The following is a 114,030-nucleotide window of genomic DNA, read 5'->3' on the forward strand; positions in this document are numbered from 1 at the left end:
CGCGCGCGGCCGCGAACGCGAACGGGTCGAGCGATGCGCTGTACATCTTGCGGGCGCGATCGAGCAGGTTGTGCGCCTCGTCGACGAGCACGCCGACGCGCCACTGGTTCTGCTGCGCGAGCGTATGCAGCATCGCGCTGCCGTCGTAGTAGTAGTTGTAGTCGCCGATCACCATGTCCGACCAGCGCGCCAGCTCCTGCGCGAGATAGTACGGACAGACGTCGTGCGCGAGCGCCGCCTCGCGCACGGTATCGCGATCGAGCAGCCCCGCGCCGATCGCCGCGTCGCGCGCCGCCGGCAGCCGGTCGTAGAAGCCTTGCGCAAGCGGGCACGATTCGCCGTGACACGCGCGGTCGGGATGCTCGCACGCCTTGTCGCGCGCGACGAGCTCCAGCACGCGCAGCGGCAGCGCCGGCGTGCCGGCGCCGAGCGTGGTCGCCGCTTCCAGCGCGAGCGCGCGACCGGGCGTCTTCGCGGTCAGGAAGAACACGTGATCGAGCTCGCCCTCGCCGCACGCCTTCAGCAGCGGGAACACCGTGCCGAGCGTCTTGCCGATGCCGGTCGGCGCCTGCGCCATCAGGCAGCGCTCGTCGCGCGCCGCCCGATAGACGGACACGGCCAGCTCGCGCTGGCCGCTGCGGAATTGGCCGTGCGGAAACGTCAGCGCACGCAGCGCCGCATCGCGGGCCGAGCGGTGCGCGGTCTCGCGCTCGGCCCAGCCGACGAAGCACGCGCACTGCTCGGCGAAGAACGCGGCGAGCGCGCTTGCGCCGAGCGTCTCGGTCAGCACGGTCTCGCGCTCCGACACGATGTCGAAATACACGAGCGCGACGTCGATTTCCGCGAGGCCGCGTGCGGCGCACATCAGGTGCGCATAGACCTTCGCCTGCGCCCAGTGCAGCGCGCGATGATTGGCCGGCATCGCGTCGAGGCTGCCGCGGTAGGTCTTGATCTCCTCGAGCCGGTTCGCGACCGGATCGTAGCCGTCCGCGCGCCCGCGCACGGTGAGCGTGCCCCACGTGCCGGTCAGCGCGATCTCGGTTTCGTAGCGCGCGCCGCGCGTCGACGTGACGGCACCGTGGCCGGCAATGCCTTCGAGCGCGGTCGGCGCGGGCGTGAAGCGCAGGTCGAGATCGCCGCGTCGCGCGGTGAATTCGCACATCGCCCGCACCGCGACGACGTAGCTCATGCGGACAATCCCGCCGCTTCGGCCTGCTCGACACCGGCGCCGGCCCATTCGACATCGACGACGCGCACCGGCATGCCGTGCGCGATGCAGTACGCGAGCCAGCGCGTCTGGTTGTCCTGCAGCCGGTCGCCGGGGCCCTTCACCTCGATCAATTCATAGCGCCGCTCGCCGGGCCAGAAACGGACGAGATCGGGCAGCCCCGAGCGGTTGCCGCGGATATCCGCGAGCAGGCGCGTGAACCACAGCCGCAGGTGCTCGGGCGGCAGGCAGGCCAGCGCCTCGTCGAGCAGTTCGTCGGTCAGCACGCCCCAGAACACGAACGGCGATTGCAGCCCCGTCTTCGTCGCGAAGTGCCGGCGGATCGTGTCGCGGTACGCGCCCGAGTCGAGTTGCGCGAAACAGGCGGCGAACGCGTCCGTGCGGCGCACGGCGAAATCGGGCGCGTGCAGGTCGGCCGGGCCGCGCTGGAACGGGTGAAAGAACGCGCCGGGCACGGCTGCGAACACGGGCTCCCAGCACAGCAGGCCGAACAGCGAATTGATCAGCGTGTTCTCGACGTAGTGAACCGGCGCGTCGGGCTGCGCAAGATGGTCGCGCACCGCGTATTCGACGCTGACGAACGCTTCAGGGCGCATCAGCACGAGCGTCTCGCGCGGCACCTCGGGCGTGCTGCCCGCGCGTTCGACCCGCTGCCCGAGACGGCGCTGCAGGCGCGGCAGCATCCGCTCGACGCGCTGGCGCTCCTCGTCGCTTTCGAAGCCGCCGCGCGCATCGAGCGCCAGCGCGAGCGCATCGGTGTCGCGGCCGCAGCGTTCGAGCACGCGAATGCGCCGGTGCCGGCTGCCCGGCCACGCGCTGCGCGCATACGCGTCGAGCGCGGCAGCCCAGTCGGCGCGGCGCTCGCAGGTCTGCCCGAGCGCGAACAGCAGCTTCGCGCGGCGCGTCGCGAGCCACGGCTGCGCGCAGCCGAGCGCGTCGATCGCCTGCAGCAGATCGTCGAACGGCTGGTCGTCGGGCCATGCGTCGAGTGCTTCGCGGCAGGTCTGCAGCGCGAGATACGCATCGACGTCGTCGCGCTGCTGGAACGCGCGCGACGACGGCGCGAACGGCACGCTTTCGTACTGGAACACGCCGAGATCGGCGAGCACGAATTCGCTCCAGTCCTGATGAAGATTGCCGAAGAACATCAGCCGCAGGCGGTCGCACAGCGCGCCGACCGTCACGCGCAGCACGCGATCGTCGACCTGCGCACACCATGCGTCGAGCGGTTGCGCCACGTCGTGCGCGGGCCGCAACCGCTCGAGCCACTCGGGCTTGCGCTCGCCCGCGTGCGCGGCGAGCGACGGGAACACCTTCAGCAGGTCGGCCTTGGTCGACAGCACGAACAACTCGTCGAGCGTGAGCGCGGGTGCCGGATCGACCCAGCCGAGCTCGACGAGCGGCGCGGCCGCGTCGAGCGTGCTGCCGATTTCGTCGTACACGAGCTTGCTCGCGCGGAAGTCGGTGCCGCTGCGCATCAGCATCCGCACGAGCAACGCACGCGACGCTTTCGGCAGTTGCGCGAAATGCGCGAGAAACGCATGTTCGCTCGCATCGAGCAGGTCGTCGTAACGCTCGCCGAGCCAGGCCAGCGCGCGTTCGAAATTGGTCAGGTAGTAAAACGCCGGGGGCGTCGGCGATGCAGGCGTCACGGGAATCGATCACTGTACGTTTGTACAGGTCGGAATCATATCAAATGTGACGAAAAATGCCGCATGCCGCATGCCGCGCACCGCCACGCGGCCGCCCCGCCGGCGCCGATCCCGGTCAGAACTGGTAATTCACCGACATGTCGAACACGCCGTTCGTCGACTGCTGCGTGATCGGGCTGCGCCGTGCGCGGCCGACGAGCTGTTCGATCGCGCCGTCCATCGTCACGAACCAGTGCTTGTTGACGAACCACACCATCGTCACGCCCGCGCCGAACGACTTCATCCCCGCGCCCGACGAGTAGGCCGGCAGCCCCGAGCGCGCGGACGCCCCCGGGGGCACGCCGAACCAGCTGTTCATGTAGCGCGAATCGGCGAACGACACGGTCGGCCCGGCGAACCAGAAGAAGTGTTCGTTGCTGCCCGGCATCGGCATGTACGCGGAGAAATCGCCGACCCAGCCGTTCGAGCCGCCGATGCTGCGCCGCACATCCGCGCGCAGCACGAGCGGAAAATCCTTCGAGATCACGTAGTCGGCCGCGAGCTTCATCACCGGCGCCGCGTTGATGTTGTCGAGCCCGTTCAGGTGGTCGAGGTCGTCAGCCGAGCGGCGTCCGAGGTCATAGCCGACCGACAGGCTCACGCGCCAGTTGGGCCCGCGCAACACGTTCGCGCCGAGCCCATCGCCCGTCGACAGGAAGAACAGGTCGCGATAGCGCACGTCGAAATTCGGGCCGCCCATCACGCGATAGCGATCGGAACCCGCGTAGCGCGGCTGCAGCGTCATCGCCGCGCCGACGCTGACCTGCCACGTGGGGACGGTCGGACTGAACAGTTTCTGCAGCGGGACGCCCGCCGAGTATTGCCATTCGCCGAGCGGCGACGGCGTCTGGGCCGACGCGTCGCGGGCACCGGCCGCCGCCAGCGCGGCGAAGGCCGACAGGCCGGACACGAACCGGCGGGTGCCGGGCGACAACAACGGGCGGGCAACGGTCATCAAGGCGGTCTCCGTCGGTTGCACGAAACGAACCTGAGGGAAAGCGCGTCGCAGCCTGGCCGGCTGCAACGGCGAGCAGCCGACGGCGCGAACGTAGCGTGCGCTGAATTGTGAACATCCTACGCTGGCGCACGCAAAGCCGCAAAGCGCCCGTTGAACGCGGGCACTTTGCCGTATTCCGGAACAAACCGGCGCGGGGTTGCGGAATCAGAAACGCTCGACGTGATAGTCGCCGGCGAGCGCGGCCGGGCTGCGCTTCGCCATCATGCGCGAGAAGCCGTCCGCGAGACGCCCGAGCGCGAGCTGCTTCTGGCTCGCGTCCCAGTGCGTGTAGGTGTCGTAGGCGGTGTCGTCGAACGACACGGTGACGGCGACCGGGCGCCCGCTCGCGCGAAAGCCGATATGCAGCACGCCGCCCGGCAACTCCTCGATGTGGTAACGCAACGAACGCGACTCGAAATAGCGGCCCAGCACCTGGGCGATCGCGCGCTTGTCGGGCGATTGCACGTGAATGTCCATGATGGTCCTCCTGTTAGTGATCGCGCAGCCGGCCGCGGTTCGCTGCCCCGCCCGGCATCCGCATCGGCGGCGGCTGCGACGGCGGATCGCCCTGCGGCAGGCCCGGGGGCACGGGCGGATCGAACGGATCGTCGTGCTCGGGCAGCGCCGGATCGGGATCGACGTCGGGCGTCGGCTCCGGACGGTGCAGCATGGATCGTGTACTCATGTCGCTCCTGCGCAGCGGCTCGCGCGTGTCGATTGGTGCGGCGAGCGCGCGCAAGCGGCGTGCCTGCCGGGGGGGCAGCCGTGCACCGGTCATGCGTCGTAGGCCGCCATCACCAGCCACAGCGTGCGTCCTTCGGCGGCGAGCCGCGCCGCGAGTGCGAACGGATCGGACGGCGCGCATCGCGCGACCAGCGCCCGCTGTGCGCTTTCCGGCCCCGCGTGGACGGTAGGGTCCAGCTCGCGAACCTCGTCCTTCCCGTCGAACATGCGCCGCTCGGGCCGATGGACCCGCGATTCGCGCTTCCATGTGTCGAAACGCTCGCGCACCTGACTGAAATCGCCGCCGCACACGTTCGCGTCGTAACGTATTCTTTCCTTGGGTTCATTCATCACGATGTCCTCTCGTCCATGCCGGCGGCGGGCCGGTCATGTGTCCGCCCGCCCAGCCGGCTCGACGGCTGCAAGCGTCATGCCGCCCGCGCTGCGCGGGCACGGTGCTTGCACCCCTCGTACCCGTAAGGAGGTTCGATCATGACCGTATCCGCTTCCGGTAGCCGCGACGCCGTGTCACCGGCTGCCGGCCTGCTCTCCCTGGCCACATCGCGCAAGCCGTCCGACAAGCCGTCCGACGACAAGACGGAAGAGCGCATCGACGAAGGGCTCGAGGAGACGTTCCCGGCCAGCGATCCGCCCGCCGTCGGCGGTGCGACCCGCATCGACCCCGCCAGGCCGTCCGGCGAACGCGAACGTCGCGCGCCCGACGCCCCGCCACCGCCCCGCGATCACGGCTGACGGCGGCACCCCCGGCCCGCGATGCGCGGCAGCGTAGCGTCGCCCGGCCGGCCCAACCGGAGTGAAGTGATGAAACGCATCGAACGTGCATGGCACGAAGTCAGCGGCGCCGCGGGCGTCGCGGCGCTCGCCGCAATCGAGAGTGCGCTGGTCCTGGCAATCGTCGTGATGACGGGCGTCGGCCACTGAGCGTCGCTCGCGGCGCGGCCGCGGCTGCCGCCGTGGAAGATGTACAAGCCGGCTGGCAAATTTCTCCGTGGCCCGGCCGCGCAGGCCCGCCCTGTGCCGATTGAACGCGGCACGCATTCTGCTTCCATGTCGTCTCGTTCACGAAGGAGGCGTTCATGTATCGCGTCAACGAAATCATGTCGCGCGACGTGGTCTGCGTCGCGCCGACCGACACGATTCGCCATGCGGCCGAATTGATGCAGCGCTTCGACATCGGCGTGCTGCCGGTCTGCGATGACACCGGGCTCGTCGCGATCGTGACGGACCGCGACCTCGCAGTGCGAGCGCTGTCGCACGGGCATTCGTCCGATACCCCGGTGAAGGTGGTCGCATCCGCGCCGGTGCAGTGGTGCGTGGAGGACGACGGCGTCGGCGACGTCCAGCAGCGGATGGCCGATGTGCAGTTGCACCGGATGCCGGTGCTCGACGCCAACCACCAGATCGTCGGCATCGTGTCGCTGGGCGACATCGCGACACGCGCGGGCGGCCCGGCACGCGACGAGCTGGCGAACACGCTCGAGGACGTGTCCCTGCCGCGCCGCCGCTGACCGGCGGCCCTCACCCGTGCGGCCCGCGCGCCGCGTGCGCCGCGCCGCTTCGACCAGGAGAACAGCGATGACAACGGACAGACCGTCGCGCAAGCAGGCGCGCATCGTCGGCGACCGCGGCCGTTCGGCCGGCGGGCCGGGGCCGGACGTGATGGCCGCCGGTACGCTGGAAGACGATCGCGTGCTGACGATGGACGGCGACGACATCGGCAAGGTCACGAACATCATGCTCGACATCCGCTCGGGCCGGATCGCGTATGCGGTCGTGTCGTCGGGAGGGTTGCTCGGGTTCGGCGACAAGCTGCTCGCGGTGCCGTGGAACGTGCTGACGCTCGACGCCGGGCGCCGCTGCTTCGTGCTGCCCGTTTCGACCGAGCGCGTGCGCGACGCGCCAGGCTTCGAGAAAGACCGCTGGCCGACGATGGCCGATCCCGCCTGGGCCGAGGAGTTGCACGCGTACTACGACGCATCGCCGTACTGGCTGATCGAGGAAGGCGAAACGGCACTCGACTCGCCGCCCTTCGAGGCGTCGCCGGACGGCCCGGAAAGCGACACGCGGCCGCACTGACGGACGCACGGATTCGCCGTGCGGATCAGCGCGCAGCCGCGATCGCACGCTCGAGCGCGCGCGCGGCGCTCAGGTGCGCCTTCAGCGTCGGCAGCGCGCTGGCCGCGAACGCGCGGAGCTGCGGGTCGTGGCCGTCGCGCGCCTCGGCTGAGTAGAGCCTGATCGCCGCGTCGTGCGCGTTCGGTCCCGCCAGCTCGATGTACCCCTTGTCGAACGCATGGCCATTCTTGCTTCGCAGCGCAGTCACCGCCGGATCGATCAGCATCCGCGTCTGCACGGGCAGGCCCTTTTGCGCGCCGAGCCGGCGCAATTCCGCGGTCATGCGAACGTGATCGTCGATCATCCGGCGTGCGAAGGCCTTCACACCCGGATTCGACGACCGGTCGAGCGCGAGCTGGCTCGCCTGAAGCTCCGTCTTGCCGACGATGCCGGCCTTGTCGATGAATTCGGCGTCGATGCCGCTCGGCCGCCGCGTCATGTCCGCCTCGTCGGCGGTCGCGCCGGGACGGACGACGCCCGGCGCGACCTGAACGGACGATGCCGGCGGCGCCTGCGCATGCGCCGGCGCGAATGCCGGCACGCGGAACACCGCGAGCACACCCGATACCAGCAGGCACACGATGCCGGCAACCGCGGTGGCTCGGCGGAGATTCCTGTCGCTCGTTTTCATCCGGACCTCCGTATCGCGCCGGGCAAGGTTCGATCCCTTCATCGTGCCGCCTGGCGCGGGGTGCGGAGGCCGCCGTGCGTCAGCGACGCCGTCCGGCGGGCGACACGTCGACGATGACCCTGGCCAGCGTCGGCATGTCGACCGGCTTGCACAGATACGCGTCGAAGCCGGCGGCCATCACGCGGTTCCGGTCCGCCGTACCCGCATGCGCGGTCACCGCGACGACGGGCAGGCGCCCGCTGCCGTTCGGCAAATGGCGGATGTGGTCGAGCAGCCAGAAGCCGTCGCCGTCCGGCATCGCGAGATCCGACAGCACGACGCTCGGGGGCTGCCGCGCGACCACGTCGAGCGCGTCGCGCCCCGATTGCGCGGTCGACACCTGCGCGCCCAGCGTTTCGAGCGCCGCCGCGAGGCTCGCGCGCGACGTCGCATCGTCATCGACCACCAGCACGCGCCGGCCGTCGAGCGCGACCGCCGTCGACGCACCGCTCGGCGGTAACGGGTGGCCGTTCGGCACGTCGGCGCCCCAGTCCACCGGCAGCATCACGGTCACGGTCGTGCCGCGCCCGGCGCCATCGCTCGCCGCCGTGACCTCGCCACCGTGGAGCCGTGCGATGTTGCGCACGATCGACAGGCCGAGTCCGAGGCCGCGCTTGGGCGACGCCGATGCGCCTTCCGGCCGGTTGAACGTATCGAACAGATGCGGCAGGCGATCCGCGGAAATGCCCTGGCCCGTATCGGCGACCGACAGCCGCACGCGCGCACCGGCCCGGGTCAGCGACACCTTGATGCGGCCGCCCGGCGGCGTGAACTTGATCGCATTCGACAGCAGGTTCGACAGCACCTGGCGCATGCGCTCGCCGTCCGCGGAGATCACGCAGTTGGACATTGCGCACGCGGTCGACAGTTCGAGACCGTTCGCCTCCGCGGTCGTGCCGAGCTCGCGCACCGCCTCCCGCACGACGCGCACGAGATCGACAGGCGCGCGCTCGAGCCGCATCCGCCCGGTCGCAAGCGACGAGGCGTCGAGCAGATCGCCGACCATCCGCGACAGCGATCGCGCGCTGCGGTCGATCGCATCGATCGCCTGGTGGGCGAAGCTCTGGCCGTTGGCGCTGCGCAGCACCTCGACCCAGCCGTAGATCACGTTCAGCGGCGTGCGCAGTTCATGCGATACGGTGGCGAGCAGTTCGTCCTTCAGCCGGTTCGACTCGTCGGCCTGCACGCGCGCGTCGCGGGCACCGCGCAACGAACGCAGGTCGCGCCGCTCGCCGCGGCGGCGTTCGTGCGCCTCGCGCAGCGTCATCGACAGGCCGGTGCAGTTGCCTTGCGCGTCGACGATCGGCGCCGCCGCGAAGGTTGCGCGAAAGCGGCCGCCGTCGTGGCGCAGGCACAGAATGTCGAGCGGGCCGGCGGGCGCGGGCGCCTTCGCGAACGACGTGGGAACCGGATGCAAGCGCAGCCACCGCGGCGCGATCAGCGTCGTGACGTCGTGCCCGATCACCGCCGCGGCATCGATGCCGAACAGGCGCCGCGCAGCCGGGTTCCAGCTCGTGATCCGCCGGACGGCGTCGACGCCGACGATCGCGTCGGGCGACGCATCGACCACGCGGCGCAGCAGGAGGTCGTCGAGCGAGCGCGCCGCGGGCGCCGGTTCGCGGCGTGGCATGCGTGCGTCGTTTTCCTCGGCATCCTCGGCCCCGCGCAACCGATCGTTTGCGAGCAGCGGCTTGACGATCATCACGAGCACGCATTCGACGAAACCGATCGCGACGAAGGCGCCGGCCTGCGCGAGCAGCGCGGGCAACGGCACCTCGCGCCCCCCCAGCGCGCCGATCACGACCGCGCTCGCGGCGGTCGCGGCCAGGCCGCCGCCGAACGACGTCAGCCAGGCCGCAGCCGCAACACCGGCGTAGAAAGGCAGCTGTGCAAACGGTGCATGCACGCCGACGACGTGCATCGCCCACGCCTGCAGCGCGGACGCCGCCCCGACGGCCAGCACGACCCATGCGCCCTGCCGGAACAGTTCACGGGTAAAGATCCTCATCGTTTCCCTGCATCGCCCCGGCGACCGTCGCTCGACGGCTCCCGCCTCGGCGGTCGGCATGCCGTCGAGCGTGCGGGGCGAGCCTAAGGGCCTACGCAACGCGCGTACCCGCGGCACGGTGCGCGGCGGCTTCGCGGCGCAGCCCGCGCTGCGCGTGCCGCCGCGTCGCGTCGCTCGGCCGCCCTGCCGCGTTTGCGCGGAACGCGGGTGCTGCCGATTGGCGATTTTTCATCCGTCGGCTGCAAAAAAGCATCGACAGGCGGTGTCGGCTGCCGCCTGTCGGCATCGTGCCCCTGTGATCGCGTATTTCTTCGATCCCCGCACCGGACATTGTAAATTTCTAAATCGCGGCACCTTCCGTGCGGTTTCGCTGTCGATGAAGATATTGCAATGAAGGGAACGTGCGGTGCCGATTTTCAAAACGGCCCGCCGACGCTTATGGCTGAATCCGCAAACCGTCCGAAGCAAGGCGCCGACGCGCGCCGGCTGTCCGGCCGCTCCGCGGCGATGCGCACGCTGCTCGGCCGTATCGAGAAAATCGCTCCGACCCGCGCCAGCGTGATGATTGCCGGCGAAAGCGGGGTCGGCAAGGATATCGTCGCGCGCCGGCTGCACGACCTCAGCGCGCGACGCGACGGGCCGTTCGTGCCCGTCAACTGCGGCGCGATTCCGGCGGACATCGCCGAAGCGCAATTGTTCGGTCACGAAAAAGGCAGCTTCACCGGCGCGGTCGCGCAACGGGAGGGCTTCTTCGAAGCCGCGTGCGGCGGCACGCTGCTGCTCGACGAGATCGCGGAGATGCCCGCGTCGCTGCAGGTGAAGCTGCTGCGGGCGCTCGAATCGAACACGATCGTGCGGGTCGGCGGCACCGAGTCGATTCCGCTCGACGTGCGCATCCTGTCGGCGACCCGACACAATCCGGCCGATGCCGTGCGCGACGGCCGGCTGCGCGAGGACCTGTTCTACCGTCTCGCCGCGTTCGCGCTGTATGTGCCGCCGCTGCGCCAGCGCAGCGGCGACGTCGAGGCGATCGCGCATGAGTTCGTCGATGCGCTCAATACGCGGCACCGCTCGCACAAGCGGCTGACCGACGCGGCAATCGCCGCGCTGCGTGCCTATTCGTGGCCCGGCAACGTGCGCGAGCTGCGCAACACGATCGAGCGCGCGTACATCCTCGCGGACGACGGTATCGACGTCGCGTTGCCGAGGCCGGCAGTGCCGCCCGACCACACGTCGGACGACGCGATGGCGCTGCCGCTCGGCGCGACGCTGCACCATGCGCAGCAACGTTTCATCGCGGCGACGCTGCAGCACTTCGACGGCAACAAGCCGCAAGCCGCGAAAGCGCTCGGCATCAGCCTGAAGACGCTCTACAACCGGCTTGCGCTGATGCGCGACGGCGGCCACCCCTGAGCGCCGCCGCGCGCCGCGGGGCCCGCCCTGCGTCAACCGGCGCAGGTCATGCGACCCTGAACTGCCCGACCGTCGTCGCGAGCGCGTTCGCCTGCGTCTGCAGCGCGGTCGCGGCCGCGGTCGACTGTTCGACGAGCGCCGCGTTCTGCTGCACCATTTCGTCGAGCTGGGTGACCGCGCGGTTCACTTCCTGGATGCCGCGCGTCTGCTCGTTCGCCGCGTGCGTGATCTCGGAGATGATCGTCGTCACGTTGGCGACGTTCGACACGATCTCGCGCATCGTCTCGCCGGCCTGGCGCACCTGCCCCGACCCGGCCGACACGCTCGCCACCGTCGATTCGACCAGCACCTTCACCTCGCGCGCGGCCTGCGCGCTGCGTTGCGCGAGACTGCGCACTTCCTGCGCGACGACCGCGAAACCGCGGCCCTGCTCGCCGGCACGCGCCGCTTCGACGGCCGCGTTCAGCGCGAGGATGTTGGTCTGGAACGCGATCCCGTCGATCACGCCGATGATGTCGCCGATCCGGCCCGACGCTTCCTCGATCTTCTCCATCGTCGACACGACGTCCGATACGACCACCCCGCCGTGCGACGCGATCCGCGACGCCGCGGCCGCGCGTTCGTCGGCCTGGCCGGCAGCGGCCGCCGACTGGCCGACCGTCGCCGTGATTTCTTCCATCGACGCGGCCGTTTCCTCGAGGCTCGCCGCCGCCGATTCGGTGCGCGACGACAGGTCCTGGTTGCCCGCGGCGATTTCGTTCGCGGCCGTGCGCACCGATTCGCTCGCGTCGCGGATCTGCCGCATCACGTCGTTCAGCTTGTCGACGAAGCTGTTGAACGAGCGCGCGATATCGGCCACCTCGTCGCGGCCGTCGGCCGGCAGGCGTTGCGTCAGGTCGCCCGTGCCCGAGCCGATCGACGCCATCGCCTGACGCACCAGCGACAGGCGGCGGAACGCGGTCGTCGTGATCGCGCCGACGATCAGCGACGCGACGCCGACGATCACCACCAGCGTGATCAGCGACGCGGTCAGCAGCGAGCGCATCCCGGCGGTCGCTTCCGATTGGTCGAGCAGGACCAGCGCGTACCAGTCGGTGCCCGGCACGGCCTGCGCGCGCACCAGCTTCGCAGCGCCGCCGACGTGCACTTCGACTGGCACGGCGGCCGCGGCCAGCGACGCGGCGCCCATGCCGCCGAGGTCGGGCGACACGTCGGCGACCGGCTTCAGCGTGAGCTTCGCGTCAGGATGCGCGACGACGTGGCCGCTGCTGTCGATCAACATCCCGAAGCTCGCGGGCGTCGGGTGGATCGACTTCACGTTCGCGATCACGCTGTCCATTGCGACGTCGGCAGCGACGACGCCCTTCAGCGCACCGTCGCGCAGGATCGGCACCGCGAACGTGACGACCAGGTTGCCGGTGCCCGCATCGACGTACGGCGGCGTGACGACCGGCTTGCCGGCCTGGGCAGCCTGCTTGTACCACGGGCGGCCGGTCGGGTCGTAGTCGGGCGGGATGCCGGCCGGGTCGGAGAAATGGAACACCTTGTCGGCATAGCCCGCGTAGACGTTCGTGAAGCCGCCCGCCGCGGCCATTTGCTTGAACACCGGCAGCGGATCGGGCGACAGCGCGGCGTCCTGCAACGACGCGATCATCCGGCTTTTTGTCGCGACCCAGTCGCCGATGCCGACCACGTGGCCGCTCGCGACGGATGTCAGGTTGCGGTCGATCGCGTCGTCGTTGTACGCGTGTGCGATGAAGTAATTGATCAGCGTGGTGGCGACGAGCGCGAACACGACGATGGCGACGCACGCGGCAAGGATGCGGGTGCGGATGGACGAGAACATGGCAACGACTCGGTAAGGGAGCGCGAACGCCCGGTGGACGAATTCACCGGGTATACGGCATCCGCGCCGCTTACTTGAGGCCGTTGTGTCGATTCGGTCAAATATAGGAAGAAAGGCGCGACCGGCAGGCAAGCGCGTTGTCGGTATGCATGCGTGCAGCGGTGCCAGTGCCGGAGGCACGCGCGGCGGTCAGGGGCCTGCCGCTGTCATGAGGCACCACGGCGCCGGTCGCGCCGATCGTCCCTTACAGACGCCGGCCGCTACGCGTATCCGGCTCGTTGTGCGGCGTACTGGCCGGCGTGTCGCGCTCGAGTTCGTCCTGTCTGCGCATCCGTTCGCGCAGGTGGCGGATCGCGAACACGTGGATGTAATCGTGCACGCGGGCATCGGACGACAACGCACGCACTTCATCGTCGAGCATCGTGCGCAACTGGTCGGCGCCGATCGCGCGCTCTGCGGCGACGGCCTTCAAGGCATCAAGCAAATTGTCCTGTGACATCGACGGGCTCCTGACGGTCGAGGAACGAAAGGAAAAAAATGACGCTACCGGAAGATTAAAGGCTGGACGGCCGCCCGGCGTACGATGCGCCGAAGCGTGGTTGCGCGCGATCAACGGCACCTTGCGTGCCGCCGCGTCGATCCGTCGCCGGACCAGCCCGCGCGCAGGATTCGCGGCGCCGATGGCCCGCGAACGACTGGAAGGATTACCACGCCCCCCGAGGCGCGGCACCGCCGATCACGCGGACGATGAACCGTCGCGCGACGCCGATGCAGTGTGGGACCTTAGACCCGCGGAAGTCCTGCGTCAAGCGACGCGCGCCGGCCGCGATTCGTCTGTTCGAATGCACCGGTTCGGGGCGCCGCACATCGCGGCTGCCCGCCTGCCCGCCTGCCCGCCTCGCGCCGCAGCGGCCGCTCGCCGGTCCGGCGTGTCAGCGGATTCCGATACCTCGCACGCAATGTCTGACAGCGACTTCAGCACGCACCGATTGGCAGCGCAGTCGCCACGGCGGATACTGATGTCATGAACGATGCGTTCATACCCGGTCATCGCTCAGCCGGCCGTCGAGCCGGCACGCGGGGTCGGGCGCAGGGAGACCAATCATGGCTCATCGCAATTTCCCGGCGCGGGACGGACGGCGGCGCACGCGCATGATGTCCGCGCCCGCCGTGCCGGCCGCAATCCGCCCGCTCGAAGATCTCGACGCGTTGCTCGCACTCGCGCGCGAATCAGGCTTGCTCGTCACGCTCGACGGGCAGATCGGCCGCGAAAAATACCAGAGCGTCGCGGGATCGGTGCTCGCGCTGCAGCGGTTCGCCGCGGCCCTCCGCGCGCGGGCCGGTGCCGACGCAACGGTCGTCGCGAGGCCGCGCCGCAAGACGCGCCCCGGCTGGCCGCGGCTGCGCAATCGCGCGCCGGGCGGACGAGGCCGACTGCATGGCGCGCGTCACGGTGCACGCGTATGCCACGACGCGCACCGCCAGCGCGACCTGCGAGCGCCTCGCGCCGCGTAAAGGCCTCAACGCAGGGCCTGAACGCAGCCGACGTCGCACGCGGCCGCGTGAGGGCTGCGGCACCGCGCCGGGCGCGCAGCGCATGTCGCGATCCACACCGAATCCGCGATCGCGCGATCGCGTGGCATCACGCGCCGTTCCACACGGCGACATCGACGAAGACAATACCTGCGAGGAAAAGAGTCTGCACGGGGCCAGGAAAGCGGACGGGGTGCAATGCACCCCGTCCGTTGTCCAAGGCAGCCGCAGGCTGCCTACCCTCGTGCCGGAGAGTTCGTGATCGGCCGATGCGCGACGCGCTGCGCGGCACGGCTCCGGAAATCGGCTGAATCGCAACGGCATCGGACACGCGCCGGTTCGCGCGGTTCCGGACCGACGTGTCGAATCGCGGCGTCGGGTACGGACGACGGACCATCCGCCGCACGCACACGCACGTGCGCGTGACTGTCTCATACAAAGCGCGCGACGTTTCTGATGCAGGTCAACGAAAGGCCGCTTCGCATTCGTCGCAGCGCAATCTTCACGCGGCCTCGCGCACGAGCAGCACCGGCACCTGTGCGAGATGCGCGACCCGGCGCGCCACGCTGCCGATCAGCCAGGCCGCGATGCCGCGCCGGCCGTGCGTGCCGACCACCAGCAGTTCCGCATGCCAGTGCACCGCGTCGCGCATCAGCGCATGGGCGACGTCGTCGCTGGTCGGACGGGTCTCGACGATGCCGCGCTTGGTCGGGTTCCCCGTCGCATGGAACAGCGGGCCGATTCGCGCCAGCGCATCCTCGCCCTCCGCGCGATACGCATCCTCGAGCGCGCGCACCGGCACGAGATCCGTCAGACGAACCGCGCGATCGACGACATAGGCCGCGTACAGCAGCGTCGTCGGCACCGCGAAGCCGAGCCCGACACGTACCGCGTGCAGCGACGGCTCGCTGCCGTCAACGGCGAACATCAGGCGCTGCAGCGGCCCGTCCGACGGCCGCGCGTAGTCGGCGGGCACGATCAGCAGCGCACAGCGTGCGCGCGCCGCCAGCGTGTCGGATACCGCCCCCTCGACGAGCCGTAGCAGCCCATGGTGCGGATTGGCGCCGACCACGAGCACGTCGGCGTGCCATGCCGACGTGTCGTTCGCGAGTGCATCGGCCACCGTGCCGCCCGTGAGCGACGTATCGATGATCATCTGCTCGATCCCCACGCCGCTGCCGGCGAACAGTGCCGCGATGCGTTCGAGCGTCGCCTGCGCTTCGCGCGCCATCTCCTCGCGCGCGGAGGTCAGCAGCGCGTCGACGCGCGGGATGTCCGGCAGCACGAGACGCGGATTGTCGATCGCGCAGACGATGCGCACCTGCATGCCGGGACGCAGCAGCGTGCGCGTGTAGCGCGCGGCGGACAGCGACTCCGGCGTCAGATCGACGGCCAGCGAGATCCGCGCGAGCGGCGGGATGGTCGGGGTGGATGGCATGGCGAAGGCCTCCTTGCGGACGCGTCGTCGCGAACGACGACCGGAGCTTCGCGCGGGCAGCGGCGAACGACGAACGGTGGACGGACGGCCGACGCGGTCGCGGGGATCGGCGGACGGCCACGCGAAGCGCGGACAAGCGATTCAGACAGCATATGTCGTCCGGCCCGCACGTGCATGATCGCGATCAATACCCGTGCGGGCCGCGATGCGGCGCGCACGCCCGTGCGGCGCGCGGCGCGGCGCCTTTCGGCCGGCTGGCTTACGACTTCGTCAGCGACTTCCCCGGATTGCGCGCCTCCCCTGCCGTGAGGCCGAGCATCGCGACGCCGAGATACGCGAACATCACGATCGGCAGCGCCGAACACGGGTTTCGCGTCGCCAGCGCCGTATTCCTTGCGGTACCACCGCGTCAGTCCGAAACGCTTGCGGTCGATCGCGCCCGGCTGGCGCCAACCGCAACGACCACGCCACCCAGTGTCGCCATGCCGATCGAGGCCAGCGTCACGACGAGCGCAACGCGCCCGTGACCGGAGAAGAGCCCCACAAGGAGCCCGGCAAGCGGCTGCGTCGCGTTATTCAGCAGGACGATGACGCCCGTCGTCTTGCCATAGTCCCGAGGGGGAATGATGGCCTGCCGGGCGCTGCGTATGTACACGTTGAACATCTTGTCGAAACCGATGACCAAAAGGAAACCGGCGACGTACATCGCAATCGAACCGGCCATGCCCATCGCGAGGCCGCCCGCCGCGATCGCGACGAATGCGACGATTCCGAGCCGCCCGCGCGCCACCTCGATACGCGCGACGAACAGCAGGATCGCGACTGTCGCGACGGCACCCGTGACCTGCAGTCCGGCATAGAAACCGCCGGACTGCCGAAACGCACCGGTGACCATCGCAGCCGACGTCGCAAGTGTCGTCCCGATCACGAGGTTTTCCGCCGCTGCGAGCAGGATCAGCCGCAACAGCCCCGGCAGCGTGACGACATGCTTCAGCGCCACACCGAACGGTGCATACCACGGCCCCACCGAGCGTTCCGGGGGCGCAACGCGTGCCGTGCTGGTCCGTTGCCATACGAATGTCAGCAAATCCGCCGCGACAAACAGCAGCGCCGCGCAAGCGCCAGCCCACTCCCAGCTGCGATACCCAAGCAGCGCCGCCGCGACGATCGGTCCAAGCACGACGCCCAACTGATCGGCGAGCTGCGTATAGGACAACACTTTTTCGAAGCGCTGCTGTGGAAAGATCTGCGGCAGCAACACCTCACGAGCGACGAGACCTTGGCTCGTGAGTGCGCCGCATACGGCGGACAATGCGATCAGCCATCCGATTCCGCTCCAGGCGACATAGCCGGCGATGCCGATCACGCAAGCGACGGCCCGGCTGGTCTGACTCGCTCGCAGCACGCGGATCGGTGACACACGGTCGCTCAGTGCACCACAGACCGGAAAGGCGATGAATCGCGGGAACGCCTCGATGAAAAAGGCGAGCCCGGACCACGTCGCTTTCTGAGTGACCTGAAAGACGACGAGCGGTACCAGAAAGAGCAGCATCTGGTCTGCAAGCCGCGACAAAAAGAGAGAACCCAGAAAGGCCGGCTGATCGACGCGCATCACGCGTATGCCCCTGCAGATTTATTCCACCTTCACGACGTGTTGGCAAAGGAACTGATCCGCTTGGGTTTTTCCGGACCACACACGAATTGGGTGCACGCTTCGGACACTTTCCGTCAGGAACGGCATCCCGCGCACGACTTATTTCGACAACGTCGCGCGCACCGTATATTCGCCTGCGAGCGCCGCATGTTCCGGCCGCACGAAATACCTCGATGAATCGAGATCGGCCGGCATCGGCTCGACCGGATAGCCGTGCTTCTCCCACGCGTCGAGGCCGCCCTTCAGCGCCTTGATGTTGTGAAGCATCTTCTTGCGCTGCATCTTCGCGATCAGGCGCTTCGCGGTCGCCTCGTTCGGGCACACGCAATACACGACGATCGGCCGCTTCAGCAGCTCCGGATCCAGCAGGTCCGGCGAATCGAGATCGACCGGCACCGCACCGGCTATCCGGAACGGCTCGCGTTCGCGAATTGCGCGCGGCCGTGCATCGAAGATCAGCGGCGGCTCGTTCGACGTCATCATTTCGACGAGCTGCGGCGGGGAGATGCGCACCTGCGCGAGGTAGCGGCGGAACTGCACGCGGCGCACCCAGCGGTACAGCAGGAACGTGATGAATATCGCGAGGAACGCGTCGAGAATCGTGCCGCCGCTCGCGCGCACCCACAGCACGAACTGGACGATCTGGTCGTGCACGGCCGCGCCGCCGATGAGCCAGAACGCGGCCCATAGAGACGCGCCGGCCAGATCCCAGAACAGGAACACGCCGACGCCGATCGCGGTCGTGCCGAGCAGCGGCGCCGACACGAGGCCGAGGCCAGGCAGGAATTTGGAGAGGACGAGCAGCGGCGCGCCGTATCTTTCGAATACATTACGCGCGAAGCGCAGCGTCGTGTCGAGCGACAGCGAGAATCGCACGAGCCCGTTCAGCAGTCGCCGGCCGCGCGTGCGGCCCATGAAGAACCACAGCGAATCGGCGAGCATCGCCGCGCCGATCGCCGCCGCAAACATGCTCGCCCAGGACGCCTGCCCCATCGCCGCCATCGTACCGCCGAGAATCAGCATCGGCACGGCCGGCACCGGCACGCCGAGCTGCGTGATCAGTACGCTCGCGAACACGGCCCACGGGCCGAGCGACGAGGGAATCGCGATGGGAAAGTGCCACACGGCGGCGCTCCTGGAATACGTGCGGACCGTGCGACGGGGGCGGCCGTCGATACGGCTGGCAGCGATCGCCGCGGCACGTCCGCGGCCGATCCTGCACCACCGTGCATTCTAAACGGGTTTGGCCGGGGCCGCGCGGAACGGCTGCCGTCGCAGGCGGCTCGGGTCGGCCAGGATGGCCGCAGGCGCACTCATGCGTCGGAGCGCTGCGCGAGCCCCGCGACGTATTCCGCATACTCGGGGAACGTGGCGGCCAGCGCCGTCGCGTCCGCGAGTTCGAATTCCGCAAACTCGAACCCCGGCGCGACCGTGCAGCCGACGAGCGCGACGTGCTCCGGCGACGCGCAGCGCGCGCCGAACCAGCGACCGGCCGGCACGACCGCCTGGAATACGGTGCCCGGGTGCGTGAGCGGGTTGCCGAGCCGGTGGATCGTCAGGCCGTCGTGTTCGTCGAGCACCCACACTTCGAGCGGATCGCCCGCGTAGAAATGCCAGACCTCGTCGGAACGGATCCGGTGCCACGACGAATACGCGCCGTCGCACAACAGGTAGTAGATCGCGGTCGACGCCGCACGCGGCGCGCCGTCGGCCGGACGCACGACCGTATCGACCGCGCGGTAGGTTTCCCGGAAATAGCCGCCCTCGGGGTGCGGTTGCAGATCGAACTGTTGAATCAGGTCGGCGGCGGAGATCGGCATGGCGGATGACGTCGGTGAAGGAGTGAACCGGGCACGCGGCGCACGGCCAGGTCGATCGCGAATGCAATCGGCCGACGTCGCGTGCCGCTGCGTCGATCGCCGCGACCATGCACGCGGCGCGCGACGATGAAGCGAACACCGGTCGATGCTGCCAGAAGTGCGGGCCACGATGCAACCGGCGCGGCGCGACAACGCCGCTGCGGCGCAGCGTATGCGCGGACCCTCGATCGATGTAGCGGACGCACCGCCGCACCGGCCATCACGCCGGCATCCGCGCGGCAGCGGCCTGCCCGCCGCTCACGCCCCGACGCCGCACCGCCCCGTCACGCGGTCGCCGCCGCGGCCGGCTCGTCGTGCCGCACCAGCAGCACGGGCCGGTCGGCCGCGCGCAGCAGCGATTCCGCGACACTGCCGAGCAGCAGCCGACGCAGGCCGTGGCGCCCGCTCGTCCCCATCACGATCAGATCCGCGCCGACCTCGGCCGCCGTGCGCATCAGCACCGCGGCGATATCCTCGCCGTACGCGTCGATCGCGCGCACGGTGCCCGCCACTTGCCGCTGCGCGAGCGCCGCTTTCGCGTCGTCGAGCACGGGCGTCGCCGCAGCGGTTGCCGCCGCGTCGCCGTCGCGTTCGGCCGCAAAACCCGCATCGACGTCGACGAGCTGCGGCCGGTGCTCGACGACATATGCGCACGTGACCTCGCCGCCGGATGCCGCCGCGATCCGGATTGCCTCGTTCAGCGCGAGACGCGCACTCGGGCTGCCATCGAGCCCGACGAAAATCCGCTTGTACATGGTCCACCCTCCGACCGGGTACCCGTCGCGCATCGCGCAAACGGCGTCCCCGTCACCGCAAGCCGGCCCGATGCCGGCTCGCCTGCCGAACAGTCTGCCCCACGTGCCGACGCGCCCGTTGACGCGCGTCAAATGCGGCCGGGACGCCCGCTACACCGCCCGGCTATCTCATTTTTAGCTGACCCTATTACAAAAAACGCGTAAAACGCGCACAATTTCATCTTGAAAATAGACGTCGCACGCGGCCGGTGCGAGTTTTTCCCGGTTTTGCCGCGCTGCCCGCGTGCCACGGGCGGCCCCGACACCAGAATGGCCATCGAATGACCGCCAGTGGAACCCCGTCGCGTGACGCCCGAGGGCCTGCGCGTTTCCAGATCATGTTACGCCAGCCGCTCGCGGCCGGCGTCGTTACGCTGTTCGCCGGCGCGGCGCTGTCACTCGGCGTCGCGCTGCTCGTGCGCGAGCAGTGGCAAGGCGCCGTCCATACGCGCTTCGAACGCCGCACGACGCACGTGACGGCGATGCTGCGCCACGAGCTGCAAGGCAGCGTCGCCGTGCTCGAGAGCGCGCGCAGCGCATTCGCGCTTGCGCCGCAGATCACCCCCGAGCAATGGCGCCGGTATGCCGACACGCTCGATCTCGACAGCGGGCGTTCGCCGATCCGGCAGCTTGGCTATGCGCCGCTGTCGACCGCGACACGCAGCGCCCTCGCCGGCCACGCGCCGATGCCGGCCGGCCCGCTCGCGGTGGCCACGCTCATTGCGCCGGCGTCGAGCTCGGCCGGCGTGCGCTTCGGCGCGCCGGACCAGGCTCCGCTCGCGCGCGCGCTGCGGACCGGCGATATCGCACTCGGCATCCATCCGGCCGACAACGATACGTCCCGCGATGCGCGCACCCTCACGCTGTTCGTCCCCGCGACGGCTTCGTCGCGCACGGCCGTCGCCCATGACGCCGGCGCCGACGGCGTGCTGTTCGCGGAAGTGAGCCCGAATCGCCTGGTCGAGCGCGCGCTCGACGCGGAACGCGGGCTCGACCTGCGGATGAGCGCGGGCGACGATCCGCACCCGATCGCGAGTGCCGAGACGACGACCGACGAAGCCTCCGCGTCGCCCGACCTGATGCGGCGCACCGACCAGCTGACTTTCGGCGGGACCGTGCTGACGCTCGCCTATTCCGCGGACGGCCGCCCGAGCGCGACCGGCGCGCAGCGCGCGGCCGGCACGGTGCTCGCCGCGGGGCTGATCGCGTCGTTCGCGTTCGCGGCGCTCGTCCATGCGCTGCTGCGCGGCCGCGCCGGCCACGCCGATACGGGCGCGAGCAGCCGCGGCATCCTGAACGAGGCACGGATGATGGGCATCATCCGTTCGTCGATGGAAGCGATCATCACGATCGACGAGAAGCAGACGGTGGTGATCTTCAACCCGATGGCCGAACAGGTCTTCGGCGTGTCGGCGATGGAGGCGATCGGCGCGCCGCTGTCGCGCTTCATCCCCGAGCGGTTTCGTGCCGCGCATGCGAAGCACGTCGACCAGTTCGGCGTGACGGGCGTGTCCGAGCGGCAGATGGGCCGCCAGCGCGTGCTGTTCGGGCTGCGCGGCAACGGCGAGGAGTTCCCGATCGAGGCGTCGATCTCGCAGATCCGCGATGCGTCGGGCAAGCTCTATACGGTGATGCTGCGCGACATCACCGAGCGGCAGCGCGCCGAGAATGCGCTGAAGCAGTCGCGCCAGGAGCTACGCGAACTCTCGGCGAACCTGCAGAACGTGCGCGAAGAGGAAAAAACCCGCATCGCGCGCGAACTGCACGACGACCTCGGCCAGCAACTCACCGCGCTGAAGATGGACCTGTCGGTCATCGAGCAGCAACTGCGCACGCCGGGCCATGCGCAACCCGAAGTCGGCGTGCTGTCGCACCTGCAGGGCATGCGCCGGCTGATCGACGCGACCGTCGCGTCGGTGCGGCGCATCGCGGCCGACCTGCGCCCCGTGATGCTCGACGATCTCGGCCTCGTGCCGGCGATCGAGTGGCTCGCGAACGACTTCACGAACCGCTACGGCATCGACGTCGAGCGCCACATCGAAACAGGCGGCCTCACGTTCACCAGCGCGGGGGCGACCACGCTGTTCCGGATCGTCCAGGAAGCGCTGACGAACGTCGCGCGCCATGCGGACGCGACGCGCGTCGCGCTGCGCCTCGACATCGAGGAAGGCTTCTGCGTGCTGCGCGTCGCGGACAACGGCCGCGGCGCGGCACCGGTCGGCACCGCCCACGAGGACAAATCGTTCGGCCTGATCGGCATTCGCGAACGCGCACACATGCTGGGCGGCAGCGTGACGATCGACACCGCGCTCGCGCGCGGCTTCTCGATCACCGTCGCATTCCCGCTCGGTTCCGTTCAACAGGAAACCACCCTCATATGATCAAGGTGCTCATCGCCGACGACCATACGCTCGTGCGCGACGGTCTGCGGCACATTCTCCAGAACGCCACCGGATTCGAAGTGGCCGGCGAAGCATGCGACGGACCGTCGACGATCGCGCTCATTCGGTCGACGCCTGCGCAGGTGTTGGTGCTCGACCTGTCGATGCCGGGCCGCAACGGCGTCGAACTGATCAAGCAGATCAAGGACGAGAAGCCCGCGCTGCGCGTGCTCGTGCTGACCATGCACGCGGAACAGCAATACGCGGTGCGTGCGTTCCGCGCCGGTGCGTCGGGCTATCTGACCAAGGAAAGCGCGAGCGCCGAACTGGTCGGCGCGGTGACCAAGGTGGCGTCGGGCGGCGTCTACGTGAGCCTCGCGATGGCCGAACAGTTCGCGCAGAGCCTGAACGAGCCGGCCGAGACGCTGCCGCACCAGCGGCTGTCCGATCGCGAGTTCGACGTGTTCCGCCGCATCGCCGCCGGGCAGACGCTGACCGAAATCGCGCAGGCGCTGTGCGTCAGCGCGAAGACGGTCAGCACCTACAAGACCCGGATTTTGGAAAAGATGCAGATGCCGCACGAAGCGGCGCTGGTCCGCTACGCGCTGCGGCACAAGCTGCTCGACGAAACGGACGACGTCTAGGCGAACCATGCCGGCCGCGCGATGTGAGCTGTAAGCGGGCCGGACGTCGCGCAGACGTTACTTCGCCGGCACCGGGCATGCGAGATCGCCTTCCTCGCAGGACAGATAGCCCTTCAGCGTCTCGGTGCGGGTCTTGGTCAGATCGTCGACGCAGGTCGACACGACCATCGGATAGGCGCTGCCGCCTTCGGCATTCGCGCTGGAGAAGTTGCATTCGGCATCGCGGTAGGCGATCCACGCGCGCTGCGCGTTCACGAGTTTCTCTGCGAGCGGCTTCGCATCGCGCAGGCGCCCGGTGACGGCCTGGTAGGTGCGGTTCAGCTCCGCGTCGGATTTCTTGTACGCGCGATCGGCACATGCCGTCATCGCCGCCTGATCCGTCGCGTCCGCACAATTTGCCTGTGCGTGGGCAACGTTCGCCGTCAGCGCCAGCGCGCACAGCAGACCGGTCAAGACACGCATGGATGCTCCTGTTTGTTTTCGTTGAAGTCGTGGAACGTGATGCCGGGCTTGCCGCCGCGCCTCGGCGCGCGGCGTCGCAGGCCGGCCGGCGCTACCCGATTCGCTGCGGCTGCGGCTGCAGTAGCGTGGCGATGCCGACCGGGATGCTAGCGCACGCGCGGCGGATTGTCAGCCGGCGCCACGCTTGGCCGCGCACGCAAAAAAGCCCGCACTCGACATGAGTGCAGGCTTTTCGATACGGCTTTGCCGGCGGCCCGGAGGCCGCGCGGTGAACGGCTTGCTCAGTGACCGAAGTACACCGACGAACGATCGGCTGCGGCCGGCACGGTCACGCGCTGGCCCGACTGCGACGTCGCCACCGGGTTCGCGCCGTAGCCCGTTGCATCAGCCTGCGCACCGGTGTTCTGGGCTGCCGCGATCTTCGCCTGTGCGGCCTGGATGTTTTCCGGATAGTTGATCCAGTCGTTCGGGTTGTAGCCGGCCTTTTCCAGCTGGACCAGCTCGGCACGCACTTGCGCGCGCGTCAGCGGCTGCTGGTTCGATTGAGCGAACGAGACGACCGGTGCGGCCACCAGAGCGGCCAGTGCAACTGCCTTGATCAGCGATTTCATGATGCGTTACCTCCAGATTTGTCTTGTCAGGCGCTTCGGACTGGGTAGTCGTTGCGCATGAGTGAAAGTCTAGGCGGCACGGCTATCAGGGTAAATACTTAAATCGCAAATTCACTGTTGACCGAATCCGTACAATTGCCGCGCATTCGGTTAAATCGTCAGATGATTATGGCCGTGTCCGCAGCCAATAGGCTGCGGCGCCCTTTCGCCTGCCCTGCGCGCCGTGGATCGATTCACCGGGCCGTGGACGACCGCCCGGCGGCTGCCACGTCTGCCCTGCTTATCCCGCTTACCCGTTCGACACATCAGCGGACCTGATCCGCCTCCACCGCCCCCGACGACAGGTCGAACAGCAGCGCCTTGAGGCGCATCCGGTCGGCGGCAGCGACTTCGTCGAACTTCGCGTGGTGAAGCGTCCAGCCCGCCGCCGCCGGATCGGCATGCACCGCACGCACCATCCCGTCGAGCGTCAGCAGCGCGACACGGTCCTCATCCGCATACGGCAACTGCACGCGCAACGGCTCGCCGGCCGCCGCGAACGGCCGGTCGACCGCGATCGACAGTCCGTTCAGGCTGAGATCGCGCACGATCCCGATGCCGTCGGCCTGCGCCAGCCCGCCCGTGCAGCGGGCCGCGATCCGTACCGGTACGCGCGGCTCCGCGCGCGTGCGCAACCGGTCGACGAAGCCCGGCGGCGAGAGCACCATGAACGGCGCGGCGCCCGCCGCCTGCACCGCTTCGACCGTCGCACCGAAGCGCGACACGGCCGACCGGCCGATCGCGACCGCCTCGACGTCGTCGCCGCGGGCAAAGTCGAGCACGACCGCCGGCTGCGGCTCGACGAACAGCGCGCCCGATGCGCCGACCCCGATCAACCGGCAGCGCTGCAGCACGCGGGTCGCGCCGACCCGCCGCCGGATGCCGATCGCGGCGCCGGCCGACAGCCCCATGCGCGTGGCCGCCGGCACGGTGTCGTGCGCCGGCGCGGCAGGCTCGGCGTCATCGCGCCGGCGCACGGGCCGGAAGTGATCGAACAGGAAGTCATGCTGCGCGGGTTCGCGCAGCGTCGTGCCGGCGGGCAGCAGCGCGGCGCCGCCGGCATCGTAGAGATCGAAGCCGAGCGGGACGCCGGCGGAGATGTCGTCGCGCGCGAGCGCGACGTGATCGGTGATGAGCCGCATCGGAAAGGCGCGGAGCGACCGCGCGAGCTGTCGTGACAACGTTATTACGGCAGCATCGCGCGAAATCTGAACGGCTCGTTACTCCGAACCGCTGGTCGCGTCGGGTGAAGCCGGTGTCGGCGCCGGCGTAGCCGAAGGCGCGACGGCCGGGGCGGAGCCGAGGCCGCCACCGGCGTTACCCGGGCTCGTCGCGTTGCCGCCCGCCGCCGGCGGCTGCGCGACCGGCGGTTGCGACGCCGACAACGCAGCGGCCGATGCCGCCACCTCGGACGCCGGCACCCATTCCTCGACGATGCCGCCGGATGCCGCCTCGGGCGCCGACGCGCCGGATGCGGCCGACGCCGCGGCTGCGTCCGCCTCCGGCTCAGGCTCGATACGCTGCGTCCTGACGGGCGCCGGCGCCTGCTTCGGCTCGGGCCCGAACCAGCCGTCGACCAGGTCCGTCACCCGTTCGCGCACCGACGCGAACCAGCCGGGCGACGGCTCGGTGTCGAATTTCAGCTTCGTGTCGACGATCCGGGCGCGTTGCGCGCGCTGGAAGAAGTCGCCGACGATCGGCAGCGCGCTGTGCGCGCCTTGTCCCCAGTAGTCGCTGCGCAGCGTCACGCGGCCGTCGTCGAAGCCGACCCACGCGCCGGCCACCAGCCCGGGCTGCATCAGGATGAACCAGCCGTCCGCGTTGTCCTGCGTGGTTCCGGTCTTACCGGCCACGTCGCCACGAATGCCGAAGCGCGTACGGATGCTGCTGCCGGTGCCGCGCGTCACGACGCCGCGCATCACGTCGAGCAGCGTCTTGTCGGTTTCGGCGTCGAGCGCGCGCTCGGGTGGCGCCGGCGCGTATTCGGCGAGCACGTCGCCCCGGCGGTTCTCGATGCGCGTCACCATTTGCGGCTCGACGTACAGCCCGCCGTTCGCGATCGTCGCGTACGACGCGACCATCTCCTTCAGCGTCACGGGGCTCGTGCCGAGCGCAAGCGACGGCACGCGCTCGAGCGGGCTTTCGCGCACGCCCATGTCGCGCGCGAACCGCGCCACGGCCGCCGGACCGACCTTCTCCATCACCTGCGCGGTGATCCGGTTGCGCGACAGCGCGACCGCGTCGCGCAGCGTCATCGGCTTGCCCGTCGGCGGCGCGTCGTCGTTCGGCCGCCAGATCTCGCCGCCCTTCAGCGGAATCTCGACCGCCTGGTCGATGAAGGTGTCGTCCGGCTTCATCCCGTTCGCGAATGCGACGCCATAGACGAACGGCTTGAAGGTCGAGCCCGGCTGACGCCGCGCCTGCGCGACGTGATCGAACGGCTCGTTCGTGAAGTCGCGGCTGCCGACCCACGCGCGAATCTGCCCGTCGCGCGGATCGATCGCGACGAAGCCGGCCTGCACGTCGGTCTTCGCCTTGCACAGCGCGCGCATGAAGCCGCGGTCGGCGGCGAGCTGCTTCATCGCGGCCGCATCGTTCTTGCCGGCGTCCTGCGCGGCCTTGTATTCGGGCGACTCGCGCATGAAGGTGCGGAACACCTCGTTGTCGGTGCCGCAGCCGTCGCGGCCGCTCCACGCATTGTTCGCGATGCCCTGCAGCTGGTTCGCCTGCAGCGTCAGCGCCTGGGTCGCCATCTGCTGCAGACGCGAATCGATCGTGGTGCGCACGATCAGCCCGTCCGAATAGATGTTGTAATCGTTGCGGTCGGCCCAGCCGATCAGCCATTTGCGCAGTTGCTGCGCGAAGTGCGGCGCGGGCCCCGGCGGCTCCTTCTGGCGCTCGAAGTCGATGCGCAGCGGCCGGCGCTGCAACTGCGCGAACTGCGCCGGCGACAGCTTGCCGTACTTCACCATCTGGCCGAGCACCGTGTTGCGCCGCTGCAGCGCGCGCTCGGGATTCAGCACCGGGTTGTAGTAGCTGTTGCCCTTCAGCATCCCGACGAGCGTCGCGCTGTCGAGCACGTCGAGCTCGTCGGCCGACTTGTCGAAATAGGTGCGCGCGGCCATCTCGACGCCGTACGCGTTGTACAGGAACGGCACGGTGTTCAGGTAGGTCTCGAGGATCTGATCCTTGCTGTAGACGGCCTCGATCTTCAGCGCGGTGATCGCCTCCTTCACCTTGCGCGTGAGCGTCGGCGCGCGGCCGATCTCGTCCGGATACAGGTTGCGCGCGAGCTGTTGCGTGATCGTCGAGCCGCCCTGGCGGCTGCCCGAGAACGTATGGAGCGCGGCCGACGCCGTGCGCTTCCAGTCGAGACCGTGATGCTCGTAGAAACGATGGTCCTCGGTGGCGATCAGCGCGTCGACCATGTGCGGCGAGATCCGCTTGAGCGACACCCATTCGCGGTTCGACGGCTTGAATTCCGCCAGCACCTTGCCGTCGGCGGACAGCACCTGCGCCGGCTGGTCGACGCGCGCCTTGCGGATGTCGCCGATGCCCGGCGTGAACGGAATCAGCGCCAGCACGTACAGCAGGAACAGCGCGGGCACGGCGGCAGCCGCGCGCAGCACGCCGCGGCGCGTCGGATGACGGAGATGGTGCCAGGCGACGGCCAGGACACGCTTGACGAGCACGGCGGCAGCGGCCGCGACGGGTTGGGCGCGCGCGACCCATTTGGCACTGAGGTCACGCACTGACGACACGTTTCGGCGATTCACGCGGGTGGGGGATCTGCTGGAAAGGCTGCATCGTACCAAAACTCGCGCGGCCCACCGGCCGGCGGCCGTCACGTGCCTGCACGAACGGCGCCCGCGCGTGCATTTTTACAACAAAAAAGGCGCGCGCCCCGGAACGGGACCGCGCGCCAAGCCTGGTACAACGGTGCCGTGCGCCGCTGCTCAGCGCACGAGAAAACCGTAGGTCAGCGGATCGCGCTCGTCGACGATCCAGTTCGCGAATCCGCAGATGTGCGCGCTGCCCTCCACTTCCGGGATCACGGCCGGGATGTCGCCGACCGTCGTCTCGCGCAGCACCCGCCCCTTGAACACGGTGCCGACGATCGACTCGTTGACGAGCGTGTCGCCGGCCGCGAGCCGGCCGCGCAGGTACAACTGCGCGACGCGGCCGCCGGTGCCGGAGCCGGTCGGCGAACGGTCGACCTCGCGATCCGCGAACACGCAGCAATTTGCCTGCGTCGAGCCCGGATGGCGCGGCGCGTTCGCGATGATCGTGCCGTAGATATGGTTGATCTCCGGAATCTCCGGATGCACGACCGGGTATTTCGCGTTCGCGGCCGCCTTCACTTCGGCGCCGAAGCGGATCAGCTTCTCCACGGCCGCCTCGCGCACCGGCAGGTCGAACGGCGCGCCGTCGACGTAGAAATAGAACGCGCCGCCATACGCGATGTCGCCGGTCACGGTGCCGAACGACGGCGTGTCGACCGACACGTCGCGCTGCCAGATGAACGACGGCACGTTGACGAAGCGCACCGGCCCCGCGTGCTCGCCGTCCCATTTCACGAACGCCTCGATGAAGCCGCATGGTGCGTCGATGCCGACGCGGGTCTCGGGCACCGTGCGCTGCACCCAGCCGAGCTCGACCGCGGCGGTCGACAGCGCGATCACGCCGTGCCCGCAATGGTCGCTGTAGCCTTCGTTGTGCACGAAGATCACGCCGAAATCCGCGTGTGGCGACACCGGCTCGGTCAGGTAGCCGCCGTACATGTCGGCGTGGCCGCGCGGCTCGAACATCAGCGCGCGGCGGATCTCGTCCGCGTTCTCCTTGAGCCATGCGCGGCGCTGGACGATCGTGTCGCCGGGCAGGCGCGGCAACCCGCTCGTGACGATGCGGAACGCTTCGCCGCCGGTATGGACTTCGACGGTGGAAAGGGATCGGGAAATTTTCATGAAGATCGAAAGCGTGAAGACGAAGGACGGCGCACCGGCGCCGTCCTTCCGGTAGCGGTTTTACTTCGCGTACGGTACGGGCAGCCCGTTGCGGATCACGTAGACGCTGGTCGGCGCGCCCTTCAGGTCGCCGCGTTCGTCGAACGAATAGGTGCCCGCGACGCCCGCATAGTTCGACTTCGCGAGTTGCGCGATCAGCTTCGCCTTGTCGGTGGTCGTGCCGGCCTTGACCATCGCGTCGGCGAGCAGCTTCATGCCGTCGTAGTAGTTGACGCCGTAGACCTGCGTATCCGTGTGATAGGCGTCGTGGTACTTCTTCAGGAATTCGCGGCCGGCCGGCGTCTTCTCGAGCGCGACGCCGCCCTGCGCGCAATAGACGATCGACGCGGCCTCGCCCGCGACCTTGCCCATGTCGGCCGAGCAGATGCCGTCGCCGCCGAGCAGCTTCGCGCGCAAGCCGCGCTGCTTCATCTGCTTCGCCATCGGCGCGCCCTGCGCCGCATAGCCGCCGAGGAAGATCACGTCGGGATTGCTGGCCTTGATCTTGGTGAGAATGCCGAGGAAATCGGTGGCCGACGAGTTCGTGTACTCCTGGTCGACGATCTTGATCCCGTTCGCCTTCGCGACGTTCATGAACTGCTCGGCGACGCCCTGCCCGTACGCGGTGCGATCGTCGATGACCGCGGCGGTTTTCGCGTTCAGCGTCTTCGCGGCGAAGGTCGCCATCGTGCCGCCGAGCTGTTCGTCGCTCGCGCCGATCCGGAAGATGTTCTTGAAGCCCTGCCGCGTGAGTGCCGGGTTCGACGCGACCGGCAGCATCGGGACGCCTGCGTTGCTGTACACACGCGATGCCGGGATGGCGACGCCCGAGTTGTACGGCCCGAGCACCGCGACCACGCCCTTGTCGACCAGGTTCTGCGCGACCTGCACGCCCGCTTTCGGGTCGGCCTGGTCGTCGTCCGACACCAGCTTGAACGTGACCGTCTTGCCGGCCACCTTCACGCCCGCCTTGTTGAGCTCGTCGACGGCGAGGCGCGCGCCGTTTTCATTGTCCTTGCCGTTCGCGGCCTGCGGGCCGGTGAGCGGCGCCGAATGGCCGATCATCACGACTTCCTGCGCGTGCGCGGCAGTCAGCGCGCCGGCGGCAACGGCCACCGAAAGCGCGGTAACGAAGTGTCGCATGGTGTCTCCTGATTGGTTTTGTGTGAAACCAATGTAGGACACATGTGGTCACCATGCAAGCAATTTTAAAAAGTTTTTTGCGATTCTGGTCTACTTTCAGACCAGAGTGAGGTGACGCGTATTACTTCGGCGTGATGTCGCGACGCACGCGAAGAATGTGCTGCTCGACATAGAACGCGGCGGCATCGGCGTCGCCGGACACGATCGCCTCGTAGATCAGCCGGTGCTCGGACACGTAGAGCCGAATGCGGCCCGCGTCGTAGATGCCGTCGTCCTTCAGCCGCTTCCACAGCGGCTGGTCCATCGTCTTCGCGACTTCGTCCGCGATCTTTACGATCAGCGCATCGCCGGTCATCAGCGCGAGCTGCCGGTGGAACAGCCGGTCGCTCTCGTTCCACAGCGCGCGCTGCTGCGGATCGTCGATGTCGGAGACGGTTTCCATTTGTGCGAGATAGCCTTCGGCGACAGGGTCGGCGCGACCGTGCGCGGCCGCGAGGCGCGCGATCGCGGGCTCGAGGATGAGCCGCACGTCGAGCGTCGACGTCGGGCTGAAGTCGGCATCGGGCGCGCTTCGCGTGTCGCCGCGCTGCGCGAGCACGTCGAGCGGCGCAGGCACGACGTAGGTGCCCGAATTGCGCTTCGTGAACACCAGCCCTTCGTTCTGCAACGCGCCCAGCGCCTCGCGCACGGCCGGCCGGCCAACCTGGAACAGCGCCGCGAGTTCGCGCTCCGACGGCAGCCTCGAATCGGCCGCGTAGCGCCCCGCGCGAATCTCGTCGCGAATCCTTTCGGCGACCTGTTCGTAGATCTGCAGCGGCCGGAAGCCGGCTTCGAGCGATTCGGGACGTGCGGACATCATCTGGGGCTCCTGCCCGGTCGGGTGGGGGGATCGGGAATGGGTCGCACTATACCGGAGCGGTACCGGCGCCGGTGCGCGCGACGCCTATCTGGACGGATATTAGAACCAAAATCGGCCGTCCGCTGGCTTTTCCGGCTTGCCGGGTGGCCGGGAACTGGTATAAATTTGATCCAGAGCACCTGCCAACGCGACAGCCGGCAGCCTCCGTTGCGAGCGCGCGATGCGCCCGTCACCCACGCCCACCGCCCCGAACCGACCGACACGATGACCGCCCTCTCCCGGATTCCCGCTTTCGACGCCGCCGAAACGGCCGCGCTGCTCGACTACCCCGCGCTGCTCGCGACGCTCAGGCACACCGTCGCCGAATACGCGGCGGGCGAGATCGTCAGTCCCGAACGCCTGGTCGTGCCGCTGCAGGCCGGCGGCGTGATGCTGTCGATGCCGTCGAGCGCGCGCGACCTCGCGAGCCACAAGCTCGTGAACGTGTGCCCCGGCAACGGCGCGCGCGGGCTGCCGACGATCCTCGGGCAGGTGAGCGCATACGATGCGACGACCGGCGAGCTGCGCTTCGTGCTCGACGGCCCGACGGTCACCGGGCGCCGCACGGCGGCCGTTACCGCGCTGGGCATCCAGGCGCTGCACGGCGCCGCGCCGCGTGACATCCTGCTGATCGGCACCGGCAAGCAGGCAGCCAATCACGCGGAAGCGCTCGCGGCGATCTTTCCGGAGGCGCGCCTGCACGTGCGCGGCTCACGCGCCGACAGCGCGGCCGCGTTCTGCGCCGCGCACCGCGCGCAGGCGCCGCAGCTCGCGCCGCTCGACGGCGATGCGATTCCCGATGCGATCGATGTCGTCGTCACGCTGACGACGAGCCGCACGCCCGTCTATCGCGAAGCGGCACGCGAAGGCCGCCTCGTGGTCGGGATCGGCGCGTTCACCGCGGATGCCGCCGAGATCGACGCCGATACCGTGCGCCACAGCCGGCTCGTCGTCGACGATCCGGCCGGCGCGCGCCACGAGGCCGGCGACCTGATCGTCGCGCAAGTCGACTGGCAGCAGGTCGCGTCGCTCGCCGACGTGCTGCGCGGCGCCTTCGCGCGCAGCGGCCCGCTGCTGTTCAAGACCGTCGGCTGCGCCGCATGGGATCTGGCCGCGTGCCGCACGGCACGCGACGCACTGGCCGCGCGCCGGCACGGCTGATTCGACCGCGGCGGCGACCGGCAACCTGCCGACCGCACCACGCACGCCAGCCAGCGCGGCTCGGGCGTCGCCGCCGCCTTCCCGTACGCGTTGTAGGAAACGCCCTACAACACGTCGAAGCGGCCTACACAAACTTCCAATTCGGCCGATTTCATTTTTGGCGGCGCAACACGATACTGCCGGCATGAATGCCAGCCTGTCACCCGCCGTCGCGCTCAGGGTGTTTCTCGTCGATCACGCCATCGCCGTCCGCCAACGGATCGCGCTGCTCGTCGGCGGGATCCGCGGCGTCGTGGTCGTCGGCGAAGCGGAAGACGGCCAGGACGCGTGGATGCACATCCGCAGCAGCCACGCGGACGTCGTGATCGTCGACCTGCGGCTCGCGGACGGCAGCGGTCTCGACCTGATCGGGATGCTGTCGAAGGCCACGCCGCGCGTCGTCACGATCGTGCTGACGAACCACTCGGCGGCGGCATTCAGAGAGGCATGCGCGGCGGCCGGCGCCGATTATTTCTTCGACAAGACCGCCGAATTCGACGCCGCATGCCGCGTCATCGAATCCCTGGTGCACGCTCGCGCGCACCACCCCTGATCGAGCCGGAGTGACTCATGTCTACCGCCACTGCCTGCGCCACCGCCCCGCCCGTCGCGCCTCGGCCGACGACCCCGCTGCGTGCGGTCGCGCGCACGGACGCCGTCAAAACCCCGGCCGCGCGCTGCTCGGGCTGCGCGATGCGCTCGATGTGCCTGCCGCCCGACCTGACTGCGGACGAGTACGGCCGCCTCGACGCGATCATCTGCTCGACCCGGCAGGTTCGCCAGGGCGACGCGCTGTTCCGCATCGACGACCCGTTCCACAGCATCTATGCAGTCCGTGCGGGCTCGTTCAAGACGGTGATGATGCATCGCGACGGCCGCGAGCACGTGACCGGCTTCCAGATCGCCGGTGAAACGCTCGGCATGGACGGCATCGGCAGCGGCCAGCACTGCTGCGACGCGATCGCGCTCGAGGACAGCGTCGTGTGCATCATCCCGTTCGGCGCGCTCGAGGCGGCGTGCCGCGAGATGAAGCCGATGCAGCATTTCCTCTACCAGATGCTGAGCAGCGAGATCGTCCGTGAATCGAGCCAGATGCTGCTGCTCGGCACGATGTCGGCCGAGCAGCGCGTCGCGCAGTTCCTGCTGAACCTGTCGTCGCGCTTCGAGGCGCGCGGCTATTCGGCATCGGAATTCAACCTGCGGATGACGCGCGAGGAAATCGGCTGCTATCTCGGCATGAAGCTCGAGACCGTCAGCCGGATGTTCTCGCGGTTCCATCGGGATTCGCTCGTCGAAACGCGCGGCAAGCGCGTGCGGATCCTCGACGCGCAGGCGCTCGCGCAGGTCTGACGCCCGAAGCGCGGCCAGCGTCATTGCGCGGCCGCGCCCGTCGCGGCCGCACGCAGCGCGACCGCTTCGGGTTCGCCGGTCTGCCAGGCGGACAGCGCCTGTTCGGCTTGCGCGAACACGCGCCGGATCGTCTCGTTCACGTCGTCGCCGCTGCTGCCCGGCAGCAACGCCGGCGCGCGATCATGCATGAGCAGTTCGAGGCGCACGTCGTAGGTTCGGCCGCCGTCGCCGGTCGTGCGCGACTCGATCGCCAGCAGGCAATCGTCGAGCCGCGCGCGGAAGCGTTCGAGCCGCACCAGCTGCGCCCCCGCCTCTCCTTCGAGCGCGGCGGAACCCGCGAATCCGACGCAGACGATCTGCATGCCCACGCCCATGTCGTTTCTCCTGACGCGGTCGCCGCTCGTCGACCGGGTTGCCTGCCCCATGTTTCCCTGCCCTGCCCGCCGTGGAATCCGCCCGCACGCATGTCGCGCGGCGCGATGACGGATGCGGCGATCACTGCCGTGGCAGCCTTGCCCCCGCGCGCCGTCGGCGCGAGGCGGTTCACATGCTGAACGTCTGCGACGCCTTCATTTCGATCCACGTCATCCCGGCCCGCAACCCTTCGATCGCGGCCTCGTGCTCCGTGGGATACGCATGACTGTGCTCGAACGTGTGGTGAAAGCGCGCCGGTCCCGTGCCGTGCTCGACCGACACACGGCAGCGGAACTCGCCGGATTCGCACTGTCGCGTCTCGATCTCGACCGACCAGTCGCGTTCATGAATCGTGCCTTGCAGTGTCATGCGTCCTCCTGCGGTATCAGTCATCCATCCGGAAGTGACCGCTGTGCAGCAACACCGGCCGGCCGCCGATTTCGTCGAGCATTCGTCGTGCCTTCGCCTCGATCGCCGACCGGTGCGCATCGAACGCATCCAGCAAATCCCGTTCGAGCAGCGACGGTGCACCGAAATGGTCTTCCAGTGCTTCGGCCGTGATCGCGCACTGCACGCAGCGGCCGTCGACCAGCGCCGAAAACGCGACGACCAGATCGCGCGCGCAATATTCGGGCGGTTCGGGTGGAAAGGCTATCTGCATCTGTCCGCCTGTCATCGTCGGGGCAATTCATGACATGAGCATAGCGGCCCGCGGCACCGCACGCTTGACCCACGTCAACCGGTTCGCTGCGCCGCACGAAGCGACGCCCGACGGGCGCTCAGCCCGCCTCCGCATCGATCGCCGCGCCGCGCTCTGCCAGCAGTTCGCGCAGCACGCTGCGATGGCAGCGGCGCTCATCCTCGCAGTAGCAGCCGATCGAGAACGCGCTCGTCGCCGACAGCGCGGCGAGCAGGTCCAGCACCTTCGGTGCGTCGCCGTGCGCCATTTCCGCGCGGAAGTGACGCGTGAACGCACGCCATTCGGCGTCGGTTTCGGCAGCCTGCGCCTGCGTGACCAGCTCGGGGCTCGGCGACAGCGTCGGCAGCCATACATCATAGTAGTTGCGCGATGCGAATTCCGCCTTGGGTACCCCGCGCGGCGGCCGCCGCACCGTGCCGATCCTCAGGCCCTCGCCGGCCGCGCGCGGCGTGCCGAGCCGTACGATTCGAATTGCCATGCCGCTCCTTCGTCTTGGGTTCGATCCGCCATCGTACCGCCGCGCCGCCGCCGCGCAAGAAAAAACCGGCTGCCTCCGCGGGGGAGACAGCCGGTTCATGCGATGCGATCGGGCGCCCGGGGCGCGCCGGTCAGACGCCGCTCTTCAGCACCTTGCCGATCGCATCCGCGACGATGCCGACGTTCGAATCGTTCAGCCCCGCGACGCACATGCGGCCCGAACGCAGGACGTACACGCCGTGCACGTCACGCAGCGCATCGACCTGCGATTCGGTCAGGCCCGTGTACGTGAACATCCCGCGCTGCTTCACGTAGCGCGTGAGGGCTTCACCGCTGACGTAGTCGCGCAGGCCGTCGTGGATCGACTGGCGCATCCGCGCGATCCGGCGGCACATCGCGGCGAGCTCCTCTTCCCACTGCGTGCGCAGCGCGGGCGTGCTCAGCACGGTCGCGACGACCTTCGCGCCGTAGGTTTGCGGGTTGCTGTAGTTCGAGCGCACCGCGCCGGCCAGCTGGCCCAGCACGCGCTCGGCCGCGGCCGCATCCTCGCAGACGACGCTCAGGCCGCCCACGCGCTCGCCGTACAGCGAGAAGTTCTTCGAGAACGAGTTCGCGACGAGCGCCGGCACGCCGCGGCGGGCCAGTTCGCGCACGGCGAACGCGTCCGCGTCGAGGCCCGCGCCGAAGCCCTGGTACGCCATGTCGACGAACGGCAGCAGCCCGCGCGCCTCGATCACGTCGATCAGCTTCTCCCACTGGCCTTCGTCGAGATCGACGCCGGTCGGGTTATGGCAGCACGCGTGCAGCAGCACGATGCTGCGCGCCGGCAGCGCGTCGATCGCCGCGAGCATCGCGTCGAACTTCAGGCCGCCCGTCGCCTCGTCGTAGTACGGGTACGTGTTCACCGTGAAGCCCGCGCGCTCGAAGATGAAGCGGTGGTTTTCCCAGCTCGGGTCGCTGAGCCACACCTGCGCGTCCGGGAAGTAGCGCTTCAGGAAATCGGCGCCCACTTTCAGCGCGCCCGAGCCGCCCAGCGTCTGCACGGTCGCGATGCGACCGGCCGCACGCGCCGGATGATCGGCGCCGAACACCAGCGCCTGCACGGCGTCGCGATACGCGGCGAGGCCGACCATCGGCAGGTAAGGCTTCGGGCCGAGGTCGCGCTGCAGCGCGGTTTCGGCTTCGCGCACGGCCCCCATCACGGGAATCCGGCCTTCGGCATCGAAATAGATGCCGATGCTCAGGTTGACCTTCTGATCGCGCGGATCTTTCTGGAAGTTCTCGTTGAGCGTCAGGATCGGATCGCCCGGGTACGCGTCGATGTGTTCGAACATGGCTATGTCGGTCTCGTTTGGAAGAATGGTCGGGGTGCCCGTGTCAGCGCACGGACGCGCCGTCGCGCATCACATAGTCCGCATTCTTCTGACGGAAGCGATACCCGACCGCGAGCACCGCGAGCCATACGGGGATCAGGTACACCGACAGGCGGAGATCCGGCGTCAGGTACATCACGACGAGAATGCCGGCCATGAACGCCAGGCACAGGTAATTCGTGAAAGGATAGCCCAGACTGCGGAACGAAGTCTGCTCTCCGGCGATGCGCTTCGCCTGGCGGAACTTCAGGTGGATCAGCGTGATCATCGCCCAGTTGATGATCAGCGCCGACACGACGAGGCCCATCAGCACCTCGAACGCCTTGCCCGGCATGAAGTAGTTGACCAGCACGCACGCGCCGGTGGCGAGCGCCGACGCGCCGAGCGCGGCGAGCGGAATGCCGCGCTTGTTCACCGAGCACAGCACCTTCGGCGCGTTGCCCTGCTTCGCGAGGCCGAACAGCATCCGGCTGTTGCTGTACACGCCGCTGTTGTAGACCGACAGCGCGGCCGTCAGCACGACCACGTTCAGCACGTTCGCGACCAGGTTGCTGCTCAGCGCGTGGAAGATCAGCACGAACGGGCTGCCGCCGGTGACGACCTTTTCCCACGGATACAGCGACAGCAGCACGGCGAGCGCGCCGATGTAGAAAATCAGGATCCGGTAGATCACCTGGTTGGTCGCGCGCGGAATGCTGTGCTTCGGATCGTCGGCCTCGGCCGCGGTGATGCCGATCAGCTCCAGCCCGCCGAACGAGAACATGATTGCCGCCATCGACATCACCAGCCCCGACACGCCGTTCGGGAAGAAGCCGCCGTGCTGCCACAGGTTCGCGACGCTCGCTTCCGGCCCCGCATGGCCGCTCGCGAGCAGCCAGCCGCCGAAGCCGATCATCCCGACGATCGCGGCGACCTTGATGATCGAGAACCAGAATTCCGTCTCGCCGTACGACTTCACGCTCGCCAGGTTCAGCAGGTTGATCGCGACGAAGAACACCAGCGCCGACACCCAGGTCGGCACGCCGGGCCACCAGTACTGCACGTAGATCCCGACGGCCGACAGCTCGGCCATGCTGACGAGGATGTACAGCACCCAGTAGTTCCAGCCGGACAGGAAGCCGGTGAAGTGGCCGACGTACTTGTCGGCGAAGTAGCTGAACGAGCCGGCGACCGGCTCGTCGACCACCATCTCGCCGAGCTGGCGCATGATGAAGAACGCGACGACGCCGGCCACCGCGTAGCCGAGCAGCACGGACGGGCCGGCCATCTTGATCGTCTGCGCGATGCCGAGGAACAACCCCGTACCGAGCGCGCCGCCGAGCGCGATCAGCTGGATGTGCCGGTTCTTCAGCCCCCGCTTCAGGCCGTCCTTCTCGTTTCCAGAAACCATGTCTTCTCCATTTTGCCCGCCTCCGCCGGAAGCGGTGCGGCGCGCCTCGGTGTGCCGGGCGCTGTTTTGCTGTGCCGGCGGCTGTTCGTGGAGCCGCCGGGTTGGGGACTGCAATCTTCGCGTGGCGACCCCCGATTCCTGTCGGCAGGCCCGCCAGACCGGCCGCCGACCGTCGCTCTTGCCGCCTTGCTGCAGGCGCACACGAAAATCCGGCGTCAGTTTAGCGTCGCGACAGCGAAATCGGGTTGCGTAACCGGCTCATGCAAACCCTACATTATGAGATAAGATTGCGCTCAGGAGACAGATGAGGAAACAAAAATGCCTGAACCGGTTCTCGATCGCATCGATCGCCACTTGCTGTCGGTGCTGCAGGAGAACGGCCGCGCGTCGAACCTCGACCTGGCGAAGGCCGTCGGCCTGTCGCCCGCGCAGACGCTGCGACGCCACCGCCGGCTGGAGGAGATCGGCGCGATCCGCCGTTACGAAACCCGTCTGTGCCCCGACACGCTCGGGTTCGGCGTCACCGCGTTCGTCCACGTGACGATGGAGCGCGGGCATATCCGCGACCTGTCGAAGTTCCAGAAACTCGTGTCGGATCTCGCGCAGATCCAGGAATGTTTCTCGGTGACGGGCGATATCGACTATGTGCTGAAGGTCGTCGCGCGCGACCTGAAGGGGCTGTCCACGTTCTTGCTCGAAACGCTGATGCGGATTCCCGGCGTGAGCGGCGTGCATTCGAGCGTGTGCCTCGACGAGATCAAGTGTACGAGTGCGATGCCGGTGGAAGGCTGATGCGGCGCCGCGCGAACGGCGGGGCGACACCCGGTTCGGCAGCCGTGCTCAGCGCACCGCTTCGGACGCGCTGATCAGCAACGCCCCGCACGCAATCACCAGACACCCGCCGGCGCGACGCGGCGTCAGCCGCTCGCCGAGATACACGCGCGCGATCAGCGCCGCGAACACCACGCTCGTTTCGCGCAGCGCCGACACCGGGCCCATCGGCGCACGATCCATCGCCCAGATCACGATCCCGTATGCGAGCGCCGCGCACACGCCGCCGCATGCGGCCTTCGCCGTTTCACCGACCTCCTGCGCGAGCCGCAGCGGCCCAGCCCGCAGCCGATAGTACGCGGCCATCAGCAACCCCGTCAGCACGAACATCCACGCCGTATAGCCGACCGTGCTGCCGCTTTCCCGCACGCCGATCCCGTCGACCACGCTGTACGCGGCGATCGATACGCCGGTGGCGAACGCAGTCGGCAGCACCTGCGTCATCCGGTGCCGCGCGCCGCGGCCGCGCTCCAGCCCGATCGCCATGATGCCGGCGCAGATCAGCATGAGCCCGCATTGCGCACCCGCGTTCAGGCGCTCGCCCGCGAACGCCGCCGCGCCCAGCGTGACGAGCAGCGGCGCGGTGCCGCGTGCGACCGGATACGCGACGCTCAGGTCGCCGTGCTCGTAAGCGCGCACCAGCAGCAGCGTATAGACGACGTGGAGCACCGCCGATGCGACGATGCAGGCCCAGCTCGCGGGCGTGATCGGCGCGGCGGCCGGCAGGAACAGCAGCGCGAACAGCCCGATCGCGATCTGCAGCACCGTGGCCGAGCGCAGCCGGTCGCCGCTGCTGCGCACGAGCGCATTCCACGACGCATGCAGGAAGGCGGCGCACAGGACGGCAAACAGAACGGGAATCGGCACGTTGAGCACTCGCTGACGGCCGGCAACGCGAAATCGTCGCCGCGGGCCAACCATCGTATGAATGCGTCACACGATTGTCAAAAAAAGGAACGCAGCCCGGCACCCCGCGAACCGGCTCGCCGCGCGCTGTCGCCCGCCCCGCGCGGCATGCGCGGCAGTGACCGTGCGCGCCGCCGAATGTGTCGCCCAGGTTGCATCCGCGTGGCCCCTTTCCGCTTTCTTTCGCGCCGCGTCGCGCCGTAATGGAATCGATACCACGGTGCAACCGTCGCGAAACCGGTCCGCCCCCATATCTTCATACCGAACTGCTTCAATGCCGGGGCGCTATCGCGCGTTCCGCGCCGGACTGACACGGCGACGGGGCCGATCTTCACCGTCGAAAGCCTACCTGGAGTTTCCCGATGTTCCGTCAAGCCTTGCTCGTCACCGCCTGCGCAGCCGCGGCGCTTGCGCTGTTCGCCTGCGGCGGCAGCGACGATCCCACGTCGACGCCCGCCGTGTCGTCGCAGGACGCGCTGCAGACCGCCACGCCGATCAAGCACGTCGTCGTGATCTACGGCGAAAACGTGTCGTTCGACCACTACTTCGGCACCTACCCGAACGCGTCGAACCCGTCCGGCGAACCGTCCTTCACCGCGAAGCCCGGCACGCCGACGATCAACGGGCTGACGGGCACGCTGCTCACCGCGAACCCGAACTTCACGAACACGGCCAACGGCACCGACGCCGCGAACCCGTTCCGCCTCGACCGCACGCAAGCCGCGACCGCCGACCAGAACCACGCGTACACGGCCGAGCAGCAGGCCGAGGACAACGGCCTCGCCGACCTGTTCCCGAAATACACCGGCAAGGGTTCGTCCGGCGGCGCCGGCGCGTTCGGCACGAAGGGCCAGGTGATGGGCTACTTCGACGGCAACACCGTGACCGCGCTGTGGAACTACGCGCAGCGCTTCGCGATGAGCGACAACGCGTACACGACGGTCTACGGCCCGTCGACGCCGGGCGCGCTGAACGTCGTGTCGGGCCAGACCAACGGGATGCAGATCGTCAAGACATCCAAGCAGCCGTCGACGCTCGCCGCCACCTCGTACTACATCAACGACGGCCAGGGCGGCTTCACGATGATCAACGACGTCGACCCGGGCTTCGACGTGTGCTCGAGCACGACCGACCAGGCGATGATGAGCGGCAAGAACATCGGCGACCTGCTGAACGGCGCGAAGATCACGTGGGGCGGCTTCATGGGCGGCTTCAACCTGTCGACGACCAACGGCAACGGCACGACCGGCTGCAACCGCAGCACCGTCGCCACCGCCGTGAACGCCGCGACGGCCGACTACATCCCGCACCACAACTGGTTCCAGTACTACGCGTCGACCGCGAACCCGCAGCACACGCGTCCGAGCGCAGTCGCGGCGATCGGCTCGAGCCTCGAAGCCGACGGCAAGACGGCCGAACCGGCGAACCACCAGTACGACACCGACGACTTCTTCGCGGCCGTGAAGGCCGGCAACTTCCCGTCGGTCAGCTTCCTGAAGGCGCCGGCCGCGCAGGACGCGCACGCGGGCTACTCGGATCCGCTCGACGAGCAGGCGTTTGTGACGAAGGTCGTCAACTTCCTGCAGCAGCAGCCGGACTGGCAGAACACGGCCGTGATCGTCACCTATGACGACTCGGACGGCTGGTATGACCACGCGTACACGGCGCCGACTCGCTCGTCGTCCGACGCGGTCGACCAGGTGAACGGCAACGGCAAGTGCGGCTCGGGCGGCACCACCGGCGTGAATGGCGGCACGGTGAACGGCCGCTGCGGCCCGGGTGTGCGCATCCCGCTGGTCGTGATCTCGCCGTACGCGAAGCAGAACTACGTCGACCACACGATGATCGACCAGGCGTCCGTCGTGCGCTTCATCGAGGACAACTGGCTCGGCGGCCAGCGCATCGGCGGCGGTTCGTTCGATGCGACGGCCGGCGACCTGCGCGGGCTGTTCGACTTCGCGTCGAAGCCGAACACGGCACCGCTGTATCTCGATCCGACGCAAGGCACCGTGCTGAGCGCGGCGCCGTCGATCTGACCGGCGTCGCATAACCGCCAGAAGCAAAGCATCAGGCCGGCGCATCGTGCGCCGGCCGTTTCCGTTTAACGCGCCGCTTTCACACGGTGCCCGACTTTCGACAGACAGCATGACAGCCCGTCCCGCGTTCCCGTCTCCCGACGCATCCGGCGCCGCCGCGCCGCGCTCCCCTGCCCGCGTGCTGCGCCGCGCGGCGTTCGTGCTCGGCGCGGCCGTGCTTGGCTACGGCGCGTTCGCGATCGCGTTTCCGGCCCGTACGCCGGCGGCGATCGGAGACGTCGTCGCCGACTGGACGGGTGCGAATCCGCATCCGGTCGTGCTGCAGCGCCCGGCCGCGCAGCCGTTGTCGGCGGTCGCGCAGCTCGGGCGCGCGCTGTTCGCTGATCCGTCGCTGTCGGCATCCGGCAAGCAATCGTGCGCGTCGTGCCACAGCCCCGATCATGCGTACGGGCCGCCGAACGGGCTCGACGTGCAGCCGGGCGGCCTCGCGATGACGCAGCAGGGCTACCGCCCGCCGCCGTCGCTGATGTACCTGTATCGCCAGCCCAACTTCAGCATCGGCCCCGATGCCGGCGAAAACGACGCCGCGCCGAGCGTCGCGCAGCAGGCCGCGTCGGCCGCCGGCGTCGTCAAGGCGCAGAAGGTGGCCGGCACGTCGGCCGCGCCGCAACTCGTGCCGCAGGGCGGGATGTTCTGGGACGGCCGCGCCGATACGTTGCAGCAGCAGGCGTTCGGGCCGCTGCTGAATCCGGTCGAAATGGCGAACGCGAGCATCGACGACGTCGCGCGCAAGCTCGCGCAGTCGCCGCATCGCGCGCAGTTCGAGAAGCTGTTCGGCGCGCGCGTGTTCTCCAGCCCGCAGCTTCTGGTGTCGGAGGCGATGTTCGCGATCGCGCGCTATCAGGTCGAGGATCCGTCGTTCCATCCGTACAGCAGCAAGTACGATCGCTGGCTCGAAGGCCGCGCGCGCCTGACGCAGGCTGAGTTGCGCGGGCTGCGGCTGTTCAACGATCCGGACAAGGCAAATTGCGCGGGCTGCCACCTGTCGAAGCCCGGCAAGGACGGCTTGCCGCCGATGTTTACCGACTATCAGTACGAGGCGCTCGGCGCGCCGCGCAACAAGGCGCTCGCGCAGAACCGCAACCCGGCGTTCTACGATCTCGGCGTGTGCGGGCCGTTCCGCGAGGACCTGAAGGACCAGACGCAGTACTGCGCGATGTTCCTCACGCCGACGCTGCGCAACGCGGCGACGCGCCATGTGTTCTTCCACAACGGCGTGTTCCATACACTCGACCAGGTGATGGCGTTCTACAACGAACGCAGCATCTCGCCGCAGAAGTTCTATCCGCGCGGCGCGGACGGCAAGGTCGACGTGTACGACGACATCCCGGCGAGGTACCGCGCGAACGTCGACGTGACCGATGCGCCGTTCGATCGCAAGCCCGGCGACCAGCCCGCGATGACCGAGCAGGACATCAAGGATATCGAAGCGTTTCTCGGCACGCTGACCGACGAGCCGGCACGCTGACTGCTGGCCCGCCGCCGCGTCTGGTCAGCGCTGCGCGCGGATGCAGAGGAACGCCGGCGCCAGCGACAGCTCCGCATGGAGCCGCTCCGACACGGCCTTCATCTCGGGCAGCGGCGTCGGTTCGACGAACCGGTCGAGCCGCCAGCCGGCGTCGGCGAGCGCGTTCAGGATGTCGGCAAGCGGCCGGCGCCACGCTTCGACATAGGGCTTCGGTTCGCCGAAACCCGACCAGTGGAAGCCGAAGCGGCTCGTATCGAAGTACGTGGCGTCCCCGCGTGTGCGCTCGTCCATCCAGTCGCGCATCGGGTGCGCCATCGAGAACACGAGCGTCCCGCCGGGCCGTGCGACGCGTCTGAATTCACGCAGCGTCGGTGCGAGGTCGTGCACGTAGTCGAGCGCGAGCGAGCACAGCACCTTGTCGACCGACGCGTCGGGCAGCCACGCGAGCGGCGCCTCCAGGTCGCCCTCGACGACGTCGACCGTGAGCCCCGCGCAGCGCGTTCGCGCGAGCGCGACCATCTCGGGCGTGATGTCGAATGCGTGGACGGTCGCGCCGTGGCGCGCGAGATGCGCGCTGCAGATGCCGGGCCCGCAGCCGGCGTCAAGCACCGTCAGGCCGTCGACGTCGCCGAGTAGTGCCAGCGTCGCCGGCCGCTCGTAGAGCGCGTTGTGCGCCTTGGTCGGCGCGATGTCCGCGTAGCGTTGCGCGAAGCTCGCGTAAGCGCGGCGGGCGGGAGGTTCGGTCGGGTCGGTCATGCGGCGTCCGTCGGTGGAAAGGCGGCAGGCCGATTCTGCCCGATCGGACGATGGATGGCGACCCGCCCCTCGCGCCGGCGTCAGGACAGGCTGTCGAGCAGCCGATACCAGGCGACCCCGGCCGCGATATAGAAGCGCTGCAGCCGGTGCAACGGAATCGGCCGGATCGGCGTGACCCGGAACGGCAGCGGCAGTTGCGCGTCGCCCGACAGATGCGCGGCCAGATGTTTGCCGAGCGTCGTCGCCATTGCGATACCGCGGCCGTTGTAGCCGAGCGCGATCGTCACGCCCGGCGCGGGCTCGTGCACGTGCGGCAGGAAATCCGCGGTGATCGCGACGCGCCCCGCCCAGCGGTATTCGAACCGGACGCCCTTCAGTTGCGGATACAGCAACGTCGTCGCGCGCTCGAGATGGCGCCAGTCGCCCGGCGCACGCGGTTCGGCGAACGGGCCGCGGCCGCCCATCAGCAGGCGCCCGGCGGCGTCACGGCGGAAATACAGCAGCAAACGCCGCGCATCCGATGCGACCTCGCCGCCGGCGAGGATGTCGCGACCAAGCTCCGGCGCGAGCGGTTCCGTCGCGACGATGAAACTGTTCGCGGCGATCACCGACTGGCGCAAGCCGGGCCACAGCCCGTCCGTGTAGCCGTTGGTCGCGATCACGACGCGCTGGGCGGACAGCGTCGCGCCGCCCGACGTCGCGATCCGCCAGCGGCCGTCGGCGCGCGTCAGCCCGACGGCGCGGGTGGAGCCGTGCACGGCGGCCCCGCTCGCCTGCGCGGCGCGCACCAGGCCGCGCGTATAGCTGAGCGGCTGCACGCTGCCCGCGCGGCGATCGATCCAGCCGCCCGCATACGCATGCGTGCCGAGCCGTCGCGCGACGTCGTCGCGGCCGAGCACGTCGACCGGTGCCCCGCGCGCGGCCCATTGCTGCGCCCGACGTGCGACCGTGTCGAGCATCGCGGCGGTCGGCGCCGGCTGGATCCAGCCGTGGCGACGCGCGTCGCAGTCGATCGCGTGCCGCGCGATCAGGTCGAACACGGTGTCGGCCGCGCCGCCGACGATGCCGGCAAGCTGCTCGCCGGCCGTGTCGCCGAACCGGCGCACCAGTTCGTCCGGGTCGTATTTCAGCCCGGGAATCACCTGCCCGCCGTTGCGGCCCGACGCGCCCCAGCCCGGCTGTGCGCCGTCGATCACGCGAACGTTCACGCCGCGTTCGGCCAGGTGAAGTGCGGTCGACAGGCCCGTGAAGCCGGCGCCGACGATCGCCACGTCGCACGACACGGACGCGTCGAGCGCGGGCGTATCGGGTGCCGGCGCGGCGGTCGCCGCCCATAGCGAATCCGGCCACGGCGAGTCGGGCCATCCGGATGCCGCGTTCGTTGCACTCATGTTCGATCCGGGTTGTCGGCGCCGTCCGACGCCAGCAGGCGGCGCAGGAATTCCTGCGTGCGGGGATGCGTCGGCTGCGTCAGCACGGCGCGCGCCGGCCCGCTTTCGCAGATGGTGCCGTCATGCAGGAAGCACACGCGATCGGCCACCTCGCGCGCGAATGCCATCTCGTGCGTGACGACCACCATCGTCATTCCGTCGCGGGCGAGCCCGCGCATCACGCCGAGCACTTCGCCGACGAGTTCGGGGTCGAGCGCCGACGTCGGCTCGTCGAACAGGATCGCCTGAGGCTCCATCGCGAGCGCGCGTGCGATCGCGACGCGCTGCTGCTGGCCGCCAGACAGCTCCGACGGGAACGCATTCATCCGGTGCGCGAGCCCGACCTTGTCGAGCAGCGCGCGGGCCTGCTCGCGCGCTTGCGCGGCCGGCATGCGACGCACGTGCACCGGCCCTTCCATCACGTTCTCGAGCGCCGTGCGGTGCGCGAACAGGTTGAAGCGCTGGAACACCATGCCGACGCGCATCCGGAGCTCGTGGATGCGCGTCGAATGTGCGTCGACCTTCACGCCGTCGATCGTGATCGCCCCTTCGTCGTAGGTCTCGAAGCCGTTGATACAGCGCAGCACGGTCGACTTGCCGGAACCGGACGGCCCGATCAGGCACACGACTTCACCCTGCTGCACGTCGAGGCTCACGCCCTTCAGCACCGCGTGTTGCTGAAACCGCTTGTGTATCGAATCGATCCTGATCATGCGCCCCTCCTCAGTGCGAGCCGCTTGCCGAGCCGGTTCACGCCGAACATCAGCGGCAGGCCGAGCGCGAGATACAGCAGCGCGACGAGCGTGTAGACGCTCATGTTCTGGAACGTCGACGACGCGATCAGCTGGCCGGCACGCGTGATTTCCGCGACCGTGATCGTCGACGCGACCGATGAATCCTTCAGCAGCATCACGAGCGTATTGCCGTACGGCGGCAGCGCGATGCGGAACGCCTGCGGCAGCACCACGCGCCGCATGATCATCGGGCCGCGCATGCCGATTGCGTGCGCGGCTTCGATCTGGCCGCGATCGATCGCCTCGATGCCCGCGCGGAAGTTCTCGGCCTGGTACGCCGAGTACGCGATGCCAAGGCCGAGCACGCCGGCCTGGAACGCCGACAGCTGCACGCCGAGATCGGGCAGCACGAAGTACATGTAGAACAGCTGCACGATGATCGGCAGCCCGCGGATCACGTTGACGATCGTGCTGCCGGCCGTCGACACCGCCCGGTTGCGCGACACCTTCATCAGCGCGAGGATCAGCCCGAGCACCGAGCTGAGCACGAACGCGCATGCCGTGATCTCGACGGTGACCACCGCGCCCTTCAGCAGGATCGGCAGGAAATCGATCGCGTTCTGAAAAAACATGAGGTTTCCTATGCGACGTCCGAACGGCGCGCCGCGGGGGATGCCCGCGACGCGCGGGCGATGCAGGTCGGAAATCGGCCGCCGATGCTCAGCTCATGTGCCACTTCTGCAGGATCTGCTGCAGCGTGCCGTCGCTCTTCATCTTGCGGATCGCGCCGTTGAGCTGTTCGAGCGTCGCGGTGTCGCCTTTGCGCACGATGAAGCAGACCTGCCCCTTCACGACGCTCTGGTATTCCGGCACGAGCCGCACCTGGCGATTGACGCCGTGCTCGATCTGGTACGCGACGATCGGCTGGTCGGCGAAGCCGGCCTTGATGCGCCCGAGTGCGACGTCGCGCATGATGTCGGCGATCGAATCGTAGGTCCGGACTTCCTGGAAGATGCCCTTCTTGTTGAGCGCATCGACGAACGCGGTGCCGACCTGCGCGCCGACCACCTGCCCCTTGAAATCGTCCATCGACGTATAGCGGCCCGGGTCGTCGGCCTTCACGATCAGGCCTTCGCCGAACGAGTAGACGGTGTCGGAGAAATCGACGACCTGCTGGCGCGCCGGCGTCTTCAGCATCGCGGCCGAGATGATGTCGATCTTCTGCGTGGTGAGCGACGGGATCAGCGCCGAGAACACGGTCTGCTGCACGTCGACGCGAAACCCGGCAGACTTCCCGGCCGCGGTGATCGCATCGACCATCATCCCCTGGATGGAATTGCTCTTGACGTCGAGAAATGTGAACGGCACGCCGGTGGCCGTCGCGCCGACCTTCAGCGTGGGCTCGGCCGCAACGGCGCTCGCCGAAGCCGTGGAGAGTGCGATACAGGTGGCGAAACCGGCGGCCAGTGCGCCGAACCGCTTGATGAACGAAACCATGACGTCTCCTTCTCGATTAACCCGGTGCGTCGGCCGGCCGCTGATCGACACTGCGACGATGACCCGATCTTAAAACGAATCAAAAATATCGCAAATAGATTTTTGCGTATCGATATGCGATGCGCTATGATGCGATATCGAATCGATCCCGCCCCTCGCCATGGAAACGTCACCCGATCAATCAAACGATCTGCTGTTCAATCAGTCGCTGGAAAAAGGGCTCAACGTGCTGCGCGCGTTCAGCGCGAAGCGGCGCACGATGACGCTGGCGGAAGTGGCCGACGCGGCAGGGATCACGAAAAGCTCCGCGCAGCGGATGGTCTATACGCTCGAGCAGCTCGGCTACGTCCGCAAGCATCCGGTCACGCGGCGTTACCAGCTCACGCCGCACGTGATGCGGATCGGCTTCAACTATCTCGCGGCCGATACGTTGATCGACGTCGCGAATCCGTTCCTGTCCGAGCTCACGAACCTGACCGGCGAAACCACCAATCTCACCGAGCCGGACGACGACGAAATGGTGTACGTCGCGCGTTTCGTATCGACGAAGTTCGTGCCGATCCACATGCCGATCGGCAGCCGTATCCCGATGTACTGCACCGGCAGTGGCCGCGCATTCCTGAGCGCGTTGCCGCCGCAAGAAGCGCGTGTGCGGCTCGACGGCATGGTGCGTACGCCGCATACGCCGCGTACGGTCACGGCGCTCGACGAGCTCGTCGCATTGCTCGACGGTGCACGGCGCGAAGGCTACGCGACCAACCAGGAAGAACTGTTCATCGGGGACATGTCGATTGCCGCGCCCGTGCTCGGCAGCCAGGGGCAGCCGGTCGCGGCCGTGCACGTGGTCGCACCGACGAGCCGCTGGACGTTCGACGATGCGCGCCGCAAGCTCGCGCCGGCGGTGATCGACTGCGCGCGCGGAATCAGCAATTCGATCCGGACGCTTGAATAGCGTCGGCGAAACGGCCTACGGCGCGCCGTTGCATTGCGCAACGGCGTTCTATCGCTGCTGCGGCTTCGGCGAATGCTCGGTCCGATAGGTACTGTTCGGGCGTAATACGAGCTGCTTCGCTGCGGCGTCCAGTTCCTTGCCGTGATACAGATCGATGCACTTCAGGAAGTCGAACTTCACGTCCCCGACTTCCGATTCGACAACCGGATTCCGATAGTCGCGGGCCAGATACTTCGCGACCAGCGCGTGAATGACATCCGGCGCACGTTCCATGTCGTAGTAGCTCCAGTCGCGCAACGCGCTGGTACTGCTGCCGATGTCCTTGCTCACGCCGGGTTCCTGCTTGTAAGCGGTAGCCAGGCATTCCGAGAGCGCCATGTCCTTGAAATTCTGGAGATAAGTCCGTGAACCGGACGCCGGCGAGGCCTGTGCGGCGTCCTTCGCCGCAGCCATCGCCGGTTGAAGCGCGATGTACACCAACGCAGCAGCGACCCAGACTCCCCTCATGACGCACTCCAAAAATTGGCGCGATCGGTACGATACCGCGCGCCCGGTTCGTTGAAGTAACAATGGTCGTAACACGTCCGCCCGTTGAACAGCGTGGCGTAGCCTTGCGCATTGCGGCCGCATGCTCCCCGTGGTCGCCCCCTGTCCGTGCCGCGAGTCGGACCCAATCCCCCGACGGGGAAAAGTATTGCCGACTGTCTCCGCCCAGGATGGAAAGATTCCGATGAGAAAATGCGACCTGATGAGCATCGGCCTGCGAGGCTCTTCGCCCACCCGTCCCCTCGTTTTCCCCAATCCCGTTCAGCTTGACTCGGCTCCCCCGATCGTCAAAACTTCACACATCTCAAGTGTGATCACAGATCGCAGATCAAACCCAGGAGAACCCGCCTTGGCGCCCCGTATCGTCCCGCCCGCACTGAAAGCCATCGAATCTGAAACGATGGCCGACAAGGTCTACCAGCAACTGCGCGAAGCGCTGATGAGCGGCCGCTTCGCGCCGGGCCAGGCGCTGAGCCTGCGCAGCGTCGCCGAGGCAGTCGGCTCGTCGACGATGCCGGTGCGTGCCGCGCTCACGCGGCTGCGCGCCGAGCGCGCGCTGGTCGACGGTCCGAACCGGGCGCTCGTCGTACCGCCGATGACGCTCGACATGCTCGACGAACTGCGCGACGTGCGGATCGCGCTCGAAGGTTGCATCGCCGAGCGCGCATGCGCACGGATGACCGACGCGCAGATCGCGGCCGTGCGCAAGACCTGCGAGACGATGCAGGCGCACGTCGAGGCCGGCCGCTCGCGCGCCTACCTGCAAAGCAATTTTGCGTTCCACAGCGCGATCTACGCGCATGGCGCCAGCGAAAGCACGCTCGCGATCGTCGAGAACCTGTGGATGCGCGTCGGCCCTTTCCTCAACATGGTCGCGCTCGACATTCCGCACATGCGGCGCTCGATGGATGCGCACCGCACAATCGTCGATGCACTCGAGCGGCGCGACGGCGCGGGCGTGCGGGCCGGCATCGCGCTCGACATCGGCGGCGCCGCGCACGATCTCGCCGAGACGCTGCGGGCCGAACAGACACCGCGGACCGTGAACGCGAAACCGTAGCGGCCGCTCGCCACGACCGGACGAATCGCGAGCGGCCGCAATCCGACTACATCAACGATGGAGACAACCCGGCATGACAGCTTCCGACCTGCTGAAACCCTATGACGGCCTGCGCGTCCTCGTGACGGGCGGCGCATCGGGCATCGGCCTCGAAATCGCCGACGCGTTCGCCGAATGCGGCGCGCGCGTGCACGTGTGCGACGCGTCGCAAGCCGCGATCGCGGCGCTCGCCGACCGGCCGCCGCGCGCCGCAACTGGCGCAACCGGCGCGATCAGCGCGACGCTGGCCGACGTCTCCGACCCGGCGGCCGTCGAGCGCGTGTTCGCCGACGTATCGGCCACGCTCGGCGGCCTCGACGTGCTGGTCAACAACGCGGGCATCGCCGGCCCGACCGGCGGCATCGACGAAATCGACCCCGTGCAGTGGGAGCAGACCGTCGCGATCAATCTGAACGCGCAATTCCAGTTCGCTCGCCGCGCGGTGCCGCTGCTGCGCGACTCGAAACACGGCGGCGCGATCATCGCGCTGTCGTCGGTCGCGGGGCGACTCGGCTATGCATTCCGCACACCGTACGCGGCGACCAAGTGGGCGGTCGTCGGCCTCGTGAAAAGCCTCGCGATCGAGCTCGGGCCGCTCGGCATTCGCGTGAACGCGATCCAGCCCGGCATCGTGCGCGGCCCGCGGATGCGCCGCGTGATCGAGGCGCGCGCGCAGCAGCTCGGCATCGGCTACGACGAAATGGAGAAGCGCTATCTCGAGAAGATCTCGCTGCGGCGCATGACCGATCCGGCCGAGATCGCCGCGACCGCGCTGTTCCTGTGCTCGCCGGGCGGGCATGGCATTACCGGGCAGGCGATCTCCGTCTGCGGCAACGTCGAAGTGCTCTGACGCCTCCCGCATCGTTCACCGAAAGGAATTCATCCGTGGCAAACGCTCGCAAAGTCATCATCACGTGTGCGCCGACCGGCGCGATCCATACGCCGTCGATGTCGCCGTACCTGCCCGTGACGCCGCACGAAATCGAAGCGGCGGCAGTCGCGGCCGCGCAGGCTGGCGCGGCGATCCTGCACCTGCACGCACGCAACCCGTCCGACGGCAAGCCGACGCAGGATCCGGCCGTGTTCGCCGAATTCCTGCCGCGCATCAAGGCACAGACCGACGCGGTGATCAACCTCACGTCAGGCGGCAGCCCGCACATGACGGTCGACGAACGGTTGCAACCCGCGCTGCATTTCCAGCCCGAGGTCGCCTCGTTGAACATGGGCTCGATGAACTTCGGGCTGTACCCGATGCTCGAGCGCTTCCGCGAACTGAAACATCCGTGGGAGCGAGAACATCTCGAGAAAAGCCGCGATCTCGTGTTCAAGAACACGTTCGCCGACATCGAGACGATCCTCACGCGCTGCGGCGCGAACGGCACGCGATTCGAATTCGAGTGCTACGACATCTCGCACCTGTACAACCTCGCGCACTTCGTCGACCGCGGGCTCGCGAAGCCGCCGTTCTTCGTGCAGAGCGTATTCGGCTTGCTCGGCGGCATCGGCGCGCATCCGGAAGACCTGATGCACATGCGCCGCACGGCCGACCGTCTGTTCGGCGGCGATTACGTGTGGTCGATACTCGGCGCGGGTCGCAACCAGATTCCGCTCGCGACGATCGGTGCTGCTCAAGGTGCGAATGTGCGCGTCGGACTGGAGGATTCGCTGTGGATCGCGCCCGGCAAGCTCGCGGAATCGAGCGCCGCGCAGGTACTGAAGATGCGGCAGGTGCTCGAGGGCCTGTCACTAGACATCGCGACGCCGGCCGAGGCGCGCGCGATGCTCAAGCTCAAGGGCGGCGACGCGGTCAAGTTCTGATCGCCGGGTTGCGCCCGACATCACGCAACACCAGGACCCGCAAGCGCAGAGACAAGGCGCCGGCCCGAGCCGGCCGGTGCCAGGATGCCTTCCATCGCCCCGCTCCCGTCGAGCGCCGCCGGCGCGGCTCCGTCGTCTGCCCCTCCGCTGCGCGCGACGTAGCGGCCTCAGCCGAACGCGGCACGCCGTGCTTGCCGTGTGCGCCCGTTCGCCATTACCGGAGTCGTCCGCATGTCCACTCATCACGCCCAGGCCCTGCCTTCCGCCGCCGGCGACGCAAGTGCGTCGCTGAACCGGCTGCTGTTTCGCAAACTGATGCCGCTGCTGATCGCCGCCTACGTAATCAGCTTCCTCGACCGCACCAACATCGCATTCGCAAAACACTCGATGGGTGTCGATCTCGGCATTTCATCGGCCGCCTACGGACTCGGCGCGGGCCTGTTCTTTCTCACCTACGCGCTGTTCGAAATCCCGAGCAACCTGATCATGCACCGGGTGGGTGCGCGCTTCTGGATCACGCGAATCATGATCACGTGGGGTGCATTGTCGATCGCGATGGCGTTCGTCGCCGGCCCGACGTCGTTTTACGTGATGCGCCTGCTGCTCGGCGTCGCCGAAGCCGGGCTGTTTCCGGGCGTGATGCTGTACCTCACGTACTGGTTCGGTCGCGAGGAACGTGCGCGGGCGACCGGCTATTTCCTCCTCGGCGTGTGCATCGCGAACATCGTCGGTGGTCCGCTGGCCGGCGCGCTGATCGAACTCGATGGAACGCTCGGCTTCCACGGCTGGCAATGGCTGTTCGTCGTCGAGGGAATTCCGGCCGTCCTGCTCGCCTTCGTCGTGTGGACACGCCTGCCGGACCGCCCGAGCAGCGCGCCGTGGCTGTCCCCCGAAACCGGCCGCGCGCTCGAACGCACGCTGGCGGCGGAACAGGATGCAGGCGTTGCCACCCACGGCGGCCACGCGTTCGGTGCCGCGCTGCGCGATCCGCAGATCTGGCTCGCGATCTTCGTGTACTTCTGCCACCAGTTGACCATCTACACGGTGATCTTCTTCCTGCCCGGCATCATCGGCGCGTCGGGGCGTCTGTCGCCGTTCGCGGTCGGGTTGCTGACCTCGCTGCCCTGGCTCGCCGCCGCGCTGGGCGCCGGGACGCTGCCGCGCTTCGCGCGCGAGTCGCGTCATTCGCGCCGGATGCTGTGTGCGGGGCTGCTGATCATGGCGGCCGGGATGGTCGGCGCCGCGCATGCGTCGCCGGTCGCGGGGCTGCTCTGCGTGTGCGTGGCCGCGTCCATGTTCTTCGTCGTCCAGTCGATCGTGTTCACGTTTCCGGCGTCGCGGCTCGCGGGCAGTGCACTGGCCGGCGGGCTCGGGCTCGTGAATACGTGCGGGTTGCTGGGCGGCTTCGTCGGGCCGACCGTCGTCGGCGCGATCGAACAGGCGACCGGCAATGCGAAGAACGGGCTGACGCTGCTGGCGGCGGCGCTCGTCGTCGCAGCGTTCGCGAGCCTCGCGTTGCGTCACGGACACGAACGCGCCGACGCGCGGTCGCGCGATTGAGGACAGGCGAAATCTTGCACTGAACCGGCAGACGTGCTTCGGCGTGATCCGGTCGCGATACGGGCTGGAAACCGGCAAGGGAACGGGAAAAGGCGATGACAGGCAGCCCGGGCGCCGCAGCCTGTGCCGAGGAGGGCTACCGGGTCGCCGTCACCGGCGTCGCGACGGTTGCGGCCGCACCCATCCGCCGCTCCGCCAGCTGCTGCGCGAACCGGTATGCGACCAGCGAGCCCGCCACGGCCAGCAGCATCGGCACGAGGCTGTCGTGATTCGCACGCGTGAATTCGAGCAACAGCACGACGGCCGTGATCGGCATCTGCATCGACGCGGCGAGGAACGCGGTCGCGCCGACCAGCGCGCATCCGCCGATCGACGCGCCCGGCCACACGAGGCTCCACAGCCCGCCGAGCACGACGCCGAGCAGCGCGCCATTCGCGAGACCGGGCGTCAGCAGCCCGCCTTCGGCACCCGCGCGCAGGCTGCCCGCCTCGATCGCCACCTTCAGCACGAGCAGCGTCGCCGCGAGCCCGATCGTCAGCGTGCCGTCGAAGCCCATCGAAGCCGGCCCCTTGCCGTTGCCGAGCAGTTGCGGAAAGCGCATTGCCAGCACACCGATCACCGCAAAATTGATCAGCGCGAGCACCGGCAGCAGCCGGCCCTTCGGCGCATCCGCCCGTGCGCGGCTCGTGAGCCGCACGAAGCCGTATGCGGCGAAACCGAACAGCGGCCCGCAGACGATCGACCACGCGACGAGCGGCGTGCTCAGCACGAACGGCGGCACCGTGTACTGATGTTCGTTGCCGAGCCCGATCCATGCGACGGCCGCCGCGATCGCCGACGTGACGACGGCCGCCACCAACGCGCGCAGTTCGAACGTGCCGAGCAGCACTTCGAGCACGAACACGGCACCGCCGAGCGGCACGTTGTACACGGCCGCGAGCCCGGCACCCGCGCCGCACGCGACCATCAGCCGGCAATCGGCGGGCGTGAGCCCCGCGCGGTGCGCGAGCTGCCCGGCCAGCAGCGAGCCGATCTCGCGCGGCGCAACTTCGCGGCCGAGCGGCGAACCGAGCGCGACGGTGACGATCTGCAGCAGCGCGTGAACCGTCGTGCTGACAAACGGCATCCGCGGATCGGCGGCGCGCACCGCACGGCGGATGCTGACGAGCGGCCGGCCGTACCGGTACAGCGCCCACCAGCCGCCGCCCGCGACGAGCCCGCAGACGACGAGCACCGCAACCCGCCGCTGCGGGTCGGCCTGGCTCACGCCGGTAAGGAAGCTCTCGGTGCCGACCACGTGCGCGAGGCTGTAGCCGTACGCGACGTGCTGGATCGCGTGCAGCAGCAGCGCGAGCAGCATCCCGCCGACTCCCGCGCCGACGCCGGTCAGGATCGTGACGGCAGCCATTCGTGCGAACGGACTGGCGGACGGCGAAGCAGACGCGGGAGCGGACGGGAGATCGAGGCGCATGGTATCGGCGAACGGGAGTCGAAAGGACGGCGCGCACCGTGCACGCCGCTGTCAGCCCCGAATCGTAGGCGCCGGCATCTCATGAGACAAACGTATTTTTCTGATCAACTCATGCATTCAGCGCATACAAGAGAGACGGCGACTCCCGATGGGGCGTGCCGCCGTCCGCCGCTGTCGCCGCAGCCGCGTCACGCCGGATACGTGACGCGCTCCGGCTCGCGCCGCATGATCACCTTCCCGTGGCGCACCGACAGCGTGGCCTTCACCTGCCGGCGCACGGCTTCATAGTCGCTGTCGGCATCGAGCACGACCAGGTTCGCCGGCCGCCCGACTGCGATCCCGTAGCCGTCGCCGAGATGCATCGTCGTCGCGCTGTGATCGGTCACGAAGTCGAGACAGCGCTGCAGGTCCTGGTAGCCCATCATGTGGCAGATGTGCAGGCCGGCGTCGAGCACGCGCAGGATGTTGCCGTTGCCGAGCGGATACCAGGGATCCTTGATCGAATCCTGTCCGAAGCACACGTTCAGGCCCGCGCGATCGAGTTCCGCGACGCGCGTGACGCCGCGCCGCTTCGGAAACGTGTCGAAGCGCCCCTGCAGATGAATGCTCTCGGTCGGGCACGACACGAAGTTCAGGCCCGCGCGCTTCAGCAGCCGGAACAGCTTCGAGCAATACGCGTTGTCGTACGAGCCCATCGCGGTCGTGTGGCTCGCGGTCACGCGCGCGCCCATGCCGCGCACGCGCGCCTCTTCCGCGAGGACTTCCAGAAAACGCGAATGCGGATCGTCGGTCTCGTCGCAGTGCACGTCGACGAGGCAGCCGGTGCGTTCGGCCAGCTCCATCAGGAAGCGGATCGAGCTGACGCCCTGCTCGCGCGTGTTCTCGAAATGCGGGATCCCGCCGACGACGTCCGCGCCGAGTTCGATCGCCTGCGCCATCAGCGCGCGGCCGCCGTCGAACGACTCGATGCCTTCCTGCGGGAACGCGACGATCTGCAGGTCGATCAGCCCGCTCGCCTCGTCCTTCACTTCGAGCATCGCCTTCAGCGCGGCCAGCGTCGGATCGGTGACGTCGACATGGGTGCGCACGTGCTGGATGCCGTGATCGCGCAGCATGCCGATCGCCGCATGCGCGCGCGTCTTCGTGTCCTCGTGCGTGATCGTCGCCTTGCGCTCGGACCAGCGTTCGATGCCCTCGAACAGCGTGCCGCTCATGTTCCAGGCCGGCTCGCCGGCCGTGAGCACGGCATCGAGATGGATATGCGGTTCGACGAGCGGGGCAATCGCGAGACGGCCGCCCGCATCGACATCGCCGGCGCCAACCGATGTGACCGGCGCGGCTTGCGCGTCGATCCGCGCGATCCGGTCGCCGTCGATGCCGATCGTGAACAGCCCGTCGCGGCCGCGCAGGCGTGCATTGAAGAGGTTCATGGTGGGTCCAGGCGTCATGCGGCGTCAGCGCGCCGCGTGGTGGGGAAAAACAGGCTCCTGCGATGCGTGCCGCGCTTATTCGAAATCCTCGATCGTCAGGCCGGTGGCCGCCCGCATCTCGTCGTTCGTCACGTCGCGCACGTGCTTGCCGAACGTCCACACATGCCGGCCGGGATCGCGCGCGCGATACATGCGATCGCCGTAGAACTGGTCGGCCGGCGCCTGCAGGATCTCCGCGCCGGCCGCACGTGCGCGTTCGCAGTGCGCGTCGATGTCGGCGTCGTCGGGAAGATGCACGTGGACGTGCTGCGTGTTCCGGTCGCACGTGTCTTCCGGTGAGGCGATGAAGTCGGCCCACGCGCCGCCGATCATGACGAGGCCGTCGCCGAATCTCATTTCGGCGTGTGCGATGTCGCCTTCCGGCGTGGTGACGACCAGCGCGCGCTCGAAGCCGAATGCGCGTTCGAGCCACGCGAGCGCGGCTTTCGGGTCGCGGTAGCACAGCGCGGCACTCAAGGAAGGACGGCGCGGCGTGGTCATCGGGGGTCTCCGGATCTCGGCACGGGTCTGCCCATTCTCCACGCGCGCGGCGCGGCGATCAACTCCCGCGCCGGCGACGCGCGTGTTGTCAATGCGCGACACGGTGTGTGCGGTCACCCTGCATCCCGCGTCGCGCCGTCGGCGAAAACGCGCGCCATCCGGCCTCCGGACCGATTTGTGAACGCCGTGTGACGCACTCTTGCGCAGCTCGCAACGGAGCGCTCGCGCGCCTGCGGCCGGAATCGCGCGACCCCGCCCCTACACTTGCGCCGAACTTTGGTCACCCGTCCCACACGCAGGAGCTGTTACATGCACAAAACGAACAAAACCCTGATTGCCGCCGCATCCGCCGCAGCACTCTTCGCCCCGCTCGCGCACGCCCAGAGCTCGGTCACGCTGTACGGCCTGATCGATGCCGGCATCGCTTACACCAACAACGCCGGCGGCGCATCGCTGTGGCGCATGACCTCCGGCACGGTCAACGGCAGCCGCTTCGGCTTGCGCGGCACGGAAGATCTCGGCGGCGGCCTGAAGGCGCTGTTCGTCCTGGAGAACGGCTTCAACGTAAACAACGGCGCGCTCGGGCAGGACGGCAAGCTGTTCGGCCGCCACGCGTATGTCGGCCTGACCAGCAGCGGCTACGGCACGCTGACGCTCGGCCGCCAGTACGACACGATGGTCGACTTCGTCGCGCCGCTGTCCGCAACGGCCGGCGACTTCGGCGATACCGGCTTCGCGCATCCGTTCGACAACGACAACCTGAACCACTCGGTGCGCATCAACAACGCGGTGAAGTACACGAGCGACACGATCGCGGGCTTCAAGGTCGGCGCGCTGTACGGCTTCTCGAACTCCACGAACTTCGCCGGCAACCGCGCGTACAGCGTCGCGGCGAGCTACACGAACGGCCCGCTGAAGCTGGCCGGCGCGTACCTGCAGATGAACGGAACGAAAGGCTCGACGAGCGCGAGCCCGGGCGCGACCGACGTGGCCGAAGCGAAGAGCGTGAGCCAGGGCGGCTGGTCGGTGGGCGCGGACCGCATGCGCTCGTACGGCGGCGGTGTCAGCTACGTGTTCGGTCCGGCGACGGTCGGCTTCGTCTATACGCGCTCGCAGTATGACAACTCGGGCTCGTTCGGTTCCACCGGCCAGGTCGCGTTCAACAACTACGACGTGAACGTGCGCTATGCGGTGACGCCGGCCGTCAGCCTCGGCGCGGCCTACGTGTACACCGACGCCAGCGTGTCCAACCCGGACAGCAAGCACGGCACCGATCCGAAGTGGCACCAGGTCGACCTGCAGGCCGTGTACAAGCTGTCGCGCCGCACCGACCTGTACGCGGAAGCGATGTACCAGCACGCGTCGGGCCGCGGCTACCAGGCCTTCATCAACACGTCGGGCGGCGCCTCGAGCACCGCGAACCAGATCGTCGGCACGATCGGCATGCGCACGCGGTTCTAAATTCCGCGCCGCGTGAGCGCACGTCGCCCGTCAGCCGGGACCCTGTCCTGGCTGGCGGGTTCGCGCGCTGTGGGCGACCTGCACCAATGTTGTTCCATCTGGAAAGCTGCCTGCCCGGAATCGGGGTTTTTGTGCCCGCGTGCGCTGCATAGACTGGCATCGACGGTTCGGATCGCGCGTCGATCGCCGGACCGGCCTCACACCCCGTCTACAGGAGAACATCGTGAAATCGCTCGTCGTTACCGCCGCCGCTGCCGTCCTGCTTGCCGCACCGGCCCTGTCGTTCGCTCAGTCCGCCAAGGCGCCCGTCACGCGCGCGCAGGTGCTGCAGGAGCTCTACGACCTCGAATCGGTCGGCTACAACCCGTCGCTCGGCGACGCCGGCAACTATCCGGACGACATCATGGCCGCGCAGGAACGCCTCGCAGCAAAACGGCTCGCCGAGCACAAGGCCGCGCAACGCGCATATGGCCCGGCCGGTGCGGGCGCAACGGAATCGGGCGTGGCGGCAAAGCCCGCGCTGTGAAGGCACGCAGCAACGCCGCACCCGCGTGACATGTGTCCTGCGGGCGCGGCGGAAATCGCGCGAACCGGTCCGTCACGATGGATGCGGCCGGACCGCGTGCCGTCCGGCACGCGACCATCTCGTCTTGTACTTGTATTCGCCCTCAGGCAGCCTGCGGCTCGCGGTCGATCGCGTTCAGCATCTCGACGTCGCGCGCGATCATCCCCGGCACCTGCGCACGCAGCATCTCGACCCAGGTGCGCACCTTCGCGTCGACGAAGCGGCGCGACGGATACAGCGCATACACGTTCATCTTCTGCAGGATATGACCGGGCAGCACGCGCACCAGCGTGCCGTCCTGCAACGCGTCGATCGCCGCATACAGCGGCAGCATGCCGATCCCGATACCGTCGCGGATCGCGAGCGCGAGCGACTCGGCCGTATTGGTCTGCACCGGCCCGGCGACGTGGATCTGCTCGATGCCCTCGGCGCCTTCGAGCACCCATTCGTGGGTCGGGAACGCCGGCGTGCAAAGTGTCAGGCACGCGTGCGCGCCGAGATCCTGCGGGCGGGCCGGCGCGCCGTGGCGCTTCACGTACTCGGGCGACGCACACAGGATGCTGAAGGTCGAGCCGAGCAGGTGCGACACGAGCTCCGAATCGGGCAGCGACGATGCGGTCACGACCGCCATGTCGCTCGTGCCGTCGAACAGGTCGGGCATGCGCTGCGACAGCGACAGCTCGATCGACACGTCCGGATATTGCGTGTGGTAGCGCGTGAGCGCGGGCATCACATAGTGATGGCCGACGCTCGCGAAGCTGTGCATGCGCAGCACGCCGGCCGGCCGTTCGTGCGCGCAGCTCGCCTCCTCCTCGGCGCGATCGACGTCGGCGAGGATCTGGCGGCAGCGCCGCAGATAGCTTTCGCCGGCCGACGTCAGCGCAAGGCGGCGCGTCGAGCGATTCATCAGACGGGTGCGCAGGCGCGCCTCGAGCTCCGACACCGCGCGCGACATCGCGCCCGTCGTCGAATTCAGCGATTGCGCGGCCGCGGTAAAACTGCCCGTCTCGACGACGCGCGTAAACACCCGCATGTTTTGTAGGGTATCCATTCCTGTGAGCCACCTGTAGCGGAGCCGCCATTTTCCTCCAGCGGGTGCGACAGATTGTTACGCGGCCTGCAACTATCGTTTCCCCGTAGCTGCGTTAATGCCCGCGCGCCGCACTCCTACAATCGGCGCCTCACCAGTCGAACGGACCCGTCCGGACGCGCCGCGGCACCGCACGCGCCCCACTTTTCTTCATGAAGCCACAACCTGCGATCGAGCCACCTTCCATCGAACCGGCCCGATGGCGAGCCTGGCTCGATCCGCTCGGCGGCGCCGCGCGCGACTGGGCCGCGACCGACGGGCTGATCTGGCTGCACCTCGCCAAGACCGTGCTCGCCGCGCTGCTCGCGATGGGGATCGCGATGCGGCTCGAGATGTCGCAGCCGCGCACGGCGATGACGACCGTGTTCGTGCTGATGCAGCCACTGTCGGGGATGGTGTTCGCGAAAAGCTTCTACCGCATGCTCGGCACGGCGGCCGGCCTCGTCGCCGCGCTCGCGCTCGGCGGGCTGTTCGCGCAGCAGCCGGAGCTCTATATGGCCGGCATCACGCTGTGGGTCGGCAGCTGCATCGCGCTCGCGGTGCGCAACCGCCATTTCCGCTGGTACGGGTTCGTGCTCGCCGGCTACACCGCCGCGCTGATCGGCCTGCCCGCTGTAATGACGCCGCAGACGCTGTTCCAGTCCGCGCTCACGCGCGCCGCGGAAGTCGCGCTCGGCATCGCATGCTCCGGCGCGGTCAGCGCACTGATCCTGCCGCTCAGTTCCGCGAAAGCGCTGATGCGCTCGTTGACCGCCCGTCATGTGAAGTTCGCGGCGTTCGCGGCCGGCGCGCTGTCGGGCGACCTCGCGCGTGGCGACTTCGAGCGGCGCTTCGCCGATTTCGTCGACGAGATCGTCGGGTTCGAGGCCAACCGCGCGTTCGCGTCGTTCGAGGATCCGCACATTCGCGCGCGCAGCCGCCGGCTCGCGCGGCTCAACAGCGAGTTCATGAATGCGTGCACGCGCCTGCATGCGCTGCACCAGCTCGTCAAACGCCTGCGCGCAAACCGGTCGGACGCGGTGCTCGACGCACTCGCGCCGCACATCGACGCGCTCGCGCAACGGATCACCGCATTGCGCGACGAGCGGCAGCGCGGCATCGCGTCGACCACCGGCGCGCTGCTCGAACTGCGCCGCTTTCACGCCGCGTTGCCGAAGGCCGCGCGCGCATCGCGCCGCGCGATCGAGGATCACGCGGCCGGCGGCCTGCTCGACTTCGATACCGCGATCGAGCTGATGTATCGCTTCATCGGCGAGTATCTCGGCTACGCCGACACCAACGCGTCGCTCGACCGCGACGATCACGCGTTCGAACGCTCGGTCACGCACTACGCGGTGAAGACCAATTCGTTTTTCGTCGGCTTCGCGTTCCTGCGCACGCTCGTCGCCGTCGGCGCGATGAGTGCGTTCTGGCTCGCGTCTGAATGGCCGAGCGGCTCGCTCGCCGTGATCGCCACCGCGATCGCGTGCGCGCTGAGCTCGACGTCGCCGCGCGCACCGAAGTTCGTCGCGCAGATGGGCGTTGGCGCGGCGTTCGCGACGGCCGTCGGCTACGTGTTCCTCTGCTACGTCTATCCGAACATCGACGGTTTTCCGCTGCTGTGCGCGGCGCTCGCGCCGGTGCTCGGCCTCGGCGCGTTTCTCGCGATGCGCCCGGGCCTGTCCGGCTACGGGATCGGCTTCGCGGTGTTCTTCTGCCTGCTCGCGGGCCCCGACAACGCAATCGCGTATACGCCCGAGGTGCTGATCAACAACGGCTTCGCCGTCGTCGTCGCGATGCTGGCGTGCTCGATCGTGTTCGCCGTCGTGTTTCCGACCCACATGCCGTGGCTCACGTCGCGGATCGCGCACGACCTGCGCCGCCAGGTCACGTTCGCGTGCGAAGGCGCGCGCGACGGGCTCGCCGCGCGCTTCCAGTCGAGCACGCACGACCTGATGGCGCAGTTGCGCACGCTGCTCGTCAAGCGCACGCGGCACCATCGCGACGCGCTGCGCTGGATGCTGTCGACGCTCGAAGTCGGCCATGCGGTGATCGACCTGCGCGACGAGCTGCACGGGTTCTGCGAATCGAAACCGCCGCAGACGCTGCGCTGGACCGCCTCGGTCGACGCGGTGCTGCACGAGCTGCCGCGCTTCTTCGACGATCCGACGCCGGGCCATCATGCGCGCACGCTCAAATCGGTGAACCTGGCGATCCGCGCCGCGCAGCACACGCTGCACGCGTGGTACGCGGTGCCCGACGAACGCCACCGCATGCAGCGCATCGTCGGCTGCCTGCACTTCATCCGCAGCGCGCTGCTGGACAAGGATGCGCCGTTCAACCGCCATCGTCATTGAGCGCCGATGACGGTCGGCGGGCGATCGATGCGTACGCAACGTCACCCTTGTTCCGATTGGAAATAAGCTCTGCACCCGCGGTGATTAATCTCCAGGCAGTGCGAGCCTATAGTTTCCTCACTGCCAGCGAGACTGGCACTGACCCAGGAGAAACCGAAATGAAGCCGCTGCACCTCGCCCTCGTTGCCCTGTCGCTCACCGCCGCCGTCGCGCACGCCCAGAGCGCGCCGGCCGACGTCGCGCAACAACCGGCGAACCGCGCCGAAGCCGTCCAGGCCTCGGGCCGCTTCGATCGTGCGCAATCGAAGCAGGAAGACCCGAACGCATGCGTCGGCCCCGTCAGCTTCTGCAACGTCTACTTCGGCAGCTGAGCATGACGCCGCGTCGTCACGGCCGGGCCCGCCGCGCGCACATCGCACGTATCGCACGTATCGCCTGCGCGCGCGCACGACGAGCCGGCCGATCGCCGCAACGACCCTGCCCACCACGCCGCTTCGATTGAAGCGGCGCATGCCGTTTCAGGCGCCGCGCCCCGGCCGCCACCCCACTTCGCGCAACGCATCCAGCAAGCGCGCCTGCCCCAGCCCTTCGACCCGCGCGCCGCGCGACTCGACGTCGCTCCCCGCGACCAGCGCATTCACGATCGCTTCCTCCACCGCTTCCGCCGCGGCGACGAACAGTGCGGAGATGTGGTCGTTGTTCACCATCTTCACAGCCGTCGTCGGCGCGCCCTTGCTGCCGTAGTTCGCGGCGGGCAAACCGTCGTTCCCCGTTGCGAACGCAAGGAAAATGTCGCCGCTCGAATCCTCGGTGCCGCCGCCGACGCGCGCCAGCCCGACGCTCGCACGCTGCGCGAGGCGCGTGCATTGATGCGGGAGCAGCGGCGCGTCGGTCGCGATCGTGACGACGATCGAACCCATCCCGGCCTCGCCTTGGCCGTCGGACGCGCGAAACGGCGAATGCACGTGCCGCAGCACGTCGCCGACCGGATAACCGGCCACGCGCAGCATCTCGCGCACGCCGTAGTTCGCCTGCACGAGCGCGCCGACGGTCCAGCCGCCCGCATCGGCCGCCACCACCCGCGACGCGGTGCCGATGCCGCCCTTGAACTCATGGCAGATCATGCCGGTGCCGCCGCCCACGCCGCCTTCGGCGACCGGCCCCGACTGCGCGGCGGCCAGCGCGCGCAGCACGTGCTCGGCGCGCACGTGCTGCCCCCAGATGTCGTTGAGCAGGCCGTCGTAGGTTTCCATCACGACCGGCATGCACCAGTACACGCGGCCGGCCGCCGCCTCGCGTTCGTTCGCGACCAGCGCATCGCGCACCGCGCCGACGCTGTGCGTGTTCGTATAGGCGATCGGCGTCGTCAGGAGGCCGGCTTCACGGATCCATTCGAGCCCGGTCGCGTCGCCGTTGCCGTTCAGCACGTGGACGCCCGCGAAGCACGGCGAATCGTGCGCGGCACCCGCGCGCGGCTCGATCACGGTGACGCCGGTGCGGATCGATGCATCGCCGTTCTCGACGTTCAGCGTGCAATGTCCGACCCGCACGCCCGGTACGTCCGTGATCGCGTTGAAGCGGCCCGGCGTGCCGAGTCCGATGCGGATGCCGAGATCCCTCGTGCGCATGATGCAATTCCTCCAGTCTTTCAATGGTTCGGTGTGTCGGGTGGTTCAGAGCGAGCGGAACGCATCGCTGTGGCGCGCCCATACCGCATACATCGCGAGCGCGGCCACCAGCAGAGCGCCGATGATGATCAGGTCGGTCGGCTTCGTCGCCGTCGCCAGCGTCGTGTAGAGCGTGTATGCGGCACCCGCGACCGCGACGAGCGGCGTCACGGGCCACAGCGGCATCCGGTAATGATGCTCGACGTCGCGGCGCACGAGCCGGCTCGCCAGCGCGGCCAGCCCGACGACCAGGTAGATCAGCAGCAGCAGGTCGACCGTGAACGCGGTCAGCTCGTCGAGGCTCGACACGAACACGAGCCCCGACGACGGCACGGCGAGCGCGAGCGTCGCGAGCCACGGCGATTCGAAGCGCGGATGGATCGTCGAGAACGCGCGGTTGCAGGCGCGCGACCAGAGCGCATGGCGGCCGCTGCTGTACAGCAGGCGCCCCATCGTGATCACGATCGCGATGATCGCGTTGAATACCGACAGGAAGATCCCGCCGCTGACCGCGCGCGATACCGCCGGGTTGCTCAGCGAGCGCACGACATAGCCGATCGGGTCGGTGCTCTTCGTCAGTTCCGTCAGCGACGGCGCGCCGAGCACGATCGCGGTGAGCGGAATCAGTTCGACGACGAGGATCACCAGCAGCGAATAGATCACCGCCTTCGCGACGTTGCGGTTGCCGCCGCGCAGGTCTTCCGCGAGATAGGCGGCCGAGCCGAAGCCGTTGTAGCAGAAGATCGCCGTGCCGATCGCGGGCACGATCGCCGCGAGCGTGGCCGGCACCAGCGCATTGCCGCTCGCGACGACCGGCGCGACCAGTGCGTCCGCGCCGCGATGCGGCGAGCCGAAGCCGAGCCCCGCAATCAGCATCAGCACGCCGATCTCGACGACGAGAAACGCGCCGGTGATCCACGCGTTCGTCTTGATGTTCAGCATGCCGAGCACGTAGCTGAGCAACACGATCGTCAACGCGACCGACTGGTTGCTGAAGTGCGTGCCGAGCGCACTGTTCAGGTAGGGCGCGGCACCGCTCGCGAGCACCGCGGGAATGAACACGCTGACGGACAGCACCGTGATGAAGGTCAGGTAGCCGGGCAGCGTGCCGAACACGCGTTTGGCCATCACGTATTCGCCGCCCGCGCTGCGGTGCGCGGCGCTGAGCTCCGCGTAGCAGAGCGCGAACGCGAGCGCGAGCACGCCGCCGAGCAGGAACGACAGCACCGCGCCGCTGCCGGCCTGCTGGATCGCGAACGGCGCGATCACGAAGATCGAGCTGGCGGGCGTCACGCCCGACACGGTGATCATCACCGCGTCGCGCACGCTGAGCGTCTGCGACAACGCGCGCGGCGCGCCTTCCGTGGCAGGCGTCGCTTGCAGCGTGCCCGTCGATTCCGACATCATCGCCATTTCGTTCTCCTGTTGCTTCTGTCCTGCGCTTTTTTGAACACCCATACTCGGGCCCGATTGATTGCGTGGCAGTCTAGGAAGCCAATTTCAGGACCGCTATTCCCCCTTCGTGTTACACCCTTCGGTGGTGATATGGATCGACTCTTCTCCGAAATCGCGATGCACCAGGCGCTCGGCCGCGTGATCGATCATCTGGGCCAGCCGCGCTTCTGGCGCTTCCTGGTGCTGCTGCTCAACGAAATGGTGCCGTTCGACAACGCGCTCGCGACCGCGATCGGCCGCGACGGCGTGCCGCTCGTGCTCGACGAATACGACACAGGCGGCACCGACAGCGCATCGCCCGTGCCGCTTTACCTCAACGGGTTATATCTGCTCGATCCGTTCCTGCAGGCCGCGCACGACGGGCTCGCCGACGGCTGCTACCGGCTCGAGGAAGTCGCGCCCGACCTGTTCCGGCAGAGCGAGTATTTCCTGAGCTACTTCCGCGATGCGGTCGGCGACGATGAAATCCAGATCCTGTTGCGGCCGAGCCCAGACCTGCTGCTGTCGCTGTCGCTCGGCGCGGCCGCGCGCTTCGACGTCGAACCGCTCGGCAAGCTGACGGCCGCGATGCCGTGGGTGCTCGCGACGATCCGGCAGCACTGGCGGCTGGTGGGCGATGCCGCACGCGCGACGCCCGACGGCGATCTCGGCGCGCGCGTCGAGCAGGCGCTCGCGCGCTTCGGCGCGGGCGTGCTGACCGATCGCGAGATGTCGATCGCGCGAATGGTGCTGCGCGGCAATTCGTCGAAGGCGATCGCCGAGCGGCTGGCGATTTCACCGGAAACGGTGAAGGTGCATCGGCGGCATCTTTACGCGAAGCTCGGGATCTCGTCGCAGCCGGAACTGTTTTCGCGGTTCATTCAGGCGCTGGGCGAGGATGCGGTGGGGTAGCGCGTCGATGCAGGCGTATGCCGTCAACCGCCCGATTCGATGAACCCGCCATCGGGCGCCTGATGCGGCACGTACCAGCCGAAATACACCTCGGCCTCGACGATCCGGCCGTCGCGCACCCGCAACCGCTCCGCATTCCGGAACCGCCTGCCGGCGGTCGTCACGGCTTCGTACACGACGAACACGTATTCGCCGTGCACGGCGACGTCGACGAACTCGAAACCGGCGAGCATCGCGCTGTTCGGCCAGCAGCGCGCGAGATACGCGTCGCGATCGAGCCGGTTGTCGAGCGGGCTCGTGAAATGGAAGTCCGGCGCGATCAGCGCTTCGATCGCGTCGCGGTCCTTGTCGACATACGCGCGATAGCTGGCGCGCGCAACCTCACCGGGGTCTTCTGGCATCGTCGTTACCTCCGCGAAGAGTCGGGGCGACGCGACGGCCCGCGTCGCCCCGAGGCATCGATGAAACGCAAGCGGGCGGCACGCGCGAGCGCGGCTCATCCCGCGTTCGTAGATGGGCGCGCACGCCCGGCTCGGTGCCATTCACGAAAACCCGCACCGGCCGGTCCGCATGCGACGCACCGAGCGTTCTGCGCGTTCTGCCGCAGGCAGCCGATGCCGCCGCTGCCGCGGTTGCCCGTTTCCGCGCGCGCGGGCATGATGTCCGGCAGCGTGCCGGCCGCACCCGTCCGCTTCGGCGGCCGTCGGCGGCACAATCGGCACGTCGCCCCTGCACCGCCTCCGGCATCATCGAGCAATCCGCGTGCCGGTTTCGGCCGCCCCTCTCACCGAGCCCATGTCACTACGCGCATTCAGAACCCTGGTCGCGATCGCCCGATACCGCACCTTCGCGCGCGCCGGCGAAGCGATCGGGCTCACGCAGTCCGCCGTGAGCCTGCAGGTCAAGACGCTCGAAAGCGAATACGACGTCCGGCTGTTCGACCGTTCGCGCCGCCAGCCGGTACTCACCGAAGCCGGCAAGATCCTCGTCGCGCAGGCCGAGCAGGTGCTCGCGATGGTCGACCGGATTCCCGATGCTCTCAGCGACGAGAAGAAGCTCGTCGGCCGCCTGCGGATCGGCGCGATCCATACCGCGCTGTCCGGCCCGCTGCCCGATGCGCTGCTCGCGCTGCGCGATGCGCACCCGTCGTTGCGCGTGCACGTATCTGCCGGCATGTCGGCCGAACTGGCGAACCGCGTCGCGGCCGGCGAACTCGACGCGGCGATCACGACGCGCCCGGTGCGCCCGCATCCGGCGGAACTGACGTGGACCACGCTGTACGAAGACCGCTTCTGGCTGCTCGCGCCGCCGCAGTACGCGGAGCGCGACGCGGGCACGCTGCTCGAGGCGCTGCCGTTCATCCGCTTCGACGCGCAGGCGTGGGCCGGCCGGATGATCGCCGCCGAGCTGCGCCGCATCGGCGTGCGCGTGCGCGAGGAGATGGTGCTCGACAGCGCGGAGACGATCGCGCGGATGGTGGCACGCGGGCTCGGCGCGGCGATCGTTGCGCTCCCCGACGCGACGCTCGCGCGGCTGCCGCCCGTCACGCGCTTGCCGTTCGGCCAGCCGCAGATGGGCCGCGCGGTCGTGCTGCTCGAACACCAGTCGCGTCCGGCCGAGCGTTTCGCACGTGCGCTGGCGGCCGAAGTCAGCGCATCATCGATGAGAATTTCTCATTGAACACCCGATAATTCACCATTATTCCTGCTGCTTCCGCGTGTTAACTTGGCGGCATCGTCACTCTTTCGATTGCGTGCCGCCATGTTCCCCGCCGGATGGATTCCCGCTTCGTTCCGCTGCGCCGCCCGCCGGCCGTCCCGCCCGCGTCGCCTGAAGGCGCGTCGATGATCGGCCCGATCCTGCTCGCGCTCGCGCCGGTCGCGCTGCTGGTCGCGCTCGGCCACGGCCTGCGGCGCACGGGCTTCATCGCCGATGCGTTCTGGCCGCACGCCGAGCGGCTTTGCTATTACGTGCTGCTGCCCGCGCTGTTCGCGCACGGTCTCGCGAATGCGCGATTGCAAGCGCTGCCCGTCTTGCCGCTCGCGGCGGCGCTGGTCGGCTCGACCGTGCTCGTCGCGGCGCTGCTTCTACTGGTCCGCCGGTTCGTGCAGGTCGACGGCGCCGGGTTCACGTCGGTGTTCCAGGGCGCAGTGCGCTTCAACAACTATGTCGGCACCGCCCTCGCCGCCGGACTGTTCGGCGCGCACGGCATCGCGCTCGCGGCCGTGTGTGTCGCGGCAATCGTGCCGACCGTGAACCTGATGTGCGTGCTGGTGTTCGCGCGCTACGGCGATACGCGGCTCGGCGCGTGGGCGCTCGTGCGCCAGATCCTGTCGAATCCGCTCGTCGTCGGGTGCGCGCTGGGGATCGCGATGCAGGCCGCCGGCCTCGCGTTTCCGGCCGCCGTCGAACCGGCCGTGCGCGCGCTCGGCGCCGCATCGATGCCGCTCGGCCTGCTGTGCGTGGGCGCGGCACTGAAGTTCGACGCGGCGCGCGGATGGATGCAGCCGATGTGCATCGCGTCGGCGTTCAAGTTCATGGCGATGCCGCTCGCCACGCTCGCGGCCGGCCGCCTGTTCGGGCTCGGCGATGCCGCGCTGACCATCGCACTGCTGTTCCAGGCGCTGCCGACTTCGTCCTCGTCGTACATCATGGCGCGCCAGCTCGGCGGCGACGCGCCGCTGATGGCCGGCATCACCGCGTTCCAGACGATCGCCGCCGCGCTCGCGATGCCGGCCGTGCTGACGGCGCTCGCGTCGGCGCCGGTGTTTCGCTGACGGCGACACCGCCCCCGAACGCAACGGCAACGGCAATCGCAGGGCAACCGCCACGGGGCCGACCTGAATCCGCCCGTCGCGGGGTCGATGTCGTGCGCCGGGCGATCGCGCAGGCATCGCCGTCGCGCTGCCCGGCGGGCCGTTGTCCGAGTCGATGCTCGCCGGCGGCGCGCGTGATCGCGGGCGTCACGCTGACCCATCGCGCGCGGCGTTGATGCACGGCGGCACATGCGGCGCCACTTCGCGCCGCTGCGGGGACGGATGTCAAATACCGCTGCGCGCGCAACCGCCGCGACGTTGCGCGACGCATACGCGCCGCCGATGCGCCCCCGGTTCTTCTCGCAGCCCCGCGAAAAACCGCCTATGGTGAATGAAGCGGGTCCGTTCCGCCGTCATTCGACTTCGCGTCGCTCGCACCGGCGGCCACGGCGCCGCGTTCCGGCACCATTCCCCGCGCTCGCGCGCACGCCCGGCCGTGCGCGCGAGCGCGCCGCCCACCGGACTACAAGGAGGTAATCATGAAAGCCGTGCTGCTCGTCAGCTCCGTTCTGCTCGCCATGGCGTCCGTTTCGGCCTCGGCTCAAGGCTCGATCACCAAAGTCGAAAACGGCGCGCTCGTCGCCGCGAACGGAATGACCGTCTACACATTCGACCAGGACAAGCCCAACGCCGGCACCAGCGCATGCAAGGGCCAATGCGAGTCCTTCTGGCCGCCGTACAAGGCCAGCGCGACCGACGTCTCGGTCGGCCCCTACACGATCGTCAAGCGCGACGACGGCAGCCCGCAATGGGCCTACAAGGGCAAGCCGCTGTACTTCTTCGCGAAGGACATGAAACAGGGCGACCGCAACGGCGACAACTTCAAGAACATGTGGCACGTGGTCGCGCCGTAAGCGTTCTTTCCCCGTCTTCAGCGTCGGCACGACCGCCGCACATGTAAAAAGGCCCGCCCCGATCGTCGACCGGGGCGGGTTTGTGCGTCCTTGCGCAGGCCGCGTGACGACACACGCCGACCGGCGCGCGTCGCGTTGCGGCCGGATCGCGCATCAGCGCATCAGCGCATCAGCGCATCAGCGCATCAGCGCATCAGCGGTTCGACGGGAAGCTGAACACCGTTCCTTCGCGCACGCCGGCCGACGGCCAGCGCTGCGTGATCGTCTTGCGCTTCGTATAGAACCGCACCGCATCCGGGCCGTACGCGTGGAGATCACCGAACAGCGAGCGCTTCCAGCCGCCGAACGAGTGGTACGCGACCGGCACCGGCAGCGGCACGTTGATGCCCACCATGCCGATCTGGATGTTGTCGCTGAAGTAGCGCGCCGCTTCGCCGTCACGCGTGAACAGGCACGTGCCGTTGCCGTATTCGTGCGCGTCGATCAGCGCCATCGCCTCGTCGAGCGACTTCAGGCGGATCACGCCGAGCACCGGCCCGAAGATCTCGTGCTGATAGATCGGCATGCCGGGCTTCACGTTGTCGAACAGGCACGGGCCGAGGTAGTAGCCGCCGTCGTGGCCGTCGACCTTCACGCTGCGGCCGTCGACGACGAGCGTCGCGCCGGCCGCCACACCCGCCTCGACGAAGCCCGTCACCTTCTCGAAATGCTGCTGCGTGACGAGCGGCCCCATGTCGACGCCGGCACCGTTGCCCGGGCCGACCTTCATCTTCGCGATCTCGGCCCGCAGGCCTTCGACCACCTTGTCGCCCGTTTCCTCGCCGATCGCGACGACCAGCGGAATCGCCATGCAGCGCTCGCCGCACGAGCCGTACGCGGCGCCCATCAGCGCGTTCACCGCGTTGCCGATGTCGGCGTCGGGCATCACGACCGCGAAGTTCTTCGCGCCGCCGAGCGCCTGCACGCGCTTGCCGTGCGCGCAGCCGGTCGAGTAGATGTATTCGGCGATCGGCGTCGAACCGACGAAGCTCACCGCCTTCACGCGCGGGTCGGTCAGGAGCGTGTCGACGGCTTCCTTGTCGCCGTTCACGACGTTCAGCACGCCCGGCGGCAGGCCGGCCTCGAGCGCGAGCTCGGCCATGCGCAGCGTCGACGACGGCGTGCGCTCGGACGGCTTCAGCACGAACGTGTTGCCGCACGCGACGGCCATCGGCCACATCCACAGCGGCACCATCACCGGGAAGTTGAACGGCGTGATGCCGGCGGCAACGCCGAGCGCCTGGAATTCGCTCCACGAATCGATCGCGGGGCCGACGTTCTTGCTGTGCTCGCCCTTCAGCAGCTCGGGCACATAGGACGCGTATTCGACGTTCTCGATCCCGCGCTGCAGTTCGCCCATCGCGTCGGCGAGCACCTTGCCGTGCTCGGCGGTAATCAGCGCGCACAGTTCGTCCGCATGCTCCTCGAGCAGCGTCTTGAAGCGGCTCATCACGCGGGCGCGCTTCAGCGGCGGCGTGTTGCGCCATGCCGGGAACGCAGCCTGCGCGGACGCGATCGCGGCTTCGACGGTCAGCTTGTCGGCGAGCGCGACGCTCTTGTGCGATTCGCCGGTGGCCGGGTCGAACACCGGCTGGACGCGGCTGCCGCCGTCGACGCGCTTGCCGTCGATCAGGTGGCCGAGGGTGGAGGTCACATTGCTGTCGTGTTTCATCGTTCAGGCTCTGTCGTGAATTCGGTTGTCGCGGGAAACGGGCCGCGGCTCAGTCCACTTCGTTCAGCGCGTCGGACAGCGCGTTCACGAGGTTGTCGATCTCGCGCTTCTCGGCGATGAACGGCGGCGCGAGCTGGATCGTGTCGCCGCCGTAGCGCACGTAGAAGCCCTTCGCCCAGCAGCGCATCGCGATCTCGTACGGGCGCCGTGCCGGCTCGCCCGGCAGCGCCGCGACCGTCAGGCCGGCCGCCAGCCCGTAGTTGCGGATGTCCGTGATATGGCGCTGGCCCTTCAGCCCGTGCACGGCCGCCTCGAAATGCGGCGCGAGATCGCGCACGCGGGCCACCGCGTCTTCCTTCACGAGCAGGTCGAGCGCCGCGACGCCGGCCGCGCAGGCGACCGGGTGTGCCGAATACGTGTAGCCGTGCGGGAACTCGAGCATGTACTCGGGGCCGCCCGCGGCCATGAACGTGTCGTAGATTTCCTTCGTCGCGATCACGCCGCCGAGCGGCTGCACGCCGTTGGTCACCTGTTTCGCGAAGTTCATGATGTCCGGCACCACGCCGAACGCGTCGGCGCCCGTCATCGCGCCGGCCCGGCCGAAGCCCGTGATGACTTCGTCGAAGATCAGCAGGATGTCGTGCGCGGTACAGATGTCGCGCAGCCGCTTCAGATAGCCCTTCGGCGGGATCACCACGCCCGCCGAGCCCGAGAACGGCTCGACGATCACGGCCGCGATGTTCGATGCGTCGTGCAGCGCGATCAGGTCGAGCAGGCGGTCGGCCAGGTCGGCGCCGTTTTCCGGCATCCCGCGCGAGAACCTGTTTTCCGCGAGCTGCGTGTGCGGCAGGAAGTCGGCGTCGATCCCCTGGCCGAACAGCTTGCGGTTCGCGCCGATCCCGCCGACCGAGATGCCGCCGAAGTTCACGCCGTGATAGCCCTTCTCGCGGCCGATCAGGCGCGTCTTCGTGCCCTTGCCCTTGGCGCGCCAGTACGCGCGGGCCATCTTCAGCGACGTGTCGGCCGCTTCCGAGCCCGAGCCGGTGAAGAACACGTAGTCGAGGCCGGCCGGCGTCAGGTCCTTGATCTTGTTCGCGAGCTCGAACGACTTCGGATGACCGAACTGGAACGCCGGCGCGTAGTCGAGCTGCGCGACCTGGCGGCTCACGGCTTCCGTGATTTCCGTGCGGCCGTGACCGAGGCCCGTGCACCACAGGCCCGACAGGCCGTCGAAGATCTTGCGGCCTTCGCCATCCGTGTAATACGCATCCTTGGCCGACACGATCATGCGCGGGTCGGACTTGAACTGGCGGTTCGCCGTGAACGGCATCCAGTGGGCGTCGAGCCATGCGGCGTCGGTGCGGAGGTTCGTCTCGTCCTGCTGTTTGGCGATGGTCGTATCGGTCATGTCGGTCGGCGCGGCGCGCCCCTCCTTCTTGTGTTGATGTTGCGCATTGTCGGGACGACAATTAGTCTTTTGAATATCGCAATATCAATGTTCACTTGCTCATCTATGCAAGCAAAGAAACCGAAGAGCCGCGCGCTGCTCGGGCAGCTCAGCGACATGGATCTCCGCCTGCTGCGGGTCTTCAAGGGTGTCGTGCAGTGCGGCGGGATGGCGGCGGCCGAACTCGAGCTGAATATCGGCATCTCGACGATCAGCCGGCACGTGAAGGATCTGGAAACGCGCCTCGGCCTCGTGCTGTGCCGGCGCGGCCGCGCCGGCTTCACGTTGACCTCCGAGGGGCAGACCGTCTACGAGGAAACCCTGCGGCTGCTCGCGTCGATGGAGGCATTTCGCAGCAGGATCGACGGCATTCACGACAAGATGGGCGGAGAACTGCATGTCGCCGTATTCGACAAGACCGCCACCAACCCGCAGGCGCGGCTCGGCGACGCGATCCGCCAGTTCGCGGACGAGGCGCCCGACGTCGCGCTGAACCTGCATGTCGCGTCGATCAACGAGGTCGAGCGCGGGATCATCGACGGCAGCTATCAGGTCGGGATCATCCCCGCGCACCGCAGCTCGGGCAGCCTCGTGTATTCGGAACTGTTCGACGAGCGGATGCTGCTGTACTGCGGCCGCCAGCACCCGCTGTTCGACGCGCCGCACGGCAAGCTCACGTGGACGACGATCCGCAACCACGCGTTCGCCGGGCTCGGCTTCCATTCGCCGAACATGGAACTGAGCCATCGCGCGAAGCTCACGCGCAGCGCGACGGCGTCGGACCAGGAATCGATCGCGACGCTGATCCTGTCCGGCCGCTATCTCGGCTTCCTGCCCGACCATTACGCGGAGAGCTTCGAAAACAAGGGGCTGATGCAGCCGATTGCGCCGCACCGCTTCAACTACCGGTGCCGGTTCGTGAGCCTGCTGCGGCGCTCGCCGCGGCCATCGCGGGCGGCGCTGCTGTTCCAGTCGTGCCTCGAGGCCGCGCATGCGGCACCGCAACCGGGCGACGACAGCGCCGACGCGTAGCCCGGTTCAGGCTTCGCCCGCGCGACCGTCCGGCCGCGGCCGTGGCGGCCGCCCGCTCGCGCTCTGCGATAATGCGCACTTCCCCGTTTCCGCTCTCCCTCCGCCATGACGCAGCCGTCCGCCCCGCTCTCCACCGACCTGCCGCCGATTTCGTGCCTGCCCGGCGACGCGCTGCCGTGGCTGCCGATGAGCGCCGACCTGCCGGGGCTCGCGATCAAGTATCTGCATATCAATGCGGCGGAAGACACGCTGACCGCGCTGCTGAAGATGCCGGCCGGCGGCACGCTGCCGCGCCATCGCCACGACGGCGAGGTGTTCGTCCATACGCTGCAGGGTGCGTGGCGCTACCGCGAGTACGCGTGGATCGCGCACGCCGGCTCGACGGTGCTCGAACCGGCCGGGTCGGTGCACACGCCGGAAACGCTCGGCGCGCCCGGTGACGACGTGATCACGCTCAACGTGATGCGCGGCGACCTGGTGCTGCTCGACGACGACGGCCGCGAGACCGCGCGCGAGAATTGCCGCGTCGCGCTGCTGCGCCAGCGCAAGCATGCGCGTACGGCGCCGCACGACGCGACGGCGTTCGTCACGCGCTGAGCGCGTGGGCGGTGTCGGACGCGAGGTTCCGATGCGAATCCACGCGCCGTGCCGACATTCGTTCAAGACGCAACCCGGGCACGCGATACCACGGCGGGCTGACCCGGTTTGCGCAAGCGTGTTCGCCAGCCAGCCGGGTGTCCCGCTCCGGCGGCTGTTCCGGTGCGGATTGCTTCGCGCCGCCGGATTCCCGTGAGTTGCGTGGCGCCGCGTGCGCCGCGCCGTCATCGTCTCGTGTTGCTCGCGCATCGACTCATGGTGACGTTCGCTCGAGCCCCTTCTTGCGCAGCACTGCGGTCGCATCGACGGAGGTCAGAAAGCGGATCAGCGCCTTCGCCCCGTCCGGATCCTCCGTATAGGTCGCAACTCCGGCCGTATAGACCGTGTCGTGCTGCAGCTCCGGTGGCAGCAAGCCAGCCAGACGGACACCCGGCACGTCGACGATGTTGGGCACGGTGATGACGGTCGCATCGGCCGTGCCGCCCGCGACGGCAGCGACCACGTCGCCGCCCGGCACGGGCACGAGATGCGACCTGACCGTGTCCGCGACGCCCAGCCGGCCAAGCAGATCGACGAGATAGGCGCCGCTCGCGCTTCCGGGCGACCAGGACAGCGAACGGGCAGCCGTCAGCGCCCGCCTGAACGCGTCGACCGTCCCGATGTCGGGCACCGGCGCGTCCGCGCGCACCGCCATGCCGACCGCGGCTTTCGCGATGTCGGCGCGCGTGCTCGATACGATTCGGCCCGTGCGTATCAGATCGTCGATCTGATCGGGCAGCAGGATCGCGACATCGAATGCCTCCCGCGCGTCGATCCGCCGCTTCAGCGCGGCCGCGTTGTCGTACGTGGCTGCGAGACCATGTCCGGTCTGTCGCTCGAACTCGGGTGCGATTTCCGCCAGCGTCGACTTCAGCGTCGGCGTGCTGAAGACCTTGAGTTCGTCCGCGCACGCCGCGCCGAGGCCGACTAGCGCCAGAAGCGCAATGACGCAAATATTCACCAGCGCCGGAATGAGCATCGCCGTCTCCTTTTTCGATCGCTTGCCGCTACGGCTTGCGGGCTCGCAAGGCCGTCCCGAGTACCATCCTAGGTTGCCGTTTGATCAACAGATAATTTCAAATTACGATCGAGTGATCACGAAATCGAATGGCTCCGGACATGGACGGCGACCGACTCCGACGACGGCTGAAACTGCGCGACCTCGACACGCTGATGACGGTCGTCAACGCGGGCGGCATGCGAAAGGCGGCCGCGCAGCTTCACGTATCGCAGCCGGCCATATCGAAAGCGATCGCGGATCTGGAGAGCGCGCTTGGCGTACGGCTGGTGGATCGCGGCCGGCACGGCGTCGAGCCGACCGTATTCGGGCAGGCGCTCCTCAAGCGGGGCGCGGCGATCTTCGACGAGTTGCTGCGTGGCGCGGCCGAGATCGAATTTCTGGCGGATCCCGAAGCCGGCGAGCTCAGCATCGGATGCGTGGAAACGATCACCGCGGGACTGGCCGCAGCCATCGTCGAGGAGATGTCGCAGCGGTATCCGCGCCTGATTTTCTCGGTCGCATCGGGCGACGCGCCCGTGCTGCAGGCCCACTTCCTGCGCGAGCGACTCTGCGAACTGGTGATTGCGAGGCCATTCGCTGCGGCACCCGATCCGGACATGGACGGCGAACCGCTGTTTCATGAACAGTTGCGGATCGTCGTGTCGAACCGCAGCGAATGGGTCAGGAAACGGCGCCAGCCCTCGCTCGCCGAGCTCGTCGACGCACCGTGGATCCTGTCGCCGAACGAGGTCGGGCCGCATTCGCCGATCGTTGAAGCGTTCCGGGCGATCGGCGCGGATCCGCCGACCGCCAGCGTGCTGACCGGATCGCTGAATCTGCGGCGCACGTTGCTTCGCACCGGGCGCTTCGTGACGGTCATGCCGCACTCGCTGCTGCGCTTCGGCCCCGATCAGGAATGGATCAAGGTGCTGCCGATCGACCTGCCGACCTGGGCTGTCCCGACGATGCTGATCACGCTGCGGAACCGGACACTGAGCCCCGTTGCCGAGCGGTTCGCCGAGCACGCGCGCGTGCTGGCCAGATCGCTCGCTGCGGGTTGATCGCCGTCATTTGCGCGGGAGGTGCCGATGCACTGTGGCGGCGATGGCGCGGCGTCGGATGGATCGTTGTCTCGGTGCCTGAGGTGCGCGCAACGCCCGTGGAATTTCGTCCGGCGGATGGCGACGGCGGATTCAACCCTCGCCCGCCCCGATTCGTCTGCCTGCCCCTGGCTGCGGCGACCACCGGCCTAGCGACCGCCCCGGTCATCCACGCGCGCGTCGCGCCGCACCGCCTGCGGCGGCACGCCGAAGCCGCGCACGAACGCGTCGCGCAGGTGGCGCCGGTCGCGGAAACCGTTCTCCTTCGCGATCACGTCGAGCGAGTGCCGGCTCTGCTCGATCATCAGCCGCGCGGCCTCGAGCCGCAGCCGCTCGATCGCCTTCGCCGGCGACTGCCCGGTTTCCAGCGTGAACACGCGGCTGAACTGGCGCGGACTCAGGTGGACGGCGTCGGCCAGTTCCTCGACGGTCAGCGCGCGGCCGAGGTTCTGCCGCGCATAGTTCAGCGCGTTCTGGATCCGGTCCGATTTCGGCGCGAGGTCCAGCATTTCCGAATGCTGCGACTGCCCGCCCGAGCGGCGCTGGTGCATCACGAGCTTGCGCGCGACCGAGCGCGCGGCGTCCGCGCCGAGATCCTTCTCCACCATCGCGAGCGTCAGGTCGAGGCCGGCCGTCATCCCGGCCGACGTCCAGATCGGGCCGTCGACGATGTAGATCCGGTCCTCCTCCACGCGAATGTCCGGAAAGTGCTTCTGCATGTCGCGGCCGTACGCCCAGTGCGTCGTCGCGCGGCGCTGCGCGAGCAGCCCGGCCTCGGCGAGCACGAACGCGCCCGTGCAGATGCCGGCGATCCGCCGCGCGCGCGCGTTCGTGCGCCGCAGGAACGCGACGACGCCGGCCGGCGCCGGCGACGCGAGCGGATCGTTGACGCCCGCGACGATCCACGTATCGACGTCGATCCGGCCGCGCAGCGCGCGCGTCGCAACCGACAACCCGAGCGACGAGCGCACGTCGCCGCCTTCGACGGAATAGTTGTCCATCACGTAGAACGGTTCGCCCGCGGCCAGGTTCGCGTACTCGAACACCGACTGCGTGGCGAGCGCCATGATCTGGAAGCCGTCGCTGATCAGAAAGCCGATGCGGTGCATGCGTGTCTCCGGTGGCGGGCGGCACGACCGTCACGATCGTCACCCGATGTCCTGAATCATACCCATCTACGTCATTTGTGTCGCAGCGATTCGAGGCCAGAATGCCTTCACGCACTCACCCTTTCCTCGACACGGAGCGACATCATGACTGAAGCACATCGCGGTACCGCCGTCATTACCGGCGCATCGTCCGGCATCGGCGCGATCTATGCGGACCGCCTCGCGCGGCGCGGCTACGACCTGATCCTGGTCGCGCGCAACCGCGACCGGCTGGCCTCGCTCGCCGAGCGCATCACGAACGACACGCAGCGCAGCGTCGAGATCGTCGGCGCCGACCTCAACGACCGCGCGGCGCTCGCCGCCGTCGAAGCGAAGCTGAAGCAGGACGCTAGCATCACGCTGCTCGTCAACAACGCGGGCGTCGGCACGCACGCGCCGCTGCTCGACAGCGACGTCGACGCGATGACGCGGCTGATCGACCTGAACGTGACCGCGCTCACGCGCCTGACCTATGCGGCCGTGCCCGGCTTCGTCGCGCGCGGCCGCGGTGCCGTGATCAACATCTCGTCGATCGTCGCGCTGTCGCCGGAAACGCTCAATGGCGTCTACGGCGGCAGCAAGGCATTCGTGCTCGCGTTCAGCCAGTCGCTGCATCACGAACTCGCGGACCACGGCGTGCAGGTGCAGGCCGTGCTGCCCGGCGCGACGGCCACCGACTTCTGGCAGACCGGCGGCCTGCCGCTCGAACACCTGCCGAAGGAGATCGTGATGTCGGCGTCCGACCTGGTCGACGCGGCGCTGGTCGGCTTCGATCGCCGCGAACTCGTGACGATTCCGTCGCTGCACGCGGCTGACGAATGGGATGCGTTCGAGGCCGCGCGCCGCACGATGGCGCCGCACCTGTCGACCGATTCGCCGGCGCCGCGCTATGCGGCCGCCCGCTGAGGCGCATCATCATGAAACTCGACGGCAATACCATCCTCATCACCGGCGGCACGTCCGGGATCGGCCGTGCGCTGGCGATCGCGCTCGACGACCTGGGCAACAAGGTCGTCGTCGCCGGCCGGCGCACGAAGCTGCTCGACGAGATCGCGCGGCAGTATCCGAACATCGACACGATCGAGCTCGACGTCGGCGATGCCGCGCAGATCCGCGCGGTCGCGGCGCGGCTGATCGACCGCTACCCGGCGCTGAACGTCGTGATCAACAACGCGGGCATCATGCCGTTCGACGATGCGGCCGGGCCGCTCGACGACGAACAGGCCGTGCGCCTCGTCGAGACGAACCTGCTCGGCCCGGTGCGCGTCAGCGCGGCGTTCGTCGAACACCTGAAGCGGCAGCCGGACGCGACGATCATCAACAACAGCTCGGTGCTCGCGTACGTGCCGCTCGCGTCGACCGCGCTGTATTCGGCGACGAAGGCCGCGATCCATTCGTACACGCTATCGCAGCGTTTCATGCTGCGCGACACGAGCGTGCGCGTGCTGGAAATCGCGCCGCCGTGGGTCGACACCGATCTCGTGCACAAGAGCGGCGATGCGCGCGCGATGCCGGTCGATGCGTTCGTCGCCGAGACGCTGGCGCTGCTCGAGACCGCCACCACCGAAGTCGTCGTCGAAGCGGCGAAGCCGTTGCGCGACAACGCCGGGCCGAACGAGCACGCGTTCGTCGACGAGTTCAACCGCTTCATCGTCGACAACCCGATTCCCATCGCGTGACGTCGCGCGGCGCAATCCTGCGCACGCATTGATCTGCCGAAAGGCGCCGGCTTCCGCACGGTCGGACTGCGAAGCCGGCGCTTGCCGGTTTGCCCGCGCATTCATTCAGGATGCCTGAAGCGCCCCTTCTCTACGTCCCTTCTCTACGTCCCTTCTCTACGTCCCTTCTCTACGTCCCTTCTCTACGTCCCTTCTCTACGTCCCTTCTCTACGTCCCTTCTCTACGTCCCTTCTCTACGTCCCTTCTCTACCCCCCCTCTCTACGCCCCTTCGCAACGCCGTCTCTCTACGCCCTCTCTCTACGCCCCGTACTCGCCGCGCGCCAAGCCGGATTCGCCTTGCTTGCCACGCATTCCTCGCGACGATAAGCTTTACGATCGCAGCCCCCGAAGCAGCGCCCTCCGGCATTCGTCCGATCATCGGCGCAATCGACCGTCGCGGATTTCGACCATGCGGTTCCGTATCACCACCGGGACCGGCGACACGCCCGGCTCCTCTCGCGCTCCCGCCGACGATCGACCGGCGCTTGCGCCGTTGCCCGAACTCGACACCGTGTGCCGTCTCGCCCGCGCGCATTTCGGCACGGCCGGTGCGTTCATCGCGTACGCCGAAGCCGGCGCGCAGCGCGTGGCGGCGTCCGACGGCACGCTGCCCGCCACGCTTCCTGCCATGCGTTTCCCGTCGCGTGCCGAGCCCGCTCCGGCGGCCGACCGACGCTTCATCACGCCCGCTACGGGCGACCTCCCGAATGACGCGCCGCACGTCGTCGCGGCCTGCGAGCTGGTCGCGCCCGACGGCACCGCGCTTGGCGCGCTATGCGTCGCCGGCGGCACCGGCCTGACGCTCGACACCGCGCAGCGCGCTTTCCTGCACGATCTGGCGACACTGGCGGAACGCGCGATCGGCCGCGCGAACGCACAAGCCGCGCTGCACGAACGGCTCGGCGTCGTCGAGGAACACAGCGCGCTGACCACGCTGGCGCTGAACGAAAGCGGCACCGGCGTGTGGGATCGCAACGTGGAAACCGGCGAGATCCATTACTCGGCGGCCTGGAAGGCGCTGCTCGGTTATGCGCCCGATGAACTGACGAGCCGGATCGAGGATGCATACGAACGGCTGCACCCGGACGACGTCGCCGACGTGAAAGCCGCGATGCTCGCGCACTTCGAAAGCCGGACCGACAGCTATGCGGTCGAACACCGCATCCGCTGCAAGAACGGCACGTACAAATGGATCTGCAGCCGCGGCAAGGTCATCGCCCGCGACAGCCACGGGCGCGCGCTGCGCATGGTCGGCACGACCACGGACATCACCGCGCTGCGCGAACTCGCCGGCCGCTTGAGCGACTCCGTCACGCTCGTGACGAACCTGACCGACCAGGTGCCGGGCCTCGTGTTCCAGCTGCGGCAGACCGCCGACGGCCGCCGGTTCTTTTCGTACGCGAGCGCGGGCGCACGCGACATCTATGAACTGACGCCCGAGCAGATCGCCCGCGACGCGGATGCGGTCGAAACCCGGATTCATCCTGCCAACCTGGTCGCCTACCGTCAGTCGCTGCGGATGTCCGCGGAGCGCCTGGCGCCGTGGCGGCTCGAATACCGCGTGCTGCTGCCGGACCAGGGGATGCGCTGGCGCGAAGGCGACGCGCGCCCGCAACGCACGCCGGACGGCGGCAGGGTCTGGCACGGCTTCATCACGGATGCGACCGAGCGCAAGCACATCGAGACCGAATTGCACCGGATGGCGACGACCGATCACCTGACCCAGCTGTCGAACCGCCACGCGTTCATGCGGCAGAGCGAAGCCGCGTTGCGCGGCGTGCGCGCGACCGGCCAGGACGCCGCGGTGCTGATGCTCGACCTCGATCACTTCAAGGCGCTGAACGACCGCTGGGGCCATCCGCTCGGCGATCGCGCGCTCCGGCATTTCGCGCGGCTGCTGCTCGCGGAGATCGGGACGGACGGCATCGTCGGGCGCGTCGGCGGCGAGGAATTCGCGATCGTGCTGCCGCACACCGGGATCGACGCGGCGTGCGCGCTCGCGCTGCGCGTGCAGCAGCGCGCGGCCGATTCGCGGCTCGTGCACGAGGATCAGCCGCTCGTGCTGACCGTCAGCATCGGCATCGACGCGATGCGGACGTCCGACTTCGGCGCGTACCAGGCGCTGTCGCGTGCCGACAAGGCGCTGTATGTCGCGAAGGAGCGCGGCCGCAACCGGATCGAAGTGTATCGGGCCTAGCGCGTGTTCCCGCCGACAACGGGCTTGCGCCTGTCCTGGCCGCACACCCCGTCGTAAGCGCGTCGCGTCGACGCATCACGCGATCAACGCGACACGGGCGCCGCGTCGCGCGAGGTCGCGCGCACACCGAGCAGCATCGCGACCGCGCACGCGGCCAGCAATCCCGCGATCATCAGCATCGCCGAATCCATGCTGCCGGTACGGGTGCGGATCACCCCGACGATCCACGGCGTGATCATCCCGCTCGATACGCCGATGCTGCTGATCAGCGCGATCCCGCCCGCCGCGCCGGCGCCCGAGAAATACGCGGACGGCACGGCCCAGAACACCGGATGCGCGGCGAAGATCAGCATCGCCGCGATCGACAGCAGCGCCATCATCGCGACGATGCTCGGCAAGTGCAGCGTCAGCAACGCGAGCGCCACCGCGCCGCCGAATGCGCACGCGGCGAAGTGCCGGCGACGCTCGCGCTTGCGGTCGGAGCGCCGCGCGATCGCGATCAGGCCGGCCGCGCCGATCGCGTTCGGCACGATCGACATCAGGCTGATGTGCACGACGTCGTGAATGCCGAATTCGCGAATCATCAGCGGCATCCAGAACAGCAGCATCAACAGCGCCGTCGTCAGCGAAAAATAGATGAATGCGAACAGCCAGGTGCGCGGCGCGGCGAGCACCTGCCGCAGCGACGACGCCGCATGCGCGGGCGCCTCCGCCCGGTCGGCGGCCAGGTCGGCCGCGAGCCGCTGGCGGTCGTCGTCGGACAGCCAGCGCGCCTGTTCGGGGCGGTCGCACAACCAGAACCACGCGATCACGCCGAGCAGGATCGCGGGCGCGCCCTCGATCGCGAACATCCACTGCCAGCCGTGCAGCCCGAGCACGCCCGACATCGCCCGCATCAGCCAGCCCGACAGCAGCCCGCCGACCATCCCGGCCACCGCGACGCCCGCATAGAAGATCGACAGCACCGACGCGCGCCGGCGCGCCGGATACCAGTAGGTCAGGTAGAACACGACGCCCGGGAAGAAGCCGGCCTCGAACAGCCCGAGCAGGAAGCGCAGCACGTAGAAGTGCTTCGCGCTGTCGACCGTGATCATCGCGACCGACACCGCGCCCCACAGGAACATGATCCGCGCGAACGTGCGGCGCGCGCCGAAGCGGCGCAGCAGCGCGTTGCTCGGCACCTCGAACAGCACGTAGCCGACGAAGAACAGCACCGCGCCGAGGCTGTACATCGCATCGGTCAGGCCGAGATCCTGCCGCATCTGCAACTGCGCGAAGCCGATGTTGCTGCGGTCGAGGATCGACACGATGTAGCAGATGAACAGGAACGGCACGATCCGCATGCCGATGCGGCGGTACAGCGCGTCGTTGTCCGACGGGCGCGACGCGGATGCGACGGGATGCCCGGCGTCCGCTTGAAGATGGGCTGACATCGATCGTCTCCTCGATGGATGCGGATACGGTGCGGACAGGCAATGCAACGCCGGTCGCCGCCGCCCGCCGGCAGCGCCCGGCCGTGATTCAGGCGCGGCGCGCGGGTTCGCCCTTCACGCCGAGCATCAGCGCGGCGCCGCTCAGCGCGAGCAGCGCGGCCAGCAGGTACACGGCGAGATCCATGCTGCCGGTGCGCGTGCGGATCAGCCCGATCACCCACGGGCTGACGATGCCGCTCGTGATCCCGATGCTGCTGATCAGCGCGATCCCGGCCGCGGCCGCGTTGCCCGACAGATAGCGGGTCGGCACGGCCCAGAAGATCGGCAGCGCGGCGAAGATCAGCGTCGCCGCGATCGACAGGCACGCGAGCATCGCCGCGAAGCTGTGCAGGTGCAGCGTCAGCGCCGCGAGTGCCAGCCCGCCGCCGATCGTACAGCACGCGAAGTGCTTGCGGCGCTCGCCGGTGCGGTCGGAATGGCGGGCGATCAGGATCAGCCCGACCGCGCCGACCGCGTTCGGCACGACCGTGTAGAGGCTCACCGACACGACGTCGGTCACGCCGAAATCGCGGATCATCAGCGGCATCCAGAAGTTGAGCGTCAGCGATGCGCAGGTCAGCGAGAAGTAGATGAACGCGAACAGGTAGACGCGCGGGTTCGCGAGCGCGGCGACCAGGCTGCGTTTGTCATGCGCGCCATGCGCACGGCCATCGCTGCACAGCGCGGCGACGCGCGCCTTTTCGTCGGACGTGAGCCACGCGGCGTCCTGCGGCCGGTCGACCAGGTACGTGAACGCGAAGCATGCGAGCACGATCGCCGGCGCGCCTTCGATCGCGAACATCCATTGCCAGCCGTGCAGCCCGAGCACGCCGCTCATGTCGCGCATGATCCAGCCCGACATCAGGCCGCCGAGCACGCCCGCCACCGCGACGCCCGCGAAGAACACCGAGATCGCCGCCGCGCGGCGGTTCGCCGGGAACCAGTAGGTCAGGTACAGCACGATGCCGGGAAAGAAGCCGGCCTCGAACACGCCGAGCAGGAAGCGCAGCACGTAGAAATGCGACGGCTGCGACACGAACATCATCGCGGTCGACGCGATGCCCCACAGCAGCATGATCCGCGTGAACGTGCGGCGCGCGCCGAAGCGCGCGAGCAGCAGGTTGCTCGGCACCTCGCAGAACACGTAGCCGACGTAGAACACCGCGGCGCCGAGGCCGTACATCGCATCGCTGAAACCGAGGTCGTGCTTCATCTGCAGCTGCGCGAAGCCGATGTTGATGCGGTCGAGGAACGACACGACGTAGCAGAGGAACAGGAACGGCACGATCCGCCACGCGATCTTGCGGAACAGCAGCGCGTCGCCGGCAGCGGTTGCCGATGCGGATTCGTAGGCGGAAGTCGACGCCGCGGCACTCGCGTGCGCGATCGTCGCTTCGGCGGGAAGCGATTGGGGCATGTCTCTCTCCAAACGGGCCGCGCGATTCGCGCGCGCAGCAGTCTCCGCGGGCGTGCATGCGCCCGGCTTTCTTGTGAGATCGGAAGTCGGCTCCCTGAACGGCCGCGCGATGCAGCCGCCGCTCAGGCGCCGTCAGGAAAACGGCGGGACGCCCGCCCGGACGCCCCGCCGCCGTGACCCGCTCAGTCCTGCAGCGCGTCCCACATTTCCTTGTCGCGCTGCGCGGTCCAGATGCGCGGATGCGTAATGCCGCTCGCTTCGTCGTACGCGCGCGACACGTCGAACGGCAGACAGTGCTCGTAGATGAACACTTGGCCGAACTTCGGATCCATCGCTTCGCGCGTGAGCGCCATCGACGCCTTCAGGTCGAGCTTGCGCTCGACGGCCTTGCGGCCCTGCGCGAGCAGCGTCGTCACGAAATCCTTCGTGTAGTCGAGGCCCTTGTTCACTTCGGCCGGATTCAGCAGCGCGGGGCCGCGGCCCGGCACGAGCTTTTCCGCGCCGAGCGCGCGCAGCGCCTCGAGCGTGGCCGGCCACTGTTCGAGCTGCGCGTCGCCGCAATAGCAAGCCGCGTCGTACTCGACCAGGTCGCCCGAGAACAGCACCTTCTGCGACGGCAGCCAGACGATCGTGTCGCCCTTCGTGTGGCCCGAGCCGACGTGCATGATCTTCACCTCGAGCTTGCCGAGGAACAGCGTGATCTCGCGCTCGAACACGAGCGTCGGCCAGGTCAGGCCCGGCACCGTCTCGACGCCCGCGAACAGGCGCGGGAAGCGCTCGATCTCTGACTTCATGTCGGCCTCGCCGCGCTCGACGATCATTTCGTAGGTGCCGCGGCTCGCGATCACGTGCTGCGCGCCTTCCTCGAAATACGCGGACGCGCCGAGCACGCGCACCGCATGGTAGTGCGACAGCACGACGTGCTTGATCGGCTTGTCGGTCACGCTGCGGATCTTCGCGATCAGGTCCTGCGCCATCGCGGGCGTCGCGGTCGTGTCGACGATCAGCACGCTGTCGTCGCCGATGATCACGCCCGAGTTCGGGTCGCCTTCGGCGGTGTATGCGTACGCGTTCTCGGACAGCTGCGTCCAGGTGACTTTCTTCTCTTCCAGATCGGCTTGGGAGGCGAATGCTTTGGCCATGTTGCGTTCCGTGGCTGCGAGCCATGTGTTGAGGGGAGTGAGCGGATCATCTTCCCGCGCCGATTATTTGTCAATGACAAAGTCGCTTGCTATTGTTTAATACGGGTAAACCTGCGGGCTGGCGCGATAAATGGCGTCGGATACCATGCGGGGTTTCGTCAACGGAAGAATCATCGCGTGCAGAACCACGAAGTCAGCGCAGACGACGCGCCGCCCAAGGCGCAGCGCGGGATCCAGAGCGTCGAGGTCGGCGGCCGGCTGCTCGACGCGCTCGCGCGCCGGCGCAAGCCGCTCGGGCTGTCGGAGCTGGCGGCCGCGGCCGACCTGTCGACCGCGCAGGCGCACACCTATCTCGTCAGCCTGACGCGGCTCGCGCTCGTGAAGCGCGACGCGCTCACCGGCAACTACGAGCCGGGGCCGCTGTCGCTCCGGCTCGGGCTGATGTCGATCGAGCGCCAGCCGGCCTATCGCGCGGCGCTGCCGCACGCGGCGCGGCTCGCGGAAACGGTCGGCCTGAGCGTCGCGCTGTCGGTGCCGGGCGCGCTCGGGCCCACGATCGTGCGCATCGAGCACGGCGGCTATCCGCTGCACGTGAACCTGCACGTCGGATCCGTCATGTCGCTCGACACGACGGCGACCGGCCGGGTGTTCCGCGCGTTCGGCGACCCCGCACAGCTCGACGCGATGGCGGCCAGCCAGGCCGGCGCCGGCGCCGCGCTCGCCGGCGCGGAAGGCGACCAGCCCCCATCCGATGCCCGTGCGTGGCAAGCCGAACTCGACGCGATCCGCGCGCGCGGGATCGAACGCGGCGTGGATCGGCCGAGCCCCGGCGTCAGCGCGATGTGCGTGCCGGTGCTGGACGCGGACGGCCGCCTGCAACTCGCGTTGACGGTGATCGGTTCGAGCGGCTCGATCGATGTCGGCTGGGACGGCCCGATCGCGACGGCGCTGCGCGATGCGGCACGGCAAGCGACCGCGGCGCTCGACGCGGGACGCGACGCACCGCCGGTCGCGCCGGGCATGCCGCCGGCCACGCAACGCATGCCGCCCGCGCTCGCCGACGACCCGAAAGCGCAGCGCGGCATCAACGCGCTCGACAGCACGGGCGAGCTGCTGCTCGCGCTCGTCTCGGCGGGCCGTGCGCTGCCGTTGCGCGATCTCGCCGCAGCCGCCGGCATGCCGGCCGCGAAGGCGTTTCCGCACCTGGTGAGCCTGCAGAAGATCGGCCTGCTGAGCCGCGACGACGCGGGCTGCTTCGGCGGCGGGCCGCTCGCGCAGGCGCTCGGGCTGATCGCGATGCAGCGCGTGTCGCCGACGCGCGATGCGGAAGCCGAAATCGTCGCGCTGGCGGCCGCGACCGACCTGAGCGTGGCCGCGGCGACGCTCGGGCCGCTCGGGCCGACCGTGATCCGTCTCGAGGAATCGGCACGGCCGCAGCACGTGAGCCTGCAGGTCGGCACGGTGATGTCGCTCGTGAATACGGCGATCGGGCGGATTTTCGCGGCCGGCATGTCCGACGACGTGCTGGCCGGCCTCCTGGCCGACGAGCCGGTGCGCCTCGCAGGCCGCGCGACGCAGGTCGACGACGCGTTCCGCGCGCGGCTCGCGGCGATCCGCACGGACGAACTCGATTTCGCCTTCGATGCGCCGGTGCCGGGCATCGGGACGATCGCCGCGCCCGTGTTCGATCACACCGGCAGCATCCGGCTCGTGATTGCGATCATCGGCTCGTCGCGCTGCTTCCCGCGCGGGCCGCACAGCGAACTCGCGCATACGCTGCTCGCCGCGGCGCGCCGCCTGTCGTGGCGCTTCGGGTGGATCGGCGGGTAATCGCCGCCCCGCTGCCCGGCTTTCCCTTTTCGCCCGTCAATGCGAGGCCGTGCTCGCCACGGTCTCGTCACGCCTGCCCGCCACGCAGAAGCTGGCGCAGCTCATGTTGCGCAGCAGCAACATAAATTGTCAGTAATTCTCATATAACGAAATCGCATTTCACAAGACGGTGACGTTTCTTTATGATTAGGGTTATCCCTAACTCACCACCTACATGGGGCTTCGTCATGCAAACGTCTAATGTCTCCAATCGTTCCACCCAATCCGCTGGCTGGCTCGCACGTGTTGGCGAGCTGCTTGCAGAAGCATGGGCACTGCACCTCGAGAACTGCGCAGTCATCGCTGAAGCGCACGCCCGCCTGCCGCGCTAAGCGCAGCGACTGGCCGCCAGCCGGCCGCACGCCATCCGTCTGATGCGCCTGCCGGGACGCGCGCCGAAAGGCCGCCGCGTCCGGCACGGGGCGCCGGACGGAAGTCGCAAAAAGGGCGAATGCCCTCGATGGCATGGTGCTCACGCGCTGTGAGCACGGTCGTAGCGATGTCGATACGCAGATGCCGGTGCCGACGAACTTGTCGGCACGGTGTCGATCGCAGCTTCCCGGAATGTCCGGCCGCTGCGTAGCCGATGCATGCCCGCTGCGCACCACGCGCCGGGCCTGGCCGTCACGGAAGATTCATCCGTTTTCCCGCCGCGCGGGCATCGTCTGCCTGTATCCGGCTCCGGGCCGCGCGCAACGGTCGCGACAGCCCGATTCCCGCCCTTCTCCAGCACCGCCGCGAACCGCGTCGTCACGACACCGCGCGGCGCGTCGCCCCCGTCATCACACCTGAATCGACGGCACGTCTTTCATGCACCGCAGCGCGAACATCGAGCGGCTGTGGCGAATGCTCGAAATCCTGTACAGCTTCTCGCGCAGGAAGCGCTCGTAGCCGGCCGTGCCGTCCACGGCGACCTTGATCCAGTAATCGTATTCGCCCGACACGAGGTAGGCCTCGAGCACTTCGGGCAGTGCCGCGAGTTCCGCGCCGAAACGCGCGAGCGCATCGTCCTCGTGGCGATCGAGCGTGACTTCGAGGATCACGATGTCCGCGTAGCCGAGCATGCGCTGGTTGACCAGCGCGACGTAGCCGTCGATGTAACCGTCGAGTTCGAGCTGCCGCGTGCGGTTCCAGCAGGCGGTGGTCGACATGCCGATCTGTTCGGCCAGTTCGGCGTTCGACAGGCGCGCATTTTTTTGCAGTGCACCGAGGATCTTGCGGTCCTGGTTGTCGAGGGTTTTCGGCGTGCGTTCGCGGGTAGCCATGGCAGGAAGAATTTTCTACTGAAAATCCTCATTCTAGCTGAACATGATTCCGGTTTCGGGTGCATTTTGCTGGAAAACAGGAAGCCTGTTAACCGGCCCGCTTGATACATTTTCTCCATGCCTGTTGTCCGGCACGCTCCCCGCGACAACCCCTTCGCACCGGGACGCCTGGCCGCAATCACGAGTTGCGGCGCAGGACACGCAGGCATGCAACGTCCCGCCCCCCGCGCGCCTACCCGGTCGCACGGGCCGGCGCCTGATCCTCCGTTTCCGCACTCCCGTCATGTCGTTCAGGCTTTATCTGTCGTTCCTCGCTGCGTCCGCCGTCCTCATCTACGCCCCCGGCCCCGTCAACCTCCTCACGATGAACCAGGCATTGCGCGCCGGCTGGCGCCGCGCGCTGCCGTGCGTCTGGGGCGGCACGCTCGCCGTGCTGCTGCAGCTCGCGCTGACCGCGCTGTGCCTGAACTCGCTGGTCCACCTCGACGAGCACGCGCTGACCGTGCTGCGCTGGGCCGGCGCCGCCTACCTCGTCTGGCTCGGCTGCAAGCAATGGCTCAATCGCGCACCGGCCAACGCGCCCGCCGCGTCGACGGACGCCGGCAGCACGGCACCCGACGACACCGTCACCGGACGCGCGCTGTTCTGGCGCGGCGTCGCCACCTCCGGCCTGAACCCGAAGACGCTGCTGTTCTTTCCGTCGTTCTTTCCGCAGTTCATCGTCCCGAATCCCGACTGGAGCCTGAACGCGCAATTCCTGCTGCTCGCGGCGACCTTCGCGGTGCTGTTCGCCGGCGGCGTCGCGTCGATGGCGCTGTTCTCGCACCGGCTGAGCCGCGCGCTGCAGCGGCCGGCGCGGATGCGCGCGATGAATCGCGTGACGGGCGGGCTGCTGGTCGGAATGGGCGCGATCATGGTCGGCTGGAACTGAGCGGCCGCCTGCGCGCGTGACGCGGCACACTGCGGCGCGCGTCACCCCGCGCCGGCCGACGCGCGGCCGGTACGACCAGTACAATCGCGCGATGTCCGAACTGCTCACTTACGGCGGCCTGTTCGCCGTGTCGATGGTCGCCGCGACCCTGTTGCCGCTCCAGTCCGAAGCCGTGCTTGCCGGCCTGCTGCTCGCCGGCCGCGAACCCGTGTGGGCGCTGGTGCTGGTGGCGAGCGTCGGCAACGTCGCCGGCTCGGCGATCAACTGGGCGCTCGGCCGCGGCATCGAGCGCTTCCGCGACCGCCGCTGGTTTCCGGTGAAGCCGGCCGCGCTCGCGCGCGCCGAGGGCTGGTATCGGCGCTATGGCCGCTGGTCGCTGCTGCTGAGCTGGGCGCCGGTGATCGGCGACCCGCTGACGATGATCGCCGGTGTGCTGCGCGAGCCGCTGCCGACCTTCGTCGCGATCGTGACGATCGCGAAGGTCGGGCGGTATCTGGCGATCGCGTGGCTCGTCGTGCCTTGATGCATTGACACCTTGACACCTTGGCGCACTGACGCATTCAAGCATCAAGGCGTCCGCCCGCACGACGCCCTGGCCGTTACTTCTTGTCTCCCGCCAGGTCGATCGCCTTGTCCGATCCGACCGCGTTGCGCAGCTGGAATTTCTGGATCTTGCCGGTCGACGTCTTCGGCAGCTCGCCGAAGCGCACGACCTTCGGCACCTTGAAACCCGCGAGCAACTGCCGGCAGTGGGCGACGATCTCCGCCTCGGTCGCGCTCGCGCCTTCGCGCAGCTCGACGAACGCGCATGGCACCTCGCCCCACTTCGGGTCGGGCATCGCGACGACCGCCGCGACCGCGACGGCCGGGTGCCGGTACAGCGCATCCTCGACCTCGATGCTCGAGATGTTCTCGCCGCCCGAAATGATGATGTCCTTGCGGCGATCCTTGATGCGGATGTAGCCGTCCGGCGTCAGCACGCCGAGATCGCCCGTATGGAACCAGCCGCCGTGGAACGCTTCCTCCGTCGCGTGCGGGTTCTTCAGGTAGCCCTTCATGCAGATGTTGCCGCGGAACATGATCTCGCCGAGCGTCTCGCCGTCGGCCGGCACCGGCGTCATCGTGTCCGGATCGAGCACCGTCGCGCCCGCTTCCAGGTGATAGCGCACGCCCTGCCGCGCATTGAGCCGTGCGCGCTCGTCGTCGGGCAACTCGTCCCAGTGCGCCTGCTTCGCGCAGACGGTCGCCGGGCCATAGACCTCGGTCAATCCGTACACGTGCAGCAGGTCGAAGCCGATCTCCTTCATCTTCGCGATCACGGCCGGCGCGGGCGCGGCACCGGCGACCATCGCGTGCACCGTGTGATCGATGCCGGCGCGCAACTCGGCCGGCGCATTCGCGATCGCGCTCTGTACGATCGGCGCGCCGCAGTAATGCGTGATGCGCTCGCGGCGGATCAGGTCGAACACCGTCTTCGCGTCGAACTTGCGCAGGCACACGTTCACGCCCGCGCGCGCCGCGACGGCCCACGGGAAGCACCAGCCGTTGCAGTGGAACATCGGCAGCGTCCACAGATACACCGCGTGCTTCGGCATGTCCCATTCGAGGAGGTTGCTGATCGCCGCGAGATACGCGCCGCGATGGTGATACACGACGCCCTTCGGGTCGCCCGTCGTGCCGGACGTGTAGTTCAGCGCGATCGCCTCCCACTCGTCGGCGGGCGGCGTCCATGCGTAGTCGAGGTCGCCGCCCGCGACGAACGCCTCGTAGTCGGTCGCGCCCGCGAAGCGCACGGGGTCGGCCGGCATCGCATCGGCGACGCTGACGATCTTCAGGCCCGGCACTTCGAGCGCCGCGCGATGCGCGAGCTCCGCGTATTCGGTGTCGACGATCAGTACCTTCGCTTCGCCGTGACGCAGCATGAACAGCACCGATGAAATGTCGAGCCGCGTGTTGATCGTGTTGAGCACGGCGCCGGCCATCGGCACGCCGAAGTGCGCCTCGACCATCGCCGGGATGTTCGGCAGCAGCGCGGCCACCGTCTCGCCGCGCGCGACGCCGGCCTGCGCGAGCGCGCTCGCGAGCTGCTTCGCCCGCGTGTAGGTCTCGCCCCAGGTGCGCCGCACGTCGCCGTGCACGATCGCGAGGCGCGCGCCGTAGACTTCGGCCGCACGGACCAGAAAGTCGATCGGCGTGAGCGGCACGTAGTTGGCTTCGCGGCGGCCGAGTCCGGCCTCGAACATCTGCGTCATGATCCTGTCTCCCGTTTTCTGTCGACCGGCGCGTGCGTCGGCCTCGTATCCGGCAAGTGTGCATGCACCCCGACCGGTCTTGATGTGGTTCAATTGCCGCTAGCCTAACGGGCGCTATTGTGAGCCGTCTGTCATCGAAACGACAGAGTGCCTCATGAGCGCTGCGCGTTATCCCTATCCTCGCAAACCCGCATCCATGCACGACCACCTCGTTGCGCCGCCCGACGCGGCCGCCGCCGCTGTCAGCCCGCCGGCCGACACGCCGCTCGAACCGGGCCCGTTGCCCGCCCTGTCCGTGCTGTTCGGCCAATGTGCGTGGTTCCGCGCGCTCGCGCCGGAACACCAGGCGCTCGTGCTCGCGCAGTCGCGCGCCGAGCAGCACGAGGCCGGCGACGTGATCGCGCAGCGGCTCGCACCGTCCGAGTACTGGATCGGCGTGCATCGCGGGTTGCTGAAGCTCGCGATCTTCAACGCGTCGGGGCGCGGCTGCACGTTTTCCGGCGTGCCGTCGGGCGGCTGGTTCGGCGAAGGCAGCGTGATCAAGCGCGAGCTGCGCAAGTACGAAGTCGTCGCCGTCCAGCGCTCGATCGTGCTGTTCGTCCCGGTCGACACGTTCCATGCGCTGCTCGACACGAGCCTGCCGTTCACGCGCTTCGTGATCCACCAGTTGAACAACCGGATGGGCGAGTTCATCGCGTCGATCCAGAACAGCCGGCTGCTCGATGTCGACGCGCGCGTCGCGCAAGCGCTCGCGCAGCTGTTCAACCCGGCGCTGTATCCGGACACCGGCCCGTCGCTCGCGATCTCGCAGGAGGAACTGGGGATGCTCGTCGGCGTGTCGCGGCAGCGGATCAACCAGGCGTTGCAGCAACTCGAGAAACTCGGCGTGCTGCGGCTCGCGTACAACCAGATCGAAGTCGTCGACCTGGCCGCGCTCGCGCGGGTCGGGATGGAACAGATCTGAGCGACGTCCGATGAACGGAAGCGTCGCTGCTGCGGCATGCGCGCGCGGTGCGGCGGCCTTTTTCGGGCATCGGCGTCCGCGCGCGTTTTCATCCGATCAATCGGTCTGTCGTCACCTCGGTCACCTCGCGCCGAACCTGACAAATCCGCCAGTTTCGTGTCAGTGACCCGTTCAGCCCCGACGCCTATCATTCGGGTTCCCCTCACCGACGCCTGATCACCGCCTGTCCCGCTGCCTCCATGTGGATCGTCAATCTCGCGCTCAGGCGCCCCTACACGTTCATCGTGATGGCCATCATGATCGTGCTGGCCACCCCGCTTGCGCTGATGCGCACGCCTGTCGACGTCCTGCCGGCGGTCAACATTCCCGTCATCAGCGTGATCTGGAATTACACCGGCTTCTCCGCGAAGGAGATGACCAACCGCATCACGGCCGTTCATGAACGGATCCTGACGACGACCGTCAACAACATCCAGCACATCGAGTCGACGTCGCTGCCGGGCATCGCGGTCGTGAAGGTGTTCCTGCAGCCCGGCGCGAACGTGCAGACCGCGATCGCGCAGACGGTCTCGTCCGCGCAGGCGATCGTGCGGCAGATGCCGCAGGGCGCGACGCCGCCGCTCGTGATCACCTATTCGGCGTCGAGCATCCCGGTGATCCAGCTCGGGCTGTCGAGCAAGACGCTCAGCGAACAGTCGCTCGCCGACATCGCGCTCAACTTCCTGCGGCCGCAACTGATCACGATCCCGGGCGCGCAGATCCCGTTTCCGTACGGCGGCCGCACGCGCGTGGTCGCGATCGACCTCGATCCGCAGGCGCTGCTCGCGAAGGGCCTCACGCCCGCCGACATCGTCAACGCGGTCAACACGCAGAACCTCGTGCTGCCGACCGGCACCGCGAAGATGGGCCAGACCGAATACCGGATCGACACGAACGCGTCGGCCGACACGGTCGCGGACATCAACGGCCTGCCGGTCCAGACCGTCAACGGCGCGACGACCTACCTGCGCGAGGTCGCGTCAGTGCGCGACGGCTTCGCGCCGCAAACCAACGTCGTGCGCCAGAACGGCCAGCGCGGCGTGCTGATGTCGATCCTGAAGACCGGTGACGCGTCGACGCTGAAGGTCGTGTCGGACCTGAAGGCACTGCTGCCGAAGGTGATCCCGACGCTGCCCGAAGGACTCACGATCACGCCGCTGTTCGACCAGTCGGTGTTCGTCAACGCCGCCGTGCAGGGCGTGATCCACGAGGCGCTGATCGCCGCCGTGCTGACCGCGATGATGATCCTGCTGTTCCTCGGCAACTGGCGCAGCACGCTGATCATCGCGATCTCGATTCCGCTGTCGATCTTCACGTCGCTGATCGCGCTCTCCGCGCTCGGCGAGACCATCAACATCATGACGCTCGGCGGGCTCGCGCTCGCGGTGGGGATCCTGGTCGACGACGCGACCGTCACGATCGAGAACATCGAGCGGCACCTGCATCTCGGCACGAACCTGCACGATGCGATCCTCGAAGGCGCGGGCGAGATCGCCGTGCCCGCGTTCGTGTCGACGCTGTGCATCTGCATCGTGTTCGTGCCGATGTTCTTCCTGACGGGCGTCGCGCGCTTCCTGTTCGTGCCGCTCGCCGAAGCCGTGGTGTTCGCGATGCTCGCGTCCTACGTGCTGTCGCGCACGCTCGTGCCGACCCTGGCGATGCTGCTGTTCCGCCCGCAGCAGGCCACGAGCGGCCCCGATCATGCGACGTCGCGATTCGCGCGCCTCCATCACGCGTTCAACGCCGCGTTCGAGCGGCTGCGCGCGTGGTACATCGTGCTGCTCAGCATCCTGCTGGTGCGCCGCCGCTTCTACGCGACGTGCTTCCTCGGCTTCTGCGTGCTGTCGACCGGGCTCGTGTTCGTGCTCGGCCGCGACTTCTTCCCGAACGCCGATTCCGGCAACCTCCGGCTGCACATGCGCGCGCCGACCGGCTACCGGATCGAGGAGACCGCGCGCCTCGCCGACCAGGTCGAGCGCGTGATCCGCGAAACCGTGCCGGCGGACGAGCTCGGCGCGATCGTCGACAACCTCGGGCTGCCGGTGAGCGGCATCAACCTGTCGTACAGCAATGCCGGCACGATCGGCACGCTCGACGGCGAACTGATGATCGCGCTGAAGCCGGGCCACCGCTCGACCCAGCACTACGTGCAGCTGCTGCGCACGCTGCTGCCGCAGCGCTTCCCGGGCGTCGAATTCTTCTTCCAGCCGTCGGACATCATCACGCAGATCCTCAACTTCGGTCAGCCGGCCGCGATCGACGTGCAGGTGCTCGGCAACGATCTCGCGAGTAACATGGCTATCGCGAGCAGCCTGATGAAGAAGATCAGGCAAATCCCCGGCGCCGTCGACGTGCACGTGCTGCAACGCAACGACGAACCGACCCTGGTGGCCGACATGGACCGTACGCGCATGCAGCAGCTCAGCCTCTCCGCGCAGAACGTCGCGCAGAACATGCTGATCTCGCTGTCCGGCAGTTCCCAGACGACCCCGTCGTTCTGGATCAATCCGCGCTCGGGCGTCCAGTACCCGCTGCAGATCCAGACCCCGCAGTACAACATCGCGTCGATCGACGACCTGCTCGGCACGCCGATTTCCGCAAGCGGGCGCACCGGCATGCCGCTGCAATTGCTCGGCAACCTCGTGCAGATCCACCCCGTCGCGAACCCGGCCGTGATCACGCACTACAACATCCGCCCGGCAATCGACCTGTACGTGAGCGTCGAGGGCCGCGACCTCGGCTCGGTCGCGGGCGCGATCGACCGGATCGTGTCCGACGCGCGCGCGACGCTGCCGCGCGGCACCGACCTGACGGTGCGCGGCCAGGTCGAGACGATGCGCACGTCGTACCTCGGCCTCGGCGCGGGCGTCGCGATGGCGATCGTGCTCGTCTACCTGCTGATCGTCGTGAATTTCCAGTCGTGGCTCGATCCGCTGATCATCATCAGCGCGATGCCGGCCGCGCTCGCCGGCATCGCGTGGATGCTGTTCATCACCGGCACGCACCTGAGCGTGCCCGCGCTGACGGGCGCGATCATGACGGTGGGCGTCGCGACCGCCAACAGCATCCTGGTCGTGTCGTTCGCGCGCCAGCGCCTGGCGGCAGGCGCGCCGCCGCTCACGGCCGCGCTGGAGGCCGGCGCGACGCGGATCCGCCCGGTGCTGATGACGGCGCTCGCGATGATCATCGGGATGGTGCCGATGGCGCTCGGTCTCGGCGAAGGCGCCGAACAGAATGCGCCGCTCGGCCGCGCGGTGATCGGCGGCCTGCTGTTCGCCACCGTTTCGACGCTGCTGTTCGTGCCGCTCGTGTTCGGCGGCGTGCATGCGCGGCTGGCCCGCCGGCGCGCGCGCCACGCCGGACACTGACTTTCGCCTTTAGCCTCCAGACCCGGTCAATTCATGGAAGAGAAACATCACAGCTCCGTCGGCATCCAGGTGGACGAACACGGCATGCACCTGCCGACGCGCACGTCGGTGTCGCGGCGCGGACGGATCGTCCTGATCGTGATCGGCGTGCTGCTCGCCGCGGGCGCCGCGCGCACGATCGTCGTCAACGTGCTGAACCGGAATCACCTCGACGCGGTGGCCGAGCAGAACACGCGCCAGTACGTGAACGTCGTGCATCCGGTCGATGCGGCCACCGGCGGCAAGCTGGCGCTGCCCGGCACGCTGCGCGGCTTCGTCGAAGCGCCGATCTACGCGCGTGCGAGCGGCTACGTGCTGCGCTGGCAGGCCGACATCGGCGCGCACGTGAAGCAGGGGCAGCTGCTCGCCGAACTCGACACGCCCGAGCTGAACCAGGAACTCGCGCAGGCCACCGCGCAGCGCCAGCAGGCGCAGGCCGCGCTCGCGCTCGCGAAGACGTCGTTCGACCGCGCGCAGCAGCTGCGCCAGCGCGATGCGGTGTCGCAACAGGAACTCGACGACCGGCAAGGCGCGTTCAACCAGGGCACCGCGAACCTCGCGGCGGCCGATGCGAACATGCGCCGGCTCACCGAGCTGAAAGGCTTCCAGCGCATCGTCGCGCCGATCGACGGGATCGTCACGCAGCGCAACGTCGACGTCGGCGACCTCGTCAATTCCGGCAACGCGGGCCGCGCGCTGTTCACGGTCGTGCAGGCCGACCGGCTGCGCCTGTACGTGCAGGTGCCGCAGGCTTATGCGCAGCAGGTGAAGGCCGGCCAGCGCGTGAGCGTCGCGCAGGCGGAACTGCCCGGCCAGACCTTCGACGGCACCATCACGCGCACGTCACAGGCAATCGACGTCGCGACGCGCTCGCTGCAGATCGAGATCACGCTGCCGAATCCGGACGGGCGGTTGCTGCCCGGCGCGTACGTGCAGGCGACGCTGCCGATGACGCCGGTCGGCCGCCTGCAGATTCCGGCCAACACGCTGCTGTTCCGCGCCGAAGGACCGACGGTCGCGACCGTCGACGCGAACGGCCAGGTACGTCTGAAGGCGGTGACGGTCGCGCGCACGATCGGGCAGACGCTCGAAGTCGACGGCCCGCTCACGCCGAACGACCGCCTCGTCGCGAACCCGAGCGATGCGCTCGCAAACGGCGACACCGTGATCGTGCAGGCGCCGCCGGTCGTGAAGCCGGCCTCCGCGACCGCGGGAGCGCAGTCGTGAGCGCGCCGCGCGCCTGCCTGCGCCTCGCCGGGGTCGTCGCGGTCGCGACGCTCGCCGGCTGTACGGTCGGCCCCGACTACCGCCGTCCCGCCGTCGAGACGCCCGCCGCGTGGCGGCTCGACCCGGCGGATGCATACTGGCACCCGGCCGCGCCGGCCCGTGCGCCGCTCGACCCGGCGTGGTGGAGCGCGTTCGGCGACGCGCAGCTCGACGCGCTCGAAACCGACGCGCTGCGCAACAACCAGAACCTGAAGGCCGTCGCCGCGCGCTACGACCAGGCGAAGGCGACGCTCGCGTCGGTCGCGTCCGCGCAGTATCCGGCCGTCGGCCTGAACGCGAGCGGCCAGCGCTTCAAGATCTCCGCCGACCGGCCGCAGACCAACTACGCGACGAAGAGCACGTCGACCGTGCAGAACGACATCCAGGTCGCCGCGAGCGTCAGCTACGAACTCGACCTGTTCGGCCGCGTGCGGCGCAGCGTCGAATCCGCGCAGGCCAGCTCCGAGCAGGCGCGCGACGATTTCGCGAACGCGCGCCTGGTGCTGAGTGCCGATCTCGCATCGAGCTACTTCGCGCTGCGCGAGCTCGACACCGAGATCGACGTCGTCAGGCGTTCGATCGACCTGCAGCAAAAGGCGCTCGACTACGTGAGCGCGCGCCACGACCTCGGCGCGGTGTCCGGCCTCGACCTGCTGCAGCAGCGCGCGCAGCTCGACGCGACGCGCACTCAGGCGCAGTTGCTGATCCAGCAGCGCGCTCAGGTCGAGACGGCGATCGCGACGCTGGTCGGCACGCCGGCCCCCGCGTTCTCGCTGCCGCCGCGCGTGGCGCCGATCAACGCGCCCGCGCTGCCGACCGGGATGCCGAGCGACCTGCTGCAGCGCCGGCCCGACGTCGCATCGGCCGAGCGCGCGATGGCCGCGGCGAACGCACAGATCGGCGTCGCGCGCGCCGCGTATTTCCCGCGCATCGCGCTGTCGCCGGACATCGGCTGGGACGCGACGCGCTTCTCCGGCCTGTTCACCGTGCCGGCGCTGCTGTGGTCGATCGGCGCGTCGGTCAGCCAGCCGCTGTTCGAAGGCGGCAAGCTGAAGGCCGGCGTCGATTTCGCGCAGGCGGGCTACGTCGCCGCGCAGGCCAATTACCGGCAGACCGTGCTCACCGCGTTCCAGGAAGTGCAGAATGCGGTGACGGGCCTGTCGGTGCTGGCCGAAGCCGCGCAGCAGGCGTCGGCGGCCGTCGACGACGCGCGCAAGCTCGTGTCGCTCGCGCAGGACCGCTATGCGGGCGGCCTGACGCCGTTCATCGACGTGCTGACGGCCCAGCAGCAGTTGCTGACGAGCGAGCGCCAGGCCGTGCAGATCCAGGGCCAGCGCGCGGCGCTCGTCGTGTTTCTCGCGAAGGCGCTCGGCGGCGGCTGGGACGGCGCCGCGCCGACCGACGTCGCGGCGGCCGGCCCGCAACCCGCCACCAGCATCACCCCCTAACCCGGTTACGCGGACCCGCCCATGAAAGTCCTGATCGTCGAAGACGAACCGAAAGTCGTCGAATACCTGAAGAGCGGCCTGAGCGAGGAAGGCTGGGTCGTCGACACCGCGCTGGACGGCGAGGACGGCGCGTGGAAGGCCGTCGAATTCGACTACGACGTGGTCGTGCTCGACGTGATGCTGCCGAAGCTCGACGGCTTCGGCGTGCTGCGCGCGTTGCGCGCGCAGAAGCAGACGCCCGTGATCATGCTGACCGCGCGCGACCGCGTCGACGACCGCGTGCGCGGGCTGCGCGGCGGCGCCGACGACTACCTGACCAAGCCGTTCTCGTTCCTCGAGCTGATCGAACGGCTGCGCGCGCTGACGCGCCGCGCGCGCGTGCAGGAATCGACGCTGATCTCGATCGGCGACCTGCGCGTCGACCTGATCGGCCGGCGCGCGACCCGCGACGGCACGCGCCTCGACCTGACCGCGCAGGAATTCCAGCTGCTCGGCGTGCTCGCGCGGCGCAGCGGCGAGGTGCTGTCGAAAACGACGATCGCCGAACTCGTGTGGGACGTGAACTTCGACAGCAACGCGAACGTCGTCGAGACGGCGATCAAGCGCCTGCGCGCGAAGCTCGACGGCCCGTTCGCGGAGAAGCTGCTGCACACGATCCGCGGGATGGGCTACGTGCTCGAGGCGCGCGAGGACGGCGATGCGGAGCGGCACGCATGAAACGCTCGATCACCCTGCGTCTGTCGGCGATGTTCGGCATCGTGTCGCTGCTCGTGTTCACGCTGGTCGGCTGCGGGCTGTTCGTGATGATGGAGCGCCAGCTGCTCGCCGAACTGCGCGCGACGATCGACACGCGCGCGAAGGTTGCGCAGATGATCGTGTCGCACGCGACCACGGCCGCGCGCGGCCGCCTGATGCAGGAAAAACTCGCCGACCTCGAACCGCCCGACGGGTCGACGCGCTACCAGGTCGACAGCCCCGACGCCGACTTCCGCTTCGGCCGTCCGGTCGACGGCGTGCCCGTCGGCGAACCGTTCGGCGCGTTCCAGCAGTACGCGCTCAACCACAGCAGCTACGAGGTGATGACGAAGACCGTCCCGATCGCGGGCAGCGGCGAGCGCCCCGACCTGAAGCTGATCGTCGCGTCGTCGTGCGAGCGCACGCAGCGCATGCTGCGCCATTTCGCGTGGACGCTCGCCGCGCTGATCGCGATCGCCACCGTCATCACGCTGCTGCTGAGCCGCGCGGTCGCGCGCTTCGGGCTCGCGCCGCTCGAACGGATGTCGCAGGACGCCGCGGCCATCAGCGCCACCGACCGCCGCCAGCGGCTGCACACCGACGCGCTGCCGACCGAGCTGCACGATCTCGCCGCGTCGTTCAACGGCGCGCTCGAACGCATCCAGCAGACCTACGCGCGGCTCGAGGCGTTCAATGCGGACGTCGCGCACGAGCTGCGCACGCCGATCAGCATCCTGATCGGGCAGACCCAGGTCGCACTGACGAGCCGAGACCGCTCGGTCGACCGGATGCGCCAGACGCTGCAGTCGAACCTCGAGGAATTCGAACGGTTGCGCGTGATCATCAACGACATGCTGTTCCTGTCGCGCAGCGATCGCGGCGAACGCGCGACCGACCTGAAGCACGTGTCGCTCGCCGACGAAGTGCGGCGCATGCTCGACTTTCTCGAGATTCCGCTCGACGAAGCCCAGTTGCGCGCCGAACTGCACGGCGATGCGCGCGCGGCCGTCGACCCGTCGCTGTTCCGCCGCGCGATGACCAACCTGCTGATCAACGCGATCCAGCATTCGGCGCCCGGCGCGACGCTGAACGTGACGATCGCGCCGCGCGATACGCTCGTCGACGTGTCGGTCGCCAACCCCGGCGAGCCGATCGACCCGGTACAGCGCTCGCACGTGTTCGAGCGCTTCTACCGGCTCGAGGAAGCGCGCGCGAACAGCAAGGAGAATCACGGGCTCGGGCTGTCGATCGTCAAGGCCGTCGCGGAGATGCACGGCGGCAGCGTGTTCGTCGCATGCGCGGGCGGCGTCAACACGTTCGGCTTCTCGGTGTCGACGCAACCGGGAAGCAGCGGCCCGCTGCACGCGGCCGACGCCGGCGACCCGCACGAGCTGCGGCCGGCGCACGCGCCGCGCGCGATGCATTGACGGCGGCCGCGCCTGTCGAGGTTCAGCCGCTTCCGATCGGCGCTTGCACGCCACGGACGCGGCCCGGGACGCGTCACGCGCGTGGCTTGCTACCCTGTTCGCGCCACGCCCGCGGCGACATCGCGAACCGCTCGCGAAACACGCGACTGAAATGCGACATGTCGTTGAATCCCCAGCGCAACGCGATGTCGGACACGCGCAGCACTGCGCATTGCGGATTCACGAGATCCTGCGCGCACCGTTCGAGCCGCAGGTTCCATACGTAACGCATCAGCGACGTGTTCTCGGCCTCGAACAGCTTGTTGATGTACCGCGACGAAATCCCGATCGACCGCTCGATCATCAGCGGGTTCAGCTCCGGGTCGTGCAGGTGCTCGAGCAGATGCCGCTTCACACGCGTCAGCGTCAACGCCTTCATCCTCGACTGCGCGAGGTCGTTGCGCTGCATGCCCCCGAGCGTCATCGCGATCAGCGAGATCGCGGTATCCGACAACTGCCGCATCTCGTCCTCGGTCACGCTACCGATCTGCGACGACATCTGCTCGAGAAACGCGCGCATGACGCTGCCGACGCCCTCGCCGGTTTGCGTCGGGCTGGCCGTGCGGTGTTCCATCCCGATGACGAGCTGGTTCAGGGTCGTGCGCGGAATGCTGACGACGATCTCGCGCCACGACTGGCCGAACTGCAGGTGGTGAGGCCGTGTCGCGTCGTAGATCGCGAAATCCCCGGGGTGCAGCGTGACGATCTTGCCGTCCTGCTCGACCGATTGGCTGCCCTCGAGCATCAATACGCCGAAATACTTGTCCTCATACTCGCTGCGCGCCTGCCGATAACGCCGGATCACGGCCTGCTCGCTCGCGTGGATTTCCGAGATTCGCATCTTTTCGCATTTGCGCTGCCGCACCTGGCCGAAGAAATCGGCTTTCTGCACGGCCGCGATCTGCACGTCCGCGAACAGGCGCAGAATCGTCTCGCGCCAGAATTCGATACGCTGGCTGAGCGAGCCTTCGGTCGCCACCTCGATGGCCGAATTCGTCCGCTCATCCGGCGGGCTGTCGGACGCCGGGCCGGGCGAGTCGCCGCTTGCGCGCGCGATAGGACGCATCGTCATGGTCGTGCCCCACATGGGTTAGCAAACACGCAGCCGGTAGCGTGCCCGTTCAAAAGCGCATTGTCCAATCGATCACCGTGTACGCCGCGTGGCCGGTCGGACCGGCACGCGGCGCGGCGGCGACGCGCTACCGCTCCGGGCATGTCATGCGAAGGTCGTCTGACGCCAGTCGGAAGACTGTTCGTACGCATAGGCGCAGCGGTAGAGCGTCGCCTCGTCGAAGCGGCGCCCGACCAGTTGCAGCCCGATCGGCAGATCGTCGGCTACCCCGCACGGCAGCGACATGGCCGGATGCCCGGACACGTCGAACGGCGCGGTATTCGCGAGCATCTCGAACGCCCGCGTCAGCGACTCGGACATCGCGCAACCGGGCTCCGGCAGTTTCGACGCACGCATCGGTACGGTCGGCATCACCAATACGTCGTACGACTGCAGCGCCGCGTCGTAAGCCGATCGCAAGCGCCGTGCGAGGTTCTGGCACTTCGCGTAGTAGCGCCCGCGATACCGGCTCGTGAAATATTCGCCGAGCAGCATCGTCACCTTCACGGTATCCGGCAACTCATCGGCGCGCTCGCGCCAGCCCGCGTGATGATCGATCATGCCGGTCACGTACAGGCCGCCCCAGTTGAAACCGTGGCTGTTGCCCTTCATCATCTGCTGCGTCGCCCCCTCGGCCGCAATCGGCAACCAGATCGCGGTGCCGGCCGCATGGAGCGGCACCGACACTTCTTCGACGCTCGCGCCCAGCTTGCGCAACCGGTGCGCGGCGACCAGCACGGCCTCGTCGACCACTTTCTCCGCATTCGCGAGCCCGAACGCCTCGCGCAGAATGCCGATCCGCAGGCCTGCGATGCCGTCGCGGATCGCACCGAGATAGTCGGTGCGCGGCGGCAACGCCCGCTGGCGCGGATCGAGCCCGTCGTCGCCCGCGATGACATCGAGCAGCAGCGCGTTGTCGAGCACGGTGCTCGTCATCGGCCCGAGATGATCGACGGTCGCCTCGATCGGCATCGCGCCGGTGTAGGGCACGAGCCCGTGCGTCGGCTTCATCCCGTAGACGCCGCAATAGGCGGACGGGATCCTGACCGAGCCGCCCTGGTCGCTGCCGAGCGCCATGTCGACCTCGCCGCTCGCGACCAGCGCGCCGCTGCCTGACGACGAGCCGCCGGACGAGTGCCCTGCCTTGCGCGGATTGTGCACCGGCCCCGACGCGCTCGTGTGCGAGCCGCCGGAAAAGCAGTAGTACTCGCAGGTCGACTTGCCGGCGATCGTGCCGCCAGCGTCGAGCACCCGCGTGACGACGGTCGCATCGATATCGGGCACGTAGCCCTCGAACGTGCTCGCGCCGTTGCGCATCGGCACGCCGGCGACGCAGATATTGTCTTTCACGGCCACCGTCTTGCCGCGCAGCTTGCCGTCGGCGGCGCCGTGGATCGTGCTCTTGCGCGCCCACGCGCCGTAACGGTTCTCGTCGCCTTCCGGACGGTAGCCGGGCGTGCGCGGATACGCGACGACGGGCAGATAGTCGGGCAGCGCGTCGATCGCGTCGTACGCGTCGAAGTTCGCCTGCAGGGCATCGTCGTATTCGGCGAGTTGGCGGGAATCGACATGAAAGCCGAAACCGGCTGCAAGGTCGGACAGTTGTTCGCGGGTCGGGCGTTTGATGGCCATCGACGTTCTCCAGTTCGGTAAGCGGCACCGCCGGCCCCGGCGGTGCGGCGGGATTCAGCGGGCGATGGCGACGGCGTCGCGCATCAGCCCGGTGCGCGGATGGCAGTTCACGTATTCGTAGACCTGATGCCTGGCGTCGAAGACGGAAACCTCGTGATACAGCCGCAGTTTCGACAGCCCGGTGACGACGCGGAAGAACGTGACGAAGATCCGCAGGTGCGTCGGATGGGATTCGGCCCAGCGCTCGAGGCGGTCGAGCGAGCGCCAGTGGCCGATGTTGTAACTCTCGTCGAGCACGTTGCCGTCGAGATCGATCGAGCGCACGTAGCGATTGCTGTAGCAGCCGACGTCCGTGCCGTTGTCGCGCAGGAATTCCATTCCGCTGCGCAGCGTCGGCTCGATCTCCTCGAGATACAGTCGGCGCTCGTCGTGCTCGGCCGCACGCCAGTCCTGACCGGAGCGAATCAGCGCGATGTTGTCGTGGGCCAGTACGACCACACGGCCGCCGCGGGCCGGATCGCCCTCGACGATGCGCAACTCGCCGTCCGCGCGCATCCAGTCCGTCTGCGAGATCGGGAACCGGTCGCGCATCGATCCCCAGTAGCCGTGCTCCTCGATCTCGCCGCTGACGCCGTCCATGATCGCGCCGACGCCCGGGAAATCGCTCGTGAATGCGTAAAGCGTCTCGAACTGCTCGGCGCGCGGCGCGACGATTTCCCGGAAGTAGCCGATCCCGTCCGTGAGGCGCGCGTCGGAGGCCCACCATTCGACGAGTGCCGGCGACGCGATCCAGCGCGCATACGCGGCCGGATCGCGCCAGTAGCCGACGGCAATCAGGTTCTCGTAGCCCTGGTCGTCGGTGTGTTGCGTCAGATCGAAGTTGTTCGGGCCGTCCTGCGCACCGAAATCGGCGACGATCCGGCGCAACGCGGCCAGCGCCGTGGCGCGCTTGTCGGCGCCGCGATACTGCACGCCGAAATAGCCCATCACGACCTGGCTCAGGTCTTCGGCGGCCCGGGCGACGTACATCGGGAACGGCGGCTGGTAATCGTCGGCGACGCGGCGCGACAGCGTCCGCGGGCAGATCAGGTGTTTGTCGATGGCGGATTCCATGCGTGACCTCTCTGGAAAGGGAATCGGATGTCGAGGTATCGACGTTGGGGACACGGAGCGGCATGCACCGGTTGTATCCCGGCGCATTCAGGCTGTCAGAAGATGTGCGCGTAACGCAGGCCGGCGAGCACGCTGTTCTTCGGGCCGTTGCGCACGCTCAGGTCGGTGCCGAGCTGGATTTGCACCTGGTCGGCCTTCGTCACGAATTTCGAAGCGGTGATCCGCATGCGCGTCGTGCGAAGCGCGTCGTTGTGGTCCGCGCCGCCGACGCTCGTTTCACCGCCCCAGAGCTGCGTGATGCCGATCCCGAGCGACGTGCCGGGATCGGGCATGTAACGCACCATCGCCTGTGCGCTGTAGCTCATCCGCTGATGCAGCGTCGTGCCGCTCGCGCCGTACGAGGTGTTGTTGCCGTACCAGATCGCGTCGCCGACGAGATCGAGCGCCCACTGCGGCGAAAAGTGCTTGATGTAGGCCGCCTGGAAATCGAGCGACCAGCGGTTGGCGCCGAGATTGAGACCGCGGTTCTGGTCGTAACTCCCGGTCGGCGCGTAAACGTAGACCGTTGCGGCGACGACGTCCTTCGCGTCGTTCAGGCGGAATTTCAACGGCGCGGTCAGGATCACGTCGCCGACACCGTTCGTACTGCCAAGCGTGCCGGCGTTGCCGAAGCTGCTGATGTGCCCGAACGGCAGCAACACCTGCGGATCGATCGTGAGCCTGTCGGTGAGCTGGAACACATGCAGCAGGCGGGCGATGCCGATATTGGACTGCAGGTCGAAATCCGACGTCCGGTGGCCGTTCGCGTAGTACGCGTTCGTCGTTGAATAGTTGTAGTACAGCACGCCGATCGTCGCGCCGACCGGATACTGCTCGTAGTCGCCGGGATCGACCTCGACCGCGCCCGCGTAATGCGATGCGACGACCATCAGCGACAAGCCGATCCAGCGCGCGATGCGCTTCAGTTTCATTCTGTTGACGTTGTCCATCATGCTCCTCACCTGGATGCGCAGACACCGCCACGCTCGACGTACGACGAACGGAAACCGTTGCCGGACGATGGAATCGCGGGGTGCTGGCTGACTGTTGTTCCGCCGGTGCTCGGGGGAGTGCCGGCGATTCGCGACATCGAACGGCCGTCGCTTGAGGGTGAGAATAGAAAGGCAAAATCCGCATTTCTGTTTTCCGGCGGAACAAGAAATTGGCTGTGGCGGACCTCCGCGGCCAGTGCCATACGGCGGTCGCAAAACGTGCGCAGGCGGCCGCTGTCGCGTGCCGGGCGCCCTGTCGATGCCGCGAATCGCCGTGCATCCGTTGCGCGTCGGCCCCCGCCGCGCAACGGGGCCGTCTCAGCACAGTTTCCGATCCGTGCCGGCAAAGAACCGCGCTTTTTCTCTTCTTACCCTGCTCGTCGAGCGTGACCGACACCACGCCTCCACACCGCGCCACGGCAGTCGCAACGCCATGGCGGCGGTCAACCCGAACCACCACAAGGAGCCCCACGATGAGCGCGACCCCTTCCGCGGAAACAGTCTCGACGCCCGGCGAACGTGCCTGGGCGCTGTTTCGCGTGATGAAAGAGAAGAACCTGATCCCCGACGGCTATATCGAAGGCCTGACCGAACTGATGTCCACGACGTGGGATCCGGCCAACGGCGCGCGCATCGTCGCGCGTGCGTGGGTCGACCCGGCATTTCGCGAACTGCTGCTGAAGGACGGCACGGCCGCGTGTGCGCAGTTCGGCTACACCGGCCCGCAGGGCGAATACATCGTCGCGCTCGAAGACACGCCGACGCTGAAGAACGTGATCGTCTGCAGCCTGTGCTCATGCACGAACTGGCCGGTGCTCGGGCTGCCGCCCGAGTGGTACAAGGGCTTCGAATATCGTGCGCGGCTCGTCCGCGAAGGGCGCACGGTGCTGCGGGAGCTCGGCACCGACCTGCCCGACGACGTCGTCGTGAAGGTCTGGGATACGACCGCCGAAAGCCGCTATCTCGTGCTGCCCGTGCGGCCCGCCGGCAGCGAGCACATGACCGAGGAACAACTGCGCACGCTCGTCACGAAGGACGTGCTGATCGGCGTGGCGCTGCCGCACGCGCACTGACGCGCACCCCGTTTTCGCTCTCGACCTTCATCTCGGAGATCACATCATATGGACGGCTTTCACGACCTCGGCGGATTCCAGGGTTTCGGCCCGGTGCCGCACACGATCAACAGTCTCGACTACAAGCCGGTCTTCAAGGAAGACTGGGAGCATCTCGCGTACAGCCTGATGTTCGTCGGCGTGGACCAACTGAAAAAATTCAGCGTCGACGAGGTACGTCACGCAGTCGAGCGCATCGACGTGCGCCAGCACGTCGGCACGCGCTACTACGAGCGCTACGTGATCGCGACCGCAACCTTGCTCGTCGAAACCGGCGTGCTCACGCAGGATGAACTCGACCGCGCGCTCGGTTCGCATTTCCGGCTCGCGAACCCGCCGGGATCCGGCGGCCGGACGGCCCCACCCGACTCCACGCGGTTCGAGGTCGGCGATCGCGTCGTCGTTCGCGACGAATACATCAGCGGACACATCCGCGCGCCGGGCTACGTTCGCGGCAAGGAAGGCATCGTGCTGCACCGGACGACCGAATCGTGGCCATTCCCGGACGCGATCGGCCACGGCGACACCGGCGCCGCGCATCAGCCGACCTATCATGTCGAGTTCCGCGTGAAGGATCTATGGGGCGACGCCGCCGACGACGGCTACGTCGTGGTCGACCTGTTCGAAGGCTACCTGGATCGCGCGTCCGGGCAGAACGCATGACGACGCCGGGCAATCGGCGAGCGCCGGCCGCCGCGCCGCCGAGGATTCCGGTCACCGTGCTGTCCGGCTTCCTCGGCGCCGGGAAGACGACGTTGCTGAACCACATCCTGCGCAACCGCGCCGGCCTGAAGGTCGCCGTGATCGTCAACGACATGAGCGAAGTGAACGTCGATGCCGACGATGTGCGGCGCAACGTCGAGCTGCATCGCGGCGAGGACGAACTGGTCGAAATGAGCAACGGCTGCATCTGCTGCACGCTGCGCGCCGATCTGCTCGAGCAGATCAGCACGCTGGCGCGGCAGCGTCGCTTCGATTATCTGCTGATCGAGTCGACCGGCATCTCGGAGCCGATGCCGGTTGCGGAGACGTTCGCGTTTCTCGACCGGGACGGTTTCAGCCTCAGCGAGCTCGCGCGGCTGGACACGCTCGTCACGGTGGTCAACGGCGAGACGTTCGAGGACATGATCGCGTCGGCCGAACCGGTCACGCGCGACGCCACGCTCGCGAACGGCAGCGATTCCGGTCCGCCGCGCAAGCTGTCGGATCTGCTGATCGAACAAGTCGAATACGCGAACGTGATTCTCGTGAGCCGACTCGACCGGATCGGCCATGCGGGTTTCGACCGGCTGCGCGCCATTCTGGCGTCACTGAATCCCTCTGCGCGAATCCTGCCGATGCAGCACGGCAAGGTCGATCCGTCGGACGTCCTGGATACGCGGCGCTTCGATCTCCCGGCGCTCGTCGAATCGCCGGGATGGATGCAACGCATGCAGGTCGACGAGCGCCCCTCGGAATCGGATGCGTACGGGATCGCGTCGTGGACCTATCGCGAACGTGCGCCGTTTCATCCGGCGCGCCTGCTCGCGTTGCTGCGTCGCCCCTGGACCAACGGCCGACTGCTGCGCTGCAAGGGATATCTCTGGGCTGCGCACCGATATGCCGACATCGCCATGCTCGTGCAGACGGGCGGAGCGTTCCAGTGGGGTTACGTCGGGCGATGGTGGCGATTCGTTTCTCGCTCGGACTGGCCGCACGACGACTATCGTCGCGATGGCGTGCTGCAAAAATGGCAAGAGCCGACCGGTGATTGCCGGCAGGAAATCGTGTTCATCGGGCAGTCGATCGATCACGTCCGGTTGCGTCGCGAACTCGATGCGTGTCTGCTGACGGTCGAAGAAATCGACGCAGGCCCGGAGTCATGGCTGCAGCTTCCGGAAGCCGACGCGTTCGACGCGCTCGCGACCACCGCCCGTCCGTGACGCGAGACTCGATGACGTCGGCTGCAACGCCTGCGTCCAGCGGCTTTCGGTCGCCGGTGAGCGCTGCGCCCGGTTCAGCGCGACGTGAATCCCGACAGCGCCGCCGAGGGCAGTTTTCTTCAATACGGACACGCGCGGCTTCTTTAGTCTCGATGCGACTTTGACATTCGCATGGAGGCAATCAATGAGCATGCTGGTTTCGATGGCCGCGTTCGCGCTGGCGTCGTCGATCACGCCCGGTCCCGTCAACATCGTCGCGCTCAGCGCGGGCGCGCGCCACGGCCTTGGCGCGAGCCTGCGCTATGCGGCCGGCGCGACGCTCGGCTTCGTCGCGCTGTTCCTGCTGATCGGCCTCGGGCTGCACGCGGCGCTCGCGCGCTGGCCGATGCTGACCACCGTCACCCAATGGTCGGGAATCGCGTTCCTGCTTTACCTCGCGCTGCGGCTCGCGCTCGACGACGGCCGGCTGTCGGCCGATCCGGACGATCCGGCTGCGCCGAACGTCGCCGGCCCGTCGGCGGCGGCCGGCGCGGCGATGCAATGGCTGAATCCGAAGGCGTGGCTCGCGTGCGTGGCTGCGATGGGCGCGTATGCGGCCGACGGCGAGCCCGCGCAGGTGTGGCAATTCGCGGCGTTGTATCTGGTGATCTGCTTTGCGTCGATCGCGTGCTGGGCGTATGCGGGTGCGTCGCTGCGGCACCGGCTCGCGAATGCGCGGCGGATGCGGCTGTTCAACCGCGCGATGGCGCTGCTGCTCGCGGGCAGCGCGCTTTATCTGCTCGACGTTTAGCGCCGTCTTCGGTGCGTGGTCACGGCGCCGGCACCGCCCCACCGTTCGCCGGTCAGCTCGCGGCGCTTCGATATTGCCCCGGCGTGGCGGCCGCGATGCGCCGGAATGCGCGCTGGAAATGCGCCTGGTCCGCGAAGCCCGCATCGAGCGCGACGTCGGCGATCGGCCGGCCGCGGCGCAACTCGGCCCGCCCGTACTGCACGCGGCGGTCGATCAGGAACGCATGCGGCGTCATCCCGTAGCGGGCGTTGAACGCGCGGATCAGGTAGGACGGCGACAAGTCGGCGGCCGCGCAGATCGCATCGAGCGTGACGGCCTGACGGCAATGCGCGGCGATGTAGTCGGCCGCGCGCGCGAGCTTCGCGTTGTCGGCCCCGCGCCGAGCGGCGTCGGGCAGTTCGCGATCGAGCGCGCCGTGCAGCCGTGTGAAGAACTCGACCGCCGCGCTCTCCTTGCCGAGCGGATCGACGCCGGGCGCCACGAGCGTGCGGTAAAAGCCGCCGAACTGTGCGAACAGGTCGCGCCGTTCCGTCAACTTCGGCGAAAAGCCGTGAAAATCGCGGTTCGGGTCGCGCCCGAGCGAATGCTGCAGGCGGGTGAGCCACGGCACGTCCACGTAGACCATCCGGTACGCCCATGCGTCGGGGCCGTACGGATTGCACGCATGCACCTGCTCCGGATCGATGATCACGAGCACGCCCCGCCCGACGTGCGCCTTCGTCGCGCCGTTCAGGTAGGTGCTCGTGCCGCCGACGATCGCGCCGAGCGAAAACGTGTCGTGCGTGTGCTTCGCGTAGCAGATCGTCCGCCCGTCGTCGACGGTGCGCGCCTCGATGAACGGCAGCGCGGCGTCGCGCCAGAACGGCGACGGCATGGCGAAGGGGTTGGCGGAACGGCTCACGCGACGGGCTCCCGGATCGAACGGCGAACGCACACCGTACAAGACTGCGCGGCGCGATGCAACCGCGACCCGACGCTTCGCCGCCGGATCGCCTAAGCTTTGAATTCCGGCCGCCGCGGCACGCCCGGCGGGTTCCGTTCCATCTTCCAACCGGTACACTCATGCACATCGATCTGACAGGCAAGACCGCGGTCGTCACCGCTTCCACCGCCGGCATCGGGCTGGCGATCGCCGAAGGGCTCGCGCAGGCGGGCGCACGCGTCGTCGTCAACGGACGCAGCGACAAGTCGGTCGATGCCGCGCTCGCGCAGCTGCGCACCGCGGCACCCGGCGCGGACATCGACGGCATCGCCGCCGACCTGTCCGACGCCGCCGGCGTCGCGCGCATCACGCAGCACACGCCGGAGGCCGACATCCTCGTCAACAACGCGGGCATCTACGGGCTGAAGGCGTTCTTCGACATCGACGACGACGAATGGGCCCAATACTTCCAGATGAACGTGATGTCGGGCGTGCGTCTCGCGCGGCACTACCTGAAGGGGATGCTCGCGCGCAACACGGGCCGCATCGTGTTCATTTCGTCGGAGTCGGGGCTGAACATCCCGGTCGACATGATTCACTACGGGTTCACGAAAACCGCGCAGCTCGCGATCGCGCGCGGCCTCGCGAAACTCGCGGCCGGGACCCGCGTGACGGTCAATTCGGTGCTGCCGGGGCCGACGATGTCGGAAGGCGTGCGGGCGCTGCTGAAGGAAACGGCCGACGCCACGGGCCGCAGCATCGACGACGTCGCGGTGGATTTCGTGCGCAGCGAGCGCGCGAGCTCGATCATCCAGCGGCCGGCGACGACGGAGGAAGTCGCGAACCTGGTCGTGTACGTGTGCTCGCCGCAGGCCTCGGCGACGACGGGCGCGGCGTTGCGCGTCGACGGCGGCGTGGTCGACACGATAGCGTGACGACTGCGTGACACGCTCGCGCGGCGCAGGGCGGCCGCGCTAGCGCGAGGCGGCCTTGTCCGACTGAAGCGTGCCCTTGCGATCGGCGTCCATGCAGGTATCGAAGCCGTGTTGCGTGACGGCACCGGCCTTGTCGAACACGACGAAGAAAGTCCGGTGATCGTTGCCGTGCTCGATGAAGTAGTTGTAGCAGACGCCGCTGCCGTTGCGGACCATCCACACGCTGCGCGGATTGCCGCCGGCACGGACGACGTCGGCGCGCGTCGCGCCGTGCCGCGACGCGGCCCTCGCCAGCGGCGTGCGCGAATACGAGAACGGCAGCCACGAGTCGAACCACGCGCAACCGTGCAGCATCAGGCAGCTGGCGGCCAGGGACAGCGTCGCTGCGGGGCGGGACATCGAAATCAATCGCATGCTTGGTGAAATCTGCTGCGCCATGCCGGCGTGATCGAAAGCCCCATGCTACTCGACCTTTGGGTCCGGATCGAAAAGAAATGTAGAGACTTGTGTCCGACGCCCTGCCCGACGCCGTCCGGCGCATGCCCGAGCGTCACGAATCGTTGCCGTGCCGGGCGCGTTCGCGCACCCGCTCGCCCCCTGACGTCGATGCTTCGAATCGGCGCGACGGGCGGCATCGTCAAGCGACCCATTCCGCCCACAGCATCGTCAGCACCGTCATCAGCGCGGGGCCGACGAACAGCCCGATCAGCCCGAACGTCTCGGCCCCGCCGAGGATGCCGAACAGCACGAGCAGGAACGGCAGGCGGGTCGAGCTGCCGATCAGCACCGGCCGCACGAAATGCTCGGCGACGAACACGACCACGAAGCCGAGCACCAGCACCACGACGGCCCACGCGGTCGCGCCCTGCACGAACAGCCAGAGCGCCGCGCCGCAGAACACGATCGGCGCGCAGAACGGCAGCATCGCGGCGACGGCCGTGACGAGGCCGAGCAGCGCCGCGTGCGGAACCCCGGCGAGCGCATACGCGACGCCGAGAATGGCGCCCTCGCCCAGCCCGACGACGACCAGCCCCGTCACCGTGCCGTACACGGCCGCGACCATCCGTTCGATCAGATCCGCGCCGCCGCGGCCGAACGCGCGCCGCGCGCCCTGCAGCAACGCGCCCGACAGCTTGTGGCCGGCCCGCATGATCACGAACAGCGTGACCAGCATGAAGCCGAACTCGAACAGCGCATGCGCGAGCTTCGTGCCGAACTGCCGGCCGAACGCGATGAACTTCTCGCCGCTCGCGCCATGCATCGCGCTGCCCGCGTGCAGCGGATGACCGAGATTGGCCTGCCACCACTCGGTGACCTGCGCGGCACCGTATGGCAACCGGCTGACGACGTCCGGCAGCGGAATGCCGTTGTCCTGGATCGAATGCAGCCAGATGCGCAGGTCGTGCGCCTGCGAGATCGCCTGCCCCAGCGCGATCGCGACCGGCAGCACGACC

Annotated in this window: 103 protein-coding genes and 2 pseudogenes (2 of these 105 running past the window's edge); 46 read left to right on the forward strand and 59 right to left on the reverse strand. The window is 68.4% G+C overall.

Annotated elements, in window-relative coordinates:
* From U4Y91_RS14730 to U4Y91_RS14755, 6 genes are all read right to left on the reverse strand, one after another.
* Positions 1-1,189, reverse strand: partial view of an ATP-dependent DNA helicase gene (locus U4Y91_RS14730; RefSeq protein WP_321805620.1) — the 5' portion only. It extends 1,112 nt beyond the left edge of the window; the window shows 1,189 of its 2,301 coding nt (coding positions 1-1,189); it begins with the start codon at positions 1,187-1,189; the stop codon falls past the left edge of the window.
* A complete protein-coding gene (locus U4Y91_RS14735) occupies positions 1,186-2,880 on the reverse strand; it encodes a VRR-NUC domain-containing protein (RefSeq protein WP_321805621.1) in 1,695 nt (564 codons plus the stop codon). The genes U4Y91_RS14730 and U4Y91_RS14735 overlap by 4 nt, the downstream gene beginning before the upstream one ends.
* Positions 2,881-2,995: 115 nt before the next feature.
* A complete protein-coding gene (locus tag U4Y91_RS14740) occupies positions 2,996-3,874 on the reverse strand; it encodes a MipA/OmpV family protein (protein WP_321805622.1) in 879 nt (292 codons plus the stop codon).
* 207 nt (positions 3,875-4,081) lie between these two features.
* A complete protein-coding gene (locus tag U4Y91_RS14745) occupies positions 4,082-4,393 on the reverse strand; it encodes a hypothetical protein (RefSeq protein WP_044843100.1) in 312 nt (103 codons plus the stop codon).
* A 13-nt stretch (positions 4,394-4,406) separates the two neighbouring features.
* Complete coding sequence (locus tag U4Y91_RS14750) at positions 4,407-4,601, reverse strand: hypothetical protein (protein ID WP_321805623.1); 195 nt, start codon at positions 4,599-4,601, stop codon at positions 4,407-4,409.
* 89 nt (positions 4,602-4,690) lie between these two features.
* Positions 4,691-4,990 (reverse strand): hypothetical protein, encoded by a 300-nt coding sequence (locus U4Y91_RS14755; protein WP_321805624.1) that lies wholly within the window; start codon positions 4,988-4,990, stop codon positions 4,691-4,693.
* A gap of 141 nt (positions 4,991-5,131) precedes the next feature.
* Between U4Y91_RS14755 and U4Y91_RS14760 the strand changes: the two genes are divergently transcribed.
* The 3 genes from U4Y91_RS14760 to U4Y91_RS14770 all read left to right on the forward strand — a co-directional run bounded on the left by U4Y91_RS14760 (position 5,132) and on the right by U4Y91_RS14770 (position 6,736).
* Positions 5,132-5,392, forward strand: a complete 261-nt coding sequence (locus tag U4Y91_RS14760) for a hypothetical protein (RefSeq protein ID WP_321805625.1) — start codon at positions 5,132-5,134, stop codon at positions 5,390-5,392.
* Positions 5,393-5,736: 344 nt separating this feature from the next.
* The gene (locus tag U4Y91_RS14765) at positions 5,737-6,168 is read left to right on the forward strand and encodes a CBS domain-containing protein (RefSeq protein WP_044843097.1); all 432 of its coding nucleotides are present in this window, start codon (positions 5,737-5,739) and stop codon (positions 6,166-6,168) included.
* Positions 6,169-6,235: 67 nt separating this feature from the next.
* Positions 6,236-6,736, forward strand: coding sequence for a PRC-barrel domain-containing protein (locus U4Y91_RS14770; protein WP_321805626.1), 501 nt, complete (start codon positions 6,236-6,238; stop codon positions 6,734-6,736).
* A 25-nt stretch (positions 6,737-6,761) separates the two neighbouring features.
* On the opposite strand, the gene U4Y91_RS14775 is transcribed toward U4Y91_RS14770, so the two are convergent.
* Together U4Y91_RS14775 and U4Y91_RS14780 are read right to left on the reverse strand one after the other, a co-directional pair.
* On the reverse strand, positions 6,762-7,406 hold the full coding sequence (locus tag U4Y91_RS14775) for a DUF4142 domain-containing protein (RefSeq protein ID WP_321805627.1): 645 nt from the start codon (positions 7,404-7,406) through the stop codon (positions 6,762-6,764).
* A gap of 79 nt (positions 7,407-7,485) precedes the next feature.
* Positions 7,486-9,453, reverse strand: coding sequence for an ATP-binding protein (locus tag U4Y91_RS14780; RefSeq protein ID WP_321805857.1), 1,968 nt, complete (start codon positions 9,451-9,453; stop codon positions 7,486-7,488).
* 376 nt (positions 9,454-9,829) lie between these two features.
* On the opposite strand from U4Y91_RS14780, the pseudogene U4Y91_RS14785 reads away from it, so the two are divergent.
* A pseudogene (locus tag U4Y91_RS14785) lies at positions 9,830-10,866 on the forward strand (sigma-54 interaction domain-containing protein).
* A 46-nt stretch (positions 10,867-10,912) separates the two neighbouring features.
* Here the strand turns inward: U4Y91_RS14785 and U4Y91_RS14790 are convergent.
* Together U4Y91_RS14790 and U4Y91_RS14795 are read right to left on the reverse strand one after the other, a co-directional pair.
* On the reverse strand, positions 10,913-12,712 hold the full coding sequence (locus U4Y91_RS14790) for a methyl-accepting chemotaxis protein (RefSeq protein WP_321805628.1): 1,800 nt from the start codon (positions 12,710-12,712) through the stop codon (positions 10,913-10,915).
* Between the two features lie 244 nt (positions 12,713-12,956).
* Positions 12,957-13,211 carry a DUF3562 domain-containing protein gene (locus U4Y91_RS14795; protein WP_321805629.1) on the reverse strand — a complete coding sequence of 85 codons (255 nt, stop codon included), beginning with the start codon at positions 13,209-13,211 and terminating at the stop codon, positions 12,957-12,959.
* 605 nt (positions 13,212-13,816) lie between these two features.
* Here U4Y91_RS14795 and U4Y91_RS14800 point away from each other — a divergent pair.
* A complete protein-coding gene (locus tag U4Y91_RS14800; RefSeq protein ID WP_321805630.1) occupies positions 13,817-14,227 on the forward strand; it encodes a hypothetical protein in 411 nt (136 codons plus the stop codon).
* A 520-nt stretch (positions 14,228-14,747) separates the two neighbouring features.
* Here the strand turns inward: U4Y91_RS14800 and U4Y91_RS14805 are convergent.
* The 6 genes and pseudogenes from U4Y91_RS14805 to U4Y91_RS14830 form a co-directional block, all read right to left on the reverse strand.
* Positions 14,748-15,683, reverse strand: coding sequence for a universal stress protein (locus U4Y91_RS14805; RefSeq protein WP_321805631.1), 936 nt, complete (start codon positions 15,681-15,683; stop codon positions 14,748-14,750).
* A 262-nt stretch (positions 15,684-15,945) separates the two neighbouring features.
* Positions 15,946-16,065: pseudogene (locus tag U4Y91_RS14810) on the reverse strand (hypothetical protein); the annotation flags it as partial.
* Positions 16,066-16,092: 27 nt separating this feature from the next.
* Positions 16,093-17,295 (reverse strand): MFS transporter, encoded by a 1,203-nt coding sequence (locus U4Y91_RS14815; protein ID WP_321805632.1) that lies wholly within the window; start codon positions 17,293-17,295, stop codon positions 16,093-16,095.
* A 141-nt stretch (positions 17,296-17,436) separates the two neighbouring features.
* Positions 17,437-18,462: a DedA family protein/thiosulfate sulfurtransferase GlpE gene (locus U4Y91_RS14820; RefSeq protein WP_321805633.1), complete on the reverse strand. Its 1,026-nt coding sequence runs from the start codon at positions 18,460-18,462 to the stop codon at positions 17,437-17,439.
* Between the two features lie 188 nt (positions 18,463-18,650).
* On the reverse strand, positions 18,651-19,157 hold the full coding sequence (locus U4Y91_RS14825; RefSeq protein WP_321805634.1) for a cupin domain-containing protein: 507 nt from the start codon (positions 19,155-19,157) through the stop codon (positions 18,651-18,653).
* A gap of 323 nt (positions 19,158-19,480) precedes the next feature.
* Positions 19,481-19,951: a universal stress protein gene (locus tag U4Y91_RS14830; RefSeq protein ID WP_044843084.1), complete on the reverse strand. Its 471-nt coding sequence runs from the start codon at positions 19,949-19,951 to the stop codon at positions 19,481-19,483.
* Between the two features lie 320 nt (positions 19,952-20,271).
* Between U4Y91_RS14830 and U4Y91_RS14835 the strand changes: the two genes are divergently transcribed.
* Positions 20,272-22,371 (forward strand): PAS domain S-box protein, encoded by a 2,100-nt coding sequence (locus U4Y91_RS14835; protein ID WP_321805635.1) that lies wholly within the window; start codon positions 20,272-20,274, stop codon positions 22,369-22,371.
* The gene (locus tag U4Y91_RS14840) at positions 22,368-23,015 is read left to right on the forward strand and encodes a response regulator transcription factor (RefSeq protein ID WP_321805636.1); all 648 of its coding nucleotides are present in this window, start codon (positions 22,368-22,370) and stop codon (positions 23,013-23,015) included. Before U4Y91_RS14835 ends, U4Y91_RS14840 begins: the two co-directional genes overlap by 4 nt.
* 57 nt (positions 23,016-23,072) lie before the next feature.
* Here U4Y91_RS14840 and U4Y91_RS14845 read toward each other — a convergent pair whose 3' ends face one another.
* The 7 genes from U4Y91_RS14845 to U4Y91_RS14875 form a co-directional block, all read right to left on the reverse strand.
* Positions 23,073-23,477 carry a lysozyme inhibitor LprI family protein gene (locus tag U4Y91_RS14845; RefSeq protein WP_321805637.1) on the reverse strand — a complete coding sequence of 135 codons (405 nt, stop codon included), beginning with the start codon at positions 23,475-23,477 and terminating at the stop codon, positions 23,073-23,075.
* Positions 23,478-23,758: 281 nt separating this feature from the next.
* Complete coding sequence (locus U4Y91_RS14850) at positions 23,759-24,088, reverse strand: DUF4148 domain-containing protein (protein WP_124660202.1); 330 nt, start codon at positions 24,086-24,088, stop codon at positions 23,759-23,761.
* A 305-nt stretch (positions 24,089-24,393) separates the two neighbouring features.
* Complete coding sequence (locus U4Y91_RS14855; protein ID WP_321805638.1) at positions 24,394-25,269, reverse strand: PilZ domain-containing protein; 876 nt, start codon at positions 25,267-25,269, stop codon at positions 24,394-24,396.
* A 78-nt stretch (positions 25,270-25,347) separates the two neighbouring features.
* A complete protein-coding gene (locus tag U4Y91_RS14860) occupies positions 25,348-27,888 on the reverse strand; it encodes a penicillin-binding protein 1A (RefSeq protein ID WP_321805639.1) in 2,541 nt (846 codons plus the stop codon).
* Positions 27,889-28,083: 195 nt separating this feature from the next.
* Positions 28,084-29,091, reverse strand: a complete 1,008-nt coding sequence (gene lhpH / locus U4Y91_RS14865) for a trans-3-hydroxy-L-proline dehydratase (protein ID WP_321805640.1) — start codon at positions 29,089-29,091, stop codon at positions 28,084-28,086.
* A 60-nt stretch (positions 29,092-29,151) separates the two neighbouring features.
* Positions 29,152-30,273: a branched-chain amino acid ABC transporter substrate-binding protein gene (locus U4Y91_RS14870; protein ID WP_321805641.1), complete on the reverse strand. Its 1,122-nt coding sequence runs from the start codon at positions 30,271-30,273 to the stop codon at positions 29,152-29,154.
* A gap of 121 nt (positions 30,274-30,394) precedes the next feature.
* On the reverse strand, positions 30,395-31,132 hold the full coding sequence (locus U4Y91_RS14875) for a FadR/GntR family transcriptional regulator (RefSeq protein WP_321805642.1): 738 nt from the start codon (positions 31,130-31,132) through the stop codon (positions 30,395-30,397).
* Between the two features lie 264 nt (positions 31,133-31,396).
* Between U4Y91_RS14875 and lhpI the strand changes: the two genes are divergently transcribed.
* The 3 genes from lhpI to U4Y91_RS14890 all read left to right on the forward strand — a co-directional run bounded on the left by lhpI (position 31,397) and on the right by U4Y91_RS14890 (position 33,721).
* Positions 31,397-32,332 carry a bifunctional Delta(1)-pyrroline-2-carboxylate/Delta(1)-piperideine-2-carboxylate reductase gene (lhpI, locus tag U4Y91_RS14880; protein WP_321805643.1) on the forward strand — a complete coding sequence of 312 codons (936 nt, stop codon included), beginning with the start codon at positions 31,397-31,399 and terminating at the stop codon, positions 32,330-32,332.
* 184 nt (positions 32,333-32,516) lie between these two features.
* Positions 32,517-32,924 carry a response regulator gene (locus U4Y91_RS14885; protein WP_321805644.1) on the forward strand — a complete coding sequence of 136 codons (408 nt, stop codon included), beginning with the start codon at positions 32,517-32,519 and terminating at the stop codon, positions 32,922-32,924.
* Between the two features lie 17 nt (positions 32,925-32,941).
* Positions 32,942-33,721, forward strand: a complete 780-nt coding sequence (locus tag U4Y91_RS14890; protein WP_321805645.1) for a helix-turn-helix domain-containing protein — start codon at positions 32,942-32,944, stop codon at positions 33,719-33,721.
* A 20-nt stretch (positions 33,722-33,741) separates the two neighbouring features.
* Here the strand turns inward: U4Y91_RS14890 and U4Y91_RS14895 are convergent, their stop codons facing one another.
* The 6 genes from U4Y91_RS14895 to U4Y91_RS14920 form a co-directional block, all read right to left on the reverse strand.
* Entirely contained in the window at positions 33,742-34,095 is a 354-nt protein-coding gene (locus tag U4Y91_RS14895; protein WP_321805646.1) for a metal ABC transporter ATPase, read from the reverse strand.
* Positions 34,096-34,264: 169 nt separating this feature from the next.
* Entirely contained in the window at positions 34,265-34,504 is a 240-nt protein-coding gene (locus tag U4Y91_RS14900) for a UDP-glucose 4-epimerase (RefSeq protein ID WP_124519488.1), read from the reverse strand.
* 16 nt (positions 34,505-34,520) lie between these two features.
* Positions 34,521-34,811: a DUF1488 domain-containing protein gene (locus U4Y91_RS14905; protein WP_321805647.1), complete on the reverse strand. Its 291-nt coding sequence runs from the start codon at positions 34,809-34,811 to the stop codon at positions 34,521-34,523.
* Between the two features lie 103 nt (positions 34,812-34,914).
* On the reverse strand, positions 34,915-35,313 hold the full coding sequence (locus tag U4Y91_RS14910) for a DUF488 domain-containing protein (RefSeq protein ID WP_321805648.1): 399 nt from the start codon (positions 35,311-35,313) through the stop codon (positions 34,915-34,917).
* Positions 35,314-35,443: 130 nt separating this feature from the next.
* Entirely contained in the window at positions 35,444-36,646 is a 1,203-nt protein-coding gene (locus U4Y91_RS14915) for an amino acid aminotransferase (protein ID WP_321805649.1), read from the reverse strand.
* A 43-nt stretch (positions 36,647-36,689) separates the two neighbouring features.
* Complete coding sequence (locus U4Y91_RS14920; protein ID WP_321805650.1) at positions 36,690-38,075, reverse strand: amino acid permease; 1,386 nt, start codon at positions 38,073-38,075, stop codon at positions 36,690-36,692.
* A gap of 318 nt (positions 38,076-38,393) precedes the next feature.
* Here U4Y91_RS14920 and U4Y91_RS14925 point away from each other — a divergent pair, with 318 nt between their 5' ends.
* Positions 38,394-38,867, forward strand: a complete 474-nt coding sequence (locus U4Y91_RS14925) for an Lrp/AsnC family transcriptional regulator (protein ID WP_044843065.1) — start codon at positions 38,394-38,396, stop codon at positions 38,865-38,867.
* A gap of 48 nt (positions 38,868-38,915) precedes the next feature.
* Here the strand turns inward: U4Y91_RS14925 and U4Y91_RS14930 are convergent, their stop codons facing one another.
* Complete coding sequence (locus tag U4Y91_RS14930) at positions 38,916-39,827, reverse strand: EamA family transporter (protein ID WP_321805651.1); 912 nt, start codon at positions 39,825-39,827, stop codon at positions 38,916-38,918.
* Between the two features lie 347 nt (positions 39,828-40,174).
* Here U4Y91_RS14930 and U4Y91_RS14935 point away from each other — a divergent pair, with 347 nt between their 5' ends.
* Positions 40,175-41,848 (forward strand): alkaline phosphatase family protein, encoded by a 1,674-nt coding sequence (locus tag U4Y91_RS14935; RefSeq protein ID WP_321805652.1) that lies wholly within the window; start codon positions 40,175-40,177, stop codon positions 41,846-41,848.
* Between the two features lie 109 nt (positions 41,849-41,957).
* Complete coding sequence (locus tag U4Y91_RS14940; RefSeq protein WP_321805653.1) at positions 41,958-43,376, forward strand: cytochrome-c peroxidase; 1,419 nt, start codon at positions 41,958-41,960, stop codon at positions 43,374-43,376.
* Positions 43,377-43,400: 24 nt separating this feature from the next.
* Here the strand turns inward: U4Y91_RS14940 and U4Y91_RS14945 are convergent, their stop codons facing one another.
* The 5 genes from U4Y91_RS14945 to U4Y91_RS14965 all read right to left on the reverse strand — a co-directional run bounded on the left by U4Y91_RS14945 (position 43,401) and on the right by U4Y91_RS14965 (position 47,793).
* Positions 43,401-44,132 carry a class I SAM-dependent methyltransferase gene (locus tag U4Y91_RS14945; RefSeq protein ID WP_321805654.1) on the reverse strand — a complete coding sequence of 244 codons (732 nt, stop codon included), beginning with the start codon at positions 44,130-44,132 and terminating at the stop codon, positions 43,401-43,403.
* An 80-nt stretch (positions 44,133-44,212) separates the two neighbouring features.
* A complete protein-coding gene (locus U4Y91_RS14950; RefSeq protein ID WP_321805655.1) occupies positions 44,213-45,523 on the reverse strand; it encodes an FAD-binding oxidoreductase in 1,311 nt (436 codons plus the stop codon).
* Entirely contained in the window at positions 45,520-46,275 is a 756-nt protein-coding gene (locus tag U4Y91_RS14955) for an amino acid ABC transporter ATP-binding protein (protein WP_321805656.1), read from the reverse strand. Before U4Y91_RS14955 ends, U4Y91_RS14950 begins: the two co-directional genes overlap by 4 nt.
* Positions 46,272-46,928, reverse strand: a complete 657-nt coding sequence (locus U4Y91_RS14960; RefSeq protein ID WP_257772560.1) for an amino acid ABC transporter permease — start codon at positions 46,926-46,928, stop codon at positions 46,272-46,274. The genes U4Y91_RS14955 and U4Y91_RS14960 overlap by 4 nt, the downstream gene beginning before the upstream one ends.
* Before the next feature lie 88 nt (positions 46,929-47,016).
* Positions 47,017-47,793: an ABC transporter substrate-binding protein gene (locus U4Y91_RS14965; RefSeq protein WP_321805657.1), complete on the reverse strand. Its 777-nt coding sequence runs from the start codon at positions 47,791-47,793 to the stop codon at positions 47,017-47,019.
* A 160-nt stretch (positions 47,794-47,953) separates the two neighbouring features.
* On the opposite strand from U4Y91_RS14965, the gene U4Y91_RS14970 reads away from it, so the two are divergent.
* A complete protein-coding gene (locus U4Y91_RS14970) occupies positions 47,954-48,745 on the forward strand; it encodes an IclR family transcriptional regulator (protein ID WP_321805658.1) in 792 nt (263 codons plus the stop codon).
* 48 nt (positions 48,746-48,793) lie between these two features.
* On the opposite strand, the gene U4Y91_RS14975 is transcribed toward U4Y91_RS14970, so the two are convergent.
* Complete coding sequence (locus U4Y91_RS14975; RefSeq protein ID WP_321805659.1) at positions 48,794-49,252, reverse strand: type VI secretion system amidase immunity protein Tai4; 459 nt, start codon at positions 49,250-49,252, stop codon at positions 48,794-48,796.
* A 388-nt stretch (positions 49,253-49,640) separates the two neighbouring features.
* Here U4Y91_RS14975 and U4Y91_RS14980 point away from each other — a divergent pair, with 388 nt between their 5' ends.
* The 4 genes from U4Y91_RS14980 (at position 49,641) to U4Y91_RS14995 (ending at position 53,768) form a co-directional block, all read left to right on the forward strand.
* The gene (locus U4Y91_RS14980; protein WP_321805858.1) at positions 49,641-50,351 is read left to right on the forward strand and encodes a GntR family transcriptional regulator; all 711 of its coding nucleotides are present in this window, start codon (positions 49,641-49,643) and stop codon (positions 50,349-50,351) included.
* Positions 50,352-50,424: 73 nt separating this feature from the next.
* A complete protein-coding gene (locus U4Y91_RS14985) occupies positions 50,425-51,240 on the forward strand; it encodes an SDR family oxidoreductase (RefSeq protein ID WP_321805660.1) in 816 nt (271 codons plus the stop codon).
* Positions 51,241-51,275: 35 nt separating this feature from the next.
* Entirely contained in the window at positions 51,276-52,208 is a 933-nt protein-coding gene (locus U4Y91_RS14990; protein ID WP_321805661.1) for a 3-keto-5-aminohexanoate cleavage protein, read from the forward strand.
* Between the two features lie 231 nt (positions 52,209-52,439).
* On the forward strand, positions 52,440-53,768 hold the full coding sequence (locus U4Y91_RS14995; RefSeq protein WP_321805662.1) for an MFS transporter: 1,329 nt from the start codon (positions 52,440-52,442) through the stop codon (positions 53,766-53,768).
* Positions 53,769-53,904: 136 nt separating this feature from the next.
* Here the strand turns inward: U4Y91_RS14995 and U4Y91_RS15000 are convergent, their stop codons facing one another.
* From U4Y91_RS15000 to U4Y91_RS15010, 3 genes are all read right to left on the reverse strand, one after another.
* A complete protein-coding gene (locus tag U4Y91_RS15000; protein ID WP_321805663.1) occupies positions 53,905-55,239 on the reverse strand; it encodes a chloride channel protein in 1,335 nt (444 codons plus the stop codon).
* Positions 55,240-55,427: 188 nt separating this feature from the next.
* On the reverse strand, positions 55,428-56,669 hold the full coding sequence (gene codA / locus U4Y91_RS15005; RefSeq protein ID WP_321805664.1) for a cytosine deaminase: 1,242 nt from the start codon (positions 56,667-56,669) through the stop codon (positions 55,428-55,430).
* Positions 56,670-56,744: 75 nt separating this feature from the next.
* Positions 56,745-57,209 (reverse strand): VOC family protein, encoded by a 465-nt coding sequence (locus tag U4Y91_RS15010; protein WP_321805665.1) that lies wholly within the window; start codon positions 57,207-57,209, stop codon positions 56,745-56,747.
* A 309-nt stretch (positions 57,210-57,518) separates the two neighbouring features.
* On the opposite strand from U4Y91_RS15010, the gene U4Y91_RS15015 reads away from it, so the two are divergent.
* Positions 57,519-58,670, forward strand: a complete 1,152-nt coding sequence (locus U4Y91_RS15015; RefSeq protein ID WP_044843051.1) for a porin — start codon at positions 57,519-57,521, stop codon at positions 58,668-58,670.
* Between the two features lie 223 nt (positions 58,671-58,893).
* Positions 58,894-59,196 carry a DUF4148 domain-containing protein gene (locus U4Y91_RS15020; RefSeq protein ID WP_124484885.1) on the forward strand — a complete coding sequence of 101 codons (303 nt, stop codon included), beginning with the start codon at positions 58,894-58,896 and terminating at the stop codon, positions 59,194-59,196.
* 142 nt (positions 59,197-59,338) lie between these two features.
* Here the strand turns inward: U4Y91_RS15020 and U4Y91_RS15025 are convergent, their stop codons facing one another.
* Positions 59,339-60,286 carry a LysR family transcriptional regulator gene (locus U4Y91_RS15025; protein WP_321805666.1) on the reverse strand — a complete coding sequence of 316 codons (948 nt, stop codon included), beginning with the start codon at positions 60,284-60,286 and terminating at the stop codon, positions 59,339-59,341.
* Between the two features lie 191 nt (positions 60,287-60,477).
* Here U4Y91_RS15025 and U4Y91_RS15030 point away from each other — a divergent pair, with 191 nt between their 5' ends.
* Both U4Y91_RS15030 and U4Y91_RS15035 read left to right on the forward strand, forming a co-directional pair.
* A complete protein-coding gene (locus tag U4Y91_RS15030) occupies positions 60,478-62,661 on the forward strand; it encodes an FUSC family protein (RefSeq protein WP_321805667.1) in 2,184 nt (727 codons plus the stop codon).
* 158 nt (positions 62,662-62,819) lie between these two features.
* Positions 62,820-63,032: a hypothetical protein gene (locus tag U4Y91_RS15035; RefSeq protein ID WP_321805668.1), complete on the forward strand. Its 213-nt coding sequence runs from the start codon at positions 62,820-62,822 to the stop codon at positions 63,030-63,032.
* Between the two features lie 147 nt (positions 63,033-63,179).
* Here U4Y91_RS15035 and U4Y91_RS15040 read toward each other — a convergent pair whose 3' ends face one another.
* Complete coding sequence (locus U4Y91_RS15040; protein ID WP_321805669.1) at positions 63,180-64,289, reverse strand: P1 family peptidase; 1,110 nt, start codon at positions 64,287-64,289, stop codon at positions 63,180-63,182.
* Positions 64,290-64,334: 45 nt separating this feature from the next.
* Positions 64,335-65,741 (reverse strand): APC family permease, encoded by a 1,407-nt coding sequence (locus U4Y91_RS15045; RefSeq protein ID WP_321805670.1) that lies wholly within the window; start codon positions 65,739-65,741, stop codon positions 64,335-64,337.
* A 132-nt stretch (positions 65,742-65,873) separates the two neighbouring features.
* On the opposite strand from U4Y91_RS15045, the gene U4Y91_RS15050 reads away from it, so the two are divergent.
* Positions 65,874-66,674: a helix-turn-helix transcriptional regulator gene (locus tag U4Y91_RS15050; protein ID WP_321805671.1), complete on the forward strand. Its 801-nt coding sequence runs from the start codon at positions 65,874-65,876 to the stop codon at positions 66,672-66,674.
* 23 nt (positions 66,675-66,697) lie between these two features.
* Here U4Y91_RS15050 and U4Y91_RS15055 read toward each other — a convergent pair whose 3' ends face one another.
* On the reverse strand, positions 66,698-67,075 hold the full coding sequence (locus U4Y91_RS15055) for a nuclear transport factor 2 family protein (RefSeq protein ID WP_321805672.1): 378 nt from the start codon (positions 67,073-67,075) through the stop codon (positions 66,698-66,700).
* A gap of 394 nt (positions 67,076-67,469) precedes the next feature.
* Between U4Y91_RS15055 and U4Y91_RS15060 the strand changes: the two genes are divergently transcribed.
* From U4Y91_RS15060 to U4Y91_RS15070, 3 genes are all read left to right on the forward strand, one after another.
* Positions 67,470-68,354: a LysR family transcriptional regulator gene (locus U4Y91_RS15060; protein WP_321805673.1), complete on the forward strand. Its 885-nt coding sequence runs from the start codon at positions 67,470-67,472 to the stop codon at positions 68,352-68,354.
* Positions 68,355-68,518: 164 nt separating this feature from the next.
* Complete coding sequence (locus tag U4Y91_RS15065) at positions 68,519-69,451, forward strand: AEC family transporter (RefSeq protein WP_321805674.1); 933 nt, start codon at positions 68,519-68,521, stop codon at positions 69,449-69,451.
* A 518-nt stretch (positions 69,452-69,969) separates the two neighbouring features.
* The gene (locus tag U4Y91_RS15070) at positions 69,970-70,344 is read left to right on the forward strand and encodes a hypothetical protein (protein WP_321805675.1); all 375 of its coding nucleotides are present in this window, start codon (positions 69,970-69,972) and stop codon (positions 70,342-70,344) included.
* A 193-nt stretch (positions 70,345-70,537) separates the two neighbouring features.
* Here U4Y91_RS15070 and U4Y91_RS15075 read toward each other — a convergent pair whose 3' ends face one another.
* Both U4Y91_RS15075 and U4Y91_RS15080 read right to left on the reverse strand, forming a co-directional pair.
* Positions 70,538-72,055, reverse strand: a complete 1,518-nt coding sequence (locus U4Y91_RS15075) for a CoA-acylating methylmalonate-semialdehyde dehydrogenase (protein ID WP_044843039.1) — start codon at positions 72,053-72,055, stop codon at positions 70,538-70,540.
* A 49-nt stretch (positions 72,056-72,104) separates the two neighbouring features.
* Positions 72,105-73,463, reverse strand: coding sequence for an aspartate aminotransferase family protein (locus U4Y91_RS15080; RefSeq protein ID WP_321805676.1), 1,359 nt, complete (start codon positions 73,461-73,463; stop codon positions 72,105-72,107).
* 105 nt (positions 73,464-73,568) lie between these two features.
* Between U4Y91_RS15080 and U4Y91_RS15085 the strand changes: the two genes are divergently transcribed.
* Both U4Y91_RS15085 and U4Y91_RS15090 read left to right on the forward strand, forming a co-directional pair.
* Positions 73,569-74,534 carry a LysR family transcriptional regulator gene (locus tag U4Y91_RS15085; protein ID WP_321805677.1) on the forward strand — a complete coding sequence of 322 codons (966 nt, stop codon included), beginning with the start codon at positions 73,569-73,571 and terminating at the stop codon, positions 74,532-74,534.
* 105 nt (positions 74,535-74,639) lie between these two features.
* Positions 74,640-75,131: a 2,4'-dihydroxyacetophenone dioxygenase family protein gene (locus U4Y91_RS15090; RefSeq protein WP_321805678.1), complete on the forward strand. Its 492-nt coding sequence runs from the start codon at positions 74,640-74,642 to the stop codon at positions 75,129-75,131.
* 253 nt (positions 75,132-75,384) lie between these two features.
* On the opposite strand, the gene U4Y91_RS15095 is transcribed toward U4Y91_RS15090, so the two are convergent.
* The gene (locus tag U4Y91_RS15095) at positions 75,385-76,149 is read right to left on the reverse strand and encodes a molybdate ABC transporter substrate-binding protein (RefSeq protein ID WP_321805679.1); all 765 of its coding nucleotides are present in this window, start codon (positions 76,147-76,149) and stop codon (positions 75,385-75,387) included.
* 128 nt (positions 76,150-76,277) lie between these two features.
* Here U4Y91_RS15095 and U4Y91_RS15100 point away from each other — a divergent pair, with 128 nt between their 5' ends.
* A complete protein-coding gene (locus U4Y91_RS15100; RefSeq protein ID WP_321805680.1) occupies positions 76,278-77,231 on the forward strand; it encodes a LysR family transcriptional regulator in 954 nt (317 codons plus the stop codon).
* A gap of 188 nt (positions 77,232-77,419) precedes the next feature.
* Here U4Y91_RS15100 and U4Y91_RS15105 read toward each other — a convergent pair whose 3' ends face one another.
* On the reverse strand, positions 77,420-78,379 hold the full coding sequence (locus U4Y91_RS15105) for a GlxA family transcriptional regulator (protein ID WP_321805681.1): 960 nt from the start codon (positions 78,377-78,379) through the stop codon (positions 77,420-77,422).
* Positions 78,380-78,523: 144 nt separating this feature from the next.
* Between U4Y91_RS15105 and U4Y91_RS15110 the strand changes: the two genes are divergently transcribed.
* The 3 genes from U4Y91_RS15110 (at position 78,524) to U4Y91_RS15120 (ending at position 82,335) form a co-directional block, all read left to right on the forward strand.
* A complete protein-coding gene (locus tag U4Y91_RS15110; RefSeq protein WP_321805682.1) occupies positions 78,524-79,324 on the forward strand; it encodes an SDR family oxidoreductase in 801 nt (266 codons plus the stop codon).
* An 11-nt stretch (positions 79,325-79,335) separates the two neighbouring features.
* On the forward strand, positions 79,336-80,097 hold the full coding sequence (locus U4Y91_RS15115) for an SDR family oxidoreductase (RefSeq protein ID WP_321805683.1): 762 nt from the start codon (positions 79,336-79,338) through the stop codon (positions 80,095-80,097).
* A 450-nt stretch (positions 80,098-80,547) separates the two neighbouring features.
* Positions 80,548-82,335: a diguanylate cyclase gene (locus U4Y91_RS15120; protein ID WP_321805684.1), complete on the forward strand. Its 1,788-nt coding sequence runs from the start codon at positions 80,548-80,550 to the stop codon at positions 82,333-82,335.
* Positions 82,336-82,418: 83 nt separating this feature from the next.
* Here the strand turns inward: U4Y91_RS15120 and U4Y91_RS15125 are convergent, their stop codons facing one another.
* The 3 genes from U4Y91_RS15125 to U4Y91_RS15135 form a co-directional block, all read right to left on the reverse strand.
* Entirely contained in the window at positions 82,419-83,768 is a 1,350-nt protein-coding gene (locus U4Y91_RS15125; RefSeq protein WP_321805685.1) for an MFS transporter, read from the reverse strand.
* Between the two features lie 88 nt (positions 83,769-83,856).
* Positions 83,857-85,224, reverse strand: a complete 1,368-nt coding sequence (locus U4Y91_RS15130; RefSeq protein ID WP_321805686.1) for an MFS transporter — start codon at positions 85,222-85,224, stop codon at positions 83,857-83,859.
* A 182-nt stretch (positions 85,225-85,406) separates the two neighbouring features.
* The gene (locus U4Y91_RS15135) at positions 85,407-86,366 is read right to left on the reverse strand and encodes an MBL fold metallo-hydrolase (RefSeq protein ID WP_321805687.1); all 960 of its coding nucleotides are present in this window, start codon (positions 86,364-86,366) and stop codon (positions 85,407-85,409) included.
* 177 nt (positions 86,367-86,543) lie between these two features.
* Between U4Y91_RS15135 and U4Y91_RS15140 the strand changes: the two genes are divergently transcribed.
* Positions 86,544-88,196 (forward strand): IclR family transcriptional regulator, encoded by a 1,653-nt coding sequence (locus U4Y91_RS15140; RefSeq protein WP_321805688.1) that lies wholly within the window; start codon positions 86,544-86,546, stop codon positions 88,194-88,196.
* A gap of 821 nt (positions 88,197-89,017) precedes the next feature.
* On the opposite strand, the gene U4Y91_RS15145 is transcribed toward U4Y91_RS15140, so the two are convergent.
* Complete coding sequence (locus U4Y91_RS15145; protein ID WP_006755380.1) at positions 89,018-89,500, reverse strand: Lrp/AsnC family transcriptional regulator; 483 nt, start codon at positions 89,498-89,500, stop codon at positions 89,018-89,020.
* Positions 89,501-89,783: 283 nt separating this feature from the next.
* On the opposite strand from U4Y91_RS15145, the gene U4Y91_RS15150 reads away from it, so the two are divergent.
* Complete coding sequence (locus U4Y91_RS15150) at positions 89,784-90,431, forward strand: LysE family translocator (RefSeq protein ID WP_321805689.1); 648 nt, start codon at positions 89,784-89,786, stop codon at positions 90,429-90,431.
* A 91-nt stretch (positions 90,432-90,522) separates the two neighbouring features.
* Positions 90,523-90,954, forward strand: a complete 432-nt coding sequence (locus tag U4Y91_RS15155) for a YqaA family protein (RefSeq protein ID WP_321805690.1) — start codon at positions 90,523-90,525, stop codon at positions 90,952-90,954.
* A 76-nt stretch (positions 90,955-91,030) separates the two neighbouring features.
* On the opposite strand, the gene U4Y91_RS15160 is transcribed toward U4Y91_RS15155, so the two are convergent.
* Positions 91,031-92,683, reverse strand: a complete 1,653-nt coding sequence (locus U4Y91_RS15160) for an acyl-CoA synthetase (protein WP_321805691.1) — start codon at positions 92,681-92,683, stop codon at positions 91,031-91,033.
* A gap of 196 nt (positions 92,684-92,879) precedes the next feature.
* Here U4Y91_RS15160 and U4Y91_RS15165 point away from each other — a divergent pair, with 196 nt between their 5' ends.
* The 6 genes from U4Y91_RS15165 (at position 92,880) to U4Y91_RS15190 (ending at position 101,969) form a co-directional block, all read left to right on the forward strand.
* Positions 92,880-93,647 carry a Crp/Fnr family transcriptional regulator gene (locus U4Y91_RS15165; RefSeq protein ID WP_321805692.1) on the forward strand — a complete coding sequence of 256 codons (768 nt, stop codon included), beginning with the start codon at positions 92,880-92,882 and terminating at the stop codon, positions 93,645-93,647.
* Positions 93,648-93,886: 239 nt separating this feature from the next.
* On the forward strand, positions 93,887-97,054 hold the full coding sequence (locus U4Y91_RS15170; protein ID WP_321805693.1) for an efflux RND transporter permease subunit: 3,168 nt from the start codon (positions 93,887-93,889) through the stop codon (positions 97,052-97,054).
* Between the two features lie 33 nt (positions 97,055-97,087).
* The gene (locus U4Y91_RS15175) at positions 97,088-98,320 is read left to right on the forward strand and encodes an efflux RND transporter periplasmic adaptor subunit (RefSeq protein WP_321805694.1); all 1,233 of its coding nucleotides are present in this window, start codon (positions 97,088-97,090) and stop codon (positions 98,318-98,320) included.
* Positions 98,317-99,807, forward strand: coding sequence for an efflux transporter outer membrane subunit (locus U4Y91_RS15180; RefSeq protein ID WP_321805695.1), 1,491 nt, complete (start codon positions 98,317-98,319; stop codon positions 99,805-99,807). The genes U4Y91_RS15175 and U4Y91_RS15180 overlap by 4 nt, the downstream gene beginning before the upstream one ends.
* A 21-nt stretch (positions 99,808-99,828) precedes the next feature.
* Positions 99,829-100,524, forward strand: coding sequence for a heavy metal response regulator transcription factor (locus U4Y91_RS15185; protein ID WP_044843022.1), 696 nt, complete (start codon positions 99,829-99,831; stop codon positions 100,522-100,524).
* On the forward strand, positions 100,521-101,969 hold the full coding sequence (locus U4Y91_RS15190) for a heavy metal sensor histidine kinase (RefSeq protein WP_321805696.1): 1,449 nt from the start codon (positions 100,521-100,523) through the stop codon (positions 101,967-101,969). Before U4Y91_RS15185 ends, U4Y91_RS15190 begins: the two co-directional genes overlap by 4 nt.
* A gap of 73 nt (positions 101,970-102,042) precedes the next feature.
* On the opposite strand, the gene U4Y91_RS15195 is transcribed toward U4Y91_RS15190, so the two are convergent.
* The 4 genes from U4Y91_RS15195 to U4Y91_RS15210 form a co-directional block, all read right to left on the reverse strand.
* A complete protein-coding gene (locus U4Y91_RS15195; protein WP_321805697.1) occupies positions 102,043-103,080 on the reverse strand; it encodes a helix-turn-helix domain-containing protein in 1,038 nt (345 codons plus the stop codon).
* 144 nt (positions 103,081-103,224) lie between these two features.
* On the reverse strand, positions 103,225-104,751 hold the full coding sequence (locus U4Y91_RS15200; RefSeq protein ID WP_321805698.1) for an amidase: 1,527 nt from the start codon (positions 104,749-104,751) through the stop codon (positions 103,225-103,227).
* 54 nt (positions 104,752-104,805) lie between these two features.
* Positions 104,806-105,864, reverse strand: coding sequence for a phenylacetaldoxime dehydratase family protein (locus U4Y91_RS15205; protein WP_321805699.1), 1,059 nt, complete (start codon positions 105,862-105,864; stop codon positions 104,806-104,808).
* Positions 105,865-105,959: 95 nt separating this feature from the next.
* On the reverse strand, positions 105,960-106,856 hold the full coding sequence (locus U4Y91_RS15210; protein ID WP_321805700.1) for a transporter: 897 nt from the start codon (positions 106,854-106,856) through the stop codon (positions 105,960-105,962).
* A gap of 512 nt (positions 106,857-107,368) precedes the next feature.
* Here U4Y91_RS15210 and nthA point away from each other — a divergent pair.
* The 4 genes from nthA (at position 107,369) to U4Y91_RS15230 (ending at position 110,719) form a co-directional block, all read left to right on the forward strand.
* Positions 107,369-107,968, forward strand: a complete 600-nt coding sequence (gene nthA, locus U4Y91_RS15215) for a nitrile hydratase subunit alpha (RefSeq protein WP_321805701.1) — start codon at positions 107,369-107,371, stop codon at positions 107,966-107,968.
* A 48-nt stretch (positions 107,969-108,016) separates the two neighbouring features.
* Entirely contained in the window at positions 108,017-108,670 is a 654-nt protein-coding gene (gene nthB / locus U4Y91_RS15220) for a nitrile hydratase subunit beta (protein ID WP_321805702.1), read from the forward strand.
* Entirely contained in the window at positions 108,667-109,929 is a 1,263-nt protein-coding gene (locus tag U4Y91_RS15225) for a GTP-binding protein (RefSeq protein WP_321805703.1), read from the forward strand. The genes nthB and U4Y91_RS15225 overlap by 4 nt, the downstream gene beginning before the upstream one ends.
* A gap of 184 nt (positions 109,930-110,113) precedes the next feature.
* On the forward strand, positions 110,114-110,719 hold the full coding sequence (locus tag U4Y91_RS15230; RefSeq protein ID WP_321805704.1) for a LysE family translocator: 606 nt from the start codon (positions 110,114-110,116) through the stop codon (positions 110,717-110,719).
* 52 nt (positions 110,720-110,771) lie between these two features.
* Here the strand turns inward: U4Y91_RS15230 and U4Y91_RS15235 are convergent, their stop codons facing one another.
* Positions 110,772-111,620, reverse strand: a complete 849-nt coding sequence (locus tag U4Y91_RS15235; protein ID WP_321805705.1) for an AraC family transcriptional regulator — start codon at positions 111,618-111,620, stop codon at positions 110,772-110,774.
* 161 nt (positions 111,621-111,781) lie between these two features.
* Here U4Y91_RS15235 and U4Y91_RS15240 point away from each other — a divergent pair, with 161 nt between their 5' ends.
* Positions 111,782-112,576, forward strand: a complete 795-nt coding sequence (locus U4Y91_RS15240) for an SDR family oxidoreductase (RefSeq protein WP_321805706.1) — start codon at positions 111,782-111,784, stop codon at positions 112,574-112,576.
* 39 nt (positions 112,577-112,615) lie between these two features.
* On the opposite strand, the gene U4Y91_RS15245 is transcribed toward U4Y91_RS15240, so the two are convergent.
* Both U4Y91_RS15245 and U4Y91_RS15250 read right to left on the reverse strand, forming a co-directional pair.
* Positions 112,616-112,990: a hypothetical protein gene (locus U4Y91_RS15245; protein ID WP_321805707.1), complete on the reverse strand. Its 375-nt coding sequence runs from the start codon at positions 112,988-112,990 to the stop codon at positions 112,616-112,618.
* Between the two features lie 223 nt (positions 112,991-113,213).
* Positions 113,214-114,030, reverse strand: the 3' portion of a protein-coding gene (locus U4Y91_RS15250) for an AI-2E family transporter (RefSeq protein WP_321805708.1). It continues 254 nt past the right edge of the window; 817 of the gene's 1,071 nt are visible here — the last part of the coding sequence; the start codon falls outside the window, past its right edge; the stop codon is at positions 113,214-113,216.

Origin of the sequence: Burkholderia sp. BCC1993 (assembly GCF_905339865.1) — a bacterium.
Classification (GTDB): Bacteria; Pseudomonadota; Gammaproteobacteria; order Burkholderiales; family Burkholderiaceae; genus Burkholderia.

Coding starts and splice junctions, on each gene's coding strand:
- U4Y91_RS14740 (WP_321805622.1), bottom strand. CDS start 3,874: ATGACCGTTGCCCGCCCGTTGTTGTCGCCCGGCACCCGCCGGTTCGTG.
- U4Y91_RS14745 (WP_044843100.1), bottom strand. CDS start 4,393: ATGGACATTCACGTGCAATCGCCCGACAAGCGCGCGATCGCCCAGGTG.
- U4Y91_RS14750 (WP_321805623.1), bottom strand. CDS start 4,601: ATGAGTACACGATCCATGCTGCACCGTCCGGAGCCGACGCCCGACGTC.
- U4Y91_RS14755 (WP_321805624.1), bottom strand. CDS start 4,990: ATGAATGAACCCAAGGAAAGAATACGTTACGACGCGAACGTGTGCGGC.
- U4Y91_RS14760 (WP_321805625.1), top strand. CDS start 5,132: ATGACCGTATCCGCTTCCGGTAGCCGCGACGCCGTGTCACCGGCTGCC.
- U4Y91_RS14765 (WP_044843097.1), top strand. CDS start 5,737: ATGTATCGCGTCAACGAAATCATGTCGCGCGACGTGGTCTGCGTCGCG.
- U4Y91_RS14770 (WP_321805626.1), top strand. CDS start 6,236: ATGACAACGGACAGACCGTCGCGCAAGCAGGCGCGCATCGTCGGCGAC.
- U4Y91_RS14775 (WP_321805627.1), bottom strand. CDS start 7,406: ATGAAAACGAGCGACAGGAATCTCCGCCGAGCCACCGCGGTTGCCGGC.
- U4Y91_RS14780 (WP_321805857.1), bottom strand. CDS start 9,453: ATGAGGATCTTTACCCGTGAACTGTTCCGGCAGGGCGCATGGGTCGTG.
- U4Y91_RS14790 (WP_321805628.1), bottom strand. CDS start 12,712: ATGTTCTCGTCCATCCGCACCCGCATCCTTGCCGCGTGCGTCGCCATC.
- U4Y91_RS14795 (WP_321805629.1), bottom strand. CDS start 13,211: ATGTCACAGGACAATTTGCTTGATGCCTTGAAGGCCGTCGCCGCAGAG.
- U4Y91_RS14800 (WP_321805630.1), top strand. CDS start 13,817: ATGGCTCATCGCAATTTCCCGGCGCGGGACGGACGGCGGCGCACGCGC.
- U4Y91_RS14805 (WP_321805631.1), bottom strand. CDS start 15,683: ATGCCATCCACCCCGACCATCCCGCCGCTCGCGCGGATCTCGCTGGCC.
- U4Y91_RS14815 (WP_321805632.1), bottom strand. CDS start 17,295: ATGCGCGTCGATCAGCCGGCCTTTCTGGGTTCTCTCTTTTTGTCGCGG.
- U4Y91_RS14825 (WP_321805634.1), bottom strand. CDS start 19,157: ATGCCGATCTCCGCCGCCGACCTGATTCAACAGTTCGATCTGCAACCG.
- U4Y91_RS14830 (WP_044843084.1), bottom strand. CDS start 19,951: ATGTACAAGCGGATTTTCGTCGGGCTCGATGGCAGCCCGAGTGCGCGT.
- U4Y91_RS14835 (WP_321805635.1), top strand. CDS start 20,272: ATGACCGCCAGTGGAACCCCGTCGCGTGACGCCCGAGGGCCTGCGCGT.
- U4Y91_RS14840 (WP_321805636.1), top strand. CDS start 22,368: ATGATCAAGGTGCTCATCGCCGACGACCATACGCTCGTGCGCGACGGT.
- U4Y91_RS14845 (WP_321805637.1), bottom strand. CDS start 23,477: ATGCGTGTCTTGACCGGTCTGCTGTGCGCGCTGGCGCTGACGGCGAAC.
- U4Y91_RS14850 (WP_124660202.1), bottom strand. CDS start 24,088: ATGAAATCGCTGATCAAGGCAGTTGCACTGGCCGCTCTGGTGGCCGCA.
- U4Y91_RS14855 (WP_321805638.1), bottom strand. CDS start 25,269: ATGCGGCTCATCACCGATCACGTCGCGCTCGCGCGCGACGACATCTCC.
- lhpH (WP_321805640.1), bottom strand. CDS start 29,091: ATGAAAATTTCCCGATCCCTTTCCACCGTCGAAGTCCATACCGGCGGC.
- U4Y91_RS14870 (WP_321805641.1), bottom strand. CDS start 30,273: ATGCGACACTTCGTTACCGCGCTTTCGGTGGCCGTTGCCGCCGGCGCG.
- U4Y91_RS14875 (WP_321805642.1), bottom strand. CDS start 31,132: ATGATGTCCGCACGTCCCGAATCGCTCGAAGCCGGCTTCCGGCCGCTG.
- lhpI (WP_321805643.1), top strand. CDS start 31,397: ATGACCGCCCTCTCCCGGATTCCCGCTTTCGACGCCGCCGAAACGGCC.
- U4Y91_RS14885 (WP_321805644.1), top strand. CDS start 32,517: ATGAATGCCAGCCTGTCACCCGCCGTCGCGCTCAGGGTGTTTCTCGTC.
- U4Y91_RS14890 (WP_321805645.1), top strand. CDS start 32,942: ATGTCTACCGCCACTGCCTGCGCCACCGCCCCGCCCGTCGCGCCTCGG.
- U4Y91_RS14895 (WP_321805646.1), bottom strand. CDS start 34,095: ATGGGCGTGGGCATGCAGATCGTCTGCGTCGGATTCGCGGGTTCCGCC.
- U4Y91_RS14900 (WP_124519488.1), bottom strand. CDS start 34,504: ATGACACTGCAAGGCACGATTCATGAACGCGACTGGTCGGTCGAGATC.
- U4Y91_RS14905 (WP_321805647.1), bottom strand. CDS start 34,811: ATGACAGGCGGACAGATGCAGATAGCCTTTCCACCCGAACCGCCCGAA.
- U4Y91_RS14910 (WP_321805648.1), bottom strand. CDS start 35,313: ATGGCAATTCGAATCGTACGGCTCGGCACGCCGCGCGCGGCCGGCGAG.
- U4Y91_RS14915 (WP_321805649.1), bottom strand. CDS start 36,646: ATGTTCGAACACATCGACGCGTACCCGGGCGATCCGATCCTGACGCTC.
- U4Y91_RS14920 (WP_321805650.1), bottom strand. CDS start 38,075: ATGGTTTCTGGAAACGAGAAGGACGGCCTGAAGCGGGGGCTGAAGAAC.
- U4Y91_RS14925 (WP_044843065.1), top strand. CDS start 38,394: ATGCCTGAACCGGTTCTCGATCGCATCGATCGCCACTTGCTGTCGGTG.
- U4Y91_RS14930 (WP_321805651.1), bottom strand. CDS start 39,827: ATGGTTGGCCCGCGGCGACGATTTCGCGTTGCCGGCCGTCAGCGAGTG.
- U4Y91_RS14935 (WP_321805652.1), top strand. CDS start 40,175: ATGTTCCGTCAAGCCTTGCTCGTCACCGCCTGCGCAGCCGCGGCGCTT.
- U4Y91_RS14940 (WP_321805653.1), top strand. CDS start 41,958: ATGACAGCCCGTCCCGCGTTCCCGTCTCCCGACGCATCCGGCGCCGCC.
- U4Y91_RS14945 (WP_321805654.1), bottom strand. CDS start 44,132: ATGACCGACCCGACCGAACCTCCCGCCCGCCGCGCTTACGCGAGCTTC.
- U4Y91_RS14950 (WP_321805655.1), bottom strand. CDS start 45,523: ATGAGTGCAACGAACGCGGCATCCGGATGGCCCGACTCGCCGTGGCCG.
- U4Y91_RS14955 (WP_321805656.1), bottom strand. CDS start 46,275: ATGATCAGGATCGATTCGATACACAAGCGGTTTCAGCAACACGCGGTG.
- U4Y91_RS14960 (WP_257772560.1), bottom strand. CDS start 46,928: ATGTTTTTTCAGAACGCGATCGATTTCCTGCCGATCCTGCTGAAGGGC.
- U4Y91_RS14965 (WP_321805657.1), bottom strand. CDS start 47,793: ATGGTTTCGTTCATCAAGCGGTTCGGCGCACTGGCCGCCGGTTTCGCC.
- U4Y91_RS14970 (WP_321805658.1), top strand. CDS start 47,954: ATGGAAACGTCACCCGATCAATCAAACGATCTGCTGTTCAATCAGTCG.
- U4Y91_RS14975 (WP_321805659.1), bottom strand. CDS start 49,252: ATGAGGGGAGTCTGGGTCGCTGCTGCGTTGGTGTACATCGCGCTTCAA.
- U4Y91_RS14985 (WP_321805660.1), top strand. CDS start 50,425: ATGACAGCTTCCGACCTGCTGAAACCCTATGACGGCCTGCGCGTCCTC.
- U4Y91_RS14995 (WP_321805662.1), top strand. CDS start 52,440: ATGTCCACTCATCACGCCCAGGCCCTGCCTTCCGCCGCCGGCGACGCA.
- U4Y91_RS15000 (WP_321805663.1), bottom strand. CDS start 55,239: ATGCGCCTCGATCTCCCGTCCGCTCCCGCGTCTGCTTCGCCGTCCGCC.
- codA (WP_321805664.1), bottom strand. CDS start 56,669: ATGAACCTCTTCAATGCACGCCTGCGCGGCCGCGACGGGCTGTTCACG.
- U4Y91_RS15010 (WP_321805665.1), bottom strand. CDS start 57,209: ATGACCACGCCGCGCCGTCCTTCCTTGAGTGCCGCGCTGTGCTACCGC.
- U4Y91_RS15015 (WP_044843051.1), top strand. CDS start 57,519: ATGCACAAAACGAACAAAACCCTGATTGCCGCCGCATCCGCCGCAGCA.
- U4Y91_RS15025 (WP_321805666.1), bottom strand. CDS start 60,286: ATGGATACCCTACAAAACATGCGGGTGTTTACGCGCGTCGTCGAGACG.
- U4Y91_RS15030 (WP_321805667.1), top strand. CDS start 60,478: ATGAAGCCACAACCTGCGATCGAGCCACCTTCCATCGAACCGGCCCGA.
- U4Y91_RS15035 (WP_321805668.1), top strand. CDS start 62,820: ATGAAGCCGCTGCACCTCGCCCTCGTTGCCCTGTCGCTCACCGCCGCC.
- U4Y91_RS15040 (WP_321805669.1), bottom strand. CDS start 64,289: ATGCGCACGAGGGATCTCGGCATCCGCATCGGACTCGGCACGCCGGGC.
- U4Y91_RS15045 (WP_321805670.1), bottom strand. CDS start 65,741: ATGGCGATGATGTCGGAATCGACGGGCACGCTGCAAGCGACGCCTGCC.
- U4Y91_RS15050 (WP_321805671.1), top strand. CDS start 65,874: ATGGATCGACTCTTCTCCGAAATCGCGATGCACCAGGCGCTCGGCCGC.
- U4Y91_RS15055 (WP_321805672.1), bottom strand. CDS start 67,075: ATGCCAGAAGACCCCGGTGAGGTTGCGCGCGCCAGCTATCGCGCGTAT.
- U4Y91_RS15060 (WP_321805673.1), top strand. CDS start 67,470: ATGTCACTACGCGCATTCAGAACCCTGGTCGCGATCGCCCGATACCGC.
- U4Y91_RS15065 (WP_321805674.1), top strand. CDS start 68,519: ATGATCGGCCCGATCCTGCTCGCGCTCGCGCCGGTCGCGCTGCTGGTC.
- U4Y91_RS15070 (WP_321805675.1), top strand. CDS start 69,970: ATGAAAGCCGTGCTGCTCGTCAGCTCCGTTCTGCTCGCCATGGCGTCC.
- U4Y91_RS15075 (WP_044843039.1), bottom strand. CDS start 72,055: ATGAAACACGACAGCAATGTGACCTCCACCCTCGGCCACCTGATCGAC.
- U4Y91_RS15080 (WP_321805676.1), bottom strand. CDS start 73,463: ATGACCGATACGACCATCGCCAAACAGCAGGACGAGACGAACCTCCGC.
- U4Y91_RS15085 (WP_321805677.1), top strand. CDS start 73,569: ATGCAAGCAAAGAAACCGAAGAGCCGCGCGCTGCTCGGGCAGCTCAGC.
- U4Y91_RS15090 (WP_321805678.1), top strand. CDS start 74,640: ATGACGCAGCCGTCCGCCCCGCTCTCCACCGACCTGCCGCCGATTTCG.
- U4Y91_RS15095 (WP_321805679.1), bottom strand. CDS start 76,149: ATGCTCATTCCGGCGCTGGTGAATATTTGCGTCATTGCGCTTCTGGCG.
- U4Y91_RS15100 (WP_321805680.1), top strand. CDS start 76,278: ATGGCTCCGGACATGGACGGCGACCGACTCCGACGACGGCTGAAACTG.
- U4Y91_RS15105 (WP_321805681.1), bottom strand. CDS start 78,379: ATGCACCGCATCGGCTTTCTGATCAGCGACGGCTTCCAGATCATGGCG.
- U4Y91_RS15110 (WP_321805682.1), top strand. CDS start 78,524: ATGACTGAAGCACATCGCGGTACCGCCGTCATTACCGGCGCATCGTCC.
- U4Y91_RS15115 (WP_321805683.1), top strand. CDS start 79,336: ATGAAACTCGACGGCAATACCATCCTCATCACCGGCGGCACGTCCGGG.
- U4Y91_RS15120 (WP_321805684.1), top strand. CDS start 80,548: ATGCGGTTCCGTATCACCACCGGGACCGGCGACACGCCCGGCTCCTCT.
- U4Y91_RS15125 (WP_321805685.1), bottom strand. CDS start 83,768: ATGTCAGCCCATCTTCAAGCGGACGCCGGGCATCCCGTCGCATCCGCG.
- U4Y91_RS15130 (WP_321805686.1), bottom strand. CDS start 85,224: ATGCCCCAATCGCTTCCCGCCGAAGCGACGATCGCGCACGCGAGTGCC.
- U4Y91_RS15135 (WP_321805687.1), bottom strand. CDS start 86,366: ATGGCCAAAGCATTCGCCTCCCAAGCCGATCTGGAAGAGAAGAAAGTC.
- U4Y91_RS15145 (WP_006755380.1), bottom strand. CDS start 89,500: ATGGCTACCCGCGAACGCACGCCGAAAACCCTCGACAACCAGGACCGC.
- U4Y91_RS15150 (WP_321805689.1), top strand. CDS start 89,784: ATGTCGTTCAGGCTTTATCTGTCGTTCCTCGCTGCGTCCGCCGTCCTC.
- U4Y91_RS15155 (WP_321805690.1), top strand. CDS start 90,523: ATGTCCGAACTGCTCACTTACGGCGGCCTGTTCGCCGTGTCGATGGTC.
- U4Y91_RS15160 (WP_321805691.1), bottom strand. CDS start 92,683: ATGACGCAGATGTTCGAGGCCGGACTCGGCCGCCGCGAAGCCAACTAC.
- U4Y91_RS15165 (WP_321805692.1), top strand. CDS start 92,880: ATGCACGACCACCTCGTTGCGCCGCCCGACGCGGCCGCCGCCGCTGTC.
- U4Y91_RS15170 (WP_321805693.1), top strand. CDS start 93,887: ATGTGGATCGTCAATCTCGCGCTCAGGCGCCCCTACACGTTCATCGTG.
- U4Y91_RS15175 (WP_321805694.1), top strand. CDS start 97,088: ATGGAAGAGAAACATCACAGCTCCGTCGGCATCCAGGTGGACGAACAC.
- U4Y91_RS15185 (WP_044843022.1), top strand. CDS start 99,829: ATGAAAGTCCTGATCGTCGAAGACGAACCGAAAGTCGTCGAATACCTG.
- U4Y91_RS15190 (WP_321805696.1), top strand. CDS start 100,521: ATGAAACGCTCGATCACCCTGCGTCTGTCGGCGATGTTCGGCATCGTG.
- U4Y91_RS15195 (WP_321805697.1), bottom strand. CDS start 103,080: ATGACGATGCGTCCTATCGCGCGCGCAAGCGGCGACTCGCCCGGCCCG.
- U4Y91_RS15200 (WP_321805698.1), bottom strand. CDS start 104,751: ATGGCCATCAAACGCCCGACCCGCGAACAACTGTCCGACCTTGCAGCC.
- U4Y91_RS15205 (WP_321805699.1), bottom strand. CDS start 105,864: ATGGAATCCGCCATCGACAAACACCTGATCTGCCCGCGGACGCTGTCG.
- U4Y91_RS15210 (WP_321805700.1), bottom strand. CDS start 106,856: ATGATGGACAACGTCAACAGAATGAAACTGAAGCGCATCGCGCGCTGG.
- nthA (WP_321805701.1), top strand. CDS start 107,369: ATGAGCGCGACCCCTTCCGCGGAAACAGTCTCGACGCCCGGCGAACGT.
- nthB (WP_321805702.1), top strand. CDS start 108,017: ATGGACGGCTTTCACGACCTCGGCGGATTCCAGGGTTTCGGCCCGGTG.
- U4Y91_RS15225 (WP_321805703.1), top strand. CDS start 108,667: ATGACGACGCCGGGCAATCGGCGAGCGCCGGCCGCCGCGCCGCCGAGG.
- U4Y91_RS15230 (WP_321805704.1), top strand. CDS start 110,114: ATGAGCATGCTGGTTTCGATGGCCGCGTTCGCGCTGGCGTCGTCGATC.
- U4Y91_RS15240 (WP_321805706.1), top strand. CDS start 111,782: ATGCACATCGATCTGACAGGCAAGACCGCGGTCGTCACCGCTTCCACC.
- U4Y91_RS15245 (WP_321805707.1), bottom strand. CDS start 112,990: ATGCGATTGATTTCGATGTCCCGCCCCGCAGCGACGCTGTCCCTGGCC.